Here is a 111,240-nt window from a genome sequence, read left to right on the forward strand (position 1 = left end):
AAATGACCCGCTTTGCAGTGAACCAGGGTGCCAACCCGATGACGTTCCTGGGGTTGGCCGGCGTTGGCGACTTGATTGTTACCTGTTCATCGCCCAAAAGCCGAAATTACCAGGTGGGTTTTGCCCTTGGCCAGGGCTTGAGCCTGGAAGACGCGGTGACGCGCCTGGGCGAGGTCGCCGAAGGCGTTAACACGCTCAAGGTGCTCAAGGTCAAGTCTCAGGAAGTGGGCGTATATATGCCGCTGGTCGCCGGACTGCACGCGATATTGTTTGAAGGGCGCACGCTTGAGCAGGTGATCGGGCTGTTGATGCGCGGCGAACCGAAAACCGACGTCGACTTCATTTCTACCAGTGGTTTCAACTGAATTTATCTGCGCACGTCCAATCTATTGAATCAGGGAGCGAGAAATGAACGAACCAAAAGAAGAAGCCAAGTACGAGTCCATTCTGCTACGCGTGCTGTGGATGATCGTTTACGTGCTGGTCTGGCAAGTCGCGCAATTCATCCTTGGCGCAGTGGTGCTGGTTCAGTTGATCTATCGTTTGATCTACGGTGCCCCGAGCGCCAGCCTGATGAACTTCGGCGATAGCCTGAGCCAGTTCCTGGCGCAGATCGGTCGTTTCGGCAGCTTCCACAGTGACCAGAAGCCCTGGCCTTTCGCCGACTGGCCGACGCCGCGCGCACCTGAGGGTGAAGCGCCGCACGCAGTGCCGCCAGCACCGCATCCGGCCCGAGATGAGGAACCGAAACTATGAAACTGTGGGTATTGCGCCATGGCGAGGCTGAGCCGCACGGCACACGTCCTGATTCCGAGCGGGAATTGACGGCGAGTGGCCGCGCCGAAGTGTTGCGCAGCGCTGCTTTGTTAATCAGCGAGCCGTTGACGGCGATCTACGCCAGTCCTTTCAAGCGTGCGCAGCAGACGGCAGAACTGGTGCGTGAAGCCCTGGGTTTCAAGCCGGATATTCGCACGGTCGATTGGCTCACTCCCGATTCCCGCCCACAAGCCGTGGCGGAGCAGCTGGTATCTGTCGATTATGCGCTGCTGGTGAGTCATAACCCGCTGGTGGGCAATCTGCTCGGGTATCTGCAGCATGGTCATGTGCAGGATCCGGAGCGAGTGTCTACGGCCGGACTGGCTGAGCTGGAGGGCGATTTACCGCTCGCGGGGGCGATGAAGCTCAACAGTATCAAGCATCCTTGATTCTGTAGCGATCGCCGTGGGAGCAAGGCTTGCCCGCGATGAATGCACTGACGCACAACTGGCCACCGAGGCGACCCCATCGCGGGCAAGCCTCGTTCATAAAGCAATAAAATAACCAACCAAGCAATCGCTTGGTTGACTACGCTTGCTCCAGACCAATAAAAGGAGCGAGTCGCATGTCTGGCGCTTTTCGATTGCCTCTGGATGTCTTCTACGAGCGTGAAGCCCGCCATCCCCGCCAGCGCTATCTGGTGCAACCCACGGGCGGCGGACGGGTTGAAACGCTGACCTGGGCCGACGTCGGCCATCAGGCACGCTGCGCTGCCCACTGGCTGCGAGCTCGGGAATTGCCCCAAGGCAGCCACATCGCCCTGATCTCGAAAAACTGTGCGCACTGGATCATTGCCGACCTGGCGATCTGGATGGCCGGCCATGTGTCTGTTCCGCTCTACCCCAATCTGACTGCCGAATCGGTGAGCCAGGTGCTCGAGCATTCCGAAGCGGCGCTGGCGTTCATTGGCAAGCTCGACGACTGGCCAGGCATGTCCCGGGGCGTTGCCGCCCATCTGCCGACCATCAGCCTGCCACTGCACCCTGCGGGTACTTTCAATTTCAGCTGGGCCGACCTGCAGGCCAGTTCTCCCATACAGGACGATCCCAAACCTGCCGCAGACGAACTGGCGACCATCATCTACACCTCCGGCACCACCGGCATGCCCAAAGGCGTGATGCACAGCTTCGCCAATCTGGGTTTCGCCACGAGCCGGGGCACGCAGTTGTTCGGCCTCAACGAGTCTGACCGCTTGCTGTCCTACCTGCCGCTGTGTCACGTGGCCGAGCGGATGTTCGTCGAACTGGCGTCGATCTACACCGGGCAAACGGTGTTCTTTGCCGAGAGCCTGGACACCTTCCTGACCGACCTGCAACGCGCCCGGCCCACGGCCTTGTTTGGGGTGCCCAGGATCTGGACCAAATTCCAGATGGGCGTCTACAGCAAGATCCCGGCAAAGCGCCTGGATTTCCTGCTTGGTTTGCCAATCATTGGCAAACGCGTGGGGCACAGAGTGCTCGCCGGGCTTGGCCTGGATGCGTTGCGTGTCGCGTTATCCGGCGCAGCTCCGGTGCCGCAGACGTTGCTGCTGTGGTACCGCAAGCTTGGGCTGGATGTGCTGGAGGTCTACGGCATGACCGAAAGCTGTGGTTACTCGCATATCTGCCTGCCCGGCCAGCAGAAACCCGGCTGGATCGGCAAACCCTGCCCCGATGTCGAGGTACGTATCGAACCCTCCGGAGAAGTACTGGTACGCAGCGGCGCGACCATGCTCGGTTACTTCAAGGAACCGGAGAAAACCGCCGACACCCTCACCGCCGACGGCTTTCTGCGTACCGGGGACAAAGGTGAGGAAGACGCCGAGGGCAACCTGCGCCTGACCGGACGCCTGAAGGAAATCTTCAAGACCAGCAAAGGCAAATACGTGGCCCCGGCGCCCATCGAAAATCGCCTGGCGGTGCACTCGCGCATCGAGCAGGTGTGCGTGGTGGGCGATGGCTTGAGCGCGCCGCTGGGCTTGTGCGTGCTGTCCGCCGTCGGCCAGCAGGACGCTGGGGGCACTGGTCGCGCGGGCCTGCATGCGAGCCTGGAAAAACTCCTGGAGGAGGTCAATGGCGCCCTGGATAAACATGAACGCTTGCGCCGCCTGGTGGTGGTCAGGGACAGCTGGGCGGTGGAGAACGGGTTCCTCACGCCGACCCTGAAGATCAAGCGCAATGTGATCGAAGCGGCTTACGGTGGCCGGTTCGAGGAATGGAGCGAGCGCAACGATACCGTGCTGTGGCAGGATTGATTGACGAACAAAACCAACAAAGGATGTCAGCGATGAGCCTGTGGCGCACCACCCCGAACATTGAGCAGTTGAACGCTATCCAGAAAAACACCATTGGCGAGGTGCTGGATATTCGCTTCGAAGCGTTCGACGACGAGTCCCTGACCGCGAGCATGGTCATCGACCATCGCACTCACCAGCCCTATGGCCTGCTGCATGGCGGCGCCTCGGTGGTGCTGGCCGAGTCCGTGGGGTCGATGGCCAGTTACCTGTGCATCGACGCCAGCAAGTTCTACTGCGTTGGCCTGGAGATCAATGCCAACCACCTGCGTGGCCTGCGCAGTGGCCGGGTGACGGCAGTGGCCAGGGCGATTCACATCGGCCGTACCACCCACGTCTGGGATATCCGCCTGACCAGTGACGAGGGCAAGGCCAGTTGCGTGTCGCGCCTGACCATGGCTGTGGTGCCGCTGGGCGAGAATCCTCCGGCGCGCTAAGGTTTTAAAGTCAAAAGATCGTCCGAACGCGGCCCGAGCCTTCGGACGATCTTTTGATCTCTGCGATATCTCCTACCACCATTCCTGACCGTTATGGTCATTGCCGTAACCCACCGTCTTACGGACAATCACCCCATGTTCTCGCTCATGGATTTGCCGGTATGCCGCAACAGATATTCTTCGCACACGCCAACGGTTTCCCCTCCGGAACCTATGGCAAATTGTTTGCGGCGCTGGCACCTGAGTTTCAGGTCACGCATCTGGAACAGCACGCCCACGATCCGCGCTTTCCGGCGGACGACAATTGGTACAACCTCGTGGATGAGCTGATCCATCACCTGCAACAGCAACCGGAGCCGGTGTGGGGCGTCGGCCATTCCTTCGGCGGCGTGCTGCACCTGCATGCCGCGTTGCGCTGCCCGGAGCTCTACCGCGGGGTGGTGATGCTCGATTCGCCGGTATTGACTCGTGCCGATCAATGGGTGATTCGCGCCGCCAAGCGCTTTGGCTTCATCGATCGCCTGACGCCGGCCGGCCGCACCCTGGGCCGGCGCGAAGAATTCCGCGACATGGACAGCGCCCGCCGCTATTTTGCTGGCAAAAGCCTGTTTCGCAGCTTTGATCCGGAGTGCCTGGATGCCTACCTGCTTCACGGATTGCATCAGGTTGGCGACACCTTGCGATTGCGCTTCGATCCTGCCACGGAAATCAGTATCTATCGGGGCGTGCCCCATACCAGTCCTGGCCGGGCGCGGCAGTTGAAAGTGCCGCTGGCGGTGGTTCGCGGGCACAAGAGCCGGGTGGTCATGCGCCATCACGCCAGCGCCGTGGGACGCATGCCGCTGGGTGAGTCCCTGACCATGCCCGGCGGCCACATGTTTCCACTCGAGCGCCCCCAGGATACCGCCACGCTGCTGAAGAACCTGTTCAGCCGCTGGCAAGCTCGTCCCAAGCAGGATTGCGCATGAGCCATGCCGTTGAAGAAATTCGCCTGAACCTGCCGCACATCGAATTGGCGGCACACTTGTTCGGGCCTGAGGACGGGCTGCCCGTGATCGCCTTGCACGGCTGGCTGGACAACGCCAACAGCTTTGCCCGGCTGGCGCCCAGGCTCCATGGCCTGCGTATCATTGCCCTGGACATGGCCGGGCACGGTCATTCCGGACACCGGCCTGCCGGTGCCGGCTACGCGATGTGGGACTATGCCCACGATGTACTGCAAGTGGCCGAGCAACTGGGTTTGCAACGCTTTGCGCTGCTGGGCCATTCGATGGGGGCGATTGCTTCATTGATCATCGCCGGTTCACTGCCGGAGCGCGTCACGCACCTGGCGCTGATCGACGGCATCATTCCTCCTACGGACGATGCGGAAAATGCCGCGCAGCGGATGGGCATGGCCTTGCAGGCGCAACTGGACCTGCGGGAGAAGCGCAAGCCGGTGTATGCCACGCTCGACCGGGCCATCGAAGCGCGGATGAAAGGCCTGGTAGCGGTAAGTCGCGAAGCCGCCGAGTTGCTGGCTCAGCGCGGGCTGATGCCGGTGCCGGGCGGTTATACCTGGCGCACCGACAACCGCCTGACGCTGCCTTCGCCCCTGCGCCTGACCACGGAACAGGCGATGACCTTTGTGCAGCGGGTCAGTTGCCGAGCCAAACTGGTGGTCGCCGCCGATGGCATGCTCGCCAGACACGAGGCGTTGCTGGAGCGTCTACCCTTCAGCCGGGAACAACTGCCAGGTGGCCATCATTTGCACCTGAATGATGAGGCTGGCGCGGATCTTGTCGCAGACTGTTTCAATCGGTTCTTCACCGTTCCTTGACTTGCGCCTGGCAACTGTCGAGGCTGGGCGGCTTGAAATGGGAGACAACCATGAAAGATCTCTACACCGCAGCGACCCCGAATGACCAACAGGTCGTCCCGCGTTCCCAGGGCATGCCGATCCGATGAGTCTTTCCATGCGCTCACTCAGTTTTTTCGCGCTGTGCTGTTTCAGTGCCCAGTCGTTTGCTGCCGACTTGCCCGGTAGCCAGGACCTGCCGATGCTGCCGCGGATGGCCGATGCGCAGATCGTCGACTATCGCCCCGCTGTGGAAATGGAACGGATCTATCCGCTGGGGTCGATCCGCAAGATCAGCGGGCAGTTGCGCTTTGACGGACAGGTCACGGCGCGTGGGCAGACCACTTCCGTCACCTACGAACTGCCCCCGGAACACTCTTCCACTGACGCTTTTACCGCGGCCCGTGAGGCCTTGCAGAAGCAGGGCGCCGAGTTGTTGTTCTGGTGCCAGGCGCGTGACTGCGGGGAGAGCAGCCTGTGGGCCAATGAGGTGTTTGGCAACGCAAAACTGTACGGGGCCGATGATCAACAGGCCTATCTGCTGTTGCGTCTGGCGGCGCCCCAGGACAATACCCTGGTAGCGCTCTACAGCATCACCAGGGGCAATCGTAAAGCGTATCTGCATGCCGAGCAGTTTGACGCCGCCGCGCCACTGGGCGAATTGCTGCCGACCTCCGCCACTTTGCTGCGACAGCTTAAAAGTACGGGCGAACTCGACTTTGCGAAGTTGTCCGGCGCGCCCGACGAGACCTGGTTGCGCTTGCTGTCGCGTGGCTTGAACCTGGATACCGGCCTGCGCGTGAGTGTCTCCGGGCCGAACGCCGAAGCCTGGCGTCAGGCGCTGGTAAAGCAGGGCGTGCGCGCGGCAAGGATGGAAACCGGCAGCAACGAAGGCTCTGGCCTGCACATCGAACTATTGCGATAAGCTTCATCAGGCGAGCGCCGGATGCGCGCTCGCCGACTCTTTCCTGACTGACGAGACCTACATGATCAACAATGATCGGCTGTTGGTGCAGATCCTGCTCCTGGTGCTGTTTGGCGCGAGCTTATGGGTGATGGCGCCGTTCTGGTCGGCGTTGTTCTGGGGGGCGGTGCTGGCATTTGCCAGTTGGCCATTGATGCGACTGCTGACTCGCTGGCTCAACGGTCGCGAATCCCTGGCCGCCGCCGTGCTGACCCTGGGCTGGATGTTGCTGGTGGCTGTACCCCTGGTATGGCTGGGTTTCAACCTGGCCGATCACGTGCGCGATGCCACCGCTTTCATCAAGGACGTGCAGGTCGACGGCCTGCCCGAGGCCCCGACCTGGCTCGGTTCGATTCCGCTGATTGGCGAGCGGCTGGTGGGGATCTGGGACAGCATCGACCAGCAGGGCGCAGCGATGATGCTGGCGGTCAAGCCGTACCTGGGGCAGGTCGGCAACTGGCTGCTGGCCCGCAGTGCGCAGATCGGCGGCGGTATCCTGGAACTGACCTTGAGCATCGTCTTCGTGTTCTTTTTCTATCGCGACGGACCGCGCCTGGCGGCCTTCGTCCATGGCTTGCTCGAACGATTGATCGGCGATCGCGCCGGCTATTACATCGAGCTGGTGGCCGGTACGGTACAGCGGGTGGTCAACGGAGTGATCGGCACGGCAGCGGCGCAGGCGTTGCTGGCGTTGGTCGGGTTCCTGATTGCCGGCGTTCCCGGGGCCCTGGTGCTCGGTATCGTGACCTTCCTGCTCAGCCTGATTCCCATGGGCCCGCCACTGGTGTGGATTCCGGCGACGGCGTGGCTGGCGTGGAAAGGTGACTACGGGATGGCGGTGTTCCTGGGGATCTGGGGCACATTCATCATCAGCGGCGTCGACAACGTGCTCAAACCCTACCTGATCAGCCGCGGCGGCAACCTGCCGCTGGTGATTGTGTTGCTGGGGGTATTTGGCGGCCTGATCGCATTCGGCTTCATTGGCTTGTTCATCGGCCCCACGTTGCTGGCCGTGGCCTATAGCTTGTTGACTGACTGGAGCAAGAGTCACGCCCGCATAGAAGAGCGGCGCTGAGGGAAAAAACTGGTATTGCCTGAGCTGTCGGGACGATTTACCGATCATCGGGTCCCGCAGCGCCCCTGGTTCCGCTACAATGCGCGCCGATTTCGTCCTGCCTGAGAGCCCGCCCATGTCCGTCTGCCAGACTCCTATCATCGTCGCCCTGGATTTCCCCACCCGTGACGCCGCACTGAAGCTGGCCGATCAACTGGACCCGACTCTCTGCCGGGTCAAAGTGGGCAAGGAGCTGTTCACCAGCTGTGCGTCGGAAATTGTCGGCACCCTGCGCGACAAGGGTTTCGAAGTATTCCTCGACCTCAAGTTCCATGACATCCCCAACACCACCGCGATGGCGGTGAAAGCCGCTGCGGAAATGGGCGTGTGGATGGTCAACGTGCACTGCTCCGGTGGCCTGCGCATGATGGCTGCGTGTCGCGAAGTGCTCGACCAGCGCACGGGGCCAAAGCCGCTGTTGATCGGCGTGACCGTGCTGACCAGCATGGAGCGCGAGGATTTGGCAGGTATCGGCCTGGACATCGAACCGCAGGAACAGGTACTGCGCCTGGCTGCATTGGCGCAAAAAGCCGGAATGGATGGCCTGGTGTGCTCGGCGCTGGAAGCCCAGGCCCTGAAATCGGCTCACCCGTCGTTGCAACTGGTGACGCCAGGTATTCGTCCGGCCGGCAGCGCCCAGGATGATCAACGCCGCATCCTGACCCCTCGGCAGGCGCTGGATGCCGGTTCGGATTACCTGGTGATCGGCCGTCCGATCAGCCAGGCGGCTGATCCAGCCAAGGCGTTGGCCGCCGTAGTCGCCGAACTCGCCTAACCGGCTCTAAACCTGTGGGAGCGGGCTTGCCCGCGATAGCGGTGTGCCAGTCAAATTTGATGTCGACGGGCACGCCCTCATCGCGGGCAAGCCCGCTCCCACAGGGTTTTGATTCAGTCAGTGACGGCGTTACACCTTCAGCACCAACTTGCCAAAGTTCTCCCCGCTGAACAACTTCATCAGCGTCTCCGGGAACGTCTCCAGCCCTTCGACGATATCTTCCTTGCTCTTGAGTTGTCCCTTGGCCATCCAGCCCGCCATTTCCTGCCCGGCGGCGGCGAACTGCGCCGCGTGGTCCATCACCACAAAGCCTTCCATGCGAGCGCGGTTGACCAATAGCGACAGGTAATTGGCGGGTCCCTTGACTGCCTCCTTGTTGTTGTACTGGCTAATGGCGCCGCAGATAACCACTCGCGCTTTCATCGCCAAGCGGCTCAGCACTGCATCGAGAATATCGCCGCCGACATTATCGAAATAGACGTCGACCCCTTTGGGGCATTCACGCTTCAGGCCGGCGTGCACATCTTCGTTCTTGTAGTCGATAGCGCCGTCGAAACCCAGTTCCTCGATCAGGAACTTGCACTTGTCCGCGCCACCTGCGATGCCGATCACACGACACCCCTTGAGCTTGGCGATCTGCCCGGCAATGCTGCCCACAGCGCCAGCGGCGCCCGACAGCACCACGGTGTCGCCTTCTTTTGGCGCGCCGACGTCGAGCAAGGCGAAGTAAGCGGTCATGCCCGTCATGCCCAGCGCTGACAAGTAGCGTGGCAGCGGGGCCAGTTTCGGATCGACCTTATAAAAACCCCTTGGCTCGCCGAGGAAATAATCCTGCACGCCGAGGGCACCGTTGACGTAGTCGCCGACGGCAAAACCGGGATTGTTCGACGCAACGACTTTGCCCACGCCCAATGCACGCATGACTTCGCCGATACCGACTGGAGGAATGTAGGACTTGCCCTCGTTCATCCAGCCACGCATGGCAGGGTCCAGGGACAGGTATTCGGTTTTGACCAGGATCTGTCCTGCGCCCGGTTCACCAACCGGTACTTCCTGATAGGTGAAGGTTTCGCGGGTCGCCGGGCCCACCGGACGTTTGGCGAGCAGGAACTGGCGATTGGTCTGGGTAGTCATGACAGGCGCTCAAGAGGGATGAAGCCTTGTTGATAGCCCTTCATGACCCAGGCCGCAAGTCTCGCTGATACGGCGAATGCAGTTCGATCCAGAGCAGTGATAGTCCCCCAGGCAGTTTCATCACTGCTACTCATGAGCAGCCAACCGGCCTCTTGATAGTGCTGACGTGCTGCAGGCACCTGTGTCTAGACTGGGTGCACGCACTTTCCCGGCTTTCTTCGAGGACATGACAATGAGCATGACGTTTTCTGGTCAGGTAGCAGTAGTGACGGGCGCCGGTAATGGTATCGGCCGCGCGACTGCCCAGGCATTCGCCGCTGAAGGCTTGAAAGTGGTGGTCGCCGACCTGGACACGGCAAGCGGCGAAGGTACCGTGGCGCTGATTCGTACACTGGGCGGCGAAGCGACCTTCGTGCGCTGCGACGTCACTCAGGAAAGCGAAGTGAAACACCTGATGGACGAGGTGGTGAATGCCTACGGGCGCCTGGACTATGCCTTCAACAACGCCGGCATTGAAATCGAGAAGGGCAAGCTGGCGGACGGCACGCTTGACGAGTTCGACGCCATCATGGGGGTCAACGTCAAAGGCGTATGGCTGTGCATGAAGTATCAGCTGCCTCTGCTGCTGGCCCAGGGCGGTGGCGCCATCGTCAACACGGCTTCGGTGGCGGGCCTGGGCGCTGCGCCGAAGATGAGCATCTATGCGGCGTCCAAGCACGCAGTGATCGGCCTGACCAAGTCAGCTGCGATCGAGTATGCGAAAAAGAAAATCCGGGTCAATGCCGTGTGCCCTGCGGTGATCGACACCGACATGTTCCGCCGAGCTTATGAGGCGGATCCGAAGAAGGGCGAGTTCGCCAACGCGATGCACCCGGTCGGTCGCATCGGCAAAGTGGAGGAGATCGCCAGTGCGGTGTTGTACCTGTGCAGCGATGGCGCCGCTTTCACCACCGGGCACTCCTTGGCAGTGGACGGCGGCGTAACGGCCTTCTAAACCCGCCCGCTTTGCACAAGCCTGCGCAGACGCTGCTTAGGACGATGTGTAGGCGCTGTCGAGTGCAACGAGGCTGCGATCTTTTACTGTGTCACCCAAGTAAGATCCAGCCACTTTCTATGCGTGTGATCCGCAGGCTCGCCGCTTCTTCATGGCGACTTCGCCGGATCGACCTCCAGCGTTCTGAAAACGACGGGTGCGTAGCTTTTTGCCATTATTCCGACGTCAGAGTCTTGTGTTGCCTGGGGCCCGTTGCGAATCTGCTTGAATAGACTCGATCAAGGGACCCAGTGCAATGAAATCGGCCGTGCAAGGACGTTTTGCCAACCTCGGTATGGCAAAAAAAATGGGTGTGGGGTTTGCCTTGGTACTGTTATTGACGGCGCTTATCGCGGCAATCGGCGTATGGTCGTTGCAGGCCATCAGCCAGCGCTTCAATGATCTCAAACAGATGTCCTCGCTTAATAGCGGCCTGCTCAAGGTGCGCTTGCTCGAGCAGGAGTACGCCTTGCGGGGCGACGCTAAAACCGTCGAGGCCTTGCACGCCGGGGTCGACGAGCTGATTGCCCTGGCGACCGGGCTCAAGCAGGCCTCTGCAGCGAATGTGCCGGTCATGAATGACGTGGAGCAATCGCTGGCGGCTTATAGAAAAGCCTTCGACGAGTTCGTCTCGCTCAGCCAGACCAAGGACCTGGCCTTGGAAATGGCCAATTGGTCAGTCTCAAGCGTTGCCAACAACCTCGATGTTTTGCAGGCCGGGCTCGCCGATGATGGGGCTTACACCCTGAAAGAGTCCCAGGGCAAGGATGGCGCGCAATTCATCGAACAGGCCGGTCAGGTCAGTCAGGTCTCGCGGTTGATGCTGCAGGCGATGAACGAGGCACGTGTACGCCTGGACTTGAGTCGCAAGGGTGATGACGGCGCCGGCCAGGGCAAGATCGAGCAGGCTGACCAGGCGCTGGCTCAGGCTGAGCAGCTCAAGTCCACGGTCTTGGATGACGGCTACAAGACGGTGCTCAACGAAGTGACTGGCCACATTGCCGGTTTCAGCGAAAAACTCGCGGAGTACACCGGGCTGCTGGCTCAGGAAAAAACCGTCTATGCGCAGTTGCACCAGCGTGCCGCCCAAGTGGTGGATCGAGTGGACCAGGCCTATGTCGCCGAAGATCAGTCCATGCAGGCAGAGTTGAAGAAGAACGCATTGCTTATCATCGGTTCCTCTGTGCTGGCACTCCTGGCCGGCCTGATTGCCGCGTGGGTGATCACCCGCCTGATCGTGGCGCCTCTGCGCAGTGTGATCCAGGTCGCCCAGCGAATTGCATCGGGGGATCTGAGTGCGACGGTGGAGGTGACCCGGCGCGACGAAATCGGTCAACTGATGCACGCCATGCAGCAGATGGGGACCGGGCTAAGCACCATCGTCAGTGGCTTGCAGGCCGGCATCGAACAGTTGGCCAGTTCGGCGCAGTCGTTATCGGCAGGCACCGAGCAGACCAATCTTGAGGTCAGTAGCCAGAAGGAGGAAACCGAGCAGGTAGCCACCGCGATGAACCAGATGACCGCCACCGTGCATGACGTCGCGCGTAATGCAGAGGAGGCCGCTCAAGCGGCGCAGACGGCGGACAGCAAGGTCGAAAGCGGACAGCAAGTGGTGCGCCAGAGCATGGCCCGGATCGAGCTGCTGGCGGATTCAGCGACCTCGGCCAGTTCAAGCATTGAAAGCCTGAGCGCCGAGATCCAGAACATCGGCACGGTGCTCGGCGTCATCAAGAGCGTGGCCGAGCAGACCAACCTGCTGGCGCTGAACGCGGCGATTGAAGCCGCGCGCGCCGGAGAGCAGGGCAGGGGCTTCGCAGTGGTTGCAGATGAAGTTCGAGCCCTGGCCAAGCGCACCCAGCAATCGACCGAGGAAATAGAACGCCTGGTGAGCGCCTTGCGTTCTGCGGCGCACTCATCGGTGCAACAGATCCAGAACAGCGGGGAGCTGGTCAAGCTGGCGGTGAGCGATGCACTGCAGACCGAAAGTGCCTTGGGCAGCATCGCGGCTGCCGTGTCATTGATTCAGCAGATGAATCAGCAAATTGCTGCAGCCGCCGAGGAACAGAGCTCGGTGGCCGAGGAGATCAATAGAAGCGTAACGAGCATCCGTGCCAGCGCCGACCAGTCTTCGCTGGCGATGCAGGGCAATGCCGCTTCCAGTATCGAGCTGGCGCAGTTGGGGATAGAGCTGAAGGGGATGGTGGGGCATTTCAGGCTCTGACTCTGCAGGCGCGAGCTCGCGATGGTCGTCAACGATGACTCGGGGATTCAGACACCCCGCAGCGCTCAGACGTTTTTCGCGAGCAAGCTCGCTCCTGCACAGGTCGATCAGTCGTAGATGACTTTTTTCTTCCAGTCCGCATCGGCTTCGACGTCCTTGAGGCCTTCGGTCAACTGGTTCACTTCGTCTTCGGCAGGCGCAGTCTTGTCCATCACCTGGGCGTTGGCACGAGCCAGGAGTTTCTCCAGATACTGCAGCTGTTCGGCGTAAACCTGCGGTTCCTGCTGTTTGCGCAGGTATTGAACGCCGCGCTCGAAAGCCAGTCGCGCCTGGCCAGGTTGATTTTGCTGCAGCGAGTGCTGGCCCAGATTGTTGAAAAACTCGATGTGCAGCAGCACCAGGATATGGCGAACCTCACGGATCCAGCGCTTGGCTTCGTTGGTGGGCAGGAAACCGTCCTGGGCTGCGCGGGTAATTTGACCGTGCAGGGCCTCAAGCAGGAAACGTACGTCCTTGGCTTTGGCCTCAGTCTGGATCGGCGCCGGCGGGTTATTGACCGGAATCGATTCCCCTTGCGCGACCAGCGCCGTCAGCTCGGCAATCCGGGCCTTGAGCCCGGCATTGGATTTTTCCAGGTTGAGCAGGCGCTGGCAGACATTCAGCTCCAGGCGCGTCAACAGCAGCTTGAGCGCCGGTGTCATCAACTGCCCAGGGAACGTCTCGGTGATCTCACCGCAACGACGCAGGCGGTCGTTGAGCTCAACCTTGGTGCGGGCTTTCTCCAGCTTGTTGTTTTCCACCACATTGTTCATGTAGCCAATGACGATCAATAGCGCGATCCCGGCTACGACGAGCAGGGTGATCATGAGTGGAGTCACCGGTAAGACCTCTTTATGGGATTCGCGAGCGAGTGTAGTGGCTTGGCATTGGAGCGCATAGCGCCGCACGGCGGGTTGAATCGGACAGTGTCCAGCCTGTATCGGCCGTCATGCGCCTTATATAAGTAATCTCTGTATTGGGTGCATATGGCCATCATCTGTGGCGCAGATCGACTATAACGTCTTGGCAGGCGTCAGAATATAGGCGTCAGACACCGGGCGGCGGAAAAGCCCGAAACGCGCCTGAATCCAGGTCGAAGTCATTGATTTAAATAAATTTATATCTGGGGGTTGACGACCTCTCAATCCATCCATAGAATGCGCGCCACTTACAGCGTAAAGCACACAGCGAAACGCGGTAGGCAGTGAATGTTGTACGTGTGTCCCCTTCGTCTAGTGGCCTAGGACACCGCCCTTTCACGGCGGTAACAGGGGTTCGAGTCCCCTAGGGGACGCCAATGCGGGAATAGCTCAGTTGGTAGAGCACGACCTTGCCAAGGTCGGGGTCGCGAGTTCGAGTCTCGTTTCCCGCTCCATTTTTAAACAGTGTTGCTTTCGGGCAGCACTGAGTGAAACCAGAACCAAGTCTTCGGATGCGGCTCTGGGCACCGAAACACACACCATGTGTTCCGGGCAGCGTGTCCCCTTCGTCTAGTGGCCTAGGACACCGCCCTTTCACGGCGGTAACAGGGGTTCGAGTCCCCTAGGGGACGCCATTTGCGGGAATAGCTCAGTTGGTAGAGCACGACCTTGCCAAGGTCGGGGTCGCGAGTTCGAGTCTCGTTTCCCGCTCCATATTTAACGAAAACGCCGCTCATTGAGCGGCGTTTTTGTTTGTGCAGAATTTGTTCCCGAGAAGTGAAGAGGCCCGCCAGTCAGACTGCGCGGGCCTTTTGCGTGTGTGGCTTTTTAGATCGAAAAGATCGGGTGTCCGGCAATACCGCCCGAAGTGAATGGCTGCCCCAGCCTCAGTCCACGCTGTAGTGAACCGATAGCACGCCTTTCTTCGATGAGACGGAGGCGATGGCGACCGTGCCCAACTCCCTCAGGCTGCGTACATGAGTGCCGCCGCAGCCATAGGCAGGGAGTTCGCCAAAGCTGATTTCCCTCGCGCCTTCGCGTAGCGACGACAGGCGTGGCAGGTCGTCGGCTATCCACTGATCGAGGCCGATCTGGACAGTCTTTACGTCGACCTCTTGTGCGGACTCGGCAGGTTTGAATTGCACCCGGCCTTCACCTGGCCAGTGATGCGCCTTGACTGGCATCCAGCCCATGGCCTGGACGAGGTGGCCGATCAAATGACCGGCAGAATGCATGCGGGTATTGAACTGGCGACGTTGCTCGTCGATCCGAATCCGGGTCATGCCCGGGGTTATCGGGCGGTCGACAAAATGGATGATGCGGTCGGGACCCTGGACCACACGAAGCACTTGGCTCTCGCCTATCGAGCCGGTATCAAAAGGCTGCCCACCGCCCTGGGGGTGAAAGAGTGTGGCCCGCAGCACGACGGCGAACTCGTTCTCGTGCGGCATGCAGTCCAGTACTTCCACGTTGGCATTGAGGTCATCACTGTGGAAAAAGAGGCGAAGCGTCATGTGCCGAATCCGGATAAATACTGTTTTTTATTATAGGTAGCGGGGAAAAGCGTGATAATCCGGTCAAACATCAAAGGACTGTTGCGCTGTGAGCATAAATCTTCCGTTGCCGCTGCTGGGTGAAATGGCGATTTTCGTCAAGGTTGTCGAGACTGGCAGCTTCTCTGAAGCGGCTCGTCAACTCGGCTCCTCGCCTTCGGCGGTCAGTCGTAGCATTTCGCGCCTGGAAAAAGCGTTGGCCACTCGCTTGCTGCAACGCACCACGCGCAAGTTGCGGCTCAGTGATGGTGGCGAGGAGGTGTTCAAGCGTTGCCAGGAAATGGTCAGCGCCGCCAAGTCGGTCATGGAGATCAGTGGCCAGTTCACGGATGAGGCAGAAGGGCTGATACGGGTGAGCGTGCCCAAGGCGGTTGGGCGGTTTGTGATTCACCCGCACATGCCGGAATTCTTGCGGCGTTTTCCCAAGGTGGACGTTGAGTTGCTGCTGGAGGATCGGCAGGTGGATCTGATCGATGACCATGTCGACCTGGCCATTCGAATCACTGATCGGCCACCTGCCGGGCTGGTGGGGCGCCAGCTGCTGACGATCGATCATATGCTGTGCGCCACTCCACAGTACCTGGCCGAACACGGCATACCGACGCACCCCCATGATTTGCTCAACCACAGTTGCATCTACCTGGGAGAAACTCCAAGCGATGCGCGCTGGAAATTCAAAAAGGGCACCAAGGCGATCACGGTCGGTGTGCGCGGGCGTTATGCCGCCAATCACACCGGCGTTCGCCTGGGGGCGGTGTTGCAGCATATCGGAATTGGCAGCCTGCCTTATTTCACGGCACGTCACGCGTTGGAGCAGGGGGTAATCGTGCAGGTGTTGCCGGACTGGACCTTTCTGGCGTCTTACCATGGTGGTGCCTGGCTGCTGCATTCACCAACCCGGTACATGCCGCCGAAGTTGCGCGTGTTTATCGATTATCTGGTGGAGTGCCTGGAGAAAGAGCCGACCTTGGGCAAGCCTGGTCGGGGGGCAGAGATGGCGGCCTATGAGACACCTGAAAGTGAAGGTTTGCCCTGAGAGGCCCCATCGCGGGCAAGCCTTGCTCCCACGAGCTTAAGGTCAGCTCACAATGGTCCGGTTTTACCTGTGGGAGCAACGCTTGCCCGCGATGGGGTCATCGGCTGCCACGAAAAAGGCCCGCATGTTCACCATGCGGGCCTCTGGTAGTGCTGATCGTGGATCAGTGCTTGCTGTCGTCGATGGACATCGACAGCAGTTGCTTCTCCTGATTCCAGTCGAACGGCTCATCGTTCTGTTCGGCTTCGAAGCGACGTTCTTCCAGCGCCTGGTACAAATCGATTTCGTCGTCAGGCATGTAGTGCAGGCAATCACCGGCGAAATACCACAGCAGGTCGCGCGGGACCAGGTGGGCGATTTGCGGGTAGCGGGCGATCACCTGGCAGAGGATGTCCTGGCCCAGGTATTGGCTTTCGATCGGGTCGACTGGCAACAATGCCCGCAGTTCGTCGAAACGCTCCAGGAACAAGGCATGGCTTTCTTCGGGAACCTGCTCGGCCTCGCCCACGGCGACCAGGATGCTGCGCAAGTGGTCCAGCAGGACGAGATGATCGGCAACGATGTTGGACACGAGATAAGTCCTCAAGAGCAAAACGGGCGCGGGAGTATAAAGCTCCTGCGCCCGTTTTTACAGGTAGAACGGAATCAGCGGACCTTTCCGTCGGCCAGTGCCAGCTCTTCCTTGTCGAAGTCGTCGACATCGATCACCTTGCGTCGTGCCGCCTCGGCATCACGCAAAGTCAGCGCTTCCACTGGCTGCAATACGCCCGCTTCCAGTGCCGCATCAATCGCGTGTTCCCCGGCAGCCGGCTTGACCTGGCCACTCTTGAGCGCCACATGCAGCTTCTTCTGCAAAGGCTGCGCGGCGTTCAACAGGTTGCACGCATGCTGCAACGCGCCGACGGCGTCATCTGCCGCCTGCGGGCGGTAGCAACCACCGAGCAACTCTTCCAGGGTCGGATCACCTTTGGCGCGACCGATGACAGCAGCGACCTCGGCACCGAGCTTGTCCGACGGACCTTTGTGACGGCGACCGAATGGAAACACGATCACCCGCAGCAGGCAGCCCAGTACTTTGTTCGGGAAGTTGGTCAGCAGTTCGTCGAGGGCCTTTTCCGACTGACCGAGGCTTTCTTCCATCGCCCAGTTAAACAGCGGCGCCATATGTTCAGGCGAATCGAGATCGTGGTAACGCTTGAGTGCCGCAGAGGCCAGGTACATGTTGCTGAGTACATCACCCAGACGTGCCGACAGGCGTTCGCGACGTTTAAGTTCGCCACCCAGCAGCATCATGCTGAGGTCGGCGAGCATGGCGAACGCGGCGGCCTGGCGGTTGAGCGCGCGGAAGTACCCTTGACTCAGGGCATTGCCTGGCGCCCGTTCAAAGTGACCAAAGCCGAGGTTCAGCACCAGGGTGCTGGCGGCGTTGCCAACGGCAAATCCGATGTGCTTGAGCAGCAACGCATCGAACTCGACCAGGGCCTGATCCTTGTCCTCGCGCCCCGCCAGGGCCATTTCCTTGAGTACGAACGGATGGCAGCGAATCGCGCCTTGGCCGAAGATCATCAGGTTGCGCGAAAGGATGTTGGCGCCTTCCACGGTGATGAAGATCGGCGCGCCGTTCCAGCTGCGTCCCAGGTAATTGTTCGGGCCCATGATGATGGCCTTGCCGCCGTGTACATCCATGGCGTGGCTGATGCATTCGCGTCCACGTTCGGTCAGGTGGTACTTGAGGATCGCCGACAGCACCGAAGGCTTCTCGCCCAGGTCTACGGCGTTGGCGGTAAGCATCCGCGCTGCATCCATCATCCATGCATTGCCGCCAATACGCGCCATGGCCTCCTGGATACCCTCGAACGCCGAAAGTGGCACGTTGAACTGCTCGCGGACCTGGGCGTACTGGCCGGTCACCAGGCTGGTGAACTTGGCGGCGCCGGTGCCAACTGCCGGCAGGGAAATCGAACGGCCGACGGACAGGCAGTTCATCAACATCATCCAGCCCTTGCCGAGCATCTCCTGGCCGCCTATCAGGTAGTCCAGGGGGATGAACACGTCCTTGCCGGAATTGGGGCCGTTCATGAACGCCGCGCCCAGTGGCAGGTGGCGACGTCCGATCTCGACGCCAGGGGTGTCAGTTGGAATCAGCGCCAGGCTGATGCCCAGGTCTTCCTTGTCACCCAGCAGATGGTCCGGGTCATAGGCCTTGAACGCCAGGCCGAGGAGGGTCGCGACGGGGCCCAGGGTGATGTAGCGTTTTTCCCAGTTCAGGCGCAGGCCAAGGGTTTCCTGCCCTTCCCATTCACCCTTGCAGATGATCCCGGTGTCGGGCATCGCGCCGGCATCGGAGCCGGCAAGCGGGCCGGTCAGGGCGAAGCACGGAATATCGTCACCGCGCGCCAGTCGTGGCAAGTAGTGGTTGCGTTGTTCGTCGGTGCCGTAGTGCAGCAGCAGCTCGGCAGGGCCTAGGGAATTGGGGACCATCACGGTGGAGGCGAGGTCGCCGCTGCGAGTCGCCAGTTTCATCGCCACCTGGGAGTGGGCATAGGCGGAAAAGCCCTTGCCGCCGAATTCCTTGGGGATGATCAGGGCGAAGAAGCCGTTGTCCTTGATGTGGGTCCAGGCTTGCGGTGGCAGGTCCATGTCCTGGCCGATCTGCCAGTCACTGACCATGGCGCAGAGCTCTTCGGTCGGGCCATCGATAAAAGCCTGTTCCTCTTCGCTCAACTGCACTTTCGGGTAGGCCAGCAATTTATCCCAGTCCGGACGGCCACTGAACAATTCACCGTCCCACCACACCGTGCCTGCGTCGATCGCATCGCGCTCGGTCTGCGACATCGGCGGCAGGGTTTTCTGGAACCAGCTGAACAGTGGCGCGCTGAAAAATTTGCGGCGCAGGTCCGGCAGCAACAAGGGCGCCGCCACGGCGGCGATCAACACCCATAGCAGCAACAACAACCAGCCTGGCGCGTGACTGAAGGCGCCCATTGCCACCACATAAACGGCAACGATGCACAAGGCGGGTAGTGGGGCGGTGCGGCGATGCGCCAGATAGGCAATGCCGACGATCAGAACCAGTATCCACAACAACAGCATATTTAATCCTCCGTGAACCAGGGCAAAACCAACCCTCAGAGCTTAGACGGCATCCGTAGCAGGGTGATCAGGGCAAGGTGTTGAATTGTGAGAAACCTTGTAAAAGTTTTGCAGGCACGGTTGGCAACAGCCTGCGCAAATCGTTCGCTGCTCGCGCGACAATGCGCCCATGTTTGGCCGAAATGCCGTTATCTCTGTGCTTATCCTGTCGCTAGACTCGGGTCTTCCCCAGGAGATTGATCTCATGCACGAGTATTTGAGCCCCGGCCGCTTCATCGATAGTGACCACCCGTCAGTAGTGGAGTTCGCTGAAAAACACCGTGGCGCCAGTCGCGATCCGCTCGAGCAGGCGATCAATCTCTATTACGCCGTGCGCGAAGCTGTGCGCTACAACCCCTATACCTTCAGCCGCGACCCGCAGACCCTGTGCGGCAGTTACGCCCTGGCGGCAGGGGAAAGCTATTGCGTGCCCAAGGCCACATTGCTGGCTGGCGCAGCGCGGCATTGCGCAATCCCGGCACGTATCGGTCTGGCTGATGTGCGCAATCACCTGTCGACCCCGCGGCTGCTCGAACTGCTCAGGAGCGACGTGTTCGCCATGCACGGTTATACCGAACTGTTCCTGAACGGACGCTGGGTCAAGGCCACGCCGGCATTCAATCAAGGCTTGTGTGAATTGTTCAACGTCGCGCCATTGGAGTTCGACGGGATCAACGACAGCGTGTTCCACCCTTTAAACCGCGATGGCGAGCCGTTGATGGAGTACCTGGTCGACCATGGCCAGTTCACTGATGTGCCTGAAGCGTTCTTTTTCGAGCACCTGGAAAAATGTTACCCGCACCTGTTTGCCGGGCAGTTGCCGGCGCTGCTGGGGGACATGCAGAGCGATTTGAGTCGCGCCTGATCCGGCGTATGCTGCCTGCGCATTCATCCATAAAGAGGCGCTCATGCTGAAGATCTGGGGTCGCAAGAACTCGTCGAATGTCAGGAAACCGTTGTGGGCCGCCGAGGAGCTGGGCCTGGTTTACGAGGCAATAGATGCCGGCGGTGCCTTTGGCGTCGTGGACACCGCGCATTACCGGGCGATGAACCCCAATGGTCGTGTGCCGGTGATCGAAGACGACGGCTTCGTACTGTGGGAATCCAATGCCATCGTGCGTTATCTCCTGGCCCGCCACGCCAGCAACAGCGCCTGGTACCCGGCGGATCCGCAAGCCCGCGCCAGCGCCGACAAGTGGATGGACTGGACCACTTCGAGCTTTGCCGGCCCGTTCCGCACCGTGTTCTGGGGTGTGCTGCGCACCTCGGCCGATCAACAGGACTGGCCGGCCATCCACGCTGCGATCAAGGAGTGCGACGCGCTGCTGGCGGTGGTCGATCAGGCGTTGACGGCCCAACCCTACCTGTCGGGTGAAGAGATCGGCATGGGTGACATCCCCCTGGGCAGTTTTATTTATGCCTGGTTTGAAATGCCCATCGAGCGCGCACCCCAGCCCCATCTTGAGGCCTGGTACGCGCGGCTCAAGCAGCGTCCGGCGTATCAGAAAGCCGTCATGACCGCGTTGACTTAATACTCACTATCGACACGCTTGACTGTACTTGTGTGGCGGGGACAAGCACCATTGCGCTCATGCGCTGCGGTTGTGTTCGTCACCGCCCGCCCTTATCTATTCCTTCCTTTCCCTTCTTGGTGCGTAATCCGATATGAGTTCCGCTCTGTCCATCCGGCAGCTAACCAAAACCTACGGCAACGGTTTCCAGGCCCTGAGTGGTATCGATCTGGATGTCGCCGAAGGTGATTTTTTCGCCTTGCTCGGCCCTAACGGTGCGGGCAAGTCCACGACCATCGGCATTCTCTCGACCCTGGTGAACAAGACCAGCGGCACGGTGAACATCTTCGGCCACGATTTGGACAAGAACCCGGCGGCGCTCAAGCGCTCCATCGGCGTCGTGCCCCAGGAATTCAACTTCAACCAGTTCGAAAAGACTTTCGACATTGTCGTGACCCAGGCCGGTTACTACGGCATCCCGCCGAAAATCGCCAAGGAGCGCGCCGAGCAGTACCTGACCCAGCTGGGGTTGTGGGACAAGCGCGATACGCCATCGCGGTCCCTGTCTGGCGGGATGAAGCGCCGGTTGATGATTGCCCGCGCGCTGGTTCACGAACCGCGCTTGCTGATCCTCGACGAGCCGACGGCGGGGGTGGACATCGAGTTGCGGCGCTCGATGTGGACCTTCCTCACCGAGCTGAACCAGAAAGGCATCACCATCATCCTCACCACCCATTATCTGGAAGAGGCTGAACAGCTGTGCCGCAACATCGGCATCATTGACCACGGCACCATCGTCGAGAACACCAGCATGAAGCAATTGCTGGGGCAGTTGCATGTGGAGACCTTCCTGCTCGATCTCAAGAACACCTTGAGCGTTGCGCCGCAGTTGCTTGGTTACCCGGCCAGGCTGGTCGACGGTCATACCCTTGAGGTCCAGGTCGACAAGGCCATGGGCATCACCGCGCTGTTCACCCAGCTTGCGCAGCAGAACATCGAAGTGTTGAGCCTGCGCAACAAAACCAATCGCCTTGAGGAGTTGTTCGTGTCCCTGGTGGAGAAAAATCTGTCGAAGGTGGCGGTATGAGTTCCGAGCTGCAACCCAACCTCGTTGCCCTGAACACCATCGTCTACCGCGAGGTCAGGCGCTTCACCCGAATCTGGCCGCAGACCTTGCTGCCGCCAGCGATCACCATGGTGCTGTACTTCGTGATCTTCGGGAACCTGATCGGTCGGCAGATTGGCGACATGGGTGGCTTCACCTATATGGAGTACATCGTGCCGGGCCTGATCATGATGTCGGTGATCACCAACTCCTACGGCAACGTGGTGTCGAGTTTCTTTGGCAGCAAGTTCCAGCGCTCCATCGAGGAATTGATGGTGTCGCCGGTGTCGCCGCACACGATTCTGATCGGCTACACCCTCGGGGGCGTGCTGCGTGGGTTGATGGTGGGGGTGATCGTGACCCTGTTGTCGCTGTTCTTTACCCATTTGCAGGTGCACCACCTGGGCGTGACCATCCTGGTGGTGGTGCTGACGGCAACGATCTTCTCGTTGCTGGGCTTTATCAACGCCGTGTTTGCGCGCAACTTTGATGACATTTCGATCATCCCGACCTTTGTGCTGACGCCATTGACGTACCTGGGCGGGGTGTTCTACTCGATTTCCCTGCTGCCGCCGTTCTGGCAGACCGTGTCCCTGGCGAACCCGGTGCTGCACATGGTCAATGCGTTTCGTTACGGCATCCTCGGAGTCTCGGACATCCGCATCAGCGTAGCGATCACCTTCATGCTGGTGGCGACCGTGGTGTTGTATATCGGTTGCGCGCGGTTGCTGGTAAGTGGCCGCGGGATGCGTACTTAAAGTAATCCTGGATAGACAAACGGCCTCCCATGCGGAGGCCGTTTTGCATCACGACATCCGGTTTTTCTTGCGCCGCCGCCACTGCCGCGCAACCCACCAGCGCCAGTACATCATCGTCAGGCAATAAGCCAAGGCTCCCAGCACCAGTCCCGTGACCACCGAACCCAGCAGGAATGGCTGCCACATCGTGGACAGCTCGCCGCTGATCCATTCCCAGGTCAGTTCGTCCGGCAAGTGCCGGGCAGGAATGTCCATCAACCAGGCGCCCGTCTGGTAGGTACAAAAGAACACGACCGGCATGGTGATTGGATTGGTCAGCCAGACCAGGCTGACGGCGATGGGGATATTGCCGCGCACCATGATGGCCAACGCCGCGGCCACCAGCATCTGCAAGGGAATGGGCAGGAAGGCGGCAAACAACCCCACGGCCATCGCCCGGGCAACGGAGTGGCGGTTGAGGTGCCACAGGTTCGGGTCATGCAGCAGGGTGCCAAGGAAGCGTAAGGACTTATGTTCCCTGATGCTCGTCGGATCTGGCATGTAGCGTTTGAATAAGCGCCGGGGCATAAGGCTTCTCGGTCGGTTAAGGCGGCAAGTATGTCTCGATTCTGTGAACCGCCCATTCAGACTTTGTGACAATTAATAACGACGGCCGTGCGATCCCCCGACTATGCCTAGTGGGTGGACTCCAAGGACGGGCGTATGCGCACAGGGATGATAGCGCTGGCGCTGGGTTTGCTGACCCTGCGTTTCTTACCGGCATTACCGCCGGTCTGGTTGTTGATACTGATGCCGATAGTGGGCCTGATGGTGCTGCCTTTTCGCGCCTATCCGCTGGCGTTTTTCCTGTTTGGCTTCACTTGGGCCTGTACCCAGGCGCAATGGGCGCTAAGCGATCGCTTGCCGATTCAGCTCGAGGGTGAAACCCGTTGGGTGGAGGGGACGGTCACGGGACTGCCGCAGAACGGCGAAGGTGTCGTGCGCTTTGAGCTGTCGGACAGCCATTCCCGGCGTACAAAGCTCCCGCAGCGGATGCGCCTGGCCTGGTACGACGGCCCTGCGGTGAATAGCGGGGAACGCTGGCGCCTGGCGGTCAAGCTGAAACGACCCATCGGGCTGCTCAATCCCCATGCTTTCGACTATGACGCCTGGCTGCTGGCGCAACGCATCGGCGCGACCGGCACGGTGAAGGCTGGCGAAAAACTCGCAGATGCCCGGGGAGCCTGGCGCGATAGCCTGCGCCAGCGCTTGCTGAGTGTAGATGCGCAGGGCCGCAGCGGCGCGCTGGCGGCCTTGGTGCTGGGTGACGGCAGCGGCCTGAGTCGCGAGGACTGGCAGGTGCTGCAAGACACCGGCACCGTGCATTTACTGGTGATTTCCGGGCAGCACATCGGTTTGCTGGCAGGCGTGATGTACTTGCTGATCGCGGGGCTTGCCCGTTATGGCATATGGCCGCGCCGTTTGTCCTGGCTGCCTTGGGCGTGCGGATTGGCATTTTCGGCGGCTCTTGGTTATGGCTTGCTTGCCGGCTTCGACGTACCGGTGCGCCGGGCCTGCGTGATGATCGGCCTGGTGCTGCTGTGGCGCCTGCGTTTGCGCCATCTCGGCGCCTGGTGGCCGCTGCTGCTGGCGCTGAACGGGGTCCTGTTGATGGACCCGCTGACGAGCCTGCAACCCGGTTTCTGGCTGTCCTTTGCGGCGGTGGCAGTGTTGATCTTCACCTTCGGCGGTCGGCTCGGCTCATTGCCCTGGTGGCAAACCTGGACTCGCGCCCAGTGGATGATCGCCATTGGTTTGAGTCCGCTTTTACTCATCCTCGGCCTGCCGATCAGCGTCAGTGGGCCGCTGGTCAATTTACTCGCGGTGCCCTGGATCAGTCTGTTGGTCCTGCCGCCTGCATTGCTTGGTACCTTGCTGCTGCCAATGCCTTATGTGGGCGAGGGGTTGCTGTGGCTCGCCGGGGGGCTGCTCGACTGGCTGTTCAAGGGCCTGGCGCAAGCGGCGGGGCAGGTGCCCGCCTGGGACCCTATGGCGATTGCGTTTTGGACCTGGGCGTTGGCCGCCGCCGGCGCCTTGCTGCTGCTGATGCCGGCGGGCGTGCCGCTGCGATGGCTGGGCTGGCCGATGCTGCTGTTACTGGTCTTGCCACCGCGTCCCACAATCGCCGAAGGCATTGCCGAGGTCTGGCTTCTGGACGTCGGCCAGGGCCTGGCGATCCTGGTGCGCACTCGTCATCACAACCTGTTGTATGACGCCGGGCCGCGTTCCGCGGGCATGGACATGGGCGCGCGAGTGGTGCTGCCGACGTTGCGCAAGCTGGGCTTGGAACAGCTTGACCTGATGCTGATCAGCCATGCTCACGCCGATCATGCCGGAGGCGCCAAGGCAGTGGTCGACGGAGTACCGGTCCGCAGGATAATGGGCGGCGAGCCCTTTCCCCCGGCAGATGGCCTGCTCGCAGATGCCTGCGAGAGCGGCGGGCACTGGAATTGGGACGGGGTGGGCTTCCGGCTCTGGCAGTGGGCGTCGGCGCAGGACAGCAACTCCCGATCCTGCGTGTTGCAAATCGAGGCCTCCGGCGAGCGGTTGCTGCTGACCGGTGATATCGAACGGGCCGCCGAGCAGGCATTGCTCGGCAGCCCGCTGGCCGTCGCCACTGACTGGTTGCAGGCTCCGCACCATGGCAGTCGCACTTCATCCTCGATGCCCCTGCTCAGCGTGCTCCAGCCCAAGGCGGTGCTGATCTCCCGCGGCAACGGCAATTCGTTCGGCCATCCGCACCCAACGGTGATAGCACGCTATCGAAAATTGGCAATGGGGATCTACGACAGTGCCCAGCAGGGCGCCGTTCATCTGCAACTGGGGACCTTCTCGGCACCGGCGACGATGCGTCAACACCGGCGCTTCTGGCGTGATCCGGCACCGCTGGCAGAATGACTGGCGGGCAGCGGGCCCCGACCGGTTGCGCCATCGTGGTCTTCGGTGCGAGAAGCCCCTATGGTAGAGTGGCGCACTTTTTCGAGGGGACTGTCACTGTGTGGGAATTGGTCAAATCCGGCGGCTGGATGATGCTGCCGATCATTCTGAGTTCCATCGTGGCCATGGCGATCGTTGTCGAGCGCCTGTGGACCCTGCGTGCCAGTCGTGTGACTCCGGAGCATTTGCTCGGCCAGGTCTGGGTCTGGATCAAGGACAAACAGCTCAATAAGGAAAAGCTCAAGGAATTGCGCGCCAATTCCCCTCTGGGCGAAATCCTCGCGGCTGGCCTGGCCAACTCCCGGCATGGTCGCGAAATCATGAAAGAGTGCATCGAGGAAGCTGCGGCGCGAGTCATTCACGAACTCGAACGCTACATCAACGCCCTGGGCACGATTGCCGCCATGGCGCCGTTGCTGGGCTTGCTCGGCACCGTGCTGGGCATGATCGATATCTTCAGTGCGTTCATGGGCACCGGCATGGGCACCAACGCGGCGGTACTCGCCGGTGGTATTTCCAAAGCCCTGATCACAACGGCCGCAGGCCTGATGGTCGGTATCCCGGCGGTGTTCTTCCACCGTTTCCTGCAACGCCGGATCGACGAACTGGTGGTGGGCATGGAACAGGAAGCGATCAAGCTGGTTGAGGTCGTACAGGGCGACCGTGATGTTGACCTGGCCGAGGGTAGAGCGTGAAATTCCGCCGCAAGCCTCGGGAAACGGTCGATATAAACCTCGCTTCGCTGATCGACGTGGTGTTTATCCTGCTGCTGTTTTTTGTCGTGACCACCACCTTCACCCGTGAAACCCAGCTGCGCGTCGACCTGCCGGAAGCCGTCAGCGGAACGCCTGCCGAAGATCAGCAGGTCAAGCACCTGGACGTGGCGATCAATGCTGAAGGCGCGTTTTCGGTGAATAACCAGGTCTTGCCCAAGAACGACCTGGCGACCCTGATGGACGCCCTGCAGAAAGAATCCAACGGCGACACCAGCCTGCCGCTGTCCATCAGCGCCGACGGCAAGACCCAGCATCAGTCGGTCATCATCGCCATGGATGCTGCCGGCAAGCTCGGTTTCAGCCACCTGCGCATGACCACTGTCGAGGCGGCGCCGCCCGCGCCCTGATGGCCATGTCCGATCGCTTGCTCGCCGCGTGGTACCAGGGACATCCGGCCCTGAAGCTGTTGCAGCCGCTGGAGTGGCTCTATCGCCGCGTGGTCACGAACAAGCGCAAGCGTTTCCTGGCGGGCGAGGGCGAGATCTATCAGCCGCCAGTGCCGTTGATCGTCGTCGGTAATATCACCGTCGGCGGCACGGGCAAGACTCCGCTGATTCTCTGGATGATCGAGCACTGCCAGCGTAGCGGGCTGCGCGTCGGGGTGGTCAGTCGGGGGTACGGCGCCAAACCACCGCAACTGCCATGGCGAGTCGCGGCGGATCAGGGCGCCGATACTGCGGGCGACGAGCCTCTGTTGATCGTCCAGCGCACCGGCGTACCCTTGATGATCGACCCGGACCGCAGTCAGGCGGTCAAGGCCTTGCTCGAGAGTGAACCGCTGGACCTGATCCTGTCGGACGACGGCATGCAGCATTATCGCCTGGCCCGTGACCTTGAGCTGGTGCTGATCGACGCTGCCCGTGGCCTGGGTAACCAGCGCTGCCTGCCCGCCGGGCCCCTGCGTGAGCCGGTCGAGCGCCTTGAGAGCGTCGATGCGGTGCTCTACAACGGCGCCGCTGACGATCGCCATGACGGGTTTGCGTTCCAGCTGCAACCTACCGCGCTGGTCAATCTGCGTAGCGGTGAACGGCGGCCGCTCGATCATTTTCCTGCGGGTCAGGCACTGCATGCCGTGGCCGGCATCGGTAATCCACAGCGTTTCTTCACGACCCTCGAAACGCTACACTGGAAGCCTGTACCGCACGCGTTCGCTGACCACGCCGAGTACAGCGTGCAGGCACTGAATTTCGCTCCGTCATTGCCTTTGGTAATGACTGAAAAGGACGCGGTGAAGTGCCGTGCCTTCGCCGCCGCCGATTGGTGGTACCTGACGGTCGATGCTGCGCCATCCCCGGCCTTTGTCGCCTGGTTCGATACGCAGCTGATGCGCCTGGTGCCGGACCGTCTTTTGCCTTAACTCCGTTTTATCCAGGGAATGCTCATGGACACCAAATTGCTCGATATCCTCGCTTGCCCCGTCTGCAAAGGCCCGCTCAAGCTCAGCGCTGACAAGACCGAGCTGATCAGCAAGGGCGCCGGCCTCGCTTATCCGATTCGCGACGGCATCCCGGTCATGCTCGAAACCGAAGCGCGCACCCTGACCACCGACGAGCGCCTGGATAAATGACCGCAGCCTTTACTGTCGTCATCCCATCGCGTTACGCCTCCACCCGTTTGCCTGGCAAGCCGCTGTTGCTGATCGCCGGCAAACCGATGATCCAGCACGTCTGGGAACAGGCGAGCAAAAGCAGCGCAGAGCGCGTGGTGGTGGCCACCGACGACCTGCGCATCGTCGAAGCCTGCAAAGGCTTTGGCGCTGAAGTGGTGCTGACGCGTGAAGATCACAACTCCGGTACCGATCGCCTGGCCGAAGTGGCGACGAAGCTGGGCCTGGCGCCCGACGCCATCGTGGTCAACGTGCAAGGTGACGAACCGCTGATTCCACCTGATGTGATCGATCAGGTCGCGGCCAACCTGGCAGCCCACACCGAAGCGCGCATGGCCACTCTGGCTGAGCCGATCGAAGATGTGGAAACCCTGTTCAACACTAATGTGGTCAAGGTGGTCAGTGACCTCAACGGTCTGGCGCTGACCTTCAGCCGAGCGACCTTGCCGTGGGCCCGCGATGACTTTGCCAGGAGTCGCGAGCAATTGCCGGAAGGCGTGCCGTACCGTCGCCACATCGGCATTTATGCTTACCGCGCCGGGTTCCTGCATGACTTCGTCAGCTGGGGCCCTTGCTGGCTGGAAAACACTGAATCCCTGGAACAACTAAGGGCCTTGTGGCACGGCGTGCGTATCCACGTGGCTGACGCTTTGATCGCGCCACCGACCGGCGTCGATACCGCTGAAGACCTGGAGCGGGTTCGTCGCCTGCTGGAGGCCTGATGCGGGTTCTGTTCGTCTGCCTGGGCAACATCTGCCGCTCGCCGACCGCCGAAGGCGTGCTGCGCCATAAACTGCGCGAGGCCGGGCTGGCGGGGCAAGTCGAGGTCGCCTCCGCCGGTACGGGCGACTGGCACGTCGGCAAGGCCCCGGATAAACGCAGCCAGGCCGCCGCCCGGCTACGCGGTTACGATTTGTCTGCCCTGCGCGCGCAGCAAGTCAGTCGTGCCGATTTCTCCATGTATGACCTAATCCTGGCGATGGATAACAGCAACCTGCGCAATCTCAAGGCATTGCAGCCTGCGAAGGGCAAGGCGGAGCTTGACCTGTTCCTGCGCCGCTATCAGTCGGAACTCGATGAAGTTCCAGACCCGTACTACGACGGCGACCAGGGCTTCGAGCAGGTATTGGACCTGATCGAGCGCGCCAGTGACCTGCTGGTGATCGAATTGAAGGGGCGGTTATGAGTCTGCAGGTGCAAGCCCGGGTATCGCTCAAACCGTACAACAGCTTTGGCGTGGATGTGCAGGCCCGCCTTTTTGCCCAGGCCCATAGTGACGACGACGTGCGCGACGCCCTGGTGTATGCCACGCAGCACGAGGTGCCATTGCTGGTAATCGGTGGGGGCAGCAACTTGCTGCTCACCGCCGATATCCAGGCGCTGGTGCTGCGCATGGCCACCCGCGGGATTCGCCTGCTCAGCGATAACGGCCAGCAGGTGGTGATCGAAGCCGAAGCCGGCGAGCCTTGGCATCCGTTTGTGCAACACACCCTGGCCCAGGGTTTGTCTGGCCTGGAAAACCTCAGCCTGATCCCCGGTACGGTCGGCGCGGCACCGATGCAGAACATCGGCGCTTATGGCGTGGAGATCAAGGACGTGTTTGCCGGCCTGACCGCGCTTGATCGCCGGACCGGCGAACTGCGCGACTTCAGCCTGGACGAGTGCAAGTTCGCCTACCGCGACAGCCTGTTCAAGCAGGAGCCGGGGCGCTGGTTGATCCTGCGGGTGCGCTTCAACCTGAACCGCGCTGAACACCTGCATTTGGAATACGGCCCGGTGCGTCAGCGCCTGACAGAGCAGGGCATTGACCGTCCGACTGCCGGCGACGTCAGCCAGGCGATCTGCAGCATTCGCAGCGAAAAACTGCCGGACCCTGCAGTACTGGGCAATGCTGGCAGTTTCTTCAAGAACCCTCTGGTACCGGCGGCGGTGGTCACCCGGCTCAAGGCTGAATTCCCGGACCTGGTGGCCTACGCGCAACCCGACGGGCAGATGAAGCTGGCGGCTGGATGGCTGATCGAGCGCGCAGGCTGGAAGGGCTTTCGCGAAGCCGACGCCGGTGTGCACAAGTTGCAGGCGCTGGTGCTGGTCAACTATGGCGCGGCCACTGGCCTGCAGTTGCTGGACCTGGCGCAACGGATCCAGAAAGACATTTGGCAACGATTCCAGGTCGAGCTGGAAATGGAGCCCAACAGATATTGAGGCTACGCTTTCAGCACTGCCCTGGAGGCCCTGCACATTTGTCGATGTGCAGGGCTTTTTTGTTAATCCTGGGTTAACTTAGCCGCCTAACGATACAAGCCATTTTGCTGCACCAAAGGCCCGATGCAGACGTCGCCGTCGGCATGAGAGAGCCTCCTTAGCCTGAGTCGATCTGCGTGATGCCAACCGCCAGCCTCTGGCGGCAGATTGCTCGACCCCATAACCGTCTTTAGATATGCGGGCGTGCCCATGATTACCCTGAAACTCAACGGTCAAGACCATCAACTCGATGTCACCGAGGACATGCCCCTGCTCTGGGCAATTCGCGACGTGGCCGGTTACAACGGCACCAAGTTTGGCTGCGGCATGGGCCTGTGTGGTGCCTGCACCATTCACATCGACGGCTCCCCGGCACGCAGTTGCATCACGCCGATCGGCTCGGTGATCGGCCAGGACGTTAGCACCATCGACAATTTGCACAGCGACCCCGTTGGGCAAGTCGTCCAGCAAGCCTGGCTCGACACAGCAGTGGCCCAGTGCGGGTTCTGCCAGGGCGGGCAGATCATGTCGGCGACAGCATTGCTCAAGGTCAACCCCAACCCCAGCGACGAGCAAATCGAAGAAGCGATGGTGGGCAACATTTGCCGTTGCGGCACCTACAACCGTATCAAGACCGCCATACGCCAAGCCTCCACCCACCTGAAGGAGGCCAAGGCATGAGCGGGCTACCGAATGATTTTGCGCTGAGCAATCTCAGCCGCCGTGGTTTCCTCAAGGGCGTAGGCGCTACCAGCGCGCTGGTGCTGGCCGCCAGTTGGGGTTGGCAGGACGCACTCGCCGCCGATAAAGAGCAGAAATTCGGCGCAGACGGTATGCCCAATGGCTGGATCGACGATCCAAAAGTATATGTCAGCATTGCCGCCGATGGCACCGTAACCGTGGTGTGCAACCGCTCGGAAATGGGCCAGGGCGTGCGCACCAGCCTGAGCATGGTGGTGGCGGACGAGCTGGATGCCGACTGGGCGATGGTCAAGGTGCAGCAGGCGCCCGGTGATGAAGTTCGCTATGGCAACCAGGACACCGACGGCTCGCGCAGCATGCGCCATTGGTACGAGCCGATGCGTCGTTGTGGCGCCGCTGCGCGCACGATGCTTGAGCAAGCCGCTGCCGAGCAGTGGAAAGTACCGGTAGGCGAGTGTCAGGCACAGTTGCACAAAGTCATTCACCAGCCCACCAAGCGTGAACTGGGTTACGGCGCCCTGGCGGCTGCCGCTGCTGCACTGGCAGTGCCGGCTCGCGACAGCCTGCGGCTTAAGCAGCCTGCGCAGTTTCGATACATCGGCAAGGAAGGCATCAAGGCGATCGATGGTGCCGACATCGTCAATGGTCGTGCAGTCTACGGCGCCGATGTGCACATCGAGGGCATGCTCTACGCGACCATTGCGCGCCCGGCGGTATATGGCGGCAAGGTCAAATCCGTTGACTCGAGTGCGGCGCTGAAAGTGCCTGGCGTGCTCAAGGTCATCAACATCGAAGGGCGGCCAATGCCGTCGGAGTTCCAGCCCCTGGGTGGCGTGGCCGTGATCGCCAGCAATACCTGGGCAGCGATCAAAGGGCGCGAAGCGCTGAAGATCGAGTGGGACGATGGCCCGAATGCCAGCTATGACTCGATCGCCTACCGCAAGGAGCTGGAAGCTGCATCGCTCAAGCCCGGCAAGGTCGTGCGCAACACCGGCAACATCGACGAGGCCATGGGCAACGCCGACACCACGCTGGAAGCGTCTTACTATCTGCCGCACCTGGCACAGTCCCCGATGGAGCCGATGGTAGCCATTGCGCGCTTCAAGGACGGCGTCTGCGAGGCCTGGGCGCCGAGCCAGGCACCCCAGGTGACGCGAGAGCGAATTGCCGAACGCCTCGGCGTCCCGTTCGATAACGTCACGGTCAACGTGACCCTGCTCGGCGGCGGCTTCGGACGCAAGTCCAAGCCGGATTTTGTCATCGAAGCGGCGATCCTCGCCAAGGAATTTCCCGGCAAGGCAGTGCGGGTGCAATGGACGCGTGAAGACGATATCCATTGTTCGTACTTTCATACCGTGTCGGCCGAGTACCTCAAAGCCAGCCTGAACAAGGACGGCCTGCCGTCCGGCTGGCTGCACCGCACCGTCGCGCCCAGTATCACGGCGCTGTTTGCACCGGGCATGAACCATGAAGCAGCGTTCGAGCTGGGCATGGGCTTCACCAACATGGCCTATGCGATCCCCAACGTGCGCCTGGAAAACCCCGAGGCCAAGGTGCATACCCGGGTGGGTTGGTACCGTTCGGTGTCGAACATTCCCCACGGCTTTGCGATCCAGAGTTTCGTCGATGAGTTGGCCCACAAGGCCGGCCGCGATCCGCTGGAGTACCAGATTAAACTGCTCGGCCCGGACCGCCAGATCGATCCGCGCACCTTGAGCGAAGAGTGGAACTACGGCGAGTCGCCGGAACGCTATCCGATTGATACCGGCCGTATGCGCAAGGTCCTGGAAACTGCGGCGAAGGCGGCGGGGTGGGGTCGTGACTTGCCCAAGGGCCGTGGCCTGGGCCTGGCGGTGCACTACAGTTTTGTCACCTATGTCGCGGCGGTGATCGAGGTTGAGGTCAAGGATGACGGCACGTTGATCGTGCATAAGGCGGATATCGCAGTGGACTGCGGCCCGCAGATCAACCCGGAGCGCATCCGCTCGCAATTCGAAGGTGCCTGTGTGATGGGCCTGGGTAATGCGGTGCTCGGCGAAATCAGCTTCAAGGACGGCAAGGTCCAACAGGATAACTTCCACATGTACGAAGTAGCACGCATGTCCCTGGCGCCGAAGGAGGTGGCGGTGCACATGGTCACTCCGCCGGGAGACGTGCCGCTTGGGGGCGTCGGCGAACCTGGCGTTCCACCGATTGCGCCGGCGCTGTGTAATGCGATTTTTGCTGCCACGGGCCAGCGTATTCGCAACTTGCCGGTGCGCTTCCAGTTACAGGGTTGGCAGAAGGCGCAAGCCTGATGGACAGCGTCGATCTGAATGTCCTGCGCAGCGTGCTGGAGTGGCGCAATGCGGGCCAGCGGGTGGTGCTGTACAGCGTGGTCCAGACGTGGGGCACTGCGCCCCGGGCACCTGGCGCCATGCTGGCGTTGCGTGAAGATGGCGTGGTGATCGGGTCTGTGTCCGGCGGCTGCGTCGAGGATGATCTGATTGCCCGCCTGCACGATGGGCGCATCCCGGCTGACGGACCGCCCGTGCAGTTGATCACCTACGGCGTGACTCGCGAGGAGGCTGCGCGCTTTGGCTTGCCTTGTGGCGGTACCTTGCGCCTGACTGAGGAGCGCGTAGGCGATCCGGCCTGGGTGGCACAGTTGCTGGCACGTTGCGAGGCGCACGAGATTGTGGCGCGCTCGCTGTCGATTGAAACCGGTGAGGTGTTGCTGGAGCCCGCAGACAAGTTGCAAACGCTGACCTTTGACGGCAAGACGCTGCGGGCCATTTATGGTCCGCGCTGGCGCCTGCTGCTGATCGGCGCAGGTCAACTGTCGCGATATGTCGCCGAGATGGCGCGGCTGCTGGATTTCGAGGTGCTGATCTGCGATCCGCGCAGCGAATTCGTCTATGGCTGGGAAGAGCAGCATGGACGCTTCGTCCCGGGCATGCCCGACGAAGCGGTACTGACTATCCAGACCGACGAGCGCACGGCCATTGTTGCGCTCACCCATGACCCGCGCCTGGATGACATGGCGCTGCTGACGGCGCTGGACTCCGATGCATTCTACGTGGGTGCGCTGGGGTCTCGGGTCAACAGCCTGAAGCGCCGGGATAATTTGGCTCAGCTAGGCTTGTCGGCAGCGGCCATTGAACGGCTGCACGGCCCGATCGGCTTGCACATTGGTAGCCATTCGCCAGCGGAAATCGCTTTGTCGCTGATGGCTGAAATTGTCGCAATCAAGAACGGCGTCGAACTCAAACAGAAGAAGCCCTTGCAGGAGGCGCCATGAGCGAACCCATCGCCGTCATCGTGCTGGCAGCGGGGCAGGGCGAGCGCTTTCGCCAGGTAGCGGGCGCCGACAAGGACAAGTTGCTGGCGGACTGTACCGGGCGCGACGGTGCTGTGCGGTCGGTCATCGAGCATGTCCTCGTGAACCTGCCGGCTAAGGCGGGCAAACAGGTTGTGGTTACCACTGCAGATCGTCCCCAGGTGATTCGCATGGCCCAGGCCTATGGGTTCGAGGTGGTCCTGATCGAGTCCACGGGCATGGGGGACAGCATTGCTGCCGGGGTGGCGGCGTGTCCGCAGCCCGGTGGTTGGTTGATTGTGCTGGGGGATATGCCCTTCATCCTGCCGTTGAGCATTGAGCGGGTGATAGCAGGGATGGCGGCTGACACTATCAGTGTGCCAGTGCATGACGGCGAGTATGGGCACCCGGTGGCGTTCGCGGATTCTTTCGGACCGGCGTTGATCGCGCTCTCGGGGGACGGCGGGGCCAGGCCGCTGTTCGCTACGGCCAGGGTGGTTGAAGTGGAGGTGGATGATCCTGGGGTGTTGTGGGATGTGGATGTGCCCGGGGCCCTGGTGTTTGTGTAAAACATCAAAAGATCGTCCGAACGCGGCCCGAGCCTTCGGACGATCTTTTGATCTTCAAGGTATAAAAAAGCCCCGCTCTGGATCACCAGGCGGGGCTTTTTGTCAGCCGTCGGAATCAGACGAGGGGTTTAGGCTCGTGCTCTTTTTCCTGGGCTTTTTCGTGTTGCTCTACCGCGTCCTGTACGGAACGTGGTGCTTCATCGATCACTGACGCTACAGGCTCGGCGACAACTTCAGCAGGGGCTTCAGCGACCACCGGTGCAGGCTCAACCACGGCTGGAGCAGCAGCGGCAGCCAATTCAGCTTCCTTCTGCAGACGCTCGGCTTCACGCTTGCGACGACGCACTTCACGCGGGTCGTTTGGCGCGCGACCATTTTCAGTCAGGGCGCTTGCCGGCGCGGCTTCGACCACAGGTGCAGCCACTTCGGCTACAACCGGGGCTTCAACCGGCACTTCGACCACTGGAGCAGGCTCTGCAGCCGCAACCACTGGCTCTGGCTCGTAAGCCGGAGTTTCAGCTACCGGGGCTGGTGTTTCTGCAACAGCTGGCTCGGCAACCCAGTTGAAAGCGGTTTGCTCTTCGCGAACTTCACGAATCGATTCGGTCACGGTTTCGCTGACCGTCTCGGCAGCAGGCTCTGCAATCACTGCTGGAGCTTCGACGACTGCCGCAGGTTGCGGTGCCGCTTCTACTTCAGGCTGCGCTTCACGAGCCGGCGCCACTTCGATTTCCGGCGAAGCGGTGGCTTCGACAGGCGAGGTCGCTTCAACCACTGGCGCTTCGACTGGAGCAGTGTCCAGGGTGGCAGCAGTAGCGCGTTCGGCTTGCTCGTTGGCCTGTGCTTCAGCTGGAGCACTGATCACCGAGCTGGCAACGGCTGCGGTAACAGCCAGGCCAGCGGCCAGGTCGTTAGCGCTTGGTGCGTCGGCAGTGGCTGCCACTTCGCCTTCAGCGGAGTCAGACTCTTCCGAACCTTCGATCACATTGCCGTTGGCATCACGCTGACGCTCGCGACGGTTGCTGCGACGACGCTGGCCGCGGGAGCGACGGCGTGGACGATCGCCTTCGGCGCCTTCCTGTCCGTCTTCCTGCAGTTGCTCTTCGTTGGACAGCAGTTCTTCTTCGGCTACTGGAGCTGCTGCTTGCTCGGCACGTGGCTGACGTTCTTCACGCGGTGGGCGTGGAGCACGTTCTTCGCGTGGCTGGCGAGCCGGACGCTCTTCGGTGGTAGCGACAGCGACAGCGGCTGGAGCAACAGCGTCCAGGGGTTCGCGTAATTCGCGTACACGTTCTTCACGCTCGCCACGTGGCTTGCGGTCTTCACGTGGAGCGCGCGGTGCACGTTCCTCACGCGGTGCGCGTGGTGCACGCTCTTCACGTGGCGCGCGTTCTTCGCGGACTACTGCCGGCGTTTCTTCACGAGCTTCGCGTGGTTCACGAGCTTCCCGTGGAGCGCGTTCTTCACGCGGTGCACGTTCTTCGCGAGGCTTGCGCTCTTCGTCGCGGCGACCGTTACGGTTGCGGCTCTGCTGACGACCGTTGCGACGCTCTTCGTTACGAGCCGGACGCTCGGTGGTCGCAGGCTTTTCAACCACAACCGGTGCGGCGGGCTCTTCCTTGGTTGCAAACAGGCTGACCAGCGACTTCACCAGGCCCTTGAACAGGCTTGGCTCTGGCACGGCGGCCGGTGCAGCCACAGGCGCGGCAGCAACAACTTCGGCAGGAACCGGCGCATTGGCGCGGGCAGGGGCCGTCTTGACTGCAGCTTCCTGGCGAACCAGGGTGCGGGTCGCAGCGGCTGGCTGGACTTCTTCCACTTCGGCAGCGGCAGCAGCGATTTCGTAGCTGGACTGGTTGATGTGGGCTTCCGGGCTGTCATCGCGCAGACGCTGAACTTCGAAGTGCGGCGTTTCGAGATGATCGTTCGGTAGAATGACGATGCGGGCACGGGTGCGCAGTTCGATCTTGGTGATCGAGTTGCGTTTTTCGTTGAGCAGGAACGCGGCGACCGGGATCGGCACTTGTGCACGAACTTCGGCGGTGCGGTCTTTCAGGGCTTCTTCTTCGATCAGGCGCAGGATCGCCAGCGACAGCGATTCAACGTCACGGATGATGCCGGTGCCGTTGCAACGCGGGCAAACGATGCCGCTGCTTTCGCCCAACGATGGACGCAGGCGCTGACGGGACATTTCCAACAGGCCGAAGCGCGAGATGCGACCGACTTGCACGCGAGCGCGGTCGGCTTCCAGGCATTCGCGGACTTTCTCTTCCACGGCGCGCTGGTTCTTGGCAGGGGTCATGTCGATGAAGTCGATGACGATCAGGCCGCCGATGTCGCGCAAGCGCAACTGACGGGCGATTTCTTCAGCAGCTTCAAGGTTGGTCTGCAGCGCGGTTTCTTCGATGTCGCTGCCTTTGGTGGCGCGCGCCGAGTTGATGTCGATGGACACCAGGGCTTCGGTCGGATCGATGACGATGGAACCGCCGGAAGGCAGTTCGACGACACGCTGGAAAGCGGTCTCGATCTGGCTTTCGATCTGGAAACGGTTGAACAGCGGAACGCTGTCTTCGTACAGCTTGATCTTGCTGGCGTACTGCGGCATCACCTGGCGGATGAAGGTCAGGGCTTCGTCCTGGGCTTCGACGCTGTCGATCAGCACTTCGCCGATGTCCTGGCGCAGGTAATCGCGGATGGCGCGGATGATCACGTTGCTTTCCTGGTAGATCAGGAACGGCGCGGAGCGATCGAGCGAGGCTTCTTTGATGGCGGTCCAGAGTTGCAGCAGGTAATCGAGGTCCCACTGCATTTCTTCACTGCTGCGACCAAGGCCGGCAGTGCGCACGATCAGACCCATGTCAGCCGGGGCAACCAGGCCGTTCAGGGCTTCACGCAGTTCGTTGCGCTCTTCGCCTTCGATGCGACGGGAGATGCCGCCAGCACGCGGGTTGTTCGGCATCAGCACCAGGTAACGACCGGCCAGGCTGATGAAGGTGGTCAGGGCGGCGCCCTTGTTGCCACGTTCTTCTTTTTCGACCTGGACAATGACTTCCTGGCCTTCGCTCAGGACGTCCTTGATGTTGACGCGGCCTTCCGGGGCTTTCTTGAAGTATTCGCGGGAGATTTCTTTGAGGGGCAGGAAGCCGTGGCGCTCAGAGCCGAAATCGACAAAGGCAGCCTCAAGGCTTGGTTCGATGCGAGTAATCCGGCCTTTATAGATGTTGGCCTTCTTCTGCTCGCGTGCACCGGATTCGATGTCCAGGTCGTAGAGGCGCTGGCCATCTACCAGTGCAACACGCAACTCTTCGGGTTGAGTTGCGTTAATCAGCATTCTTTTCATGTAGTACCGTCGGTTTCCGGGCTGCCGGAAACGGCGTTCGGCACACACGACTTCTCATGGTCGGTGTCAGGTGCGTCGGGAGTGGTTGGCCATTCCCGTGTCCAGCGATGTCCGGCCAATGTGGGCCTTCGTCGCGACGTACGCGTCCTGCTTGCTGTGGCTACTTAAGCACTCAGTCAGGAGGAGGAATCAACCATTGGCTGTGGACGAGATGAAGCGTCTTGAAAAAGCCTATTGCTACACAGTCCAGCGGTTGTGCATCTCCACCCTACACGTATCCCTGAAAATTCGGGTGCTGCCGCGCGCAGAATCCGCAGCGGGTTGGCATTTACCGTGAGCTCCAAAAGGGGAGGTCACGCATCATGGCTAATTTAGGCGTTGTTTCCGAAACCTTCGCTCGGGGTCATTCGCAACTGACTGCACTTTGTGAACTGGCCATGAATATTGGCTCGCAAGGCGAGTGAAAACTCTGCCCTGCGGCTTGATTCAGGCCTCATGTCACCTGCGCTCGTTACAGCTGCAAACTCCACCGTTAAGTAGCGAAAGCCCCGTAGGACGGCCTCGCGTCCTGGTGAATTGCATTGGTCAGGGCCGGTTTTAGACCGTTGGTCCGCTGTCCAGGCCGCTTTTGGCGGCGTTCGCGACTATAGCAGTAATGATTAAGTGCTTCAATTCCATAAAAAATTGATATCATCTGCGCCATGACGACTACTGCCCCCTCGACCCCAAGCGTACAACTGCTTGAGGTCTCGCCGGAATATGCCGGCCAACGTATTGATAACTTCCTTCTCGCTCGGCTCAAAGGCGTGCCCAAGACCTTGATCTATCGCATTTTGCGTAAAGGCGAAGTGCGAGTGAACAAAGGTCGGATCAAGCCCGAATACAAGCTGCAGGCGGGCGATATCGTGCGCGTGCCGCCTGTGCGCGTGCCCGAGCGCGACGAGCCGGTGCCGCTGGCACAAGGCCTGCTGCAGCGCCTCGAAGCCTCGATTATCTTCGAGGACAAGGCCCTGATCGTGATCAACAAGCCTTGTGGTATTGCGGTTCACGGCGGTAGCGGTCTGACCTACGGCGTGATCGAAGCCTTCCGTCAGTTGCGCCCCGATTGCAAGGAGCTCGAGCTCGTTCACCGACTTGACCGAGACACCTCTGGCCTGCTGATGATTGCCAAGAAACGCAGCATGCTGCGTCACTTGCACACGGCCTTGCGCGGTGATGGCGTGGACAAGCGCTACATGGCGCTGGTTCGTGGCAACTGGGCCGCCTCGATCAAGCAAGTCCGTGCCTCGCTGGGCAAGAGCAACCTGCGTTCCGGCGAGCGCATGGTCGAGGTCGACGAGGAGGAGGGCAAGGAGTCCGTGACCGTGTTCAAGGTGCTAAGGCGCTTCGGCGACTTTGCGACCATGGTCGAAGCCAGGCCAATCACCGGCCGCACCCACCAGATCCGCGTGCACACCCTGCATGCCGGGCACTGCATCGCTGGCGACCCGAAATACGGGGATGAGGGTTTCAGCAAGGAAATCCGCGACCTGGGTGGCAAGCGACTGTTCCTCCACGCTTATCTGCTGACCGTGCCGCTGCCTGATGGTGGCGAGCTGAAGTTGCAGGCGCCGGTGGATGAAATGTGGGCCAAGACTGTGGAGCGCCTGAGTGCACCCCTCTGATTGCAAACTGCTGATATTTGACTGGGACGGGACGCTCGCGGACTCCATCGGGCGGATTGTCGAGGCCATGCATGTGGCCTCAGAGCGCTCAGGATTTGAGCTGCGCGATGATTTTGCCGTCAAGGGCATCATCGGTCTCGGTTTGCCGGAAGCGATTCGCACCCTGTACCCGCACATCAGCGAGGGTGAGCTGATCGCCTTTCGGGGGTATTACGCCGATCACTACATCGCCGCCGAAGCCGTGCCTTCGCCCTTGTTCGAGGGTGTGCTCGAGTCGATGGAGGCCTTTCGCGCCGAGGGTTATCATCTGGCTGTTGCAACCGGCAAGGCCCGTCGCGGGCTCGACCGGGTATTGAAGGCACACGGCTGGGAAAAATATTTCGACATCACTCGTGCGGCGGATGAAACTGCCAGCAAGCCCCATCCTCTGATGCTGGAGCAGATCCTCGCGCACTGCGACGTTCGCCCGGAGCAGGCAATGATGGTTGGCGATTCCTCTTTCGACCTGCAGATGGCCCGCAATGCCGGTATGGCGTCGGTAGCGGTCAGTTACGGCGCTCAATCGATCGAGGCGCTGAAGCTGTTCGAGCCGCGACTGGCGATTGATCGTTTTTCAGAATTGCATGCCTGGCTGAATCAACAGGCTTAACAGGTTTTTTGGGGTAGATGGCATGACCGACGAATGGAAGGCGCCCGCCAAGGCGGATGCGCAGAGCGGTGACGAGAAAAGCTGGAGGTTGCTGGAAAAGACCTTGTTGGCCAGCGTGCAGGAACAGCGCCGGTCCCGTCGCTGGGGGATTTTCTTCAAGCTGCTGACCTTTGTGTACCTGTTTGGCGCTTTGATGCTGTTCACGCCGCTGATGGACATGGAAAAAGCCGCCACTCGCAGTGCCAACTACACCGCGCTGATCGAGGTCACTGGTGTGATCGCCGACAAGGAGCAGGCCAGCGCCGATAACATCGTTGGCAGCCTGCGAGCGGCCTTCGAGGATGACAAGGTCAAGGGCGTGGTCCTGCGGATCAACAGCCCGGGCGGCAGCCCGGTGCAATCAGGCTATGTGTACGACGAGATTGTTCGCCTGCGTGCGCTGCATCCTGATACCAAGGTGTATGCGGTTATCTCCGACCTGGGGGCGTCCGGCGCTTACTACATTGCCAGTGCGGCCGATCAGATCTACGCGGACAAGGCCAGCCTGGTGGGGTCCATCGGGGTGACTGCGGCCGGTTATGGTTTCGTCGGCACCATGGAGAAGCTGGGCGTGGAGCGCCGGACCTATACGTCTGGCGAGCACAAGTCCTTCCTCGATCCGTTCCAGCCGCAGAAGCCTGATGAGACTCGGTTCTGGCAGGGCGTGCTCGATACCACCCATCAGCAATTCATCAATAGTGTGAAGAAGGGTCGTGGCGATCGCCTGAAAGACAAGGAGCACCCGGAGCTGTTCTCTGGCTTGGTCTGGTCGGGTGAGCAGGCGCTACCGCTGGGGTTGATCGATGGCCTGGGCAGTGCCAGTTCGGTGGCTCGCGATGTCATTGGCGAGAAAGAACTGGTGGATTTTACCGTTCAGGAGTCGACGTTCGACCGCTTCTCGAAGAAGCTCGGCGCCAGCGTGGCTGAACAATTGGCGATGTGGATGGGTTTCAACGGCCCGTCGTTGCGTTAAGCCGTTTAAAAGATCTTTTGCTTTCAAGGGACTTGTAAGCCCTCGACCAGCAGCATATCGATCAGCCGAATCAGCGGCAGGCCGATCAGGCTGGTGGCGTCAGGGCCTTCGGTGCGCTGAAACAGGCTCACCCCCAATCCTTCGGCCTTGAAGCTGCCTGCGCAGTCGTAGGGCTGCTCTGCATGCAGGTAACGCTCGATGCTTGCCTGGTCGAGGGTGCGCATGTGCACCGTGAACGGTACGCAATCCACCTGGCAATGCCCGGTCTGGCTGTTGAGCAGGGCCAGGCCCGTGAGAAAGGTCACGCTGGCGCCGCTGGCGGCGATTAACTGATCCCGCGCGTTCTCGAACGTGTGCGGTTTGCCGACGATGCGCTCGCCGAGCACCGCGACCTGGTCGGAACCAATGATCAGGTGGTCGGGAAAAGTGCCAGCCAGCGCCTGGGCTTTTTCCCTGGCCAGGCGCTTGACCAGTTCAATGGCCGGCTCTTGCGGGCGATGACTTTCATCGATATCTGGCGAGCTGCAGACGAACGGCAACCGCAGGCGGGCCAGCAATTCCCGGCGGTAAACCGAGCTTGAAGCGAGTAATAAGGGCAGCATGCGCAACTCCAGAAGTCAGTTGCGAATTCTAGCGAGGCTTCCAAGTGACGCACAGGGCTGAATTTCCTTTGACATGGCTGGGTGCATCCCTATAATGCTGCGCCTATGTTGAATGACCCGATTCCACCTCACGTTGACCCGCGCAAATTGGCTGACCGTGGCACCACCCTTCAAGGTGAACTGCTGCTGGCCGATTTGGAGAGACTCTGCGACCCGCTTTCCGACACTGTCGGTACGGTGCAGGCGAAATTCGTTTTTGAACGAGATGAACGTAAGTCTGTGGTAATCCACAGTTTTATCGACACCGAAGTCAAAATGGTTTGCCAGCGTTGTCTTGAGCTGGTCACCCTGCCGATCCATAGCGAATGCAGTTATGCTGTGGTAAAGGAGGGTGCGAATACCCAGTCGTTGCCGAAAGGTTATGACGTGCTGGAACTGGGCGAAGATCCATTGGATCTGCAGTCACTGATCGAGGAGGAGCTTCTGCTCGCCTTGCCCATTGTGCCTGCTCATCATCCGGAAGAATGCCAGCAGCCGGCGGGTCTCGATGAGCCCGAACCGAGCGAGGACGAGGTAACGCGGTCCAACCCGTTCAGTGTATTGGCGCAGTTAAAGCGTGACCCAAACGTTTAGGAGTTAATCAATTATGGCTGTTCAGCAGAACAAAAAATCCCGCTCTGCCCGTGACATGCGTCGTTCGCACGACGCCCTGACGGCAAGCACTCTGTCTGTAGAAAAAACCACCGGTGAAATTCACCTGCGTCACCACGTATCGCCAGAAGGCGTATACCGTGGCCGTAAAGTGATCGACAAGGGCGCTGACGAGTAATCACTTGTCTGCTCAAGTCATCGCGATTGACGCAATGGGCGGGGACTTCGGTCCCCGCAGCATTGTTCAGGCCAGCCTCGCTTGTCTGAATGCTACGCCCTCGCTGCACCTGACCCTCGTCGGTCAACCCTCTCTCCTTGAAGAATTGCTCGCTGGCCAATCGGCTGCGGATCGCGTGCGCCTGTCTATCGTGCCCGCCAGCGAAGTCATTACCATGGACGAGAAACCGGCCCAGGCATTGCGTGGCAAGCCGGATTCGTCGATGCGCGTCGCGCTGGAGCTGTTGCGCGATGGCAAGGTCCAGGCCTGTGTCAGTGCCGGTAATACCGGGGCGTTGATGGCGTTGTCACGATTCGTGCTCAAGACCTTGCCGGGCATTGATCGGCCGGCGATGGTGGCGGCGATTCCGACGCAGACGGGCTATTGCCAGCTGCTCGACCTCGGGGCCAACGTCGATTGCAGCGCCGCACACCTGCTGCAGTTTGCGGTGATGGGCTCGGTGGCGGCCGAGACGCTGGGTATCGTCCGCCCGCGAGTCGCTTTGCTGAACATCGGCACCGAGCACATCAAGGGTAATCAGCAGGTCAAGCTGGCCGCCGCTTTGTTGCAGGAGGCGCGGGGCATCAACTACATCGGTTTTGTCGAGGGCGACGGCCTGTATCGCGGTGAAGCGGATGTGGTGGTCTGTGACGGCTTCGTCGGCAATATCCTGCTCAAATCCAGCGAAGGCCTGGCCACCATGATTGCCGGGCGTATTGAAGCGTTGTTCAAGAAGAATCTCGCTTCGCGCATGGTCGGTGCCTTGGCGTTGCCGTTGATGAGGCGCCTGCAGGCCGATCTGGCCCCTGCGCGACACAATGGCGCGAGCTTTCTCGGCCTGCAGGGCATTGTGGTGAAAAGTCACGGCTCGGCCGGGGTTCAAGGATTTCAGAGTGCTATATCCCGTGCGTTGATCGAGATCCAGGAAAACCTGCCGGAACGCATCCACGGTCGTCTGGAGGATTTGTTGCTTTAGGCGTTTTCGTCGGACAATGCTTAAATGTGACCGCTCAGTTCAATTGGCCATCCAACTGTCAGTTTCTTGCGTCCCCCAGTCGGGACGTCAATTCTCCGACGACAAGATCATTAGGGGCTTGTTACATGTCTGCTTCCCTCGCATTCGTCTTTCCAGGACAGGGTTCGCAGTCCCTCGGCATGCTGGCCGAGTTGGGCGCGCAACATCCGGTTGTCCTTGAAACGTTCAAAGAAGCTTCCGATGCCCTCGGTTACGACCTGTGGGCGCTGACCCAGCAAGGGCCGGAAGAGCAACTCAATCAAACCGACAAGACCCAGCCGGCCATCCTGACCGCCTCGATCGCCCTGTGGCGTCTGTGGCTGGCAGAAGGTGGCGCGCGTCCGGCCTACGTGGCCGGTCACAGCCTGGGTGAGTACAGCGCTCTGGTTGCTGCCGGCAGTCTGAGCCTGGCTGACGCGGTCAAGCTCGTCGAGCGCCGTGGCCAGTTGATGCAGGAAGCGGTTCCGGCCGGGCAGGGCGGCATGGCCGCCATCCTCGGTCTCGACGATGCTGACGTGCTGGCAGCCTGCGCTGAAGCAGCGCAAGGTGAAGTGGTCAGTGCCGTCAACTTCAATTCCCCGGGCCAGGTCGTCATCGCCGGTGCCAAGGCGGCGGTTGAGCGCGCCATTGAAGGCTGCAAGGCTCGTGGTGCCAAGCGCGCCATGCCGTTGCCGGTCAGCGTGCCGTCCCATTGCGAGTTGATGCGTCCGGCTGCCGAGCGTTTCGCTGAATCGATCGCCGCGATCGACTGGCAGGCCCCGCAGATTCCAGTGCTGCAGAACGTCAGCGCAGCAGTGCCGGCTGATCTGGAAACCCTCAAGCGCGATTTGCTCGAGCAGCTCTACAAGCCTGTGCGCTGGGTCGAGTCTGTGCAGGCGCTGGCGGCCAAGGGTGCGACCCAACTGGTCGAATGCGGTCCTGGCAAAGTACTGGCCGGTTTGAACAAGCGTTGCGCCGAAGGCGTGGCAACCTCCAACCTCAATACCCCAGACGCTTTCGCTGCCGCCCGTGCAGCGTTGGCCTGAATCAGGAGAAACTTGCATGAGTCTGCAAGGTAAAGTTGCACTGGTCACCGGTGCAAGCCGCGGTATCGGCCAGGCCATCGCCCTGGAACTGGGTCGTCAGGGTGCCATCGTCGTGGGTACTGCGACTTCCGCATCCGGCGCCGAGCGCATTGCTGCGACCCTGAAGGAAAACGGTATCCAGGGCACTGGCCTGGAACTCAATGTGACCAGTGACGAGTCCGTCGCCGCCGTGTTGGCGAGCATCGCCGAGCAGTTCGGTGCACCGGCGATCCTGGTCAACAATGCCGGTATCACCCGCGATAACCTGATGATGCGGATGAAAGATGACGAATGGCATGACGTCGTCGATACCAACCTGAACAGTCTGTTCCGCCTGTCCAAGGGCGTTTTGCGTGGCATGACCAAGGCGCGTTGGGGACGAATTATCAGTATTGGTTCGGTTGTGGGTGCCATGGGCAACGCAGGCCAAGTAAACTACGCTGCGGCCAAGGCCGGTCTGGAAGGTTTCAGCCGTGCGCTGGCGCGTGAAGTCGGATCGCGTTCGATTACGGTAAACTCGGTGGCCCCAGGGTTCATCGACACCGATATGACTCGCGAACTGCCCGAAGCGCAGCGTCAAAACCTGGTTACACAGATTCCGCTGGGTCGTCTGGGGCAAGCGCAAGAGATCGCGTCTGTGGTCGCTTTTCTTGCATCCGACGGTGCGGCTTACGTTACTGGGGCTACAATCCCGGTGAACGGCGGGATGTACATGAGTTAAATGTGACGGACTGCTTCAAAAAAATGTCATACGAGCTGTCTAAAATCCGTTATAAAGCTGCAATCTATTTATAGGCATCGGGCTGCAGGGTTAGAGGAGTGAAGCTTTCAGTTGAAAAACTGAAAAGTCTTTCTATACACTTACCCACTGGCCAGCTGCCTGAATTTGTCCATTAGGAGTGAAAACAAGGTATGAGCACCATCGAAGAGCGCGTCAAGAAAATCGTTGCCGAGCAACTGGGCGTTAAGGAAGAAGAAGTGACTAACAGCGCTTCCTTCGTTGAAGACCTGGGTGCTGACTCCCTTGACACCGTTGAGCTGGTGATGGCTCTGGAAGAGGAATTCGAGACCGAAATCCCTGACGAAGAAGCTGAGAAGATCACTACTGTACAAGCTGCAATCGACTACGTTACCAGCCACCAGGCGTAATAGTTTGTAGTCGTTGTTTGCTGTCATGGAAAAACCGCACTGCCTCCTGGCGTGCGGTTTTTTCTTTAGGCCTGATGCAAAGTCGTCATTTGAAAAAGGAGAGTGCTGTGTCGCGTAGACGCGTCGTAGTCACCGGTATGGGTATGTTGTCGCCACTGGGCACGGATGTGCCAAGCAGCTGGCAGGGCATTCTGGCTGGCCGCAGTGGCATTGGTCTGATCGAACACACCGACCTTTCTGCCTATTCCACCCGTTTTGGCGGCTCGGTAAAGGGCTTCAATGTCGAGGAATACCTGTCGGTCAAGGAAGCGCGCAAGCTCGACCTGTTCATTCAATACGGTCTGGCCGCAGGGTTTCAGGCAGTAAAAAATGCAGGCCTGGAAGTAACCGATGCCAACCGCGAACGCATCGGGGTCGCCATGGGCTCGGGCATTGGCGGCCTGACCAACATCGAAGAAACCAGCCGTACCCTGCATGAATCCGGCCCACGACGGATTTCGCCGTTTTTCGTGCCCGGCTCGATCATCAATATGATTTCCGGATTCCTGTCCATCCACCTGGGAGCACAGGGTCCCAACTACGCCATCGCCACGGCCTGTACCACGGGTACGCACTGTATTGGCATGGCGGCACGCAACATCATGTATGACGAAGCCGACGTGATGATCGCCGGTGGCGCCGAGATGGCCGCTTGTGGCCTGGGCATGGGCGGCTTCGGTGCCTCCCGGGCGCTGTCGACCCGCAACGACGAGCCTGCCCGTGCCAGTCGTCCATGGGACAAGGGGCGTGACGGCTTTGTGCTGTCCGACGGTGCTGGCGCGCTTGTACTTGAAGAACTGGAGCACGCCAAGGCTCGCGGTGCGACCATTTACGCCGAGTTGATCGGTTTTGGCACCAGTGGCGATGCGTTCCACATGACTTCGCCACCTGCCGATGGTGCGGGTGCTGCACGCTGCATCACCAATGCCTTGCGCGATGCGAAGATCAACAGTGACCAGGTCCAGTACATCAACGCCCACGGCACTTCGACTTCGGCCGGTGATCTTGCCGAAGCCTGTGCGATCAGGTCGGTGTTTGGTGATCACGCCTACAAGCTGGCCGTCAGTTCGACCAAGTCCATGACCGGTCACCTCCTGGGTGCCGCGGGTGCGGTTGAAGCGATCTTCAGTGTGCTGGCAATCAACAGCCAGGTGGCGCCACCGACCATCAACCTGGACGAGCCGGACGAAGGCTGTGACCTCGACTTCGTGCCGCACACTGCGCGCAACATGGATATCGACGTGGTGCTGTCCAACTCCTTCGGGTTTGGCGGTACCAACGGCTCCCTGGTGTTCCGCCGGTTCGCTGGCTGATGGACTGCTGGGTCGACGGTCAGCCGGCGCACGCTGTGTCGCTGAAGGATCGCGGCCTGGCCTACGGCGATGGTCTGTTCGAGACCATCGCCGTGCGCAATGGCACACCGGTATTGCTGGATCGTCATCTGGTGCGGTTGCTTGAGGGTTGCCAGCGCCTGGCAATCAACCTTGATGGCGCGGTGGTGCGCACCGAGCTGCTGGCCTATGCCCTCGCGCTCGGTGAAGGCGTACTCAAGCTGATCGTCACCCGGGGCGACAGTGCTCGCGGCTATGCCCCGGACCCTGTCGTTGTGGCGCGCCGCATCATGCTGGGCAATCCTCCTGCGATTTATCCGCCAGCCCATGCGGAGCAGGGCGTGCGCCTGTTCCCTTGTGTCACCCGGCTGTCCCTGCAACCCTTGTTGGCTGGTCTCAAGCACCTCAATCGCCTGGAGCAGGTCATCGCCCGTTCCGAGTGGCAAGACGCTGAGCATGCCGAAGGCGTGATGCTGGACCAGGCCGGTCGTGTGGTTGAGGGCGTGTTCAGTAATCTGTTCCTGGTGCGTGATGGTGTGTTGATCACCGCCGATCTCGGTCGCTGCGGCGTCGCCGGGGTAATGCGCGCTGAATTATTGTTTCAAGCTGAGTCTTCAGCGATCCCTGTACAAATCATCGATATCACCCTGGAACAGCTGCAATGGGCCGATGAAGTCTTTGTCTGTAATAGTGTTTATGGCATTTGGCCGGTGCGTGCTTATGCTGCACTGAGCTGGCCGGTTGGGCCACTCACCCGTAAACTCCAAACCATTGCCCGTGCGCTATTGGATGCTTGATTCGTGAGACGTAAATTCTTGCTGCTGCTTGAAACCGGATTGGTTCTGGCAGGGCTGTTATTCGGCTTTTCCGCCTGGAAAATTCATTCGGCGCTGGATCAGTCGCTGAACATCACCCAGGAAGAAATGCTCGAAGTACCCAAGGGTACGACACCCACCCGTACTTTCTACCGACTCGAAGCCGATGGCGTCATCAAGGACGCGTTCTGGCTTCGCGTGTACTGGCGCTTCAACCTCGCCGGACAACCCTTGCACAGCGGCGAATACCGCATGCAGCCCGGCATGACCGTTGAAGGCCTGATCGATTCGTGGAAACGCGGGGACGTGGTGCAGTACAGCGTGACGCTGGTCGAAGGCTGGAATTTCCATCAGGTCCGCGCGGCCCTCGCCAGGGACGAAAAACTCCAGCAGACCCTCGCAGGTTTGAGCGACTCCCAGGTGATGGAAAAGCTCGGCCACCCTGGGATTTTTCCGGAGGGACGTTTTTTCCCCGATACCTATAGTTTCGTTCGCGGCATGAGCGACATCGAATTGCTCAAGACTGCTTACGAGCGCCTCGACGAAGTACTGGCCAGGGAGTGGAACCAGCGAGCGGCTGATCTGCCCTACGCCGATCCGTACCAGGCGCTGATCATGGCCTCCCTGGTGGAGAAGGAAACCGGTGTGCCCCAGGAGCGCGGGCAGATTGCCGGCGTGTTCGTGCGACGCATGGCGTTGGGCATGCTCCTGCAGACTGATCCAACCGTGATCTACGGCCTGGGCGATCGCTACAGCGGCAAATTGACTCGTGCCCACCTCAAGGAAGCGACGCCGTATAACACCTACATGATTTCCGGCCTGCCACCGACTCCCATCGCCATGGTCGGGCGCGAAGCGATTCACGCGGCATTAAATCCGGTGGCCGGCAGCAGTCTGTATTTCGTTGCCCGTGGCGACGGCAGTCATGTTTTTTCCGATGACCTGGATGCGCACAACAACGCAGTGCGCGAGTACCAGCTCAAGCGTCGCGCCGATTACCGTTCCAGCCCGGCACCGGCCACTGCACCTGAGGCACCAGCGCCGCAAACACCTGACACCAACAGCGCGGCCGACGAAGCACCGATTCCTGCCGCGGCGCCCAACCCCGATCCCGAGGCTTTGCCCCAGGTCGCACCGCAGGAGCCGCCAGCGGCGCCTGCAGCCGAACCGGACGCCACCACGCCGCAAAGCCCGCAATGACCCTGACTAAGGATTGCCTGTGACTGGCTTGTTTATTACCCTGGAAGGCCCCGAGGGCGCCGGCAAGAGCACCAATCGCGAATACCTCGCCGAGCGCCTGCGCGCCGCCGGTATCGAGGTGGTGTTGACCCGCGAGCCGGGCGGCACCGCGCTGGCCGAGCGAATTCGTGAGGTGCTGCTGGCGCCGGTCGAAGAAGCCATGAACCCGGACACCGAGCTGCTGCTGGTATTCGCCGCTCGCGCCCAGCACCTGGCCGAAGTCATCCGCCCGGCATTGGCCCGGGGGGCTGTGGTGCTGTGCGACCGGTTCACCGATTCCACCTATGCCTACCAAGGTGGCGGCCGTGGCCTGTCGCTGGAACGTATTGCCACCCTGGAAACCTTCGTCCAGGGAGACCTGCGCCCGCACCTGACGCTGATTTTCGACCTGCCGGTGGAAGTCGGTCTGGCGCGTGCCAGTGCCCGTGGTCGCCTCGACCGCTTCGAACTGGAAGGCAGGGCCTTCTTCGACGCGGTGCGCAGCGCCTTCCTCAAGCGCGCTGAAGCCGATCCTGCGCGTTACGTGCTGGTCGATGCCGCACAACCGCTGGTGCAGGTCCAGCAGTCCCTGGACGCCTTGCTCCCGCGTCTGCTGGAGCTGGCCCGTGGCTGAAGCCTATCCCTGGCAGGACTCGCTGTGGCAGCAACTGGCCGGTCGCAAGCAGCATGCCCACGCCTACCTGTTGCACGGCCCGGCCGGAATTGGCAAGCGTGCATTGGCCGAGCGCTTGATGGCCAGCCTGTTGTGCCAGCGCCCGACTGCCCAGGATGCCTGCGGCGAGTGTAAATCCTGCCTGTTACTCAAGGCCGGCAGCCACCCGGACAACTACGTCCTCGAACCGGAAGAGGCGGACAAGGCGATCAAGGTCGATCAGGTTCGCGAACTGGTGAGTTTCGTGGTGCAGACCGCGCAGATGGGCGGGCGCAAAGTCGTGCTGATCGAGCCTGTCGAAGCCATGAACATCAACGCCGCCAACGCTTTGCTCAAAAGCCTTGAAGAACCTTCCGGCGATACCGTATTGCTGCTGGTCAGCCACCAGACCAGCCGTCTGTTGCCGACCATCAAGAGCCGTTGCGTGCAGCAGGCCTGCCCATTGCCTGGCGAGGCCATGAGCCTGGCCTGGCTGGCGCAGACCTTGCCCGATTGCTCCGAAGAGGAGCGCGTGGAACTGTTGACCCTGGCCGCCGGCTCGCCGCTGGCGGCGGTCAAGCTGCAGGCCCAGGGCGTGCGTGAGCAAAGGGCGCTGGTGGTCGAAGGGGTCAAGAAGCTGCTCAAGCAGCAGCAGTCGCCGACACAACTGGCAGAAGGCTGGAACGCGATTCCGCTGTTGCTGCTGTTTGACTGGTTCTGCGACTGGTCGAGCCTTATCCTGCGTTATCAGTTGACCCAGGATGAAGAAGGGCTGGGGCTGGCGGACATGCGCAAAGTGATTCAATACCTGGCGCAGAAGTCGGCTCAGGACAAGGTCCTCGATATCCAGGACTGGATTCTCGCCCAGCGCCAGAAAGTCATGAGCAAAGCCAACCTCAATCGGGTATTACTGCTCGAGGCCTTGTTGGTGCAGTGGGCGTCTCTGCCCGGCCAGAAGTGACTAGACTCTGAACATCGGCCGAGGAGGTCAGCATGAATGAACCCGTCAACTCCGGGCCGCGCAACGGCATCCTGTCCCTGACCATCAAGGACAAGTCGGTGCTTTACGCGGCGTACATGCCCTTCATCAAGAATGGTGGCCTGTTTATTCCGACCAACAAGAGTTACCGGTTGGGGGATGAAGTCTTCATGCTGCTCAACCTGATGGATGAAGCCGAAAAGATTCCGGTCGCCGGCAAGGTCACCTGGATCACGCCCAAAGGCGCCCAGGGCAACCGCGCCGCCGGGGTCGGCGTGCAGTTCAATGACGGCGACAACACCGCCCGCAGTCGAATCGAAACCCATTTGGCCGGAGCCCTGAAGTCCGACCGTCCCACTCATACGATGTAAGTTGCAGCCCTCTTTATGCTCGTAGATTCCCATTGTCACCTTGATCGACTCGACCTCGCCGCGCACAACGGCTCACTGGATGCCGCGCTGGACGCGGCCCGCCAACGGGGCGTCGGTCACTTCCTGTGCATTGGCGTCAGCGTCGACAATGCCGCCGACGTCAAGGCCCTGGCCGAGCGTTACGACGACGTTGACTGCTCGGTGGGCGTGCATCCCCTGGACGTACAGCCCGGTGCGGCGCCAGCACTGGACTGGCTGCTGCAGGAGCTCAACCATCCGCGCGTGGTAGCCATTGGTGAGACGGGCCTGGACTATCACTACGAGCCGGAAGCGGCCGAGTTGCAGCAGGCGTCCTTTCGTCTGCATCTGCAGGCGGCGCAGCAGACCGGCAAACCGGTGATTATTCACACCCGCGGAGCCCGCGCCGATACGCTGGACCTGCTGCGCGAAGCCGCGCTGCCTCAGGCTGGGGTGCTGCATTGCTTCACCGAAGACTGGGACATGGCGAAAGCGGCGCTGGACATGGGTTATTACATTTCATTGTCCGGGATTGTCACTTTCCGCAATGCCGACGCCCTGCGCGACGTTGCCAGCAAGGTCCCGGCCGATCGATTGCTGGTGGAAACCGACTCGCCGTACCTGGCCCCCATTCCTCATCGCGGCAAGCCAAACCTGCCGCAGTACGTGCGCGAGGTAGCGGAATTTCTGGCAATTTTGCGCGGGGAGTCTTACGAGCACTTTGCCGCGCAGACCACTGAGAACTTCAAACGGCTGTTTCCATTGGCCCACGTCAGGGCGTCGGCGTAACGCAGGTACGCAAGATAGCAGCCCTCGGCAGCTCCTACGGGGCTTTGGCCCCTGAATCGCAGGCAAAAAAAACCCGGGTTCTGGGGGGTGAATCCGGGTTAAGACCATTAGGAGTAAAACAAAGATACGCGGTCCGTTGGTACCTTTATCGTCGAGACACTTGGGGGAGATGTCTCGTCGACAGTTGAAGTATTGATCAGTATTGCGCCGAGTCCAGTTTAGCCGGTCAGGTTTTTAAACAATTTTGGAATACGCGCGCTTCGGAAGAGTTCTCATCAACCGGCCAGCGTGCATGAAAACCTCATGAAACACAGATATGGTCGGATGATCCGTGCATTTTGGCGCAAGTTAGGCATAATACGCGGCTTCGAATTTTGACCCCTACAGACCTTTTCTTATGCATAAAGAACCTCGTAAGGTCCGTGAGTTTCGTCGCCGCGAGCAGGAAATTCTCGATACCGCGCTAAAGCTGTTCCTCGACCAAGGTGAAGACAGTGTCACCGTCGAGATGATTGCTGATGCCGTCGGTATCGGCAAAGGCACGATCTACAAGCACTTCAAGTCCAAGGCCGAGATCTACTTGCGCCTGATGCTCGACTACGAGCGTGACCTGAACGAGCTGTTGCATTCCGCCGACGTCGACAAGGACAAGGAAGCGCTGTCGCGCGCCTACTTCGAATTCCGCATGCGCGATCCGCAACGCTACCGGTTGTTCGACCGCCTGGAAGAGAAAGTGGTCAAGGGCAACCAGGTGCCGGAGATGGTCGAGGAACTGCACAAGATCCGCGCCTCGAACTTCGAGCGGTTGACCCTGCTGATTAAGGGTCGTATCAGCGAAGGCAAGCTCGAAGATGTCCCGCCTTACTTCCACTACTGCGCATCCTGGGCGTTGGTGCACGGTGCCGTGGCGCTGTATCACTCGCCGTTCTGGAGCAATGTGCTGGAAGACCAGGAAGGCTTCTTCCAGTTCCTGATGGACATCGGCGTGCGCATGGGCAACAAGCGCAAGCGCGACACCGACACCCCAAGCAGCTGAGCCATTCAGCTGCCTTATTGCGCCATGATATTCACACCATGGCGCATGCCGCAGGAATATACTCAGGCATGGGACTTGCTAAAACTTGATTTGTGAGTCAAGTTTTAGCAGTTCCATTTCCTTTCGCCGGAGTGCTCCATGATCGTTGACCGTCAAGGCAGGCGTTTTCGCAATTTGCGGATCAGCCTGACTTCAGCCTGCAATTACGCCTGTACCTACTGCGTGCCTGATGGCAAGCGGCTGGTGGCTGCGCAGGATGAACTGTCGGCCGATGCCATGGCCCGGGGCGTGGCCTATCTCATCGAAGCGGCGGGCATCGAGCGTTTGCGCATCACCGGTGGCGAGCCGCTGGTCAGCCCGAAACTCGAAGCCTTCATGACCGCCGTCGGCAAGATGGGGCTCGAAGATATCAGCCTGACCACCAACGGCCAGTTGCTGGCGAAGAAGCTGCCACTGCTGGTCGATGCTGGCATCCGGCGCATCAACGTGTCCCTCGATACCCTGGATGCCGGCGCTTTCCGTAGTATCGCGCGTGGCGGCGACCTGGCGACCGTGCTCAATGGCATGGACCAGGCCAGCGCGGCAGGCATGAAGATCAAGGTGAACATGGTGCCGTTGCGCGGGCAGAACCTCGATCAGGTGATGCCGCTGCTCGATTATTGCCTGGAGCGCGGCTATGAGCTGCGCTTCATCGAATTGATGCGCATGGGGCATCTGGCCAGTGACTCCAATGCCTTCCTGCAGCAATTCGTCAGCCTCCAGCAATTGCTCGACCTGATCGGCGAGCGCTACGAGTACCTGCAGGCCGATGCGCCCGTCGATGCCACGGCGGTGCGTTACGAAATTCCGGGAATGGGCCACTTCGGGGTAATTGCCAACGAAAGCGTGCCGTTCTGCCGCACCTGCTCGCGGCTGCGGCTGTCGTCCACCGGCTGGCTGCATGGCTGCCTGTCGTCGAGCAACCGCCACTATGTCGGCGATCTGCTGGATAAACCGCGCCACCAGGCGTTGCCAGCCTTGCAACGGCTTCTGGTCAAAGCGCTGGGAGACAAGCAGGAAGTGGCGTTCTCCGGCGGCGCGACCATCATGAAGATCATCGGCGGCTGAAAATCTGCCTTCGCGAGCACGCCCGCTCCCACAGTCGACCTGCATTCACAGGTGCAATGCATTTCCCTGTGGCAGGAGCTTGAGCTTGAGCTGGCGCGGAAGCTGCATCCAATGCCCATTCGCCGGTTTTCCGTCACCGGCCTCTGGAGGACAGGATGCGTAACCCGGTTTTGCTGCTGGCCATTTTGGCGCTTGGTGGCTGCATGAACGTCAGTGACATGGCCGAAGGCACCCGTTATCACATGAGCGATGCCGGCCTGCTCGACCACAGCGACAGTCGTCGGGTCAGTAACCTGCGAATCCAGCCGGACTCCTTCATCTACATCGCCCAAGGCGCATTCGCGCCTCGTGGCGGCACTGCCCACCCGCGTCCCAACGTCATCGCCGAAGTGGCCTTCGATGGATTCATCGATTATTTCCCCATGGTGCGCCGCGCTCGCGCGCCTGAGGGGCTCGACGAGGCTATGGGTGAAGCCCGCGCCGTGGGCGCTCATTACCTGCTGTACACGCGCTTTGCCAAGGCGGACGACCGTATCGGCAACTCCGATGAGTGGCTGGACCAGGAAGCCGTGGACCGGCTGGGTGTCGATACCGGTGTGATTCAGATCATGTTGATCGAGACCAGCACCCAGTATTTGATCGATACTGCACGCATCAAGAGTCGCGGCGGTTTGCTGACGTTCCACGACTCTCGGCCCGAAGACCTGATGGGCCCGCCGCTTGAGCAATACGCGCGCAGCCTGCTGGGCATCAGTGATCAATAATTTTCCAGGAGAACACCATGAGCGGACCGCAAAAAGCCAACGACCTGCTGGGGCAAATCCCCAAGACCAAAGGCCTGCCGCCGGTCCACCTGTGGAATCCCGAGTTCTGTGGCGACATTGATATGCGTATTGCGCGGGACGGCACCTGGTATTACCTGGGCACGCCGATCGGACGCAAGCCGATGGTCAAGCTGTTCTCCACCATCATCCGCCGCGACGGGGATGATTACTTCCTGATCACCCCGGTCGAGAAGGTCGGCATCAAGGTCGATGACGCCCCGTTCGTGGCCATTGCCGTGGAAGTGGAAGGCGAGGGTGAGGCCCAGTTGCTGCGGTTTACCACCAACGTTGAGGAGACTGCCGAGGCGGGGGGAGAGCACCCCATCCGCGTGGTGATCGACCCGGTCACCCAGGAGCCGGCGCCTTACGTGCACGTGCGGACCAACCTTGAGGCGCTGATCCATCGCAATGTGTTCTACCAGTTGGTGGAACTGGCCGTCACCCGGGAGATCGACGGGCAGCGCTGGCTTGGCCTGTGGAGTGGTGGTGAGTTCTTTCCCATCGGTCTTGAGCCTTGAGTGGTTATTTCTGACGCCATCGCGGGCAAGCCTTGCTCCCACAGGGTTTGCAGGTAACTTGCTGAACTCCCTTCCCTCATGGGGGGCGCATACCACCTGTGGGAGCAGGGCGCTGTGAGTGCAAAGCACTGTGGGAGCAAGGCTTGCCCGCGATTGACCGCGAAGCGGTCACCTTCCATTTGTCACTTCACTGAAATATTCCTTGCCCGCTCCAGCCCGTTTCGGGTATCAATTTGTACATGATTAGACAGGTACGATTTGACAAGAAAAAACGGGTGGTCGACGAGCTTATCCGGCGCATCGAAAGCGGCCTCATGGAGGACGGTTTCCTGTTGCCCGGCGAGCATCAGTTGGCTCAGGAATTCAAAGTCAGCCGAGGCACGTTGCGTGAAGCCCTGGCCGAGTTGAAACGGCGCCATTACATCGCCACGCAAACGGGGGTCGGTTCCATCGTCACCTTTGACGGGGTAGTGCTCGACCAGCGCAGCGGTTGGGCCCAGGCCCTGGCCGACAGCGGGGCGCTGGTCAATACCGAAGTGCTGCGCCTGGAGGCAGTGGATCGACCCGATTTGCTGTCGCGCTTTGGCACTGAAAAATTCATCACACTGGACCGCCGCCGGCGCTCCAACGATGGCACCCTGGTGTCTCTTGAACGCTCTCTGATGCCCGCCAACAGCGGCCTGGAAAGCCTGCCCCGGGTCGGCTTGATCGACGATTCCCTGACCATCACCCTGGCGGCCTATGGTTTTATCGGCGAGCGCGGCGATCAATGGATCGGCGCCGAGCCGCTGAATGCCGAGGACGCACAACTGCTCGGACGACCGGTGGGCACGGTCTTTCTCAAGGCTTTGCGCACCACCTACGACCGGCAAAACCGCTTCATGGAACAGGTCGAAAGCCTGCTTGATCCCGTGCACTTTCGCCTGCACCTGCAATTTGGAACCCCGCAATGACCCCGCTCAATCGTGCCCTCGGCGCGTTCTACGGACTGGCCCTGGGCGATGCGTTGGGCATGCCGACGCAGTCGCTCAGCCGCGCTGATATCAAGGCGCGTTTCGGTCAGATCAACGACCTGCAAGACGCCGGCCCCGATCAGCCGATCGCGGCCAATATGCCCGCCGGTTCGATCACCGATGACACCGAACAGGCGATTCTGGTCGGGCAGTTACTGATCGAGGGCCAGGGTCGGATCGAGCCTTCGGAGCTCGCCCAGCGCCTGATCGAATGGGAAGCCGAGATGCGGGCCAAAGGCTCGCAGGATCTGCTGGGGCCCTCGACCAAACGGGCGATCGAAATGATCCTTGCCGGGCATTCGCCGGCAGAGGCCGGGCGCTACGGCACCACCAACGGTGCGGCCATGCGCATTACGCCGGTGGGCATCGCGGCGGACATCGCTGACCCCGAACGTTTCATTCAGTCCGTCGTGCAGGCCTGCCAGGTCACCCACAACACCACCTTGGGCATTTCCAGCGCGGCAGCGGTGGCGGCGGTGGTCTCCGCCGGCGTCAACGGCATGGACCTGGGCGCTGCACTCAACCTGGGTCAACACCTCGCCCAGCAAGCCGAGAGCCATGGACATTGGGTCGCCGGTGGCCGCATCGCTTCGCGCATCAGCTGGGCCCGGACCATCAGTGTCGACAGTGACAAAGCGTTGCTCGCCGACCTGCTATACGACGTGATCGGCACCTCGGTGGCTTCCCAGGAATCGGTAGTGGTGTCCTTTGCCCTGGCGCAACAGGTGGCCATTGGCGAAATGAACGCGTTCGAGGCGCTGTGCATGGCCGCGAGCCTGGGTGGCGACACCGACACCATCGCGGCGATCCTGGGTGCCATGCTCGGTGCCTGCCTTGGACTGGAGAGCTGGCCTGTGGCGATGATCGACAGGGTCAAGATGGTTAACGGTCTGGCGCTGGAACCGTTGGTGCGGGGCCTTATGGCTTTGCGCTGAAGGCGAGAACACCACACCACTGTAGGAGGCGCGTCATACATTCGTTTTGCCGACAACCACAAAAATGGCAACAGGAGCATTTCATGCGTTCTTCAAATAGCGGGCAGACCGCCGGGCAACTGGAGACCCGTGGCATCGAACCGGTGCCGGAAGCGGAGTGCAACGGTCATCCGCTGCAACTGTTCTGGGTCTGGTTCGCCGCCAACATTTCCATCCTTGGCCTGCCGCTGGGGGCCACGCTCGTGGCGTTTCGCGGGCTCGCGATCTGGCAGGCTATCATCGTGGCGGTCCTCGGGGCTGCCGGCTCCTTCGCGGTGGTGGGCATCATCTCGATCGCCGGACGGCGGGGGCGGGCGCCGAGCCTGACCTTGTCCCGGGCCATCTTCGGTGTGCGCGGCAACATTGGGCCGACGCTGGTTTCGCTGATGTCGCGCCTGGGTTGGGAGACGGTCAACACCACCACCGCCGCGTTCGTGTTGCTGTCGCTGTGCTCGATCCTGTTCGGTTCGCCGGTGGAAGCCAAGAGCGCGCCGGTGCTGACGCTGATCTTCATCGCGATTTTTGTGCTGCTGACGTTGTCGGTCTCCGGCCTCGGCCACGCTACGTTGTTGGTCATCCAAAAATGGGCGACTTACGTATTTGGCGCGCTGAACATTCTGGTAGGCGGTTTTCTCTGCGCCACCATCGACTGGAGCGCCGTGTTTAATGCGCCACCGGCGCCGCTGAGCGCAATGATCATCGGGGTCGGCACCATGGCGGCGGGGACCGGAATCGGCTGGGCGAATGCTGGCGCCGACATGTCGCGCTACCAGCATCGCAGCGTCAAGGCCGTGCGCCTGGTTGCCTCGGCGGCCTTTGGCGCGGGTATTCCGCTGGTGTTGCTGATTACCCTGGGCGGCCTGCTGTCGGTGGGCAACGATGACCTGGCCTCGGCCACCGACCCGATCGTCGCGATTCGCGACATGCTGCCCACGTGGATGGCGGTGCCCTATCTGATCACGGCATTCGGTGGTCTGCTGCTGTCGAACAACCTGTCGGTGTACTCCGCAGGCCTCACCACATTGACCCTCGGCCTCAAGGTCAAGCGGGTGTATGCCGTGGTGGTCGACATCGTCGCGATCTTCGCCGGGTCGATCTACTTCATGTTGATTGCCGACAGCTTCTACGGTCCCTTTATTACCTTTATTTCGCTGCTGGCAGTGCCAATCACGGCCTGGGTGGGGATTTTTGTGGTGGACCTGATTCACCGTCACTACTACAGCCCCCAGGACCTGCTGGACGTCAGCCCGAGCAGTGCTTACTGGTATCGCGGCGGCATTGAGTGGCGCGCATTCGGCGCCTGGGCGCTGGCGATCGTCCTGGGTTACAGCTTCACCACCATTGGTACCACCGAGCAGACGCTGTGGTTCCGCGGGTTCCTGTCCGATTCCTGGTTGGGGCATAACGGCCTCGGCTGGATCGTTACCTTCCTGGTGGCGGGCGGGGTTTACGGGCTGCTGGGCGGCGCCAGGGATCGTCGCCCGGGACTGATCGAGAATGCTCATGCCTAGATTGCTGCACACCGGCCAGGTCATCATCGATCTGGTCATGGCCGTGGCCAAACTGCCTCAATCGGGTGGCGACGTATTAGCGCAGTCGGCCAGTTTCGAGGCTGGAGGTGGCTTCAATGTCATGGCCGCCGCCCAGCGCAATGGTTTACCCGTGGTCTACCTGGGGCGGCACGGCACGGGTCGCTTCGGTGACCTGGCCCGGGAGGCCATGGCGGCCGAGGGCATTCACATCGGCATCGCCCACAGCGCCGGGCAAGATACCGGTTTGTGCGTAGCCGTGACCGAGGCATCGGCCGAGCGGACGTTCATTTCCTATATTGGTGCCGAAGGCGAACTGACTGCCCAGGACCTCGCCGGCGTGAAAGTCGAGGCGGGGGACTATGTCTACGTCAGTGGCTATAGCCTGCTGCATGCCGGCAAGGCCCAGGCACTGGTGGATTGGGTGCTGGCGCTAGCCGGTGAGATCAAGGTGGTGTTCGATCCGGGCCCGCTGGTGGACTCGCCGGATGCGCCACTGATGCAGGCGCTGTTGCCGCGCATAGACCTGTGGACCAGCAATGGCGTCGAGGCGCTTGGCTTTACCGGTGCGACGGATATTGACCAGGCACTGATTATGCTGGCCGATCACCTGCCGAAAAAAGCACTGCTGGTAGTTCGCGATGGGCCGCAAGGTTGCTGGGTCAGCCAGGGTAGTGAGCCTCAGCACGTGCCGGGTTTCAAGGTAGAAGCAGTGGACAGCAATGGCGCCGGTGATGCGCATGCCGGAGTATTCATCGCCGGTTTGGCTCAAGGTTTACCGATGCTCGAGGCAGCGCGGCGAGCGAATGCAGCGGCGGCTTTGGCGGTGAATCGCTGGGGGCCGGCGACTTCGCCTGGCTCCAGTGAGGTCGATGCTTTGATCAGCAGGACTGCGGGTGCCTGAGTGGGCGTCATCGCGAGCAGGCTCGCTCCTACAGGGGGCATGGTGGGTGGCGGGACCGATGTGAGCCTGCCCGCGATGGCGGTATTGGCAACAACGCGAGGCCAGCAACACCAGCCTCGCGCTAAACGGCTTACACTTCCAGCTTGCGCGCCGCTTCGACCCCGGCTGCACTGAGCTTGATCGGCAAATTCAGCGAATGTTCGCCGGCCTCGTTACAGGTCACATGCCCATGCTGGATCAGGCCGCGATCCTGCAACGTGGCGAGGGTGCTGGCCACGACTTTTTCCCCACGATAATTATCCAGGACCTCCTTGCCCAAACCACTTGGGTGGGCGTGCAACAGGCGGGTCAGGACTTCTTTCTCAAGGTTGTCATCGACGTTCATGCTTACCTCTTCATGGCGGTAGAAAGGACGCTCGCGTGGGCGAACTATTTGCTGGCACCACCTTCGGAACCCGAACCACCCGTGGTGGTTTTCGAGCCGGTGCCGGTTTCTGCGTTATCGGGAGTCTGGGTGTCCGGCGCGTTCATCCCACCCTGACGGCCCATATCGCTGCCTTGGGTCCGTGGGTCGGTACCGGTGGACGGCGGTAAACTGCTGTCGACACCCGTACCATTGGTGTTAATGCCTGGGGCGCTCTGGATGGCGGGGGCTTTGGGCGCTTCGACAGGATTGGTCGGACCGGTGCCGGTGGCGACGGTCGCCGCGAAAGCGCTAGCAGACAGCAAGGTGGCGAGGGACAGGGCAGTTAATCTGGACAGGATCATTTTGTCGTCTCCATTTATTTAAAGTCCTTACCGAATATTGGTCCGCCCCTGATTTGAATTGGTGCCTGAAGGTCGACGAACGGTTCAGGCGCTTTGCGTCGCCCTGGTGGCAAAGATTCGCCGCCAGAGCAGTCGGCCTGCGGTGATCAGCCAGTTCAGCAGACTGATCAGCAGAACTGTGTGCAAAAGTGTCGTCATTCCATATTCGACGATGATCTTGCCGGCCACGAACGGAAAGCCAAACACGCCGATGAAGTACGCCAGGCTGAATAACAGCAGCGCCTGCGAGAGAGTGCCAGCGGGTGCTTCGTTGGCCGCTAGGCCATTGATCACCGAATATGTCAGGCCGTAGCCGATGCCCAGCATCACTGCAGCCATCAGGTAACTGACGCTGTCGTTCACCCCGTAGCCGAACATCAGGATCGAGCCCAGGGTCAGCCCGGACAGCAGGCAGGACGCGCGAAGCGGGTCGCGCTTGACCACCCACCCGGCAATCACCATTCGCCCGGCGATCGCAGCACCCATGAAACCCAGGAAAAACAGCGAATAGTCGACTGAGCGAGCGGCAGCGTAGCTGGTTTGAAAGCTCGACAAACCGCCAAATATGCTGCCGCCAAGGCCGACCATGGTGATCGGGAACACCGCTTTGGATGACAGCACCCGAGCCGTCGCCCGCCAGGATATGCGCGCGCCTGCAATTGACGCAGAAGGCACTTGCCGCAGGTGCACATCGAGCCGCCAGAACAACAGCACGCCGATCAGGCTGGCCAGTGCGGCCAGGTAAAACGCCGCCGTCACGGGATACCCCAGCGCACTGGCCAGCCGCCCCAGCAGGGGACCGCTGCCAATCCCTGTGAGCATGCTGCCCGACAGCAAGGCGAAATAGCGGGCTCGTTGCGCGGGCGTCACCAGACTTGCCACAATGATCGGCCCCAAGGTGTAGAAAACGCCCCAGCCCAAGCCCAGCAGCAAACCGAACAACAGCAGCACGTCGCCAAACCCTGGTGCCATGGCAAATCCCAGACTCGCAGCAGCCAGCAAAATTCCGAACAGGGCGATCGAGCGGGCGGCACCGAGCGCATCCGACAAGTGCCCGGACACGATCACTGCCGCAAAGGTGCTGAGCATCGCTGCGGAGATCACGCTGCCGGCATCGTGCTCATTGCCCCCTCGCGAACTGATCAACAGCGACAGCAGGAAGGTCGAACCGTAGGACAACGACAGCAGGTAGCTGGCGAAGCAGAACAAACCGAACAGGCGGTTCGAAACGGCGGGTATTGCGGTGGGCATGAGGCGGGTCCTTGTCCTGATAAAAAATGCACAGCCTGTCTATCTAACACGGGGGACGCCGGCGTTAGGTGCGAGGTTCGCGATTTCAGGGTTAGTGCTGGCCGGAGTGATTGCGCAACGGCAGCGATGCGGAAAAACCGATTTCCCATGTGACGAGCGTCGCGTGGCGTCTTAGTATGTTTTTTTCAATTTTGACGAAGGCCCGTCCATGACGATCGACATCCGCCCGGCGACCCCCAGCGATGCGCCGCAAATCCTCGCGTTCATCACTGAGCTGGCCGACTACGAACGGGCCCGGCACGAAGTCATCGCCAGCGTTGCCGACATCGAGCGCAGCCTGTTCAGCGAAGGCGCCACCGCCCACGGCCTGATCTGCCTGCGCGATGGCCTGCCGATCGGCTTCGCGGTGTTCTTCTTCAGTTACTCCACCTGGCTGGGCAGCAATTGCCTGTACCTCGAAGACCTGTACATCACCCCCGAACAGCGCGGCGGCGGGGCGGGCAAGACCCTGCTGCGGCACCTGGCGAAGATTGCCTGCGCCAATGATTGCGGGCGCTTCGAGTGGAGCGTGCTGGACTGGAACAAGCCGGCGATCGAGTTCTATCAATCCCTGGGTGCGCAGCCGCAGGAAGAGTGGGTGCGCTATCGGATGGATGGGGCGGTGTTGCGGGATTTCGCCGCAGGAAATTGATGACCCCTTGAAAGATCGCAGCCTTCGGCAGCTCCTACAGTTTCGCAATCCCTGTAAGAGCTGCCGAAGGCTGCGATCTTTTTTTACTTTGTTTCAATATATGGGATTGATATTTATATATTGAGATTTGTCCCCTCCCAGGTTTATAGTCCGGCTCACTCACTGCCCAACAAACAGAACAGGTGAAGCGATGCTGGCGCAATTGATCGCGCTCGATTGGGGGACAACCTCATTACGTGCTTACAAACTCGCCGAAGGCGGCCAGGTGCTGGAACAGCGGTCGCTGTCTACAGGCATCATGCAGCTGCCCCGCACACCCCGGGTGATCGCCGGCCAGCCGTGCGCTGACGGCTTTGAACTGGCCTTCGATGAAGCCTGCGGCGACTGGCTCGATGCACAGACAGGCTTGCCGGTCATTGCCTGTGGCATGGTCGGCAGCGCCCAGGGCTGGTGCGAAGCGGCCTACCGGGAGACCCCGGCCAACGTCGCCGATCTCGGGAACTCCCTGCAGGCTGTGCGCAGCATTCGCGGAGTCGACGTGCACATCGTGCCCGGTGTCATCCAGCGCTCGCGCCTGCCCAATGTGATGCGCGGCGAAGAAACCCAAGTGCTCGGCGTTCTGCACCATCTTGCAGGCAACAGTGGCGGTGATCTGCTGATCGGCTTGCCCGGCAGTCATTCGAAATGGGTGGAAGTGGCCGAAGGCTGCATCGTGCATTTCGATACCTTCATGACCGGTGAAATTTTCGCGGTGCTCAGCGAGCACAGTATTCTCGGCCGTACCCAGCAACGCGGCGGATCCTTTGACGGCGATGCGTTCGACCGTGGTGTACAAGTGGCGCTGTCGTCCGATGGCGAGATCGGCCCGCTGTCCACGCTGTTCAGTGCCCGCAGCCTCGGCCTGACCGGCGAACTGAGTGCCAGCGCCCAGCCGGACTACCTGTCCGGGCTGTTGATCGGCCACGAAGTTTGCGCGTTGGCACATGCCCAGCGTCATCGACGCAACAGCGTGCATCTGCCCTCAATCATCCTCATTGGCAATTCCCAACTCTGCAGTCGCTACTGCAGGGCCCTGGACGCCTGTGGATTTGCCCGGGTGTCCCTGGGCGAGCAGGCCACCGAGCGCGGGTTGTGGCAACTGGCGCTTGCCGCCGGCCTCATCCCGCCAACCCTTTCCCGTTAACCCCCCACTGGAGGTCTGACATGCTCAAGCAAGCCCTGGCGCAAAACGGTCTGATCGCGATCCTGCGTGGACTGCGTCCGCAAGAAGCGGCCGCCATTGGCGAAGTCCTGTATGCCGCCGGATTTCGCGTCATCGAAGTGCCGCTCAATTCCCCCGAGCCGTACGACAGCATTCGCATCCTGCGCAGCATCTTGCCGGCCGATTGCCTGATCGGCGCAGGCACAGTACTCACGCCGGAGCAGGTCGAGCAGGTGAAAGCCGCGGGCGGCCAGGTGATTGTCATGCCCCACAGCGATCCCAAGGTGCTGCGTGCGGCCAAAGCGGCCGGCCTGTTCCTGTCGCCCGGTGTTGCCACTCCCACCGAAGCATTCGCCGCGCTGGCCGAAGGCGCAGACGTACTCAAGATGTTCCCCGCCGAGCAAATGGGCCCCGCCGTGGTGAAAGCCTGGCTCGCGGTGCTGCCGCCAGGGACTGTTCTGGCCCCGGTTGGCGGGATCACGCCCGACAACATGCAGGTGTTTATCGACGCCGGCGTCAAAGGTTTCGGCCTGGGTTCCGGGCTGTTCAAGCCGGGCATGACGCCAGAGCAGGTGGCGAACAACGCCAAGGCCTACGTGGCTGCCTGGAAAGCCCTTCGCTAAGACTTCTTGGCGCTGCTAGCGCTGCATCCAATAAGAGAGAGATACAGATGAAAATCACCAAACTCACCACCTTCATCGTGCCGCCGCGCTGGTGCTTCCTCAAGGTCGAAACCGACGAGGGCGTGACCGGTTGGGGCGAACCCGTGGTCGAAGGCCGCGCCCACACCGTCGCCGCAGCCGTCGAAGAATTGTCCGACTACCTGATCGGCAAAGACCCACGCAACATCGAGGACATCTGGACTGTGCTCTATCGCGGCGGCTTCTACCGTGGCGGTGCCATCCACATGAGCGCACTGGCGGGTATCGACCAGGCGCTGTGGGACATCAAGGGCAAGGCGTTGGGCGTGTCTGTCAGCGATCTGCTGGGTGGTCAGGTTCGCGACAAGATTCGAGTGTATTCCTGGATCGGTGGTGACCGCCCGGCGGACACAGCCCGTGCGGCAAAAGAAGCGGTGGGACGTGGTTTCACTGCGGTGAAAATGAACGGCACCGAAGAATTGCAGTTCCTCGACTCCTTTGAGAAAGTCGACCTGGCATTGGCCAACGTTGCTGCCGTGCGTGACGCGGTGGGGCCTAACGTCGGCATCGGCGTGGACTTCCATGGCCGGGTGCACAAGCCCATGGCCAAGGTGTTGATGAAGGAGCTGGATCCGTACAAGTTGATGTTCATCGAAGAACCGGTGCTCAGCGAAAACTACGAAGCGCTCAAAGAGCTGGCGCCGCTGACCAGCACCCCGATCGCCCTAGGCGAGCGGCTGTTCTCGCGCTGGGATTTCAAACGCGTGCTCAGCGAAGGTTATGTCGACATCATCCAGCCGGATGCGTCCCATGCCGGCGGTATCACCGAGACCCGCAAGATCGCCAACATGGCTGAAGCCTACGATGTCGCCCTGGCGCTGCATTGCCCGCTGGGCCCGATCGCACTGGCCGCCTGCCTGCAGCTGGATGCGGTTTGCTACAACGCGTTCATCCAGGAGCAGAGCCTGGGCATCCACTACAACGAGAGCAACGACCTGCTGGATTACGTCAAGGATCCGCGGGTGTTCGACTATGACAAAGGCTTCGTGAAAATCCCCAACGGCCCGGGCCTGGGGATCGAGATCAACGAGGAGTACGTGATCGAGCGCGCAGCCGTCGGCCATCGCTGGCGCAACCCGATCTGGCGCCACGCCGATGGCAGTTTTGCCGAGTGGTGAGTGCTCTCTGATCCACCGCAAATTCCTGTGGGAGCCGGCCTGCTGGCGATTTGGTCGGCACCCCGGGTATTTTTGGTGACTGACTCACCGCTATCGCCAGCAGGCTGGCTCTCACAGTTTGATCTCCATGGACAGGGAGATTTGCGGCAAACCCCGATTTCACATCGACCTCAATAAACATAAAAAGAGGCATCCCCCATGCAACCGCAAACCCTCACCGGGCAGGCGTCGTTGGTGGCACCCAGCCGTAAGCGTTTTTTCATCATGGTGCTGCTGTTCATTACCGTGGTCATCAACTACCTGGACCGCAGCAACCTGTCGATCGCCGCCCCGGCGCTGACCAGCGAGCTGGGCATCGATCCCATTCACGTGGGACTGATTTTCTCCGCCTTCGGCTGGACCTACGCTGCCATGCAGATCCCCGGCGGCTGGCTGGTGGATCGCGTGCCGCCGCGCATTCTCTACAGCGTTGCCCTGTTGTTGTGGTCGATTGCCACTGTAATGCTCGGCTTCGCCGCCAGCTTCATCGCGCTGTTCGTTCTGCGCATGGCCGTTGGTGCGCTTGAGGCGCCGGCCTATCCGATTAACAGCCGCGTGGTCACCACCTGGTTTCCTGAGCGCGAGCGTGCCACGGCCATCGGCTTCTACACCTCCGGACAGTTCGTTGGCCTGGCCTTCCTGACACCAGTACTGGCGTGGTTGCAACACCAGTATGGCTGGCACATGGTGTTCGTCAGCACGGGTGCAGTCGGCATTCTGTGGGCGGTGATCTGGTACGCGGTGTATCGCGAACCACGGGACTTCAAGGGTGCCAACGCCGCCGAGATCGAGTTGATCCGCGAAGGTGGCGGGCTGGTGGATATCCAGGCCGAGCAGGCCAAGGTCAAGGCGAAATTCAGCTGGACTGACCTGGGCATCGTTCTGACCAAACGCAAATTGTGGGGCATCTACCTCGGTCAGTTCTGCCTCAACTCTACCCTGTGGTTTTTCCTGACGTGGTTCCCGACCTACCTGGTGAAATATCGCGGCATGGACTTCATCAAGTCCGGCCTGCTGGCGTCGCTGCCGTTTCTTGCCGCGTTCGTCGGCGTGTTGTGTTCGGGGTTCTTCTCGGACTTGCTGATCCGGCGCGGCTACACCGTCGGGTTTGCGCGCAAGTTGCCGATCATTGGCGGCCTGCTGATTTCCACCTCGATCATTGGCGCCAACTTCGTCGAGTCTATGCCGCTGGTCATCGCCTTTCTCGCGCTGGCATTTTTCGGAAACGGGCTGGCGTCGATCACCTGGTCCCTGGTCTCGACCCTGGCCCCGGCGCGGTTGCTCGGCTTGACCGGTGGCGTGTTCAATTTCATCGGCAACCTGTCGGCGATTACCACGCCAATCGTCATCGGTTTCCTGGCTACCGGAGATTCCTTCGCTCCAGCGATCACCTATATCTCGGTCCTGGCGCTGATCGGCGCACTTTCCTACGTGCTGCTGGTAGGCAAGGTCGAGCGTATCAAGTTGTAGTGACCACCATCGGGCGACCATAATGCCGCCCGTCACTCGCTCAACGGTAAAGGCTGGATATGCAGGAAGACTCCGCAAAAATCGCCAAGGACGCCGCACCGACCGGCACCCAGACGTTGCTTCGGGGCCTGGGTGTGGTCCAGGCCGTGGCCAGTGGCGCCCGCGATCTCAAGGAAATTGCCCGGCTGATCGGGACTACGCGTAGCACCACTCATCGCCTGGCCAGCTGCCTGGTGGACGAGCGTTATCTGCGCGTGGTGCCGCAAGTCGGCTATCTGTTGGGGCCCAAGCTGATCGAGCTGGGTTTCCAGGCGCGCGAAGAGCTGCCGTTGGTGACCCTGGCCGGGCCTTATCTGGACGAATTGTCGGCATTGACTGGCGACACCATTCACCTGGCGATTCGCGAAGGCGACGAGGTGCTTTACCTGCACAAGAATCCGGGGCGCAATGGTCCGGAAATGCGTTCGCGGGTGGGCCATCGCATGCCGTTGGCGCGCACCGGCATCGGCAAGGCGCTGATGCTCGATGACAGCCAGGAAGAATGGCAACGGCTGTACGAAGTCAGCTTGCCGGTGGGTGGGAAAAATCTGTTCTGGCCGCAGCACCCGGAGCAATCCTGGGAGCAGTTTCAGCAGCGCATGATGGAATACGTGGCTGGCGGTTATGCCTTCGATCTGGAGGACAACGAGCCATCGATCCGCTGTGTCGCGGCGCCGATTCGTGATGCCAGCAAGCGTATCGTTGCCGGCATCAGCATCGCCAGCACCGTGCCGTACATGCCGCTGGAAAAAATGGCCGAGCTGATTCCCCTGATCAAAGGGGTCACAGCCCGGCTGTCGGCCGAGCTGGGTGCCAAGGTCTGATTACACCTTCAGGGTGGCCATGTCGATCACGAAGCGGTACTTCACGTCACCGGCAATCATGCGGGTGTAAGCCTCATTGATCTGGCGGATGTCGAGCATTTCGATGTCGCAAGTGATGTCATGTTCGGCGCAGAAATCCAGCACTTCCTGGGTTTCGGCGATGCCACCTATCAGCGAGCCGGCCAGCACCCGACGATTCATCACCAGCTTGCCGGCGTGGACCGGCGGTTCCACCGGTTCGATCAGGCCCACCAGGATGTGCACGCCGTCGAATCTCAGGGTGTCGAGGTAGGGATTGAGGTCGTGCTGCACCGGAATGGTGTCCAGCAGGAAGTCGAAATGCCCTGCGGCCGCCTTCATCTGTTCGGCATCTGTGGACACGATCACGTGGTCGGCACCCTGGCGACGACCTTCTTCGGCCTTGCTCGCCGAGCGGGTGAACAGCGTGACTTCGGCGCCCATGGCCTTGGCGAACCTGATGCCCATATGGCCCAGGCCGCCCATGCCCAGAATCCCGACTTTGTCGCCGGCCTTCACCCCGTAGTGTTTGAGCGGTGAATACGTGGTGATGCCGGCGCAGAGGATCGGCGCAGCGCTGGCAAGGTCGAGTTTTTGCGGTATGCGCACTACAAAGTGCTCGCTGACCACGATACTGTCGGAATAGCCGCCCATGGTGTTACTGCCATCGACCCGGTCGGGGGTGGCGTAGGTCATGGTCGGACCTTCCAGGCAATACTGCTCCAGATTCGCCTGGCAGGCTTCGCAGCTACGGCAGGAATCGACCATGCAGCCAACGCCAACCAGATCGCCTACTTTATGCCGGGTGACGTTCGCACCGATGGCGGTAACCTTGCCGACAATCTCGTGGCCGGGCATCAACGGGTAAACGGCGATGCCCCATTCGTTGCGGGCCTGATGAATGTCGGAGTGGCAGACGCCACAGTAGAGAATGTCGATGGCCACGTCGTCGGGGCGCGGGCTGCGACGTTCGAATTTCATCGGGGCGAGGGGCGTGGAGGCCGACTGGGCGGCATATCCGATAGCGGTGTACATGAGGAACCTCGCAAAAGCAGTGACAAGTGAGGCGAGACATTTTGGCCGCCCAACCTGTCACCGGCCATGGCGATTCCTCCGTGTGTCATGCCTATTCCTCCGATATCAATGGTCGTGTGATCAATTGGCCAACCAGACCTGCGATGATGGTTTCATACCTTTTTTCGCGACTTTTTTGGTGAAGAATCCCCATGTTGTTAACCCGTCATCTCGATGCCAATGCCACGCTGGTTTCGCTGATTGAGCCCCTGACCACTCGCGATGGTTTCGCCCCTACGCCGTTGCCGGGCGTCCAGGTTCTAAGGGCCAGTTGTGATGTCGCGCGCGGTCCGCAGATCTACGAGCCCAGCCTGGTGATCATCGCCCAAGGCAGCAAACTGGCGTACCTGGGGCCGCGTACGCTGGAATACGGAGCCGGGCATTATCTGATCCAGGCATTGCCGGTGCCGTTTGAGTGCGAAACATTTTCGGCGCCGAATGGGCCTATGCTGGGGGTTTCCATCGCCATTGATCGGGTGCTGCTCGGTGAGCTGGTTCTGGCCATGGGGTTGGCGCCGGGGCGGCATATTCCGGCACAGACACCGGAGTCCATGACCTCGGCGGTGCTCGACGATGGCATGCGCGGTTGCGTGGAGCGGCTGTTGCGCTGCCTGCACGATCCGCTGGAATGCCGGATCATGGGCCAGGCGCGGTTGCGTGAGTTGTTGTACGTGGCATTGCGCGGGCCTCAGGCCGATGTGCTGCGGGCGCTGGTTGAACAACAGGGGCAATTCGCACGAATTGCCGCCTCGCTCAGTCATCTGCATGCGCACTACACCGAACCGCTGAACGTCGAGACCCTGGCCAGTTGCGCGAACATGAGTGCGTCGACCTTCCACGAGCATTTCAAGCGCAGCACGCTGTTGTCCCCGGTGCAGTATCTCAAGCGCTTGCGCTTGCTGAAGGCCCAGGCCTTGCTGATGGCCGAAGGGTTGGGCGTGGCGCAAGTGGCGCATCGGGTGGGTTACCAGAGCACTTCGCAGTTCAGCCGCGAGTACAAGCGCTACTTCGAGCGCAACCCCGGCGAAGAACGCGCCGCCTGACCCCCCATAGATCCCCTGGAGCTGCCGCAGGCAACAAAAAGGCCCCCATTCCGGGAGCCTTGATGTTCAGGCGCTGGACTTACATGTTCGGGTAAGTCGGGCCACCGGCACCTTCCGGCGCCACCCAGGTGATGTTCTGCGCAGGGTCCTTGATGTCGCAGGTCTTGCAGTGCACACAGTTCTGGGCGTTGATCTGGAAGCGCTTCTCGCCGTCTTCCTTGGTCACCACTTCATACACGCCGGCCGGGCAGTAGCGCTGGGCTGGTTCGTCGTACAGTGGCAGGTTCTTGCCAATCGGGATGCTCGGGTCGGTCAGCTTCAGGTGGCAAGGCTGCTCTTCTTCGTGGTTGGTGCCGGAGATGAACACCGAACTGAGCTTGTCGAAGCTGATCTTGCCGTCTGGCTTGGGATAATCGATCTTCTTGCAGTCAGCCGCGAGCTTGAGGCACGCATAGTCCGGCTTGGTGTCGTGCAAGGTGAACGGCAGTTTGCCGCCGAAGATGTTCTGGTCCAGCCAGTTGAAACCACCACCCACGATGGCGCCGAACTTGTGAATCGCCGGACCGAAGTTGCGGCTGGCGAACAGTTCTTCGTGCAGCCAGCTCTGCTTGAAGGCATCGACGTAGCTGGTCAGCTCCTCAGTGCCGTCTTTTTCGGCAAACAGCGCTTCAGCCACGGATTCAGCGGCGAGCATGCCGGACTTCATCGCGGTGTGGCTGCCCTTGATCTTGGCGAAGTTCAGGGTGCCGAGGTCACAGCCGATCAGCGCGCCGCCCTTGAAGACCATCTTCGGCAGCGAATTCAGGCCGCCTTTGCAAATGGCGCGAGCGCCGTAGCTGATGCGCTTGCCGCCTTCCAGGTACTGCTTCAGTACAGGGTGATGCTTGAGGCGCTGGAACTCGTCGAACGGCGAGAGATAGGTGTTGCTGTAGGAGAGATCGACGATCAGGCCGACAACCACCTGGTTGTTTTCCAGGTGATACAGGAACGAGCCACCGGTGTTTTCAGTGCCCATGATGTCCAGCGGCCATCCGGCAGTATGGACCACCAGGCCTGGTTGATGCTTGGCCGGGTCGATTTCCCAGATTTCTTTCAAGCCGATGCCGTAGTGCTGGGCGTCTGCCTCGCTGTCGAGGTTGAAGCGCTTGATCAGTTGCTTGCCGATGTGGCCACGGCAACCTTCGGCGAACAGCGTGTATTTGCCACGCAACTCCATGCCCGGGGTGTACAGGCCTTCTTTCGGATGACCTTCGCGGTCAACGCCCAGGTCACCCGTGATGATCCCGCGCACCACGCCGTTTTCGTCGAACAGCGCTTCCTGTGCGGCGAAGCCCGGGTAGATCTCCACGCCCAGGTTCTCGGCCTGCTGGGCCAGCCAGCGGCACAGATTACCCAGGGAGATGATGTAGTTGCCTTCGTTGTGCATGGTCTTGGGCACAAAGAAGTCAGGAATTTTCTGCGCGTTGTCGGCGTTCTTCAGGACAAAAATGTCGTCGCGCGTGACAGGCGTGTTAAGCGGCGCACCCAGTTCTTTCCAGTCCGGGAACAATTCGTTCAGGGCGCGGGGTTCGAAAATCGCGCCAGAGAGAATGTGAGCACCGACCTCGGAGCCTTTTTCGACCACGCAGACGCTGATTTCCTTACCGGCTTCAGCGGCTTTCTGCTTCAACCGGCAGGCGGCGGAAAGACCAGCGGGGCCGGCACCGACGATGACGACGTCGAATTCCATGTATTCGCGTTCCACAGGTTATCTCCTACTCAAGGCTCAACAGTTTTTTTTCTAATTGGAGGTTTGGTATCGCATCCATGAATTTCTGCGCAATGCGCCGAACAGGACAATCGATTGACCACCTTTCTCTCTGGGTGGCGCATTATATCTACACCACTCTCAGCGTCCAATACAAACGTTTGTTTGAATTGGCTCAAGCCCAGAGAAATCAAAGTCACGCGGCTTATGAACGGCCATTTTGCCGTATTGACCGGAATAGGTGTTCCGGTCAAGATACGGTCGGTTTTGCGCTCGCCGTAGGCTGGCTGTTGGTTTCAAGAGCACCTCTAAAGACAGGGCGATGGCAGTAGAAGGTGATGCGCAGCGCGGGTTTGGCGCGCAGTTTACACGCCGCGATAATGAATGACTCGTTAGTCACCCCTGACCAACGGTCATCAACATTATGAGCGATGGTCACTTGACACTTATGCCGGCGTTTTTAGAGGTGCCCTTGCGCCCGATGAGTATCAACCGCCAGGTTCGCCTAGGCGGCTTTCTTTTCACCGGAGAGTAACGAGGAATCCATGAAGGTTCTTGTAGCTGTCAAACGCGTTGTTGATTACAACGTCAAGGTTCGCGTCAAGGCGGACAATTCCGGCGTTGACCTCGCCAACGTCAAGATGTCGATGAACCCATTCTGCGAAATCGCAGTGGAAGAAGCCGTACGCCTGAAAGAAAAGGGTGTTGCGACTGAAATCGTCGTCGTCTCCGTCGGCCCGTCCACCGCTCAGGAGCAACTGCGCACTGCGCTGGCCCTGGGTGCCGACCGCGCCATCCTCGTCGAATCCGCTGAAGATCTGACTTCCCTGGCCGTTGCCAAACTGCTCAAGGCTGTTGTCGACAAGGAACAGCCACAGCTGGTGATCCTTGGCAAACAAGCGATCGACAGCGACAACAACCAGACTGGCCAGATGCTCGCGGCATTGAGCGGTTATGGCCAGGGCACGTTCGCGTCGAAAGTGGAAATCAGCGGCGACAGCGTTGCCGTGACCCGCGAAATCGACGGCGGCGCGCAGACGGTTTCCCTGAAACTGCCGGCCATCGTCACCACCGACCTGCGTTTGAACGAGCCGCGTTATGCGTCCCTGCCAAACATCATGAAAGCCAAGAAGAAGCCTCTTGAAGTGCTGACTCCGGATGCTTTGGGCGTTTCCACCGCCTCCACCAACAAGACCGTGAAAGTCGAAGCGCCTGCTGCACGCAGCGCGGGTATCAAGGTCAAGTCGGTGGCTGAACTGGTCGAGAAACTGAAAAACGAAGCGAAGGTAATCTGATTATGACTATCTTGGTAATCGCTGAACACGACAACAAGGTAGTGGCCCCGGCCACCCTGAATACCGTAGCTGCCGCTGCCAAAATCGGTGGCGACATCCACGTTCTGGTTGCCGGCCTTGGCGCTGGCGCCGTGGCTGAAGCCGCTGCGAAAATCGCTGGCGTGGCTAAAGTGCTGGTGGCCGACAACGCCGCCTATGCGCATCAGTTGCCGGAAAACGTTGCGCCTCTGATTGCAGAGCTTGGCAAGGGCTACAGCCACATCCTGGCTGCCGCCACTTCCAACGGCAAAAACATCCTGCCACGTGTTGCTGCTGCGCTGGACGTTGACCAGATCTCCGAGATCATCTCGGTAGAAAGCGCTGACACTTTCAAGCGCCCGATCTACGCCGGTAACGCCATTGCCACCGTTCAGTCGAACGCGTCGGTAAAAGTGATCACCGTGCGTGCTACCGGTTTTGACCCGGTGGCGGCTGAAGGCGGTTCGGCATCGGTTGAAACCGTTGCTGCTGCTGCTCACGACGCTGGCACTTCCAGCTTCGTTGGCGAAGAGCTTGCCAAATCGGATCGTCCGGAACTGACTGCTGCCAAGATCGTCGTTTCCGGCGGCCGAGGCATGCAGAACGGCGACAACTTCAAACACCTGTACGCCCTGGCTGACAAGCTGGGCGCTGCCGTGGGCGCGTCCCGCGCTGCGGTCGACGCAGGTTTTGTCCCTAACGACATGCAGGTCGGTCAGACCGGCAAGATCGTTGCGCCACAGCTGTACATCGCCGTCGGTATCTCCGGCGCGATCCAGCACCTGGCCGGCATGAAAGACTCCAAGGTGATCGTCGCGATCAACAAGGACGAAGAAGCGCCGATCTTCCAGGTGGCCGATTACGGCCTGGTGGCGGACTTGTTCGAAGCCATCCCTGAGCTGGAGAAGCTGGTCTAATCCAGCGGCTTCACTTATAAAGAGCCCGGCCTTATGGCCGGGTTTTTTTTTGCGCCCCCTTTAGGAGCGAGCTTGCTCGCGATGGAATTCAACGATGACGCCGGGAGCCTGTCACCCTGCGGTATCCTCGGTTTTTTCGCGAGCAAGCTCGCTCCTACAGGTGGTATTGGTTTGACTGGGAGGGTGTCGTGCATCGAGTTTTCGGTTGTGTATTGCTGGGTTTGACGGTGCTGCCTGGACTGGCCAATGCCGCAGGCAAGTGCGAGCGCCTGGTGGTCACCGGCAGCCCGGATGCACCCCCTTATCTGTGGCAAGACCCGCAGGATCCCAAGCACCTGATCGGCGCCAGTGCCGATCTGTTGCAGCAGGTGGCGGGGCAGTTGGGCATCAAGGTCGAACTGCTCTATGCCGGCAAACGGTCCCAGGCGCTGGACGAAGTGCGCAGCGGGCGCATGGATCTGCTCGCCGATGCGCCGCTGACGTTTGGCGAGCTCGACTCCCTGGATTACATTCATCCGCCCTTACTGGAGAACGACTACCTCGTCTGGACTCGCAAGGATTCACCGCTGGTCTACAACCAGGCACAAGACCTTCATGGGCATGCCGGTGCGATCTCGGAAAAGGCACGGTTGACGCCGCAGTTCGGTACGTACGCCGAGCAGCAATTGGCCCTGATCCGCACGCCCAACCTGACGCAGGCATTGCAGAAACTGCTGTTGGGTGAAGTGGAGTTTGTGCTGGCGGGCCGATATTCGGGCATCGCCGCCGCGCAGTCGCTGAGCATGGCCAATGACCTTGTCGCCCGTGCTGAACCGGTCGACAAACCCGGGCTGTATCTGGCGGTTTCCCACAACTCGGCGTGCAACGATCCGTGGTTGCGCGGACAGCTGGCGAAAAAGATGACAGAATTGCCCGCGTCCGGTCTGGCGGAAGCCGCGTTGCAGCGCAATATCGAGCGCTGGAAATTGCAGCAGCAACAACCCGTCAGTACCCCAAAACAGTAGGGATTTTTAGTGAGTATTCGACCTCTTTTCGCTGCCCTGGCCGTTCTGGCTCTGGCGGGTTGTGCAGCCGATCCGGCGCCGAATGAACAAATGCGCCTGACCGAGCAGGCGCTCGAACAGGCCAAGGCCGTGGGGGCTACCGCCGCCGACGTACCGGAAATGAAACTGGCCGAAGACAAGTTCAACCGCGCCCAAGGCAGCATGAACGACCAGTCCTTCAAGAATGCACGCATGCGCGCCGAACAGGCCGAACTGGATGCGCGCCTGGCCGAAGCCCGGGTGCTGACCCTCAAGAGCGAAGAGCAGTTGAACGTACTGAATACCCGCATCACCCGCTTGCGCAAGCAATTGGGAGATGCCCAATGAATAATGCGTCCAGAGCCTTTGGCGGCTTGATCCTGGTGGGTTGTGCAAGCCTTTATGGCTGTGCCGGCCAGCACAGTGAAACCGCGTTGCAGGAAGCCGGTATTGACTTCCAGAAGGTCAAGGAAGACTCCAACGTGCTGCGTATTGCGCCCAAGGACGTGATCCGGGCCGGTGAATCCCTGGCTCGCGCCGACCGTCTGTCCAGCTACTGGGGCAGTGGCTCGGACGTGCTGCATTACGCCTACCTGAGCCAGCGCTACAGTGAAATCGCCCGGGAGCACACCAACCAGGTGCTTAACGAAGAGCGCGCGGCCAAGCTCGAACTGGAACGCCAGCGCCTGCAACTGGCCCTGCGCGAATCCAAGTTGCTCAGCGTGCAACAGCAGGGCAAGTGGCTGGAAGAGCAGATTGTTGCACTCGCCACCACCCAGACCGATCGCGGGTTGGTCATGACCCTGGGTGACGTGTTGTTCGACACCGGCGAAGCAGAGTTGAAAAGCTCCGCTAACCGCGTGGTGCTGAAGATCGTGCAATTCCTGCAGCTCAATCCCAAACGCGTGGTCCGTATCGAGGGTTACACCGACAGTACCGGTGGCAAGCAGGAAAACCTCAAATTGTCCCGTGACCGCGCGCAATCCGTGGCCAATGTACTGATGGACCTTGGCATTGATGACAAGCGCATCAAGGTCGAAGGTTACGGCGATGAGTATCCGGTCGACGTGAACGCCTCGGAACGGGGGCGGGCACAGAACCGTCGGGTGGAAATTGTGTTCTCCGATGAAAAGGGCCAGCTCGGCGCCGCCCGTTAACGGCGGCTGAACTGCATACAACCCGGCAATCCATATTGCTACATGGTAGGAACGAGCTTGCTCGCGAAAAACTCATCGACACTGCGTTTATCCAGACTTCACGCGTTATCGTTGCCGTTTATCGCGAGCAAGCTCGCTCCTGCAGTGGTAAGCCAGTACAGTTTTTGCTGACACTGCACTGTACGGTCAACTATTCTGGCAACTGTCCCCGTACACTTCTAAACTGTTCCGGTACTGTGTCACATAAGAATAAAATGCCCGTGAAATCGAGTGCTGCGTCATGACCAATCTCTTGCTGTACCAACGTATTGCTCAACAACTGGCAGAAGACATCCGCCGCGGTGTCTATCAACCGGGGGAGCGCGTGCCTTCGGTGCGCAAGATGAGTTCGCAGCTCAACGTCAGCCATGCCACCGTGTTGCAGGCTTACGCCAATCTCGAGGATCAGGGGTTGATTCGTGCCCGGCCTCAGTCGGGCTATTACGTGCACCAAACCCCGGCCCTGACCGCGCCGACCCCGGACATCGCCAGGGTCGAACGCCCCAGCCTGGTCACGCGCAGCAGCATCATTCAACAGGTGTTGGTCGAGTCCCGCCGCGAAGGGGTGTTTCCTCTTGGCGCTGCAGTACCGAGCGTCGATTACCTGCCGGTGCGGGCCCTGCATCAGCAGTTGGCCAAGGTCACGCGGTTTCATAGCCCGCGGGCCTTCAGCTACATGTTCAGCCCAGGCTTTGAACCGCTGCGGCGCCAGGTGGCGATTCGAATGCGTGATGCCGGAGTGGTGGTCGATCCCTCGGAAGTGGTGATCACCCACGGTTGCGTCGACGCCCTGCAGATGTCCTTGCGCGTGCTGACCCGGCCGGGTGACCTCATAGCCGCCGAGTCGCCGACTTACTATGGGTTGTTGCAACTGGCTGACCTGCTGGGCCTCAAGGTCATCGAGATTCCCAGCGACCCCGCCACCGGCATGAGCCTGGAAGCCCTGCAACTGGCCGCCAACCAATGGTCGATCAAGGCGCTGGTTCTGACCACGCGCCTCAGTAATCCCCTGGGCGGCACCATGCCCGAGGAACGCCAGAAGCAACTGCTGCGCCTGGCGTCGGACTTCGATATCCAGATCGTTGAAGACGATATCTATGGCGAACTGATGTTCGAGCAGGGCCGTACCAAGGCGCTCAAGGCCTATGACCGGCTGGATCGGGTGATCTATTGCTCAAGCTTTTCCAAGACCCTGTCCCCCGGGGTGCGCATTGGCTGGATGATTGCCGGAAAGTACCAGCAGGAAATCCAGCGCCTGCAGACCTTCAGCACCCATTCGGCCTGCAGTGTCACCCAGATGGGCATTGCTGCTTATCTGGAAAATGGCGGCTACGATCGGCATTTGCGCTACATCCGCCAGGAATACCGCAAGAACCTCAGCGCCTTTCAACTGGCCGTCCAGCAGTACTTTCCCGAAGGCACGCAAATGACCCGGCCCACCGGCGGTTTCATTCTTTGGGTAAGCCTGCCGGGGCGAGTGAACACCCAGGAACTGCATGTGCGGGCGTTGCAACAGGGGATCAGCATCGCCCCTGGGCTCATATTCAGTAACACCGAGCAATTCAACCACTGTATCCGTCTCAATTGTGGCATCCCGTGGAACCGTGAAGCAGAGCGTGCCTTGATGACTTTGGGCATGCTCGCCACCCAGCTTTGCCAGGAAACGGCGGCCGGTTTTTGACGGGATGGGCAGGTTATTGCTGTGCATACTTGTCTTGTGCCGGCTAACAGGCGAGCATATGGCCCTCTGCCGTTAGTGTTGCCGGGTCCATGAAATCGATTTTACCCGCCGTGTGGTTGTCGTTCTGCCTGCTGATGTCTTTTCAGGCACAAGGCCTCATGGCGGCTCCTGCCCAGCAAACTCCTTCGGCAAGCACGCCTGCAAGTCAGTCTACCCCGGCAAAAAAGACCGGCACTGTCAAAAAGGCGTCCCCCGCTAAACAGAACAGCAAGCCGGTGAAAAAACGCGCACCTATTACTTCCAAGTCCAAATCCGCCAGTGAAATAGCGAAAACCCCGCTACCTTCGGCCAAACTCGACCTGAGCCTGCCCAAGGAAATGGTTGAAGAGCTGGACCCGGTTGGCACGGTGCCGTTGCCCAAACACGATGCGATATTGCCGCAAATGTTTGGCGACAAGACGGGCAGCAGTCCTTTTCAGCTCAACGGGCGCCTGCTCAGCAACGAAATGCAGCTGCAGTTGCGCAATGAAGAGCGGCGCGACGTAGAAGGTGCCGCGCTGGAATTCGAATTCAAGCAATGATTGGCTCCCTCTTGTGACCCCAAGCCAGGACGCTTTGTCGGAGACTGATCGGTCACGCCCATTTGATCGAAAAACCTCGGCCGGTTTAATTTAAAACAACTGTTTTAGCGGTTACTCTGTGCACCGTCTTTACACATCGCCCGTCGCGAGGAGCTTGTCGTCATGAAATGCCGTGAGGGTTGTGGCGCCTGTTGCATTGCCCCTTCCATCAGTTCACCGATCCCCGGAATGCCCCACGGCAAACCTGCGGGAGAACGTTGCGTGCAACTGTCTGTCGAAAACCTGTGCAACATTTTCGGTAAACCGGAGCGCCCGGCTGTTTGTTCGTCATTCGCGGCCGACCCCGATGTTTGCGGCAACAGCAGCGAAGAAGCGATCAAACTGATTGGCTGGTGGGAGCAAATGACGGCGGCGTGATGTGTTCAACGGTCTGAACTTCAACAATAAGGAATAACACTATGGGTTCGCTGCATCGTTTGGCTGTGCTGTGTGGTTTGAGCGTTTTGCTGGCGACTTCGGTCCAGGCCGAAGAGTGGAAAGTTGCCAAGAACGAGGACGGTATCAAGGTCTCCTTGAGTGAAGTGGCCGGTTCTGATTACAAGGCTTACCAGGGCATCACCCTGATGAAAACCTCCATGGCCAAACTGCGCGCCTTGCAGGAGGATGTGCCGGGTGCCTGTGCCTGGATTCACGAATGCAAGCTGCAGAAACTGCTCAAGCATGAAGGCGACCAGAGCTGGACCTACTCTCAATTCAATACCCCATGGCCGGTGACTCCACGGGATTCGGTGCTGCACATCACCACCGTCGAAGGCGCCGATGGCAGCCTGACCCGCAAGCTCGAAGGCGTGCCCAAGTACATGCCCGAGGAAAAGGGTTTTGTGCGGGTGGTCAAGGTCGAGGGTTTCTGGAAGTTCGTGCCCAAGGGTGACCAGGTCGAAGTCACCTACCAGGTGCACACCGAACCGGGCGGCAGCGTGCCTTCGATGGTGGCCAACAAGTTTGTGGTGGATGCGCCGTTCAATACGTTGAAGGCGTTGAAGGAGCGGGCGGAGAAGTAATTTCGCTTTTTTGACCGATCCGTCCGGGAGCTGTGCAGGCGCTGCTTCGTTTCACTCGACAGCCCCTGCACCTGGCCCACCGAGGCCAACAGATCGAGCAACCCAAGCCTATATTTTGTATCCGAATATTCACTGCACGAAATTTTCACAACCCGTCCAAGACAATCTCGCCCGCGCCAACCCAAACAGTAATCAATGGCAATGCTGCGGGTGATCGTGCAACATTTGCGCACCGCGCAAGCCCCGGGGTCAGGTATCGACCAACAGAGGGCTAAGCGCCGCTGTATTTATGCAACTTCAACTTCCAATGGGTCCTAAAACGACATGGCAAACCCGGACGCCCTGAAACAGCAGCGAGCTTCAAGTCGCCTGCTGCAACCAACCGTCAAATCGCACCTGGCCTACACCTTGTTGTGCGCCCTGGTCATGATGGTCATGTTCAGCCTGCTGCGCGTTGCGCTGCTGGCCTACAACAGCGAGATGATCCTTGATACACCGGCCTCGACCTTCGCCGAAGCGTTCGTCAACGGTCTGCGATTCGACCTGCGCCTGGTGGTCTACCTCAGCATCCCGCTGGTACTGGCACTGTTCAGCGTCCGCGCAATGGCGGCCCGTGGTTTCTTCCGCCTGTGGCTGACCGTGGCTTCGAGCATCGCGCTGTTCCTCGGCCTGATGGAAATGGACTTCTACCGCGAATTCCACCAACGTCTCAACGGCCTGGTCTTCCAGTATGTGAAGGAAGACCCGAAAACCGTCATGAGCATGCTCTGGTACGGTTTTCCCGTGGTTCGTTACCTGCTGGCATGGGTCGGCGGCACTGTCATCCTCGCGCTGGCGTTCAAGGGTGCAGACCGCGCCACCCGACCACGCGGCCCGTTCAGCGGCGGTACCATCAGTACTCGCCAGGTGGCTCCATGGTATGCGCGCACTGCCGTGTTCGTGGTTTGCCTGCTGATCTGCGTCGTCGCGGCTCGCGGCACCTTGCGTCAAGGTCCGCCGTTGCGCTGGGGGGACGTCTACACCACCGATTCCAATTTCGCCAATCAGTTGGGCCTCAATGGCACGCTGTCGCTGATCGCTGCTGCCAAGAGCCGCATGTCTGAAGATCGCGATAATATCTGGAAGGCTACCTTGCCGCAGCCTGAAGCCCAGCAAATCGTGCGCGACATGCTGGTCATGCCTGACGACAAGCTGGTCGATCCGGACACGGCAGCCGTGCGCCGTGACTACACGCCACCGGCCGACAAGACCCTGCCGATCAAGAACGTCGTCGTGATCCTGATGGAAAGCATGGCCGGTCACTCGGTAGGCGCGTTGGGTGCCTCGGGTAACATCACGCCGTACCTCGACAAACTGTCGAAAGAGGGCCTGCTGTTCGATCGCTTCTTCTCCAACGGCACACACACCCACCAGGGCATGTTCGCCACCATGGCCTGCTTCCCGAACCTGCCGGGCTTCGAATACCTGATGCAGACCCCGGAAGGCAGCCACAAGCTGTCCGGTTTACCGCAACTGCTCAGTGTCCGTGATTACAACGATGTATACGTCTACAACGGCGACTTCGCCTGGGATAACCAGTCGGGCTTCTTCAGCAGCCAGGGCATGACCAACTTCATTGGTCGCAATGATTACGTGAACCCGGTGTTCTCCGATCCGACCTGGGGCGTGTCCGACCAGGATATGTTTGATCGCGGCCTGGTCGAGCTCAAGGCGCGGGAAAACGGCAAGCCGTTTTATGCGCTGCTGCAAACCTTGTCGAATCACACCCCATACGCCTTGCCGTCGCCATTGCCGGTCGAGCGCGTGACGGATCGCGGCAGCCTCAACGAACATTTGACGGCCATGCGCTACGCCGATTGGGCCTTGGGCCAGTTCTTCGAGAAGGCCCGCAAGGAGCCTTACTTCAAGGAGACCCTGTTCGTCATCGTGGGTGACCACGGTTTCGGCAACGAGCGCCAGATCACCGAAATGGACCTGGGTCGCTTCAACGTGCCGATGCTGCTGATCGCACCGGGCATCCAGGAGAAATTCGGCGAGCGTGACCACACCGTTGGCACCCAGATCGATATCGTGCCGACCATCATGGGCCGCATCGGTGGCGAAGTGCGCCATCAATGCTGGGGTCGTGACCTGCTGAACCTGCCGGAAGGCGACACCGGTTTTGGCGTGATCAAGCCTTCGGGCAGCGAACAGACCACCGCGATCATCACCGCGGATCAGATCCTGGTACTGCCCAAGGAAAAAGAAATGGCGCCGAAGGTATACCAGTATCAGTTGGGCGCTACACCCAAGGCCGAGGTCATCCCTGATGCACCGCGTACCGCCGAGCTCAAGCAGAAACTTGAAGCTTTCCTGCAAACGGCGACCAAGAGTCTGATCGATAACACTGCCGGTGTGGTTGACGGCAAGCCGGACTGAATGTCCAGGCAATAAAAAAGAGGCCCTTTTCAGGGCCTCTTTTTTTTCCTGTTAACGCTTTATATCTTGCCAAGCAAGAGCAGGATCAACAGCACCACCAGGACTACACCGATGATACCCGACGGGCCATAACCCCAACTTCTGGAGTGGGGGAAGACCGGCAAACCGCCTACCAGAAGAAGGATCAGAATAACGATTAGAATTGTGCCCATGTCTGTTTCCTTGTTGAAAGTGTTCCGGAATGACCTAGCTATAACTGTCAGCAGGAATGAATTAAATCCTGGCTGCTTAAATGATCCGACTGCGCTGATCGCGAGAAAATTCCAAGTTTTTTTAATGTTTTTCGAAGAAAGCCTTATTTCCTTTTTATTGGCTTAGTTCATCCGTCCGCGCCCGGGGTTTGAGCAGCCTATTCAGCAATCTGATGCAGCGTGGCTCCCGCTATCTCCTTCGCTACACTCGGCACATCTTCCCCGGAACAACAAGGCTGTCTGCTATGCAAAATCGCATGATGATCACTGGCGCAGGCTCGGGCCTGGGTCGCGAAATCGCGCTCCGCTGGGCGCGCGAGGGCTGGCAACTGGCCTTGTCCGATGTCAGCGATCCCGGCCTGCAGGATACCCTCAAGCTGGTGCGCGAGGCGGGTGGCGACGGGTTTATCCAGCGCTGTGACGTGCGCGACTACAGTCAACTGACGGCGTTTGCCCAGGCCTGCGAGGAGAAGCTGGGCGGCATCGACATCATCGTCAACAACGCCGGAGTGGCCTCCGGCGGGTTCTTCAGCGAGCTGTCCCTGGAAGACTGGGATTGGCAGATTGCGATCAACCTGATGGGCGTGGTCAAGGGCTGCAAGGCGTTCCTGCCGCTGCTGGAAAAGAGCAAGGGCAAGATCATCAACATCGCGTCCATGGCCGCGCTGATGCAAGGCCCTGCCATGAGCAACTACAACGTGGCCAAGGCCGGCGTGGTCGCATTGTCTGAAAGCCTGCTGATCGAACTGGCGCAGCAGGAAGTCGGGGTGCATGTGGTATGCCCATCGTTCTTCCAGACCAACCTGCTGGACTCTTTCCGAGGCCCGACGCCTGCGATGAAAGCGCAGGTCGGCAAATTGCTTGAAAGTTCGCCGATCACCGCTGCCGACATTGCCGACTACATCTATCAGCAGATCGGTGCCGGTGAATTCATGATCTTGCCGCACGAGCAGGGCCGTATGGCCTGGGCGATCAAGCAGAAGAACCCGCAACTGCTGTACAACGAAATGACGGTCATGGCCGATAAAATGCGCGCAAAGGCCAAACAGACCGCAGGCTGAGCTTGCCCGATGGTCCCGCCGTCGCTAGGGTGGCCGCCATCGGCCATTTTAGCGAGACCCTTGCATGCTCAATTACCTGTGGTTCTTTCTTGCCGCCTTGTTTGAAATCGCCGGGTGTTTTGCATTCTGGATGTGGTTGCGCCAGGGCAAGAGCGCCCTGTGGATTGTGCCGGCACTGTTCAGCCTGACGCTGTTCGCACTCCTGCTGACGCGCGTGGAAGCGACCTATGCAGGTCGCGCCTATGCCGCCTATGGAGGCATCTACATCGTGGCGTCAATTGGCTGGTTGGCGGTGGTGGAGCGGATTCGTCCCTTGAGCTCGGACTGGATCGGTGTGGCCCTGTGCGTGATTGGCGCGACGGTGATTCTCTTCGGCCCACGACTGTCGGCTTCCTGAAGGAAAGATCCGATATTCTGCGGTTTTGTCGGATAAATCCTACGGGGTGCTTCCCTCAGGTTTGTAGGGAAAAACTGATTTGCCTACAACATATTGAATGAGCGTTTTCTGCCGGGCATCTTCAAGGTCCTGTCACCCAGTAGGACCTATCCCATGCTAGTTCTCAGCCGTGTAGCCCAAGAGTTGATCTCCATTGGCGACACCATTTCCGTGCGAATCCTGGCCGTCAGTGGCGACAGTGTGCGCATCGGAGTTGAAGCGCCGCGCAGTTTTACCGTCCATCGCAGCGAGATCTACGAGCGCATCCAGGACGAAAAAAAGACCGGGAAACACAAGTAACAGACGTTTCAGTCTAACAGATGCTTGGGCACATCGTGCTTGAGCATCAGTTGACATTGCTCGCTCTCCGGATCGAAAACGATCAGTGCCTGTCCCTTGCTCAGGGCCTGGCGAACCCGCAAGACCCGGGTTTCCAGCGGGGTGTCGTCGCCGTTGTCCGTGCCGTCGCGGGTCACGAAATCTTCGATCAAGCGGGTCAAGGTATCGACTTCAAGTTGGTCGTGGGGAATCAGCATAGCCACCTCGGTTGAACAATCGCGCGATGCTACGGCGATTGGCAGATGGCGGCTACCCTCGGTTTAGCGCAGGTTGCTCCATCGTCATCGCGAGCAGGCTTGCCCTCACACCAAAACCGTTTCCCGCACGGGGAAAATTCTGTGGGAGCGAGCCTGCTCTCGATCGGTCGTGCCGGCGCCGCAGATATCGGCTTAGCTATCGTTGCGCTGTCCCACCAGGCTATCCACCGATGGCACCCGGGTATCACTTTCCATCTGCGTGTCATGCTCGATCTGGTGACTGAACCGGTCCAGCGAACCCTTCGCTGGCTGTGCATCGCTGGCAAATACCGGCGGGCTGAGGATGTAGGCGCCGAGCAGGCGACTCAACGCGGCCAGGCTGTCTATGTGGGTACGCTCGTAGCCGTGAGTTGCATCGCAGCCGAAAGCGAGCAGGGCGGTGCGGATGTCATGCCCGGCGGTAACCGCCGAATGCGCATCGCTGAAGTAATAACGGAACAGATCGCGACGCACCGGTAATTCATTATCGCTGGCCAGGCGCAGCAAGTGCCGGGACAGGTGATAGTCATACGGCCCACCGGAATCCTGCATTGCCACACTCACGGCATGTTCGCTGGAATGCTGGCCCGGAGCTACGGGGGCTATATCAATGCCGACGAACTCACTGACGTCCCACGGCAACGCCGCTGCCGCGCCACTGCCGGTTTCCTCGGTGATGGTGAACAGGGGATGACAATCGATCATCAGCTCTTCGCCACTGTCGATAATCGCCTTCATGGCCGCCAGCAGCGCAGCCACGCCGGCCTTGTCATCCAGGTGACGGGCACTGATATGGCCGCTTTCGGTGAATTCGGGCAATGGATCGAAGGCCACGAAATCACCGACGCTGATCCCTAGCGAGTCACAGTCTGCACGAGTGGCGCAGTAGGCATCCAGACGCAACTCCACGTGATCCCAGCTGATCGGCATCTCGTCCACGGCCGTGTTGAAGGCGTGCCCGGAAGCCATCAGGGGCAATACACTGCCGCGAATCACGCCATTATCGGTGAACAGGCTGACCCGACTGCCCTCGGCAAAACGACTGGACCAGCAGCCAACTGGTGCCAGGGTCAGTCGACCGTTGTCCTTGACCGCGCGAACTGCCGCGCCAATGGTGTCCAGATGCGCCGAGACGGCGCGATCCGGGCTGTTTTTCTTGCCCTTGAGGGTCGCACGGATGGTCCCGCGCCGGGTCATTTCGAAGGGAATGCCCAGCTCTTCAAGACGCTCGGCGACGTAGCGCACGATGGTGTCGGTGAATCCTGTGGGGCTTGGAATGGCCAGCATCTCCAACAGGACTTTTTGCAGGTAGTTGAGATCCGGTTCCGGGATTCTACTGGTCATGGAAACTCCTGATGAGTTGAGTGCATCGATGGTTTCGATGAGGTTAAGAGTGGGAGGTGGTCAGGCCGTCATCGCGGGCAGGCTTTGCTCTCACAGCAGCCCGGCTCCCAGAGCCGGGCCTCACACACTCCCTGTGGGAACAGGCTGCCCGCGATGGCGTCAGTCCAGGCAGCATCTATCTATTGGGCAGCCGGCTGACTATGGGGAAACAGCAGATCCACAAAGCGTTCTGCCGTCGGTTGCGGTTCATGGTTGGCCAGCCCGGCGCGTTCATTGGCCTCGATAAATACGTATTCCGGCTGATCCGCCGCCGGCACCAGCAGGTCGAGCCCGACCATGGGAATGTCCAGCGCCCGGGCCGCCCGCACCGCAGCGTCGACCAGGGTCGGATGCAAGATGGGCGTGACATCCTCAAGGATGCCGCCGGTATGCAGATTCGCCGTGCGCCGCACGAACAGGTGCTCGCCGGCCGGTAAAACACTGCTGTAATCGTAACCGGCAGCCGCCAGGGTACGCTCGGTTTCGTGGTCGAGGGGGATCTTGCTCTCGCCGCCGGTGGCAGCCTGGCGCCGACGACTTTGAGCCTCGATCAGCGCGCCGACACTGTGCTGGCCATCACCGATCACTTCGGCCGGTCGGCGGATGGCCGCAGCCACCACTTCAAAACCGATTACCAGAATCCGCAGGTCCAAACCTTCGTGAAAACTCTCCAGAAGCACCCGGGTGTCAAACTGGCGAGCTGACTCAATGGCTTGCTGGACCTCTTCGATCGTCTGCAGGTCCACCGCTACCCCTCGGCCCTGTTCGCCGTCCAGCGGCTTGACCACTACGCGCTCATGCTCGTCGAGGAATGCCAGGTTGTCATCGGCATTGCCGGCAAGTTGCTGGGACGGCAATTTCAGCCCCGCCGCCTTGAGTACCTTGTGCGTCAGGCTTTTGTCCTGGCACAGACTCATGCTGATGGCGCTGGTCAGGTCGCTCAGGGACTCGCGGCAACGTACCCGCCGCCCGCCATGGCTGAGGGTGAACATCCCGGCTTCGGCGTCATCGACCAGTACATCAATACCCCGACGATGGGCCTCCTCGACAATGATCCGTGCGTAAGGGTTGAAGTTCGCCTCCGGCCCAGGCCCCAGGAACAGCGGCTGATTGATGCCATTCTTGCGTTTGATGGCAAAGGTCGAAAGGTTGCGAAAACCCAGCTTGGCGTAGAGGTTTTTGGCCTGGCGATTATCATGCAATACCGACAGGTCGAGGTAACTCAGCCCGCGACTCATGAAGTGTTCGATCAGGTGCCGGACCAGCACTTCTCCCACCCCCGGTCGGGAACAAAGGGGGTCGACGGCCAGGCACCACAGGCTGCTGCCGTTCTCTGGATCGTTGTAGGCCTTGTGATGGTTGAGCCCCATCACACTGCCGATGACCGCACCGCTGTCTTCATCCTCGGCCAGCCAGTACACCGGACCGCCGAGGTGACGCGGGGTCAGCAAACTGGCATCGATGGGCAGCATGTTGCGGGCCTGGTACAGCGTGTTGATCGCCTTCCAGTCCGCCTCACTTTGCGCCCGACGAATCCGGAAGCCGCGAAACACCCGCGTGGAGGGGCGATAGTCAGTGAACCACAGGCGCAAGGTGTCCGAAGGGTCGAGGAACAGTTGCGCCGGCTCAAGCCCCAACACCTGCTGGGGCGCGGCCACATACAGCGCGATATCCCGCTCGCCGGGTTTTTCGTTGAGCAGTTCCTGGGCAAGACTGGCAGGGTCAGCGAAGGTGTGGCCGATCAGCAATCGACCCCAACCGCAATGCAGCGCAATCGGGGCCGCGCTCGGTTCACTGCCATCCTCAGCCAAGCGTGCCTGCAAGCGCTCGTAGGTAGGCGCCTGACCGCGCAACAAGCGTTGGCTGTAAGCCGTGGCGTGGGGTTTCATCGATCAGATTCCTTGTTCGCTGAGCCACAGGTTCAAGGCCGCCAGTTGCCACAGCTTGGAGCCACGCAAGGGCGTCAGTTGACCTTGTGGATCAGTCAGCAGGCGGTCAAGCATGGCCGGGTTGAACAAGCCACGATCCTGGCTCGGATCCAGCAGCAGTTCGCGCACCCAATTGAGCGTATCGCCCTGTAGATGCTTGAGGCCGGGGACCGGAAAGTAACCTTTCTTGCGGTCGATCACTTCACTTGGAATGACCAGTCGCGCGGCTTCCTTGAGCACCTGCTTGCCGCCATCGGGCAGCTTGAATTTGCCCGGTACCCGTGCCGACAATTCCACCAGGCGGTAGTCCAGGAACGGCGTGCGGGCTTCCAGGCCCCAGGCCATGGTCATGTTGTCGACGCGCTTGACCGGGTCGTCCACCAGCATCACCGTGCTGTCCAGGCGCAAGGCTTTGTCCACAGCGGCATCGGCGCCAGGCTGGGCAAAATGTTCTTTCACGAAATCGCCAGCCGCGTCATTCGCCGTCAACCATTTGGGCTGCACGGTGGCGGCGTAATCTTCATAGCTGCGGTCGAAAAACGCTTCGCGGTAGGCAGCGTAAGGGTCGGCGGCGCCATCGACTTGCGGATACCAGTGGTAACCGGCGAACAGTTCGTCTGCACCCTGGCCGCTCTGTACCACCTTGCAGTGCTTGGCCACTTCACGGGACAGCAGGTAGAACGCAATGCAGTCATGGCTGACCATCGGCTCGCTCATGGCGCGGAACGCCGCCGGCAATTGCTCAATGATCTCTTTTTCGTCGATGCGTAACTGATGGTGCTGGGTGCCGTAGTGCCTGGCGATCAGGTCCGAGTATTGGAACTCGTCGCCGCGTTCGCCGCCGGCATCCTGGAAGCCGATGGAAAAGGTCGACAGGTTCTCCACCCCGACTTCGCGCAACAGTCCCACGAGCATGCTCGAATCCACTCCGCCGGAGAGCAAGACTCCGACGTCGACAGCAGCTCGTTGACGAATAGCCACCGCTTCACGGGTGCTGTCCAGCACGCGGTCGCGCCAGTCTTCCAGTGTCAGGTTCATTTCATCGGCACGGGGACCGTAGGGCAGGGTCCACCAGGTTTTCTGCTCGGTGCTGCCATCAGCTTCGACGCGCATCCAGGTCGCCGGCGGCAATTTCTCGATGCCTGCCAGCAAGGTGCGCGGAGCGGGAACCACGGCATGAAAATTCAGATAGTGATTGAGAGCCACCGGATCAAGGATCGGGTTGATGTCGCCGCCCTTGAGCAGTGCTGGCAAAGCCGAGGCAAAGCGCAGGCGCTGGCCGGTACGCGACAGGTAGAGCGGCTTCACGCCCAGACGGTCACGGGCAATGAAAAGGCGCTTGGTGTCGCGTTCCCAAATGGCAAACGCAAACATGCCGTTGAGCTTGGGTAGCAGTGCTTCGCCCCAGGCGTGATAGCCCTTGAGCAGCACTTCGGTGTCACCGCCGGAGTAGAACGCATAACCAAGGCTTTCAAGCTCGGTGCGCAACTCTGGAAAGTTGTAGATCGCGCCATTGAACGCCAGGGACAGGCCCAACTGATTGTCGACCATCGGCTGCGCCGAGCCGTCCGACAGGTCCATGATTTTCAGGCGGCGATGGCCCAGGGCAATCGGCCCTTGGCTGTGGAAGCCCCACGCGTCAGGTCCGCGGGGTGCCAGGTGATGGGTGATTCGTTCAACGGCTGCAAGGTCCGCAGGTTGATTGTCAAAGCGTAACTCGCCAGCTAATCCGCACATAAAGTCCTTACCGGTTTTTCCGTTGGGGAGGTTCAATCGATACCCGGCTAAAACAGCGGGCACTCAGAAACTGACCCGCTGCGATCCTGGGAGTTTTAGATCGATAAGGAATAAGGCGCTCGATGCCTGTGCGGTTGTGCCCCTGACCTCCGACCAGCGCCTGAAGGCGCTGGTGGAACACACCGCCGGCCTGGACAAGGCCCGAGTACTACAGCGGCCATGCCGCATTGGCTGGCGGCTGCGGGTCGGGATGGGGTGCAAACACTGGAAGAAGCGTTGCGGTAGTCTTTAGTCTTTCACGCCTTTGCGCGGATCAAGCGCCGCAAGACGAATCGATTGGGATGGCACGCCTCGGCGACGGCCCGGGGCAACGGCAGCGGTTCGTTGTCGAGCCAGGCCGCCAGCAGCTCGGCTGACAATGGGGCGGTGATCAAGCCCCGGGAACCGTGACCGCTGTTGACGTACACACCGTCCAGCCATGGGCAAGGGATGTCCGGCGTTTGCCGGGCATCTTTGCTCAGGACGCCATAGGCGTCGGTAAAGGCCTGGGTAGCGGCCAGCGGACCGACGATCGGCAGGTAATCCGGACTGGTACAGCGAAACGCGGCGCGACCTTCCAGGGCCTCTGGTTGCAAGGTGCCGGCACCCAGGCGGGCGACCAGATCGGCGGATATATCCTCGAGCATCTGCAAGTTGCCGGCATGCTCGGCTGCCGTGGGTGTCAGGTCGTCGTTGTTGAAATCGAAACTGGCGCCCAGGGTGTGTTCGCCCAGCCGCGCCGGTGCAACGTAGCCTTCGGCGCACACCACGGTGCTCAGGCTTTGGCTGTCAGCAGTTTGAGGCAGGCGGGTAATCTGGCCCCGAATACGCTTGAGCGGCAGGTCGCTGCTGAAGTCAAAACGCCTGACGTCGGCAGCGCCCGCCAGCACCACCACTGTCGCTTGGGCCAGCAATCTTTCCCCAGCCCACGCCTGCCATTGCCCTTTGTCACGGCGCAGTTGCACCACCTCGTGATGAGTCAGGACGTTGATATTGGGATGAGCCGCTTGCCAGGCGCACAGGGCTGGCGGATGCACCCAGCCGCCCTCTGGATAAAACAGGCCGCCGGATGGCAGCGCGATACCCGCGCGCCCCTCGGCGTGTTCGCGATCGAGCTCATGCAGCAGATCGTCGGGAAACGCTGCGGCCAAATGTGCCTGCCGGTCGGCTTCCTTGGCATTGAACGCCAGTTGCAGAACACCGCAATCGTCCCAGTCGACTCCCCGTTGCAGATGTTCGAGCAACCGCCGGGTGTGGCCAAATCCACTGACAATCAACTGTGACAACGCCGTGCCATGGGCCGAAAGCTTGAGGTACAACACGCCCTGGGGATTGCCCGACGCTTCCTGCGCCAGAGCCGTGTGACGCTCCAGCAGGCTCACGCGCCAACCCCTTGCCGCAAGGCTCGCAGCCGTGGCGCAACCGGCCAGACCGGCGCCAATCACCATGGCATGCCGCTCGCCAGTCAGTGGCAGCGGACGCGCGAACCACGGTTTGGTTACCGCCGGCGGCGCTGCCTCTTGCGGCCATCCGAGAAATACGCCCCGCAGGATTTCCCATTTGTGCCCGATGCCGGGCGTACGCTTCATCTTGAAGCCCGCCGCATTCAGCAGTCGGCGCACCCAACCGGTGCTGGTAAACGTACTGATGGTCGAGCCGGGCGCTGCCAGGCGGGCCAGTTCGGCGAACAGCTCGGCGGTCCACATGTCGGGATTTTTTGCCGGGGCGAAGCCGTCGAGAAACCAGGCGTCAACTTGGGCGTCCAGTTGCGGCAACTGTTCCAGGGCGTCGCCAATCAGCAACGTCAGGGTGACGCGGCCGTTGTCCAGCACCAGTCGCTGGAAGCCTTGATGGATGGCCACGTATTGCGCCAGCAGTTGATCGGCGAACGGCTTGAGCTCGGGCCACAATGCCAGTGCTCGCTGCAGGTCCGGCAGGGTCAGCGGGTATTTTTCGACGCTGACGAAATGCAACCGCACGCCAGGCACCGCCTGTGCCTCGAACAACTGCCAGGCACAGAGGAAGTTCAGGCCGGTGCCGAATCCGGTCTCCCCAATCACCAGGCGCTCACCGGCCTGCAGCGTGGCAAAGCGCTCACTCAAGGCATTTTGCTGGAGGAACACGTAACGGGTCTCATCCAGGCCCGACAGATCGGAAAAGTACACGTCGTCGAACACCCGCGAACGCGGAAGTCCCTGGTCGTCCCAGTCGAGCTGGGCGTGGGGTAATACGGGTTTCATGGCAGGCTCGGCATCGGCAAGGTGGCCATTCTAGCTGATCGTCGTGGCAATGCCTGATCCATGGCATCGGCAGCGGCCGATCAAACGATGAAAATGGATTTCTACTACGTGGGGGAGGTCAATCCGCTAGTCTTGCTCAATACGGGAAGGGAGCCATCCATGTTCGAATCTGCTGAAATCGGTCATTTCATCGATAAAGAAACCTACGACGCCGAAGTGCCGGCGCTGCGCGAAGCGTTGCTTGAAGCGCAATTTGAACTCCAGCAGCAGCAACGTTTTCCGGTCATCGTGCTGATCAACGGCATCGAAGGGGCCGGCAAGGGTGAGACGGTCAAGCTGCTCAACGAGTGGATGGACCCTCGACTGATCGAAGTGCGCACTTTTGATCAGCAAACCGACGAGGAGCTGGCCCGTCCGCCGGCCTGGCGCTACTGGCGAATGCTGCCAGCCAAGGGCCGCATGGGTATTTTCTTTGGCAACTGGTACAGCCAGATGCTTCAAGGGCGAGTCCATGGCGAGTTCAAGAATCCGCGGCTCGACCAGGGCATCAATGCCGCCGAGCGTCTGGAAAAGATGCTGTGCGACGAAGGCGCGCTGATCTTCAAGTTCTGGTTCCACCTGTCCAAGAAACAGATGAAGGCCCGCCTCAAGGCGCTGGCGGACGACCCCTTGCACAGCTGGCGCATCAGCCCGCTGGACTGGCAGCAATCGCAGACCTACGACAAGTTCGTCAAATACGGCGAGCGCGTCATGCGCCGCACCAGCCGTGACTATGCGCCCTGGCATGTGATCGAAGGCGTCGACCCGAACTATCGCAGCCTGGCGGTCGGGCGGATTCTGCTCGCCGGCCTGCAAGGTGCTCTCCAACGAGCATCCCTGCACCCGGAAAAAGTCAACGCCGCCCCACTGCCCATTAGCGTCGATCAGTTGAACCTGCTCGACAGCCTGGACTTGACCCTGCGCCTGGACAAGGACGATTACGAAGAACAGCTGATCACCGAACAGGCACGCTTCTCTGGCCTGATGCGGGATAAACGCATGCGCCGCCACGCGTTGATCGCCGTCTTCGAAGGCAATGATGCGGCGGGCAAGGGCGGGGCGATTCGCCGGGTGGCGGCGGCCCTGGATCCGCGTCAGTACAGCATCGTGCCGATTGCCGCGCCGACCGAAGAAGAGCGTGCGCAGCCGTACTTGTGGCGGTTTTGGCGGCACATCCCGGCCAAGGGCAAGTTCACCGTGTTTGATCGTTCGTGGTACGGGCGTGTGCTGGTGGAGCGCATCGAAGGCTTCTGCCCGCCGTCGGACTGGTTGCGCGCTTACAGCGAGATCAATGATTTCGAAGAGCAGATCGTCGATTCCGGCGTGATCGTGGTCAAGTTCTGGCTGGCCATCGACAAGCAGACTCAGCTGGAGCGTTTCCAGGCCCGTGAGGAGATACCCTTCAAGCGTTTCAAGATCACCGAAGACGACTGGCGCAACCGCGACAAGTGGGACGCCTATCGTGCTGCGGTAGGCGATATGGTGGATCGCACCAGCACCGATATCTCGCAATGGACGCTGGTGGAAGCCAATGACAAGCGCTGGGCGCGGGTCAAAGTGCTGCGCACTATTAACAGTGCTCTGGAAGCGGCGTTCGAAAAGTCCGACCGCAAGGACAAGAAACACAAGAAGTGAACCGATGGTTGCGCATACGCGAGGTGAATGATTGTCGCAGCCGGTTATGTGGTGGACTTATGCTCGGTCTACTCTCAACCGATAACAACAATGAGGTATGCCATGCGTGAAGTGGTGATCGTCGACAGCGTGCGGACCGGCCTGGCCAAATCCTTTCGCGGTAAGTTCAACCAGACTCGTCCTGACGACATGGCGGCGCATTGTGTCGACGCCTTGTTGGCGCGCTCGGGCATCGACCCGGCGAGCGTCGAGGACTGCATCGTCGGAGCTGGTTCCAACGAAGGCGCCCAAGGCTACAACATCGGCCGTAATGTGGCGGTGTTGTCGCGCCTGGGTACTGGCACTGCCGGCATGACCCTCAACCGCTTCTGCTCGTCGGGTTTGCAGGCGATCGCCATTGCTGCCAACCAGATCGCTTCGGGCTGCAGTGAGATCATTGTGGCTGGCGGCGTCGAGTCGATCAGCCTGACGATGAAGAGCGTCAATACCGACAACCTGATCAACCCGCTGCTCAAGGAGCAGGTCCCGGGCATCTACTTCCCCATGGGCCAGACTGCCGAGATCGTGGCGCGTCGCTATAACGTCAGCCGCGCAGAACAGGACCTGTATGCGCTGCAGAGCCAGCAGCGTACGGCGCAGGCCCAGGCCACCGGCTTGTTCGATGACGAAATCGTGCCGATGGCGGTGAAATACCGGGTCGAGGACAAGAACAGCGGCGAGGTGCAGATCCTCGACGGCATTGTCGATCGCGACGATTGCAACCGCCCGGACACCACGCTGGAAAGCCTGGCGGGCTTGAAACCGGTATTTGCCGAAGACGGCTCGGTGACTGCCGGCAACTCTTCGCAGTTGTCCGACGGTGCGTCGATGACGCTGGTGATGAGCCTGGAAAAAGCCCTGGAGCTGGGATTGAAGCCCAAGGCGTTCTTCCGCGGATTTACCGTGGCAGGTTGCGAACCGGATGAGATGGGGATCGGCCCGGTGTTTTCGGTGCCCAAACTGCTCAAGGCCAAAGGGTTGCAGGTGGCCGACATTGACCTGTGGGAACTCAACGAGGCGTTCGCTTCGCAATGCCTTTACAGCCGTAACCGCCTGCAAATCGATAACGAAAAATACAACGTCAACGGCGGCTCGATTTCCATTGGCCACCCGTTCGGCATGACCGGTTCGCGGCAAGTGGGGCATCTGGTGCGCGAGTTGCAGCGGCGTAATCTGCGCTATGGCGTGGTGACCATGTGCGTGGGCGGGGGCATGGGGGCTACCGGGCTGTTTGAAGCGGTGCGGTAATGACCTGTATTGGTGTGGAAACTGTGAAGTAGCCTCCGCGAGCAAGTCGAATAACCGCGCCGCCGCTCACACAGGTCTTGCGGCGGTGCGACGATTCGACTTGCTGGCGAATACCCGCGCCTGGGTCTAGCGTCGGTTACTCATCTTTTGCATCCGCTCGATATATTCCCGAATCCCACGCTCCGCCACCTGCGGATTTTCAAACGGCCCCTCCAGCGTGTTTTCCCGGGTACTGAAATACAACTCCCCGTTCACCCTGCATAGCCGGTCACTGCGAAAGTGCGTAGCGGGGGCGTTGTCCTGGGCGCGCATGCCGTACATGAAGGTTCTCCTGAAGGTGCTGTCCTATGGGTGGATCGAATCAGCTTATGTCTGAACCATTTGCCGTGCCCAACCAACCAACCGATCGACGGCATGCGACCTGCACAGTTGCATGCGCGGCACGTGGGCAACTGTGCCTGTGTACCATCAGTGCATGGGCCTAGAATGACCAACTCTTGCCGTCTGGCCTTGTTGAGGTACGCATGCACATTTCATCCGGTCGCTGGGCCTACGGCCTGTTCCTGGCCTTGCTGACCGCGCTGTTGTGGGGAATCCTGCCGATCAAGCTCAAGCAGGTGCTGCAGGTGATGGACCCGGTCACGGTGACCTGGTTTCGCCTGATGGTGTCCGGCAGCTGCCTGTTCATCTACCTGGCGGCCACCAGGCGCCTGCCCAGTCGCAAGGTCCTCGGCCCGCGCGGTGGCTGGCTGGTGGTGATGGCGGTGCTGGGGCTGGTCGGCAACTACGTGTTGTACCTGATGGGCCTGAACCTGCTGAGCCCCGGTACGGCACAACTGGTGGTACAGATGGGTCCGATCATGTTGCTGATCGCCAGTCTGTTTGTGTTCAAGGAGCGTTTCAGCGTCGGGCAGGGGATTGGGCTGCTGGTGCTGCTGATCGGCTTCGTGCTGTTCTTCAACCAGCGCCTGAGTGAGTTGCTGACTTCCCTGAGCGACTACACCGCCGGCGTGTTGCTGGTCCTGCTGGCTTCCACGGTCTGGACCTTCTATGCCTTGGGGCAGAAGCAACTGCTGACGGTATGGAATTCGCTGCAAGTGATGATGGTGATCTACCTGTTCTGCGGGTTGCTGCTGACCCCCTGGGTGCATCCGCTGGAAGTGCTGCAACTGAGCCCGCTGCAGGGCTGGCTGCTGCTGGCGTGCTGCATGAACACTTTGATTGCCTACGGTGCATTCGCCGAGGCGCTGGCCCACTGGGAGGCTTCCCGGGTGAGTGCGACGCTGGCGATCACGCCGCTGGTGACTTTCGCTGCGGTGGCTGTGGCCGCATGGCTCTGGCCGGCGTACGTGCATGCCGAGACAATCAATGGCCTGGGCTATGGCGGGGCCGTGCTGGTGGTGTTGGGCTCGGCGCTGGTAGCGCTGGGGCCTTCATTGATTGCCGGACTGAGGGCGCGGCGGGCGCGGTTGGCGGCCAGTTAGACCGCGTCATCGTTCATCGCGGGCAAGCCGCGCTCCCACAGGTTTTTTGCTAGCACACAGGTTCTGTGCTTAAACACAGACCTGTGGGATCGCGGCTCGCCCGCGATGAAGGACTACCGGCCACGGCGTTACTTAACCTTTGGCCCCAGCCTCCAGCATATTCTCCGGCCGTACCCAGGCATCGAACTCTTCACTGGTCAGGTATCCCAGCTGTAACGCCGCCTCACGCAATGTCAGCCCTTCGCCATACGCTTTCTTGGCTATCTCCGCGGACTTGTCATAACCGATATGCGGATTCAACGCCGTCACCAGCATCAACCCACGCTCCAGATGTTCAGCCATTTTCTGAGCATCCGGTTCCAGGCCGGCAATGCAATGCTGCTGGAAGTTGCTGCAGCCATCGCCCAGCAGACGGATCGATTGCAGCAGGTTGTGAATGATCACCGGCTTGAAGACGTTCAACTGCAGGTGTCCCTGGCTTGCCGCAAAACCGATAGCCACGTCGTTGCCCATGACCTGGCAGGCCAGCATCGACAAGGCTTCGCACTGAGTTGGATTAACCTTGCCTGGCATGATCGAACTGCCCGGCTCGTTGGCGGGCAGTTTCACTTCGGCTAAACCGGCACGCGGCCCGGAGCCCAGCAGGCGCAGGTCGTTGGCGATTTTCATCAGGGTGACGGCAAGGGTCTTCAACGCACCCGACAAGGTGGTCAAAGGTTCATGCCCTGCCAGCGCGGCAAATTTGTTCGGTGCCGTAACAAACGGCAGGCCGGAAAGGGCTGCCAGTTCGGCGGCAATCGCTTCGCCAAAACCGTGGGGCGAATTTAACCCAGTGCCGACTGCGGTGCCGCCCTGGGCCAGTTCACAGACGGCGGGCAACGCGCTGCGGATCGCTCTTTCGGCGTAATCGAGCTGTGCGATGAATGCCGACAGTTCCTGGCCGAAGGTGATCGGCGTGGCGTCCATCATGTGGGTGCGCCCGGTCTTGACCAGCTTCATGTGCCGGGCGGAGAGCTCCGCCAACCCGCCGGACAGTTCGCTGATCGCCGGCAGCAGTTGCTGTTGCACCGCCTGGGCCGTTGCGATGTGCATGGCGGTAGGGAAGCAGTCGTTGGAACTCTGGGAGCGGTTGACATGATCGTTGGGATGAACCGGCGATTTGCCGCCCCGCGGGTTACCGGCCAGTTCGTTGGCGCGACCGGCGATCACCTCATTGACGTTCATATTGCTCTGGGTACCGCTGCCGGTCTGCCAGACCACCAGCGGGAATTGATCGTCGTGGCTGCCATCGAGCACTTCGTCGGCCGCCTGTTCGATCAGGCGGGCAACGTCGGCCGGCACGTCACCGTTGCGGTCATTGACCCGTGCGGCGGCTTTCTTGATCAAGGCCAGCGCATGCAGCACCGCCAGTGGCATGCGTTCGTTGCCAATCGCGAAGTTGACCAGCGAGCGTTGCGTCTGAGCGCCCCAGTACGCCTCATCCGGGACTTCCACCTCGCCAAGGCTGTCGGTTTCGATACGGCTCATCGTGCACACTCCTGTAGGTCAGTTAGCGCAGTTTAGGCCGTGATCGTCCATGGTGGTTCCATCGGTGTCGAAATTGCCTGCTGGACCCCTCTAAATTAGGCCCCACAAGGCTTGGGGTTGAGTGACACACTTTTTTAGGCGCAGAATGGACGCCCTTGGGGTTTTACCTCGCCTGCTAGAAAAGGAAACTCGATGACTCGTCTTCGTGCCATCTGTACCGCGGTTGCACTGGTTTGCGCCAGCGGCCCTGTTTTTGCCGATACCGCCAGCCACAACGCCAGTGCCGAGGCTTTCCTGACCCTGGCGCACGCTGACAAACTGGGCACTCCGGTGTACATGCAAGTGCAGCAAATGTTCGCTCAGCGCTTTGAACAGACCAAAGCTCCCGAGTCGAAAAAAGCCCTGCTGGAAACCTACCAGGCCAAGGCCAACGCAGCGCTGGACCAGGCCATTGGCTGGAACAAGCTGAAGCCGGACATGGTCAAGCTCTACACCACCAACTTCAGTGAATCGGAGCTCAAGGACCTGGTCGCTTTCTACCGGTCGCCACTGGGCAAGAAAGTCCTGGAAAAAATGCCGCAACTGACCCAGCAATCGGCGCAGATGACTCAGGCCAAGCTGGAAAGCGCGGTCCCTGTGGTCAACAAACTGTTGGCTGACATGACCGCGGAGCTCGAGCCTAAGGGCGCAGCTCCTGCCAAGAAAAAGCCTTAAGCGGAGTCGGGCATGACCATGCAACAACGCATTGAGTCGACGCTGGGCCTGTTACAGCCCGAGCACCTGCAAGTGCTGGATGAGAGCCACATGCACAGTCGTGGGTTGCAGACTCACTTCAAGGCAGTGATCGTCAGCCAGCAGTTTGCAGGGCTCAACCGCGTCAAGCGTCACCAGAAAGTCTACGGCACGCTTGGCGAGATGATGGGCGAGTTTCATGCGTTGGCGCTGCATACCTATACACCTGAGGAATGGGCACAGATGGACGCGGCCCCGGCCTCGCCGACCTGTGCTGGCGGCAGCAAGCACTGAGATCACCGGCTGCAGGTGCACGGCTTGTGTGGGAGCAAGGCTTGCCGCGATAGCGTCCTCGAGATTGCCATCGCGGGCGAGCCTTGCTCCTACAGAAACCACATTTTTTTTGCTAGAATCCGCAACGCGCCGCTAACCCGGCGCGTTTTTTTTGAATCCGGTTCACCCCTTACGAGGGTAGCCACCTGGAGAAACACCCGATGACACAACAGATTGTTGTGGCGGCACTGTACAAGTTCGTCACCCTGGAAGATTACGTCACCCTGCGCGAGCCCTTGCTGCAGGCGATGGTCGACAACGGCATCAAAGGCACGCTGCTGATCGCCGAAGAAGGCATCAATGGCACCGTATCCGGCAGCCGTGAAGGCATCGACGGGCTCATGGCCTGGCTCAAGAACGACCCGCGCATGGACGATATCGATCACAAGGAATCGTACTGCGACGAGCAGCCGTTCTACCGCACCAAGGTCAAGCTCAAGAAAGAAATCGTCACCCTGGGCGTCGAAGGCGTGGATCCGAACAAAAAAGTCGGTACCTACGTTGATCCAGAGAACTGGAACGCGCTGATCAGCGACCCTGAAGTGCTGTTGATTGATACCCGCAACGACTACGAAGTGGCCATCGGCACCTTCGAGGGCGCCATCGATCCGAAGACCACCAGCTTTCGCGAATTTCCTGACTACATCAAGGAACACTTCGACCCGGCCGTGCACAAGAAGGTCGCGATGTTCTGCACCGGCGGCATTCGTTGCGAAAAGGCTTCGAGCTACATGCTCAGCCAGGGCTTCGATGAGGTCTATCACCTCAAGGGTGGCATTCTGAAGTACCTTGAAGAGGTGCCGCAGCAAGAAACCAAATGGCAGGGCGACTGTTTCGTCTTCGATAACCGGGTCACGGTGCGCCACGACCTCAGCGAAGGCGACTACGATCAATGTCATGCCTGCCGCACCCCGGTGAGCGTGCAAGACCGTGCATCCGAGCACTACGTGCCGGGCATCAGTTGCCCGCATTGCTGGGATAAGCTGAGCGAGAAGACTCGCCGTAGCGCCATCGACCGGCAGAAGCAGATCGAACTGGCGAAAGCGCGCAACATGCCGCATCCGATTGGCTACAACTACAAGCAAACTCCTTCCGAGGCTTGATCCCATGTCTGCGCGCCGCCTGCTCTATGTGATGGACCCGATGTGCTCCTGGTGCTGGGGTTTTGCTCCGGTGGCCCAAGCCCTGGTCGAGCAGGCGCGCGCGGCCGGGGTTGAGGTACATCTGGTAGTGGGCGGCTTGCGCACCGGCAGTGGTTCGGCGCTGGAACCGACCACCCGGCGTTATATTCTCGAACACTGGCAGGCGGTGACTGATGCCACCGGCCAGCCGTTCAAGCTTGAGGGTGCATTGCCCGACGGCTTTGTCTACGACACCGAACCCGCGTGCCGGGCGCTCGTGACCGCGCGTGGCCTGGCAGCCGATTGTGCGTGGACATTGCTCGGTTTGATTCAACATGCGTTCTACGCCGAGGGTCGCGACGTCACCCAGGCCAGTGTCCTGGTCGAGTTGGCGGAGCAGGCGGGGGTCCCGCGCATCGAGTTCGCCGCGGCATTTGACCGTGCCGAGCAGCACGCCGCGACCGACGCCGATTTCACCTGGGTCCAGGATCTTGGCATTGCCGGCTTCCCCACATTGCTGGCCGAGCGGGACGGGCAATTGGCGCTGCTGACCAATGGTTATCAACCGCTCAGCGAGCTGTCGCCATTGCTTGGCCGCTGGCTGGAGCGCGCCGCCTGTGCATGACCTGCCCGACGATGAACCCTCTCCCAAGCGTATGGATCGACTGAGCTGGGCCGAAATACGTCGCCTGGCCCTGCAGCATAAAAAAGCCTTGTGGATCGCCAACGGCGTAGCGGTCCTGGCCACTTTGTGCAGCGTGCCGATTCCCTTGCTGCTGCCACTGCTGGTGGATGAGGTGCTGCTGGGGCATGGCGATTCAGCGCTGAAGATCATGAACCACGCACTGCCGGAGCACTGGCAGAAAGCAGCGGGCTACATAGGCCTGATGCTGCTGGTTACCCTGAGCCTGCGTTGCGCCGCCCTGTTGTTCAACGTGGTGCAGGCGCGCCTGTTTGCAGCGCTGGCCAAGGACATCGTCTACCGCATTCGCTTGCGCCTGATCGAGCGGCTCAAGCGAATTTCCCTGGGGGAGTACGAAAGCCTTGGCAGCGGTACGGTCACCACGCATCTGGTGACCGATCTCGACACTCTCGACAAATTCGTTGGCGAAACGCTCAGCCGTTTCCTGGTGGCCATGCTGACCCTGGTCGGCACGGCGAGCATCCTGGTGTGGATGCACTGGAAGCTGGCGCTGCTGATCATGCTGTTCAACCCGCTGGTGATCTACGCCACGGTGTTGCTCGGCAAACGGGTCAAGCACCTGAAGAAACTGGAGAACGACAGCACCTCGCGCTTCACCCAGGCACTCACCGAAACCCTCGACTCCATTCAGGAAGTCCGTGCCGGCAACCGCCAGGGCTTTTTCCTCGGTCGACTCGGGCAGCGCGCCCGGGAAGTGCGGGATTACGCAGTCACCTCGCAGTGGAAAACCGATGCTTCGAACCGCGCCAGCGGCCTGCTGTTCCAGTTCGGTATCGACATCTTTCGCGCCGCAGCGATGCTCACCGTGCTGTTTTCCGACCTGTCCATCGGCCAGATGCTCGCGGTCTTCAGCTACCTGTGGTTCATGATCGGCCCGGTGGAGCAACTGTTGAACCTGCAATACGCCTTTTATGCAGCCGGCGGCGCCCTGTCGCGGATCAACGAACTACTCGCCCGAGCCGACGAACCGCAGTACGAGGGGGGCGTCGATCCGTTCCAGGGTCGCGAAACCGTGGGCATCGAAGTCCAGGGCCTGAGCTTCAGTTATGGCGATGAGCTGGTGCTGAACAAGATGAACCTGTCGATCGCGCCGGGGGAAAAGGTCGCGATCGTTGGTGCCAGTGGCGGTGGCAAGAGCACACTGGTGCAACTGCTGCTCGGTCTGTACACACCCCTGGCCGGTACCATTCGTTTCGGCGGTTCGACCCAGGAAGAAATCGGCCTGGAGACCGTGCGCGAGAATGTTGCCGTGGTCCTGCAGCATCCCGCGCTATTCAACGACACCGTGCGTGCCAACCTGACCATGGGCCGCGAACGCAGCGACGAAGCCTGCTGGCAGGCCCTGGAAATTGCCCAACTGGATAACACAGTACGGGAATTACCCAATGGCCTGGACAGCATCGTCGGCCGATCCGGCGTGCGTTTGTCCGGCGGCCAACGCCAGCGCCTGGCGATTGCCCGCATGGTGCTGGCGGAGCCCAAGGTAGTGATCCTCGACGAGGCTACGTCGGCGCTGGACGCCGCCACCGAATACAACCTGCACCAGGCGTTGACGCGCTTCCTCAGTCATCGCACCACCCTGATCATCGCCCACCGGCTGTCCGCCGTGAAACAGGCTGACCGGGTGCTGGTGTTCGACGGGGGGCAGATCGCCGAGGACGGCGATCACCAGCAGCTGATTGCAGACGGTGGTCTGTACGCCAAGCTTTACGGGCATTTGCAGCAGCACTAGCCTCGTCAGCAGGGCTCTGACTTGCCGGGAGCGAGAACGCCCCCTAGTCTGGGGGTAGCGATCACGTCGGGATGATGATCTGGCAGTGCTAATGCAAGGGACCTCATGAATCAAACGCGGACTCTCGGAACTCCACGGTTGCTGGGCATCGTATGGCCTTTCATCGCCGTCGTGTTATTTCAGGCGCTGCTGGGCGGCTTCAGTCTTTATGTTTTGTCGGCGGTTCGCGGCTACGTGGCCGGTGAAAGCCTGTGGTCCAAAGGCCAGAAAGACGCCATCTATTACCTGAACCTCTACGCGGAAAATCGCGACGAGGCGATTTTCCTCAAGTATCAGAACGCCATCGCCGTGCCCCATGGCGGCCATGAGCTGCGCCTGGCCCTCGATCACCAGCCGCCCAACCTCGAGGCCGCCCGGCTGGCGATTCTCAAAGGGGGCAATCACCCCGACGATGTGTCCAGCCTGATCTGGCTCTACCTTAATTTTCGCCATTTCAGCTATCTGGAAAAAGCCATCGACCTGTGGACAGTCGGTGACGCCTATCTGGTGCAGCTCGATGAAGTCGCCAGCGAAATGCACCAGCGCATGAGCGACGGCCAGGCGTCGGATGCCGACGTCACTCGCTGGAAAGACCGGATTTTTGCGATCAATGACGGTGTCACGCCTGCGGCCAAGGCCTTTAGTGATGCGTTGGGCGAGGGCTCGCGAATGATCCTTCGCCTGCTGCTGGTGATCAACCTTGCCACCGCGTTGGGCCTGATTGCGCTGGCGTTGATGCGCACCCACAAACTGCTCAAGCAGCGCCACGCCTTTGCCGACGCCTTGCAGCTGGAAAAGGATCGGGCGCAGATCACCCTGCAATCGATCGGCGATGCCGTCATCACGACCGACGTCGACGGCGCAATTGCCTACATGAACCCGGCGGCCGAGGCGCTGACCCACTGGAAAGCCGAACAGGCCGCAGGTTTGCCGTTGGCGGCGCTGTTCAACTTGCTGGATGAAAATGCCCAGGCGGAAGGTTTCACCCTGATCGAACATATCCTCAGTGGTCAGCTCAGGGGCGGCAGCGAGCACTCCAAGCTGATCCAGCGCCTGGATGGCAGCACTGTTTCGGTGACATTGGTGGGCGCGCCGATCCGTAACGCCGGCAAGGTCAGTGGCACCGTATTGGTACTGCACGACATGACCCAGGAGCGCCAGTACATTGCCAATCTTTCGTGGCAGGCCACGCACGACGCCCTGACCGGGCTCGCCAACCGCCGCGAGTTCGAGTTCCGCCTGGAGCAGGCCCTGCACAATCTGACGCGTCAGGCAGGGCGTCACTCGCTGATGTTTCTCGACCTGGACCAGTTCAAGCTGGTCAACGATACCTGCGGCCACGCGGCCGGTGATGAGTTGCTGCGGCACATTTGTGCCCTGTTGCAGTCAGGTTTGCGTGAGGGAGACACCCTGGCCAGGCTGGGGGGCGACGAATTCGGCATTCTGCTGGAAAACTGCGCGCCAGAAGCTGCCGAGAAGATCGCCGACAGCCTGCGTCAGACGGTTCAGAATCTGCACTTCGTATGGAAAGGCCGCCCATTCGTGACCACTGTCAGCATCGGCCTGGTACATGTCACTCAGCATCCAACGACCCTGGAAGCCTCTTTGCGTGCCGCCGACATGGCTTGCTACATGGCCAAGGAGAAGGGTCGCAACCGCATTCAGGTCTACCACGCCGATGATTCGGAGCTGTCCCTGCGCTTTGGCGAGATGGCTTGGGTACAACGCCTGCATATGGCCCTGGAAGACAACCGGTTCTGCCTCTATGCCCAACAGATCGCGCCGCTCGGGCATGTAGAGGAGGGCGGTGGACATATTGAAATCCTGTTGCGTCTACATGATGAAGCCGGGCGAATGATACTACCCGACAGTTTCATACCGGCGGCGGAGCGTTATGGGCTAATGACTTCCCTTGATCGCTGGGTAGTGGAGAACGTATTCAAGATCATTGCGCAATGCATACAGGAAAATCACAAAGGCCCTTTGGCCATGTGTGCGATTAATCTGTCAGGCACTACTATAGGAGATGACGCATTTCTGAACTTCCTGCGTAAACAGTTTGTTGTTTACTCAATCCCTCCTGAAATGATTTGTTTTGAAATTACTGAAACCAGTGCGATATCAAATTTGGGGAGTGCGATTAGATTTATCAATGAACTCAAAGGTTTAGGTTGCCATTTTTCACTTGATGATTTTTGTGCCGGAATGTCTTCATTCGCCTACTTGAAACATTTACCTGTAGACTTCCTGAAGATCGACGGGAGTTTCGTAAAGGATATGCTGGACGACCCGATTAACCTCGCCATGGTCGAAGTGATTAATCACATCGGTCATGTAATGGGTAAACGCACGATTGCCGAGTTTGTCGAAACACCACAGATCGAGCAGGCACTGCTTGAGATTGGGGTCGATTATGCTCAAGGGTATGTGATTGAACGCCCGCACCTGTTTACCTGTGAAAGTTTGCAGAGTCGTCCGGCGAGGCCTCAGCCTTTGTTATTCAAGGCGCCGGGCACCTTTCGCTGAAACATCTTGCCGATCCTTCAAATCACAATCAAAAGGAGCTCGACAGTGATCGACACATTCATCAGAACCGGACCTCTCATGGAAGCTGCAAGTTATCCGAACTGGGCACAACGCCTGATTCAGGACTGCAGCGAGAACAAACGCCGGGTGGTTGAACATGAACTCTATCAACGGCTGCGTGACAACAAACTCAGTGCGAAGACCATGCGCCACTACCTCATTGGTGGCTGGCCAGTCGTCGAACAGTTTGCCTTGTATATGGCGCAGAACCTGACGAAGACCCGCTTTGCCCGACACCCTGGCGAAGACATGGTGCGGCGCTGGTTGATGCGCAATATTCGAGTGGAGCTTAATCATGCCGACTACTGGGTGCACTGGAGCCGGGCGCATGGCGTAACTCTGGAAGAGTTGCAGGCACAAACTGTCGCCCCTGAACTTCATGCATTGAGTCACTGGTGCTGGCACACCAGTTCGTCCGATTCGCTGATCGTGGCCATCGCCGCGACCAACTACGCCATTGAAGGGGCGACGGGGGAGTGGTCAGCGGTGGTCTGTTCCAATGGCGTGTATGCCGCCTCCTTCCCCGAAGAGGAGCGCAAGCGCGCCATGAAGTGGCTGAAGATGCACGCCCAGTACGACGACGCCCACCCGTGGGAGGCGCTGGAAATCATCTGCACCCTGGCGGGCCTGAATCCGAGCGAGGCATTGCAGGCTGAGTTACGCCAGGCGATTCGCAAGAGTTATGACTACATGTACTTGTTCCTGGAACGGTGCATGCAGCTTGAGCACGCGGAACGGGCGCCGGTTACCCGTGAGCGCATGGCGCTGGCGGAAAGTTGATCGACTGATATCTGCTGCAAAAAAATAGCCCGCCCCTGCTGTCTGAGTCGACAGTGGGGGCGGGCTTTTTTATAGCCGCCACCTGGCTCAGGCGCTGATCTTGAGTCCGACCAGCCCGGCGATGATCAGGGCGACACTGGCCAGCCTGAACAGCGCCATGGACTCGCCAAAAAGGATGATCCCGGCGATCACGGTGCCGACAGCGCCGACGCCCGTCCAGATGGCATAAGCGGTGCCCAGCGGCAGCTCCTTCATGGCAAGGCCCAGCAAGCCAAGGCTGATGGCCATGGCTGCAATGGTCAGGGCCGTGGGAAGCGGACGACTGAAGCCGTCGGTGTACTTCAGGCCCACCGCCCAGCCTACTTCGAACAGGCCGGCGAAAAACAGAATGATCCAGGACATGTAAGACCTCCATCGATTGACGGGGTCGTCCCCAGGTAAATGACTCGATCGAGCCGCAAGGTCGTCCTCGCGATGAGCAGTATGGTGCCCATTATTAACCTGGGGATCAAGTTTCCGGCTCAGTCAGTGACTTGCCGCATGGCGGTCTCACGGTCCTGCTTTTCACTCATCCGCCGGAACCAGGTCGAGAGCAGCGCCCCCGAAATGTTGTGCCAAACACTGAACAAGGCACTGGGCACCGCTGCCAGTGGCGAGAAGTGCGCGCTGGCCAGCGCGGCACCCAGGCCAGAGTTCTGCATGCCCACCTCCAGCGCGAGGGATTTACGCTGGGCCAGTGGCAGCTTGAACAGACGGCCGGTGAAATAGCCCAGCAGATAACCGAAGCTGTTGTGCAGCATCACTACGGCCATGATCAACAGACCCGATTCGGCAATCTTCGCCTGGCTGGCAGCCACCACGGCGGCGACGATGATCACGATGCTGACCACCGAAATCAGCGGCAGTACTTCCACTGCGTGACGAACCCGCTCGCCGAGCACGCGCTGAGCCAGTACGCCGAGCACGATCGGCAGCAGCACTACTTGCAGGATCGACCAGAACAGCTCCATGAAAGACACCGGCAGCCAGGCCGAAGCCAGCAACCAGATTAAAGCCGGGGTCAGCAGCGGGGCGAGAAGGGTGGTCACTGCCGCGATAGCCACCGACAGCGCCAGGTCACCGCGGGCCAGCCAGGTCATGACATTGGAGGACGTGCCACTCGGGCAGCAGCCGACCAGAATGACGCCTACGGCGATTTCCGCCGGCAACTGGAACACCTGGCACAGTAACCACGCCATGCCGGGCATGATCACGAAATGCGCGACTACGCCGAGCGCCACTCGCCACGGGTGGCGGGCCACTTCAGCGAAGTCTTCGAGCTTGAGGGTCAGGCCCATGCCGAACATCACCAGCCCCAGCAGCGGCACAATGGCCACCTTGAGACCGACGAACCAAGCGGGCTGGAGGAACGCTAACACGGCGAAAATCAGTACCGAGTAGGCGAAGGTGTTGCCGACAAAGCGACTCAATGCAGCCAGTGCGCGCATGGCCTGATCCTTATTGTATGAAAGCGTTAGGGAGCTAAGCATACGCTGCTTGCAAAAAAGATCGCAGCCTGCGGCAGCTCCTGTACGGGAAACGCATTCCAATGCAGGAGCTGCCGAAGGCTGCGATCTTTACAGGCGCTGCCGATCTACATGATCAGATTCCCTGAGGCGTCTCTTCTCCGCCCAATGCTTCCACCAATGCTGGCAGGAAGTCGCCGAAGGTCAGCATCATCAGGGTGAAACTGGCGTCCAGCTGGCCGAGGGCTTCTTCGCCTCCGTCCTGTTCCGCCTGATCCTGCAGCAGGTCTTCGAACTTCAGGCGCTTGACCACCATCTTGTCGTCGAGGACGAAAGACAGCTTGTCCTGCCAGGCCAGCGACAGCTGGGTAACCACCTTGCCGGTGCTCAGGTGCAGCTGGATTTCTTCGCTGGTCAGGTCCTGGCGCTTGCAGCGCACGATGCCGCCATCTTCATGGGTGTCACGCAGCTCGCACTCGTCCAGCACAAAGAAGTCGTCCGCCGCTTTCTGGGTGGTGACCCATTCGGTCATCGTGGCGGTCGGCGACATCTTCACGGTCAGCGGGCGCACTGGCAGTGTGCCGATGACTTCGCGCAAGGTGGAGAGCAGGTCTTCGGCGCGTTTCGGGCTGGCGGAGTTGACCAGGATCAGCCCCTGTTTTGGCGCGATGGCAGCAAAGGTGGACGAACGACGGATAAATGCGCGCGGCAGGAAGGCCTGGATGATTTCATCCTTGATCTGGTCGCGTTCCTTTTTATAGACCTTGCGCATTTGTTCGGCCTCGATCTCTTCGACCTTTTCCTTGACCGCGTCACGTACGACGCTGCCTGGCAGAATGCGCTCTTCCTTGCGGGCCGAGATCAGCAGGAAATCGCCGCTGACATGGACCAGGGGCGCATCTTCGCCCTTGCCGAACGGCGCAACGAAGCCGTAGGTGGTCAACTCCTGGCTTGCACATGGACGCGCCTGTTTGGTGGCCAGTGCAGTTTCCAACGCCTCGGCATCAAAAGGCAGATCTTGGGTCAGGCGATAGATAAGCAGGTTTTTGAACCACATGGGGTGAGTCTCTCCTTATATGCAAAGGGGGGCATTATTCTCTTCGCGGTGCCATAGGCCAACCCTTCTCTAAGCCTTTGGAAGGGCTCGGAAAATTATTTTAAAAAGTGCTTGCCAGAGAGGGGGGTGCTCCGTAGAATGCGCGCCACACCGAACGTGAAGGGTGATTAGCTCAGCTGGGAGAGCGTCTGCCTTACAAGCAGAATGTCGGCGGTTCGATCCCGTCATCACCCACCATTCGCATTCAGTGTTACGCGCAGCGGTAGTTCAGTCGGTTAGAATACCGGCCTGTCACGCCGGGGGTCGCGGGTTCGAGTCCCGTCCGCTGCGCCATATTCGGTAATCTGGAACGCTGAACGCCAGGTCACCACGGAAAAGCCCGCTTAGGCGGGTTTTTTTCTGCCTCAAGTTTGTACGTTGTTCCTGCAGGGTGTGTCGTTTCACCGGTTTTCTGATTTATTTGAAAAATTATTCAATTAAATCAACACATTAAGAAAACTTGTGGCATAATGCGTCCCGTAACGAAGCGAAGGGTGATTAGCTCAGCTGGGAGAGCGTCTGCCTTACAAGCAGAATGTCGGCGGTTCGATCCCGTCATCACCCACCATTCGTTTCAAGCGTTTTGCGCAGCGGTAGTTCAGTCGGTTAGAATACCGGCCTGTCACGCCGGGGGTCGCGGGTTCGAGTCCCGTCCGCTGCGCCATATTCGGTAATCTGGAACGCTGAACGCCAGGTCACCACGGAAAAGCCCGCCTAGTGCGGGCTTTTTTTCGTCTGCGATTTGGCTTTTGCCGTGTCAGCGTCATTGCACCACCGCAAGACATTAGCCGCCGTGGGGAGTAGATGACAGAAGCTTCACCCGCCGAATGCCGAAATGCGTTACAACACCTGAACTTATCAGACGTTTCCTGCTCTCATGCCGGTAGCCATTGGTCGTGGCCGCCTGATAAGCTCGCGGCTTTATTCGATTGCCCTTTAGGCGCATGAACAAGGAAATAGCATGAAACAGCATCGGTTGGCGGCGGCGGTGGCCCTGGTTAGCCTGGTACTTGCGGGTTGTGATTCGCAGACCAGCGTAGAGCTGAAAACCCCGGCGCAAAAAGCTTCCTACGGGATTGGCCTGAACATGGGCAAAAGCCTGGCTCAGGAAGGCATGGATGATCTGGACTCCAAAGCCGTTGCCCAGGGCATCGAAGATGCCGTTGGCAAGAAAGAACAGAAACTGAAGGATGAAGAGCTGGTCGAAGCCTTCGCCGCGCTGCAGAAGCGTGCTGAAGAGCGCATGGCTAAAATGAGCGAAGAGTCGGCATCCGCTGGCAAGAAATTCCTCGAAGACAATGCCAAGAAAGCGGGTGTTACCACCACTGCTTCGGGCCTGCAGTACGAAGTCGTCAAAAAGGCCGACGGCGCCCAGCCCAAGCCGAGCGACGTAGTGACTGTGCACTACACCGGTACCCTGACCAACGGCACCGTGTTCGACAGCTCCGTTGAACGTGGCAGCCCGATTGACCTGCCGGTCAGCGGTGTGATCCCGGGTTGGGTCGAAGGCCTGCAACTGATGCACGTAGGCGAGAAGTACAAGCTCTACATTCCTAGCGAACTGGCTTACGGCGCGCAAAGCCCAAGCCCGGCAATCCCGGCCAACTCGGTGCTGGTATTCGACCTGGAACTGCTGGCGATCAAGGATCCGGCAAAACAGGAAGACGCAGCCAAGTAATTTGCGTCTGTTTTGAACCAACGCCTCGCTCATGCGGGGCGTTGTTGCATTCGGGATTTGACGAACGCAAACAAAACGAACGGACGTGGCAGGATGCAGTCATAGCGATTGAAGACGCCTGCGCTAGCCGCGCTGGGGCGCCAAGTCAATGAAATGTTGGGTTTTTTTATGTGAGTAAAAAACGCCCGATCTGAGCTCAGCCCTTATGAAACGGGGGCTTCAGCGACAAAATGCAGCTCTGTTCACAAGGTTATCCACAATTTGTGTGGATAACATTTCAGCGGGAGGAAATATGAAAGCACCCTGGAACTTTGCCCGTTTCCTGCCACTGGCCGGCCGGCTGCTTGCTCGGGGCCGTCTGCCGACTTTGCTGTTCGCTGTCGCCAGCAAAGGTGCCAGTCAAGGCAACCGCCTGGGCAAGCTCAAGGAAGACCTGCGCCTGCTGCAGGCCTTGTGCCTGGCCTATTGGCGAGGAGAGTACCGCGCGATCAGCCCCAAGGCGCTGATTTCGGTAGTGGCCGGCTTGATGTATTTCCTCAGTCCCGTAGACGCGATCCCCGACTTCATTCCCATGTTCGGGATGCTGGATGATATCGCCGTGCTGGCCTGGCTCATGAAAGTACTGGATGACGAGTTGTCTGCCTTTCGTGCCTGGCGCAAGCGCCAACTGCCGGAGAAGCTGGCAGTGGTGGAACGGCTGCCTGACACACCGGAGCAACTTCAGCTGCAAAATCCGAAAAAACCATGATCTGACAGAAAATCGTCCCTGTATTCATGCACCTCGTGACCGTGGTCC

Annotated in this window: 109 protein-coding genes, 8 tRNA genes and 2 pseudogenes (1 of these 119 only partly in view); 95 read left to right on the forward strand and 24 right to left on the reverse strand. The window is 60.3% G+C overall.

Features of this window, described 5'->3' with window-relative positions; all coding sequences use genetic code 11:
* From AAEZ05_RS06930 to pyrF, 10 genes are all read left to right on the forward strand, one after another.
* A protein-coding gene (locus tag AAEZ05_RS06930; RefSeq protein ID WP_045061763.1) for an NAD(P)H-dependent glycerol-3-phosphate dehydrogenase crosses the window boundary here: on the forward strand, positions 1–365 show its end. Its footprint begins 661 nt before the window's first position; only the last 365 of its 1,026 coding nucleotides appear in the window; the start codon falls outside the window, past its left edge; its stop codon occupies positions 363–365.
* A gap of 43 nt (positions 366–408) precedes the next feature.
* A complete protein-coding gene (locus tag AAEZ05_RS06935) occupies positions 409–756 on the forward strand; it encodes a DUF4389 domain-containing protein (RefSeq protein WP_045061762.1) in 348 nt (115 codons plus the stop codon).
* Complete coding sequence (gene sixA / locus AAEZ05_RS06940; RefSeq protein ID WP_045061761.1) at positions 753–1,205, forward strand: phosphohistidine phosphatase SixA; 453 nt, start codon at positions 753–755, stop codon at positions 1,203–1,205. Before AAEZ05_RS06935 ends, sixA begins: the two co-directional genes overlap by 4 nt.
* Before the next feature lie 176 nt (positions 1,206–1,381).
* On the forward strand, positions 1,382–3,049 hold the full coding sequence (locus AAEZ05_RS06945) for an AMP-binding protein (RefSeq protein ID WP_205893468.1): 1,668 nt from the start codon (positions 1,382–1,384) through the stop codon (positions 3,047–3,049).
* A gap of 32 nt (positions 3,050–3,081) precedes the next feature.
* Positions 3,082–3,525, forward strand: coding sequence for a hotdog fold thioesterase (locus tag AAEZ05_RS06950; protein WP_045061759.1), 444 nt, complete (start codon positions 3,082–3,084; stop codon positions 3,523–3,525).
* Between the two features lie 161 nt (positions 3,526–3,686).
* The gene (locus AAEZ05_RS06955; protein WP_122839107.1) at positions 3,687–4,493 is read left to right on the forward strand and encodes an alpha/beta fold hydrolase; all 807 of its coding nucleotides are present in this window, start codon (positions 3,687–3,689) and stop codon (positions 4,491–4,493) included.
* Positions 4,490–5,344: an alpha/beta hydrolase gene (locus AAEZ05_RS06960; RefSeq protein WP_045061757.1), complete on the forward strand. Its 855-nt coding sequence runs from the start codon at positions 4,490–4,492 to the stop codon at positions 5,342–5,344. The genes AAEZ05_RS06955 and AAEZ05_RS06960 overlap by 4 nt, the downstream gene beginning before the upstream one ends.
* A 136-nt stretch (positions 5,345–5,480) precedes the next feature.
* Positions 5,481–6,287: a DUF4892 domain-containing protein gene (locus AAEZ05_RS06965; RefSeq protein ID WP_205893470.1), complete on the forward strand. Its 807-nt coding sequence runs from the start codon at positions 5,481–5,483 to the stop codon at positions 6,285–6,287.
* A gap of 61 nt (positions 6,288–6,348) precedes the next feature.
* On the forward strand, positions 6,349–7,401 hold the full coding sequence (locus AAEZ05_RS06970; RefSeq protein WP_045061755.1) for an AI-2E family transporter: 1,053 nt from the start codon (positions 6,349–6,351) through the stop codon (positions 7,399–7,401).
* A 115-nt stretch (positions 7,402–7,516) separates the two neighbouring features.
* Positions 7,517–8,215, forward strand: a complete 699-nt coding sequence (pyrF, locus tag AAEZ05_RS06975) for an orotidine-5'-phosphate decarboxylase (protein WP_045061815.1) — start codon at positions 7,517–7,519, stop codon at positions 8,213–8,215.
* Positions 8,216–8,344: 129 nt separating this feature from the next.
* Here pyrF and AAEZ05_RS06980 read toward each other — a convergent pair whose 3' ends face one another.
* On the reverse strand, positions 8,345–9,349 hold the full coding sequence (locus tag AAEZ05_RS06980) for an NADP-dependent oxidoreductase (RefSeq protein ID WP_045061754.1): 1,005 nt from the start codon (positions 9,347–9,349) through the stop codon (positions 8,345–8,347).
* A gap of 232 nt (positions 9,350–9,581) precedes the next feature.
* On the opposite strand from AAEZ05_RS06980, the gene AAEZ05_RS06985 reads away from it, so the two are divergent.
* The 3 genes and pseudogenes from AAEZ05_RS06985 to AAEZ05_RS30670 all read left to right on the forward strand — a co-directional run.
* A complete protein-coding gene (locus AAEZ05_RS06985) occupies positions 9,582–10,343 on the forward strand; it encodes an SDR family oxidoreductase (RefSeq protein ID WP_045061753.1) in 762 nt (253 codons plus the stop codon).
* 346 nt (positions 10,344–10,689) lie between these two features.
* Positions 10,690–11,904, forward strand: a pseudogene (locus AAEZ05_RS30665) (HAMP domain-containing protein); the annotation flags it as partial.
* Between the two features lie 102 nt (positions 11,905–12,006).
* Positions 12,007–12,603 (forward strand): annotated as a pseudogene (locus AAEZ05_RS30670) (methyl-accepting chemotaxis protein); the annotation flags it as partial.
* A 107-nt stretch (positions 12,604–12,710) separates the two neighbouring features.
* Here the strand turns inward: AAEZ05_RS30670 and AAEZ05_RS06995 are convergent.
* Positions 12,711–13,469: a hypothetical protein gene (locus tag AAEZ05_RS06995; protein ID WP_045061751.1), complete on the reverse strand. Its 759-nt coding sequence runs from the start codon at positions 13,467–13,469 to the stop codon at positions 12,711–12,713.
* A 394-nt stretch (positions 13,470–13,863) separates the two neighbouring features.
* On the opposite strand from AAEZ05_RS06995, the gene AAEZ05_RS07000 reads away from it, so the two are divergent.
* The 4 genes from AAEZ05_RS07000 (at position 13,864) to AAEZ05_RS07015 (ending at position 14,276) form a co-directional block, all read left to right on the forward strand.
* Positions 13,864–13,939 (forward strand) — tRNA-Glu (locus AAEZ05_RS07000).
* Between the two features lie 2 nt (positions 13,940–13,941).
* Positions 13,942–14,017, forward strand: a tRNA-Gly gene (locus AAEZ05_RS07005).
* A gap of 104 nt (positions 14,018–14,121) precedes the next feature.
* A tRNA-Glu gene (locus AAEZ05_RS07010) sits at positions 14,122–14,197 on the forward strand.
* A 3-nt stretch (positions 14,198–14,200) separates the two neighbouring features.
* Positions 14,201–14,276, forward strand: a tRNA-Gly gene (locus AAEZ05_RS07015).
* A 173-nt stretch (positions 14,277–14,449) separates the two neighbouring features.
* Here the strand turns inward: AAEZ05_RS07015 and AAEZ05_RS07020 are convergent.
* Positions 14,450–15,076 (reverse strand): alanyl-tRNA editing protein, encoded by a 627-nt coding sequence (locus AAEZ05_RS07020; protein ID WP_205893471.1) that lies wholly within the window; start codon positions 15,074–15,076, stop codon positions 14,450–14,452.
* 88 nt (positions 15,077–15,164) lie between these two features.
* On the opposite strand from AAEZ05_RS07020, the gene AAEZ05_RS07025 reads away from it, so the two are divergent.
* Positions 15,165–16,151, forward strand: coding sequence for a LysR substrate-binding domain-containing protein (locus AAEZ05_RS07025; RefSeq protein WP_205893472.1), 987 nt, complete (start codon positions 15,165–15,167; stop codon positions 16,149–16,151).
* 163 nt (positions 16,152–16,314) lie between these two features.
* Here the strand turns inward: AAEZ05_RS07025 and AAEZ05_RS07030 are convergent, their stop codons facing one another.
* Together AAEZ05_RS07030 and AAEZ05_RS07035 are read right to left on the reverse strand one after the other, a co-directional pair.
* Positions 16,315–16,722, reverse strand: a complete 408-nt coding sequence (locus AAEZ05_RS07030) for a PA2817 family protein (RefSeq protein WP_045061748.1) — start codon at positions 16,720–16,722, stop codon at positions 16,315–16,317.
* 74 nt (positions 16,723–16,796) lie between these two features.
* The gene (locus AAEZ05_RS07035) at positions 16,797–19,244 is read right to left on the reverse strand and encodes an acyl-CoA dehydrogenase (RefSeq protein WP_045061747.1); all 2,448 of its coding nucleotides are present in this window, start codon (positions 19,242–19,244) and stop codon (positions 16,797–16,799) included.
* 244 nt (positions 19,245–19,488) lie between these two features.
* Here AAEZ05_RS07035 and AAEZ05_RS07040 point away from each other — a divergent pair, with 244 nt between their 5' ends.
* The 4 genes from AAEZ05_RS07040 (at position 19,489) to AAEZ05_RS07055 (ending at position 22,657) form a co-directional block, all read left to right on the forward strand.
* The gene (locus tag AAEZ05_RS07040) at positions 19,489–20,148 is read left to right on the forward strand and encodes a transglutaminase-like domain-containing protein (RefSeq protein ID WP_350646851.1); all 660 of its coding nucleotides are present in this window, start codon (positions 19,489–19,491) and stop codon (positions 20,146–20,148) included.
* Positions 20,149–20,191: 43 nt separating this feature from the next.
* Positions 20,192–20,815, forward strand: coding sequence for a glutathione S-transferase family protein (locus AAEZ05_RS07045; protein WP_350646852.1), 624 nt, complete (start codon positions 20,192–20,194; stop codon positions 20,813–20,815).
* 133 nt (positions 20,816–20,948) lie between these two features.
* Positions 20,949–21,881, forward strand: a complete 933-nt coding sequence (locus AAEZ05_RS07050) for an ABC transporter ATP-binding protein (RefSeq protein ID WP_045061744.1) — start codon at positions 20,949–20,951, stop codon at positions 21,879–21,881.
* Positions 21,878–22,657 carry an ABC transporter permease gene (locus tag AAEZ05_RS07055; protein ID WP_122839120.1) on the forward strand — a complete coding sequence of 260 codons (780 nt, stop codon included), beginning with the start codon at positions 21,878–21,880 and terminating at the stop codon, positions 22,655–22,657. Before AAEZ05_RS07050 ends, AAEZ05_RS07055 begins: the two co-directional genes overlap by 4 nt.
* A gap of 48 nt (positions 22,658–22,705) precedes the next feature.
* On the opposite strand, the gene AAEZ05_RS07060 is transcribed toward AAEZ05_RS07055, so the two are convergent.
* A complete protein-coding gene (locus AAEZ05_RS07060; protein ID WP_045061742.1) occupies positions 22,706–23,224 on the reverse strand; it encodes a DUF2062 domain-containing protein in 519 nt (172 codons plus the stop codon).
* Positions 23,225–23,359: 135 nt separating this feature from the next.
* Between AAEZ05_RS07060 and AAEZ05_RS07065 the strand changes: the two genes are divergently transcribed.
* The 12 genes from AAEZ05_RS07065 (at position 23,360) to AAEZ05_RS07120 (ending at position 34,825) form a co-directional block, all read left to right on the forward strand.
* Complete coding sequence (locus AAEZ05_RS07065) at positions 23,360–25,594, forward strand: DNA internalization-related competence protein ComEC/Rec2 (RefSeq protein WP_350646853.1); 2,235 nt, start codon at positions 23,360–23,362, stop codon at positions 25,592–25,594.
* 98 nt (positions 25,595–25,692) lie between these two features.
* A complete protein-coding gene (pocA, locus tag AAEZ05_RS07070) occupies positions 25,693–26,328 on the forward strand; it encodes a flagellar polar localization protein PocA (RefSeq protein ID WP_163019410.1) in 636 nt (211 codons plus the stop codon).
* Positions 26,325–26,756, forward strand: a complete 432-nt coding sequence (gene pocB / locus AAEZ05_RS07075; protein WP_045061739.1) for a flagellar polar localization protein PocB — start codon at positions 26,325–26,327, stop codon at positions 26,754–26,756. Before pocA ends, pocB begins: the two co-directional genes overlap by 4 nt.
* Positions 26,756–27,766, forward strand: a complete 1,011-nt coding sequence (gene lpxK / locus AAEZ05_RS07080) for a tetraacyldisaccharide 4'-kinase (protein ID WP_350600218.1) — start codon at positions 26,756–26,758, stop codon at positions 27,764–27,766. The genes pocB and lpxK overlap by 1 nt, the downstream gene beginning before the upstream one ends.
* A gap of 24 nt (positions 27,767–27,790) precedes the next feature.
* Positions 27,791–27,976: a Trm112 family protein gene (locus AAEZ05_RS07085; RefSeq protein ID WP_007945752.1), complete on the forward strand. Its 186-nt coding sequence runs from the start codon at positions 27,791–27,793 to the stop codon at positions 27,974–27,976.
* Complete coding sequence (kdsB, locus tag AAEZ05_RS07090) at positions 27,973–28,737, forward strand: 3-deoxy-manno-octulosonate cytidylyltransferase (RefSeq protein WP_045061737.1); 765 nt, start codon at positions 27,973–27,975, stop codon at positions 28,735–28,737. The genes AAEZ05_RS07085 and kdsB overlap by 4 nt, the downstream gene beginning before the upstream one ends.
* Complete coding sequence (locus tag AAEZ05_RS07095; protein WP_350646854.1) at positions 28,737–29,201, forward strand: low molecular weight protein-tyrosine-phosphatase; 465 nt, start codon at positions 28,737–28,739, stop codon at positions 29,199–29,201. The genes kdsB and AAEZ05_RS07095 overlap by 1 nt, the downstream gene beginning before the upstream one ends.
* Complete coding sequence (gene murB, locus AAEZ05_RS07100; protein WP_350646855.1) at positions 29,198–30,217, forward strand: UDP-N-acetylmuramate dehydrogenase; 1,020 nt, start codon at positions 29,198–29,200, stop codon at positions 30,215–30,217. Before AAEZ05_RS07095 ends, murB begins: the two co-directional genes overlap by 4 nt.
* 249 nt (positions 30,218–30,466) lie before the next feature.
* Positions 30,467–30,937: a (2Fe-2S)-binding protein gene (locus AAEZ05_RS07105; RefSeq protein ID WP_045061734.1), complete on the forward strand. Its 471-nt coding sequence runs from the start codon at positions 30,467–30,469 to the stop codon at positions 30,935–30,937.
* Positions 30,934–33,255 (forward strand): xanthine dehydrogenase family protein molybdopterin-binding subunit, encoded by a 2,322-nt coding sequence (locus tag AAEZ05_RS07110; protein ID WP_350600215.1) that lies wholly within the window; start codon positions 30,934–30,936, stop codon positions 33,253–33,255. The genes AAEZ05_RS07105 and AAEZ05_RS07110 overlap by 4 nt, the downstream gene beginning before the upstream one ends.
* Entirely contained in the window at positions 33,255–34,238 is a 984-nt protein-coding gene (locus tag AAEZ05_RS07115) for an XdhC family protein (RefSeq protein WP_205892107.1), read from the forward strand. The genes AAEZ05_RS07110 and AAEZ05_RS07115 overlap by 1 nt, the downstream gene beginning before the upstream one ends.
* On the forward strand, positions 34,235–34,825 hold the full coding sequence (locus AAEZ05_RS07120; RefSeq protein ID WP_350646856.1) for a nucleotidyltransferase family protein: 591 nt from the start codon (positions 34,235–34,237) through the stop codon (positions 34,823–34,825). The genes AAEZ05_RS07115 and AAEZ05_RS07120 overlap by 4 nt, the downstream gene beginning before the upstream one ends.
* Before the next feature lie 115 nt (positions 34,826–34,940).
* On the opposite strand, the gene rne is transcribed toward AAEZ05_RS07120, so the two are convergent.
* A complete protein-coding gene (gene rne, locus AAEZ05_RS07125; RefSeq protein ID WP_350646857.1) occupies positions 34,941–38,165 on the reverse strand; it encodes a ribonuclease E in 3,225 nt (1,074 codons plus the stop codon).
* 701 nt (positions 38,166–38,866) lie between these two features.
* Between rne and rluC the strand changes: the two genes are divergently transcribed.
* The 3 genes from rluC to sppA are packed head-to-tail and all read left to right on the forward strand — an operon-like array spanning position 38,867 to position 41,490.
* The gene (gene rluC, locus AAEZ05_RS07130) at positions 38,867–39,829 is read left to right on the forward strand and encodes a 23S rRNA pseudouridine(955/2504/2580) synthase RluC (RefSeq protein WP_045061729.1); all 963 of its coding nucleotides are present in this window, start codon (positions 38,867–38,869) and stop codon (positions 39,827–39,829) included.
* Complete coding sequence (locus AAEZ05_RS07135) at positions 39,816–40,478, forward strand: HAD-IA family hydrolase (RefSeq protein ID WP_045061728.1); 663 nt, start codon at positions 39,816–39,818, stop codon at positions 40,476–40,478. The genes rluC and AAEZ05_RS07135 overlap by 14 nt, the downstream gene beginning before the upstream one ends.
* Before the next feature lie 22 nt (positions 40,479–40,500).
* Positions 40,501–41,490 (forward strand): signal peptide peptidase SppA, encoded by a 990-nt coding sequence (sppA, locus tag AAEZ05_RS07140; protein WP_350646858.1) that lies wholly within the window; start codon positions 40,501–40,503, stop codon positions 41,488–41,490.
* Positions 41,491–41,513: 23 nt separating this feature from the next.
* On the opposite strand, the gene AAEZ05_RS07145 is transcribed toward sppA, so the two are convergent.
* A complete protein-coding gene (locus AAEZ05_RS07145; RefSeq protein WP_350646859.1) occupies positions 41,514–42,092 on the reverse strand; it encodes a Maf family protein in 579 nt (192 codons plus the stop codon).
* A gap of 105 nt (positions 42,093–42,197) precedes the next feature.
* On the opposite strand from AAEZ05_RS07145, the gene AAEZ05_RS07150 reads away from it, so the two are divergent.
* From AAEZ05_RS07150 to AAEZ05_RS07250, 21 genes are all read left to right on the forward strand, one after another.
* Positions 42,198–42,725: a YceD family protein gene (locus AAEZ05_RS07150; RefSeq protein WP_004371317.1), complete on the forward strand. Its 528-nt coding sequence runs from the start codon at positions 42,198–42,200 to the stop codon at positions 42,723–42,725.
* A gap of 13 nt (positions 42,726–42,738) precedes the next feature.
* Positions 42,739–42,921, forward strand: coding sequence for a 50S ribosomal protein L32 (rpmF, locus tag AAEZ05_RS07155; protein WP_008152339.1), 183 nt, complete (start codon positions 42,739–42,741; stop codon positions 42,919–42,921).
* Between the two features lie 4 nt (positions 42,922–42,925).
* Positions 42,926–43,936, forward strand: coding sequence for a phosphate acyltransferase PlsX (gene plsX / locus AAEZ05_RS07160; protein ID WP_082069239.1), 1,011 nt, complete (start codon positions 42,926–42,928; stop codon positions 43,934–43,936).
* Positions 43,937–44,061: 125 nt separating this feature from the next.
* The gene (gene fabD / locus AAEZ05_RS07165; RefSeq protein WP_205892114.1) at positions 44,062–45,000 is read left to right on the forward strand and encodes an ACP S-malonyltransferase; all 939 of its coding nucleotides are present in this window, start codon (positions 44,062–44,064) and stop codon (positions 44,998–45,000) included.
* Between the two features lie 16 nt (positions 45,001–45,016).
* Positions 45,017–45,760 carry a 3-oxoacyl-ACP reductase FabG gene (gene fabG, locus AAEZ05_RS07170; RefSeq protein WP_045061723.1) on the forward strand — a complete coding sequence of 248 codons (744 nt, stop codon included), beginning with the start codon at positions 45,017–45,019 and terminating at the stop codon, positions 45,758–45,760.
* Positions 45,761–45,951: 191 nt separating this feature from the next.
* Positions 45,952–46,188 (forward strand): acyl carrier protein, encoded by a 237-nt coding sequence (acpP, locus tag AAEZ05_RS07175; protein WP_004371293.1) that lies wholly within the window; start codon positions 45,952–45,954, stop codon positions 46,186–46,188.
* Positions 46,189–46,295: 107 nt separating this feature from the next.
* Positions 46,296–47,540, forward strand: coding sequence for a beta-ketoacyl-ACP synthase II (gene fabF / locus AAEZ05_RS07180; protein ID WP_045061722.1), 1,245 nt, complete (start codon positions 46,296–46,298; stop codon positions 47,538–47,540).
* Positions 47,540–48,355, forward strand: a complete 816-nt coding sequence (gene pabC / locus AAEZ05_RS07185) for an aminodeoxychorismate lyase (RefSeq protein ID WP_350646860.1) — start codon at positions 47,540–47,542, stop codon at positions 48,353–48,355. The genes fabF and pabC overlap by 1 nt, the downstream gene beginning before the upstream one ends.
* Positions 48,356–48,358: 3 nt before the next feature.
* Positions 48,359–49,573: an endolytic transglycosylase MltG gene (mltG, locus tag AAEZ05_RS07190; protein WP_045061720.1), complete on the forward strand. Its 1,215-nt coding sequence runs from the start codon at positions 48,359–48,361 to the stop codon at positions 49,571–49,573.
* A gap of 19 nt (positions 49,574–49,592) precedes the next feature.
* Positions 49,593–50,225: a dTMP kinase gene (gene tmk, locus AAEZ05_RS07195; protein WP_045061719.1), complete on the forward strand. Its 633-nt coding sequence runs from the start codon at positions 49,593–49,595 to the stop codon at positions 50,223–50,225.
* Complete coding sequence (locus tag AAEZ05_RS07200) at positions 50,218–51,204, forward strand: DNA polymerase III subunit delta' (protein WP_045061718.1); 987 nt, start codon at positions 50,218–50,220, stop codon at positions 51,202–51,204. The genes tmk and AAEZ05_RS07200 overlap by 8 nt, the downstream gene beginning before the upstream one ends.
* A 32-nt stretch (positions 51,205–51,236) precedes the next feature.
* Positions 51,237–51,593 (forward strand): PilZ domain-containing protein, encoded by a 357-nt coding sequence (locus AAEZ05_RS07205; RefSeq protein WP_045061717.1) that lies wholly within the window; start codon positions 51,237–51,239, stop codon positions 51,591–51,593.
* 15 nt (positions 51,594–51,608) lie between these two features.
* Positions 51,609–52,400, forward strand: a complete 792-nt coding sequence (locus AAEZ05_RS07210) for a TatD family hydrolase (protein WP_045061716.1) — start codon at positions 51,609–51,611, stop codon at positions 52,398–52,400.
* Between the two features lie 397 nt (positions 52,401–52,797).
* Positions 52,798–53,436 carry a TetR/AcrR family transcriptional regulator gene (locus AAEZ05_RS07215; RefSeq protein WP_008152317.1) on the forward strand — a complete coding sequence of 213 codons (639 nt, stop codon included), beginning with the start codon at positions 52,798–52,800 and terminating at the stop codon, positions 53,434–53,436.
* 138 nt (positions 53,437–53,574) lie between these two features.
* A complete protein-coding gene (locus tag AAEZ05_RS07220; RefSeq protein WP_045061715.1) occupies positions 53,575–54,543 on the forward strand; it encodes a GTP 3',8-cyclase MoaA in 969 nt (322 codons plus the stop codon).
* 155 nt (positions 54,544–54,698) lie between these two features.
* Positions 54,699–55,307, forward strand: coding sequence for a DUF4823 domain-containing protein (locus AAEZ05_RS07225; protein ID WP_350646861.1), 609 nt, complete (start codon positions 54,699–54,701; stop codon positions 55,305–55,307).
* A 17-nt stretch (positions 55,308–55,324) separates the two neighbouring features.
* Positions 55,325–55,885, forward strand: a complete 561-nt coding sequence (locus AAEZ05_RS07230) for a DUF1285 domain-containing protein (RefSeq protein ID WP_350646862.1) — start codon at positions 55,325–55,327, stop codon at positions 55,883–55,885.
* Between the two features lie 239 nt (positions 55,886–56,124).
* Positions 56,125–56,838, forward strand: a complete 714-nt coding sequence (locus AAEZ05_RS07235) for a GntR family transcriptional regulator (protein ID WP_045061712.1) — start codon at positions 56,125–56,127, stop codon at positions 56,836–56,838.
* The gene (locus AAEZ05_RS07240; RefSeq protein ID WP_350646863.1) at positions 56,835–57,833 is read left to right on the forward strand and encodes an ADP-ribosylglycohydrolase family protein; all 999 of its coding nucleotides are present in this window, start codon (positions 56,835–56,837) and stop codon (positions 57,831–57,833) included. The genes AAEZ05_RS07235 and AAEZ05_RS07240 overlap by 4 nt, the downstream gene beginning before the upstream one ends.
* Before the next feature lie 83 nt (positions 57,834–57,916).
* Positions 57,917–59,383, forward strand: a complete 1,467-nt coding sequence (locus AAEZ05_RS07245; RefSeq protein WP_045061710.1) for a purine-cytosine permease family protein — start codon at positions 57,917–57,919, stop codon at positions 59,381–59,383.
* Positions 59,376–60,305: a PfkB family carbohydrate kinase gene (locus tag AAEZ05_RS07250; RefSeq protein ID WP_350646864.1), complete on the forward strand. Its 930-nt coding sequence runs from the start codon at positions 59,376–59,378 to the stop codon at positions 60,303–60,305. Before AAEZ05_RS07245 ends, AAEZ05_RS07250 begins: the two co-directional genes overlap by 8 nt.
* A 130-nt stretch (positions 60,306–60,435) precedes the next feature.
* On the opposite strand, the gene AAEZ05_RS07255 is transcribed toward AAEZ05_RS07250, so the two are convergent.
* From AAEZ05_RS07255 to AAEZ05_RS07265, 3 genes are all read right to left on the reverse strand, one after another.
* Positions 60,436–60,690: a hypothetical protein gene (locus AAEZ05_RS07255; RefSeq protein WP_045061708.1), complete on the reverse strand. Its 255-nt coding sequence runs from the start codon at positions 60,688–60,690 to the stop codon at positions 60,436–60,438.
* A 44-nt stretch (positions 60,691–60,734) separates the two neighbouring features.
* Entirely contained in the window at positions 60,735–61,073 is a 339-nt protein-coding gene (locus AAEZ05_RS07260) for a hypothetical protein (protein ID WP_122839150.1), read from the reverse strand.
* A gap of 84 nt (positions 61,074–61,157) precedes the next feature.
* The gene (locus AAEZ05_RS07265) at positions 61,158–62,363 is read right to left on the reverse strand and encodes an MFS transporter (RefSeq protein WP_350646865.1); all 1,206 of its coding nucleotides are present in this window, start codon (positions 62,361–62,363) and stop codon (positions 61,158–61,160) included.
* Between the two features lie 208 nt (positions 62,364–62,571).
* Here AAEZ05_RS07265 and AAEZ05_RS07270 point away from each other — a divergent pair, with 208 nt between their 5' ends.
* From AAEZ05_RS07270 to AAEZ05_RS07295, 6 genes are all read left to right on the forward strand, one after another.
* Complete coding sequence (locus tag AAEZ05_RS07270) at positions 62,572–63,054, forward strand: GNAT family N-acetyltransferase (RefSeq protein ID WP_045061705.1); 483 nt, start codon at positions 62,572–62,574, stop codon at positions 63,052–63,054.
* A gap of 190 nt (positions 63,055–63,244) precedes the next feature.
* Positions 63,245–64,237 (forward strand): 2-dehydro-3-deoxygalactonokinase, encoded by a 993-nt coding sequence (locus AAEZ05_RS07275; RefSeq protein ID WP_350646866.1) that lies wholly within the window; start codon positions 63,245–63,247, stop codon positions 64,235–64,237.
* A 20-nt stretch (positions 64,238–64,257) separates the two neighbouring features.
* Positions 64,258–64,878 (forward strand): 2-dehydro-3-deoxy-6-phosphogalactonate aldolase, encoded by a 621-nt coding sequence (locus AAEZ05_RS07280; protein WP_205892125.1) that lies wholly within the window; start codon positions 64,258–64,260, stop codon positions 64,876–64,878.
* Positions 64,879–64,925: 47 nt separating this feature from the next.
* A complete protein-coding gene (gene dgoD, locus AAEZ05_RS07285; protein ID WP_045061702.1) occupies positions 64,926–66,074 on the forward strand; it encodes a galactonate dehydratase in 1,149 nt (382 codons plus the stop codon).
* Positions 66,075–66,272: 198 nt separating this feature from the next.
* On the forward strand, positions 66,273–67,583 hold the full coding sequence (locus tag AAEZ05_RS07290; RefSeq protein WP_350646867.1) for an MFS transporter: 1,311 nt from the start codon (positions 66,273–66,275) through the stop codon (positions 67,581–67,583).
* Positions 67,584–67,642: 59 nt separating this feature from the next.
* Positions 67,643–68,446 carry an IclR family transcriptional regulator gene (locus tag AAEZ05_RS07295; protein ID WP_045061700.1) on the forward strand — a complete coding sequence of 268 codons (804 nt, stop codon included), beginning with the start codon at positions 67,643–67,645 and terminating at the stop codon, positions 68,444–68,446.
* On the opposite strand, the gene AAEZ05_RS07300 is transcribed toward AAEZ05_RS07295, so the two are convergent.
* Positions 68,447–69,499, reverse strand: a complete 1,053-nt coding sequence (locus AAEZ05_RS07300; protein ID WP_350646868.1) for an NAD(P)-dependent alcohol dehydrogenase — start codon at positions 69,497–69,499, stop codon at positions 68,447–68,449.
* A gap of 191 nt (positions 69,500–69,690) precedes the next feature.
* Here AAEZ05_RS07300 and AAEZ05_RS07305 point away from each other — a divergent pair, with 191 nt between their 5' ends.
* Positions 69,691–70,581 (forward strand): AraC family transcriptional regulator, encoded by an 891-nt coding sequence (locus tag AAEZ05_RS07305; RefSeq protein ID WP_350646869.1) that lies wholly within the window; start codon positions 69,691–69,693, stop codon positions 70,579–70,581.
* A gap of 79 nt (positions 70,582–70,660) precedes the next feature.
* On the opposite strand, the gene AAEZ05_RS07310 is transcribed toward AAEZ05_RS07305, so the two are convergent.
* Complete coding sequence (locus tag AAEZ05_RS07310; RefSeq protein WP_350646870.1) at positions 70,661–72,325, reverse strand: electron transfer flavoprotein-ubiquinone oxidoreductase; 1,665 nt, start codon at positions 72,323–72,325, stop codon at positions 70,661–70,663.
* 548 nt (positions 72,326–72,873) lie between these two features.
* Between AAEZ05_RS07310 and AAEZ05_RS07315 the strand changes: the two genes are divergently transcribed.
* From AAEZ05_RS07315 to AAEZ05_RS07360, 10 genes are all read left to right on the forward strand, one after another.
* Entirely contained in the window at positions 72,874–73,623 is a 750-nt protein-coding gene (locus tag AAEZ05_RS07315) for an electron transfer flavoprotein subunit beta/FixA family protein (RefSeq protein WP_007987229.1), read from the forward strand.
* Between the two features lie 2 nt (positions 73,624–73,625).
* A complete protein-coding gene (locus tag AAEZ05_RS07320) occupies positions 73,626–74,558 on the forward strand; it encodes an electron transfer flavoprotein subunit alpha/FixB family protein (RefSeq protein WP_350646871.1) in 933 nt (310 codons plus the stop codon).
* A 188-nt stretch (positions 74,559–74,746) separates the two neighbouring features.
* Entirely contained in the window at positions 74,747–75,562 is an 816-nt protein-coding gene (locus AAEZ05_RS07325; protein ID WP_045061694.1) for a substrate-binding periplasmic protein, read from the forward strand.
* 9 nt (positions 75,563–75,571) lie between these two features.
* Positions 75,572–75,928, forward strand: a complete 357-nt coding sequence (locus tag AAEZ05_RS07330; RefSeq protein WP_045061693.1) for a DUF4398 domain-containing protein — start codon at positions 75,572–75,574, stop codon at positions 75,926–75,928.
* Positions 75,925–76,737, forward strand: a complete 813-nt coding sequence (locus AAEZ05_RS07335) for an OmpA family protein (RefSeq protein ID WP_350646872.1) — start codon at positions 75,925–75,927, stop codon at positions 76,735–76,737. Before AAEZ05_RS07330 ends, AAEZ05_RS07335 begins: the two co-directional genes overlap by 4 nt.
* A 280-nt stretch (positions 76,738–77,017) precedes the next feature.
* Entirely contained in the window at positions 77,018–78,457 is a 1,440-nt protein-coding gene (locus tag AAEZ05_RS07340; RefSeq protein ID WP_045061691.1) for an aminotransferase-like domain-containing protein, read from the forward strand.
* A gap of 89 nt (positions 78,458–78,546) precedes the next feature.
* Entirely contained in the window at positions 78,547–79,038 is a 492-nt protein-coding gene (locus AAEZ05_RS07345) for a translation initiation factor 2 (RefSeq protein ID WP_205892130.1), read from the forward strand.
* A gap of 162 nt (positions 79,039–79,200) precedes the next feature.
* Complete coding sequence (locus AAEZ05_RS07350) at positions 79,201–79,455, forward strand: YkgJ family cysteine cluster protein (RefSeq protein WP_045061689.1); 255 nt, start codon at positions 79,201–79,203, stop codon at positions 79,453–79,455.
* A gap of 41 nt (positions 79,456–79,496) precedes the next feature.
* On the forward strand, positions 79,497–80,099 hold the full coding sequence (locus tag AAEZ05_RS07355; protein WP_350601353.1) for an START domain-containing protein: 603 nt from the start codon (positions 79,497–79,499) through the stop codon (positions 80,097–80,099).
* A gap of 324 nt (positions 80,100–80,423) precedes the next feature.
* Positions 80,424–82,517, forward strand: a complete 2,094-nt coding sequence (locus AAEZ05_RS07360) for an LTA synthase family protein (protein WP_045061687.1) — start codon at positions 80,424–80,426, stop codon at positions 82,515–82,517.
* 59 nt (positions 82,518–82,576) lie between these two features.
* Here the strand turns inward: AAEZ05_RS07360 and AAEZ05_RS07365 are convergent, their stop codons facing one another.
* Positions 82,577–82,729, reverse strand: a complete 153-nt coding sequence (locus AAEZ05_RS07365; RefSeq protein ID WP_010461760.1) for a DUF3309 family protein — start codon at positions 82,727–82,729, stop codon at positions 82,577–82,579.
* 284 nt (positions 82,730–83,013) lie between these two features.
* Between AAEZ05_RS07365 and AAEZ05_RS07370 the strand changes: the two genes are divergently transcribed.
* The 3 genes from AAEZ05_RS07370 (at position 83,014) to csrA (ending at position 84,565) form a co-directional block, all read left to right on the forward strand.
* Positions 83,014–83,829: an SDR family oxidoreductase gene (locus AAEZ05_RS07370; RefSeq protein ID WP_350646873.1), complete on the forward strand. Its 816-nt coding sequence runs from the start codon at positions 83,014–83,016 to the stop codon at positions 83,827–83,829.
* Positions 83,830–83,893: 64 nt separating this feature from the next.
* Entirely contained in the window at positions 83,894–84,226 is a 333-nt protein-coding gene (locus AAEZ05_RS07375) for a YnfA family protein (RefSeq protein ID WP_045061685.1), read from the forward strand.
* Between the two features lie 153 nt (positions 84,227–84,379).
* Positions 84,380–84,565 (forward strand): carbon storage regulator CsrA, encoded by a 186-nt coding sequence (gene csrA, locus AAEZ05_RS07380; protein WP_045061684.1) that lies wholly within the window; start codon positions 84,380–84,382, stop codon positions 84,563–84,565.
* Positions 84,566–84,573: 8 nt separating this feature from the next.
* Here csrA and AAEZ05_RS07385 read toward each other — a convergent pair whose 3' ends face one another.
* From AAEZ05_RS07385 to AAEZ05_RS07400, 4 genes are all read right to left on the reverse strand, one after another.
* Positions 84,574–84,801, reverse strand: a complete 228-nt coding sequence (locus AAEZ05_RS07385) for a YheU family protein (protein ID WP_350646874.1) — start codon at positions 84,799–84,801, stop codon at positions 84,574–84,576.
* 192 nt (positions 84,802–84,993) lie between these two features.
* Positions 84,994–86,184: an osmoprotectant NAGGN system M42 family peptidase gene (locus AAEZ05_RS07390; protein WP_045061683.1), complete on the reverse strand. Its 1,191-nt coding sequence runs from the start codon at positions 86,182–86,184 to the stop codon at positions 84,994–84,996.
* Between the two features lie 179 nt (positions 86,185–86,363).
* Positions 86,364–88,112: an N-acetylglutaminylglutamine synthetase gene (gene ngg / locus AAEZ05_RS07395; RefSeq protein WP_350646875.1), complete on the reverse strand. Its 1,749-nt coding sequence runs from the start codon at positions 88,110–88,112 to the stop codon at positions 86,364–86,366.
* 3 nt (positions 88,113–88,115) lie between these two features.
* Complete coding sequence (locus tag AAEZ05_RS07400) at positions 88,116–89,888, reverse strand: N-acetylglutaminylglutamine amidotransferase (RefSeq protein ID WP_045061681.1); 1,773 nt, start codon at positions 89,886–89,888, stop codon at positions 88,116–88,118.
* A gap of 136 nt (positions 89,889–90,024) precedes the next feature.
* Between AAEZ05_RS07400 and AAEZ05_RS07405 the strand changes: the two genes are divergently transcribed.
* Positions 90,025–90,180 (forward strand): hypothetical protein, encoded by a 156-nt coding sequence (locus tag AAEZ05_RS07405; protein ID WP_160298070.1) that lies wholly within the window; start codon positions 90,025–90,027, stop codon positions 90,178–90,180.
* A gap of 4 nt (positions 90,181–90,184) precedes the next feature.
* Here the strand turns inward: AAEZ05_RS07405 and mnmC are convergent, their stop codons facing one another.
* Positions 90,185–92,167 carry a bifunctional tRNA (5-methylaminomethyl-2-thiouridine)(34)-methyltransferase MnmC2/FAD-dependent 5-carboxymethylaminomethyl-2-thiouridine(34) oxidoreductase MnmC1 gene (mnmC, locus tag AAEZ05_RS07410; protein ID WP_045061680.1) on the reverse strand — a complete coding sequence of 661 codons (1,983 nt, stop codon included), beginning with the start codon at positions 92,165–92,167 and terminating at the stop codon, positions 90,185–90,187.
* Positions 92,168–92,326: 159 nt separating this feature from the next.
* Between mnmC and pap the strand changes: the two genes are divergently transcribed.
* Positions 92,327–93,841, forward strand: coding sequence for a polyphosphate:AMP phosphotransferase (pap, locus tag AAEZ05_RS07415; RefSeq protein ID WP_350646876.1), 1,515 nt, complete (start codon positions 92,327–92,329; stop codon positions 93,839–93,841).
* A 102-nt stretch (positions 93,842–93,943) separates the two neighbouring features.
* On the forward strand, positions 93,944–95,128 hold the full coding sequence (locus tag AAEZ05_RS07420; protein WP_350601344.1) for a thiolase family protein: 1,185 nt from the start codon (positions 93,944–93,946) through the stop codon (positions 95,126–95,128).
* Positions 95,129–95,254: 126 nt separating this feature from the next.
* Here the strand turns inward: AAEZ05_RS07420 and AAEZ05_RS07425 are convergent, their stop codons facing one another.
* Positions 95,255–95,449: a DUF6316 family protein gene (locus tag AAEZ05_RS07425; protein WP_045061677.1), complete on the reverse strand. Its 195-nt coding sequence runs from the start codon at positions 95,447–95,449 to the stop codon at positions 95,255–95,257.
* Between the two features lie 203 nt (positions 95,450–95,652).
* Between AAEZ05_RS07425 and AAEZ05_RS07430 the strand changes: the two genes are divergently transcribed.
* Complete coding sequence (locus tag AAEZ05_RS07430) at positions 95,653–96,612, forward strand: DMT family transporter (RefSeq protein ID WP_045061676.1); 960 nt, start codon at positions 95,653–95,655, stop codon at positions 96,610–96,612.
* A gap of 132 nt (positions 96,613–96,744) precedes the next feature.
* Here the strand turns inward: AAEZ05_RS07430 and AAEZ05_RS07435 are convergent, their stop codons facing one another.
* Positions 96,745–98,139: a class II fumarate hydratase gene (locus AAEZ05_RS07435; protein WP_350646877.1), complete on the reverse strand. Its 1,395-nt coding sequence runs from the start codon at positions 98,137–98,139 to the stop codon at positions 96,745–96,747.
* 192 nt (positions 98,140–98,331) lie between these two features.
* Between AAEZ05_RS07435 and AAEZ05_RS07440 the strand changes: the two genes are divergently transcribed.
* From AAEZ05_RS07440 to AAEZ05_RS07470, 7 genes are all read left to right on the forward strand, one after another.
* Positions 98,332–98,853, forward strand: coding sequence for a DUF2059 domain-containing protein (locus tag AAEZ05_RS07440; protein ID WP_045061674.1), 522 nt, complete (start codon positions 98,332–98,334; stop codon positions 98,851–98,853).
* Between the two features lie 12 nt (positions 98,854–98,865).
* On the forward strand, positions 98,866–99,165 hold the full coding sequence (locus AAEZ05_RS07445; RefSeq protein WP_045061673.1) for a BolA family protein: 300 nt from the start codon (positions 98,866–98,868) through the stop codon (positions 99,163–99,165).
* Positions 99,166–99,365: 200 nt separating this feature from the next.
* On the forward strand, positions 99,366–100,307 hold the full coding sequence (trhO, locus tag AAEZ05_RS07450; RefSeq protein WP_045061672.1) for an oxygen-dependent tRNA uridine(34) hydroxylase TrhO: 942 nt from the start codon (positions 99,366–99,368) through the stop codon (positions 100,305–100,307).
* Between the two features lie 40 nt (positions 100,308–100,347).
* Positions 100,348–100,950, forward strand: a complete 603-nt coding sequence (locus tag AAEZ05_RS07455) for a DsbA family protein (RefSeq protein ID WP_177328591.1) — start codon at positions 100,348–100,350, stop codon at positions 100,948–100,950.
* A 31-nt stretch (positions 100,951–100,981) separates the two neighbouring features.
* Positions 100,982–102,760 carry an ABC transporter ATP-binding protein gene (locus tag AAEZ05_RS07460; protein WP_177328590.1) on the forward strand — a complete coding sequence of 593 codons (1,779 nt, stop codon included), beginning with the start codon at positions 100,982–100,984 and terminating at the stop codon, positions 102,758–102,760.
* A gap of 105 nt (positions 102,761–102,865) precedes the next feature.
* Positions 102,866–105,325, forward strand: a complete 2,460-nt coding sequence (locus AAEZ05_RS07465; protein ID WP_045061669.1) for an EAL domain-containing protein — start codon at positions 102,866–102,868, stop codon at positions 105,323–105,325.
* Positions 105,326–105,403: 78 nt separating this feature from the next.
* The gene (locus tag AAEZ05_RS07470; RefSeq protein WP_502947759.1) at positions 105,404–106,165 is read left to right on the forward strand and encodes an iron-containing redox enzyme family protein; all 762 of its coding nucleotides are present in this window, start codon (positions 105,404–105,406) and stop codon (positions 106,163–106,165) included.
* 87 nt (positions 106,166–106,252) lie between these two features.
* Here AAEZ05_RS07470 and sugE read toward each other — a convergent pair whose 3' ends face one another.
* The 3 genes from sugE to rdgC form a co-directional block, all read right to left on the reverse strand.
* Positions 106,253–106,567, reverse strand: coding sequence for a quaternary ammonium compound efflux SMR transporter SugE (sugE, locus tag AAEZ05_RS07475; RefSeq protein ID WP_045061667.1), 315 nt, complete (start codon positions 106,565–106,567; stop codon positions 106,253–106,255).
* Positions 106,568–106,686: 119 nt separating this feature from the next.
* Complete coding sequence (locus AAEZ05_RS07480) at positions 106,687–107,652, reverse strand: bile acid:sodium symporter family protein (protein ID WP_350646879.1); 966 nt, start codon at positions 107,650–107,652, stop codon at positions 106,687–106,689.
* Positions 107,653–107,806: 154 nt separating this feature from the next.
* On the reverse strand, positions 107,807–108,727 hold the full coding sequence (gene rdgC, locus AAEZ05_RS07485) for a recombination-associated protein RdgC (protein ID WP_045061665.1): 921 nt from the start codon (positions 108,725–108,727) through the stop codon (positions 107,807–107,809).
* A 161-nt stretch (positions 108,728–108,888) separates the two neighbouring features.
* On the opposite strand from rdgC, the gene AAEZ05_RS07490 reads away from it, so the two are divergent.
* The 6 genes from AAEZ05_RS07490 to AAEZ05_RS07515 all read left to right on the forward strand — a co-directional run bounded on the left by AAEZ05_RS07490 (position 108,889) and on the right by AAEZ05_RS07515 (position 111,192).
* A tRNA-Val gene (locus tag AAEZ05_RS07490) sits at positions 108,889–108,964 on the forward strand.
* A gap of 19 nt (positions 108,965–108,983) precedes the next feature.
* Positions 108,984–109,060 (forward strand) — tRNA-Asp (locus AAEZ05_RS07495).
* A 198-nt stretch (positions 109,061–109,258) separates the two neighbouring features.
* Positions 109,259–109,334 (forward strand) — tRNA-Val (locus AAEZ05_RS07500).
* 19 nt (positions 109,335–109,353) lie between these two features.
* A tRNA-Asp gene (locus tag AAEZ05_RS07505) sits at positions 109,354–109,430 on the forward strand.
* A gap of 297 nt (positions 109,431–109,727) precedes the next feature.
* Positions 109,728–110,444, forward strand: a complete 717-nt coding sequence (gene bamJ, locus AAEZ05_RS07510; protein ID WP_350646880.1) for a BamJ family beta-barrel-assembly machinery protein — start codon at positions 109,728–109,730, stop codon at positions 110,442–110,444.
* Between the two features lie 292 nt (positions 110,445–110,736).
* Positions 110,737–111,192, forward strand: coding sequence for a YkvA family protein (locus tag AAEZ05_RS07515; protein WP_045058068.1), 456 nt, complete (start codon positions 110,737–110,739; stop codon positions 111,190–111,192).
* Positions 111,193–111,240: the final 48 nt, after the last annotated feature.

The sequence above is a fragment of the Pseudomonas sp. HY13-MNA-CIBAN-0226 genome (assembly GCF_040310305.1).
Taxonomy (GTDB): Bacteria; Pseudomonadota; Gammaproteobacteria; order Pseudomonadales; family Pseudomonadaceae; genus Aquipseudomonas; species Aquipseudomonas gregormendelii.

Excerpts from the sequence above, each read along its gene's own strand:
- AAEZ05_RS06935 (WP_045061762.1), top strand. The coding sequence starts at position 409 with ATGAACGAACCAAAAGAAGAAGCCAAGTACGAGTCCATTCTGCTACGC.
- sixA (WP_045061761.1), top strand. The coding sequence starts at position 753 with ATGAAACTGTGGGTATTGCGCCATGGCGAGGCTGAGCCGCACGGCACA.
- AAEZ05_RS06945 (WP_205893468.1), top strand. The coding sequence starts at position 1,382 with ATGTCTGGCGCTTTTCGATTGCCTCTGGATGTCTTCTACGAGCGTGAA.
- AAEZ05_RS06950 (WP_045061759.1), top strand. The coding sequence starts at position 3,082 with ATGAGCCTGTGGCGCACCACCCCGAACATTGAGCAGTTGAACGCTATC.
- AAEZ05_RS06955 (WP_122839107.1), top strand. The coding sequence starts at position 3,687 with ATGCCGCAACAGATATTCTTCGCACACGCCAACGGTTTCCCCTCCGGA.
- AAEZ05_RS06960 (WP_045061757.1), top strand. The coding sequence starts at position 4,490 with ATGAGCCATGCCGTTGAAGAAATTCGCCTGAACCTGCCGCACATCGAA.
- AAEZ05_RS06965 (WP_205893470.1), top strand. The coding sequence starts at position 5,481 with ATGCGCTCACTCAGTTTTTTCGCGCTGTGCTGTTTCAGTGCCCAGTCG.
- AAEZ05_RS06970 (WP_045061755.1), top strand. The coding sequence starts at position 6,349 with ATGATCAACAATGATCGGCTGTTGGTGCAGATCCTGCTCCTGGTGCTG.
- pyrF (WP_045061815.1), top strand. The coding sequence starts at position 7,517 with ATGTCCGTCTGCCAGACTCCTATCATCGTCGCCCTGGATTTCCCCACC.
- AAEZ05_RS06980 (WP_045061754.1), bottom strand. The coding sequence starts at position 9,349 with ATGACTACCCAGACCAATCGCCAGTTCCTGCTCGCCAAACGTCCGGTG.
- AAEZ05_RS06985 (WP_045061753.1), top strand. The coding sequence starts at position 9,582 with ATGAGCATGACGTTTTCTGGTCAGGTAGCAGTAGTGACGGGCGCCGGT.
- AAEZ05_RS06995 (WP_045061751.1), bottom strand. The coding sequence starts at position 13,469 with ATGATCACCCTGCTCGTCGTAGCCGGGATCGCGCTATTGATCGTCATT.
- AAEZ05_RS07020 (WP_205893471.1), bottom strand. The coding sequence starts at position 15,076 with ATGACGCTTCGCCTCTTTTTCCACAGTGATGACCTCAATGCCAACGTG.
- AAEZ05_RS07035 (WP_045061747.1), bottom strand. The coding sequence starts at position 19,244 with ATGCTGTTGTTGTGGATACTGGTTCTGATCGTCGGCATTGCCTATCTG.
- AAEZ05_RS07040 (WP_350646851.1), top strand. The coding sequence starts at position 19,489 with ATGCACGAGTATTTGAGCCCCGGCCGCTTCATCGATAGTGACCACCCG.
- AAEZ05_RS07045 (WP_350646852.1), top strand. The coding sequence starts at position 20,192 with ATGCTGAAGATCTGGGGTCGCAAGAACTCGTCGAATGTCAGGAAACCG.
- AAEZ05_RS07050 (WP_045061744.1), top strand. The coding sequence starts at position 20,949 with ATGAGTTCCGCTCTGTCCATCCGGCAGCTAACCAAAACCTACGGCAAC.
- AAEZ05_RS07055 (WP_122839120.1), top strand. The coding sequence starts at position 21,878 with ATGAGTTCCGAGCTGCAACCCAACCTCGTTGCCCTGAACACCATCGTC.
- AAEZ05_RS07060 (WP_045061742.1), bottom strand. The coding sequence starts at position 23,224 with ATGCCCCGGCGCTTATTCAAACGCTACATGCCAGATCCGACGAGCATC.
- AAEZ05_RS07065 (WP_350646853.1), top strand. The coding sequence starts at position 23,360 with ATGCGCACAGGGATGATAGCGCTGGCGCTGGGTTTGCTGACCCTGCGT.
- lpxK (WP_350600218.1), top strand. The coding sequence starts at position 26,756 with ATGGCCATGTCCGATCGCTTGCTCGCCGCGTGGTACCAGGGACATCCG.
- AAEZ05_RS07085 (WP_007945752.1), top strand. The coding sequence starts at position 27,791 with ATGGACACCAAATTGCTCGATATCCTCGCTTGCCCCGTCTGCAAAGGC.
- kdsB (WP_045061737.1), top strand. The coding sequence starts at position 27,973 with ATGACCGCAGCCTTTACTGTCGTCATCCCATCGCGTTACGCCTCCACC.
- AAEZ05_RS07095 (WP_350646854.1), top strand. The coding sequence starts at position 28,737 with ATGCGGGTTCTGTTCGTCTGCCTGGGCAACATCTGCCGCTCGCCGACC.
- murB (WP_350646855.1), top strand. The coding sequence starts at position 29,198 with ATGAGTCTGCAGGTGCAAGCCCGGGTATCGCTCAAACCGTACAACAGC.
- AAEZ05_RS07105 (WP_045061734.1), top strand. The coding sequence starts at position 30,467 with ATGATTACCCTGAAACTCAACGGTCAAGACCATCAACTCGATGTCACC.
- AAEZ05_RS07110 (WP_350600215.1), top strand. The coding sequence starts at position 30,934 with ATGAGCGGGCTACCGAATGATTTTGCGCTGAGCAATCTCAGCCGCCGT.
- AAEZ05_RS07115 (WP_205892107.1), top strand. The coding sequence starts at position 33,255 with ATGGACAGCGTCGATCTGAATGTCCTGCGCAGCGTGCTGGAGTGGCGC.
- AAEZ05_RS07120 (WP_350646856.1), top strand. The coding sequence starts at position 34,235 with ATGAGCGAACCCATCGCCGTCATCGTGCTGGCAGCGGGGCAGGGCGAG.
- rne (WP_350646857.1), bottom strand. The coding sequence starts at position 38,165 with ATGAAAAGAATGCTGATTAACGCAACTCAACCCGAAGAGTTGCGTGTT.
- rluC (WP_045061729.1), top strand. The coding sequence starts at position 38,867 with ATGACGACTACTGCCCCCTCGACCCCAAGCGTACAACTGCTTGAGGTC.
- sppA (WP_350646858.1), top strand. The coding sequence starts at position 40,501 with ATGACCGACGAATGGAAGGCGCCCGCCAAGGCGGATGCGCAGAGCGGT.
- AAEZ05_RS07145 (WP_350646859.1), bottom strand. The coding sequence starts at position 42,092 with ATGCTGCCCTTATTACTCGCTTCAAGCTCGGTTTACCGCCGGGAATTG.
- AAEZ05_RS07150 (WP_004371317.1), top strand. The coding sequence starts at position 42,198 with ATGTTGAATGACCCGATTCCACCTCACGTTGACCCGCGCAAATTGGCT.
- rpmF (WP_008152339.1), top strand. The coding sequence starts at position 42,739 with ATGGCTGTTCAGCAGAACAAAAAATCCCGCTCTGCCCGTGACATGCGT.
- fabD (WP_205892114.1), top strand. The coding sequence starts at position 44,062 with ATGTCTGCTTCCCTCGCATTCGTCTTTCCAGGACAGGGTTCGCAGTCC.
- fabG (WP_045061723.1), top strand. The coding sequence starts at position 45,017 with ATGAGTCTGCAAGGTAAAGTTGCACTGGTCACCGGTGCAAGCCGCGGT.
- acpP (WP_004371293.1), top strand. The coding sequence starts at position 45,952 with ATGAGCACCATCGAAGAGCGCGTCAAGAAAATCGTTGCCGAGCAACTG.
- pabC (WP_350646860.1), top strand. The coding sequence starts at position 47,540 with ATGGACTGCTGGGTCGACGGTCAGCCGGCGCACGCTGTGTCGCTGAAG.
- AAEZ05_RS07205 (WP_045061717.1), top strand. The coding sequence starts at position 51,237 with ATGAATGAACCCGTCAACTCCGGGCCGCGCAACGGCATCCTGTCCCTG.
- AAEZ05_RS07210 (WP_045061716.1), top strand. The coding sequence starts at position 51,609 with ATGCTCGTAGATTCCCATTGTCACCTTGATCGACTCGACCTCGCCGCG.
- AAEZ05_RS07215 (WP_008152317.1), top strand. The coding sequence starts at position 52,798 with ATGCATAAAGAACCTCGTAAGGTCCGTGAGTTTCGTCGCCGCGAGCAG.
- AAEZ05_RS07220 (WP_045061715.1), top strand. The coding sequence starts at position 53,575 with ATGATCGTTGACCGTCAAGGCAGGCGTTTTCGCAATTTGCGGATCAGC.
- AAEZ05_RS07225 (WP_350646861.1), top strand. The coding sequence starts at position 54,699 with ATGCGTAACCCGGTTTTGCTGCTGGCCATTTTGGCGCTTGGTGGCTGC.
- AAEZ05_RS07230 (WP_350646862.1), top strand. The coding sequence starts at position 55,325 with ATGAGCGGACCGCAAAAAGCCAACGACCTGCTGGGGCAAATCCCCAAG.
- AAEZ05_RS07235 (WP_045061712.1), top strand. The coding sequence starts at position 56,125 with ATGATTAGACAGGTACGATTTGACAAGAAAAAACGGGTGGTCGACGAG.
- AAEZ05_RS07240 (WP_350646863.1), top strand. The coding sequence starts at position 56,835 with ATGACCCCGCTCAATCGTGCCCTCGGCGCGTTCTACGGACTGGCCCTG.
- AAEZ05_RS07245 (WP_045061710.1), top strand. The coding sequence starts at position 57,917 with ATGCGTTCTTCAAATAGCGGGCAGACCGCCGGGCAACTGGAGACCCGT.
- AAEZ05_RS07250 (WP_350646864.1), top strand. The coding sequence starts at position 59,376 with ATGCCTAGATTGCTGCACACCGGCCAGGTCATCATCGATCTGGTCATG.
- AAEZ05_RS07255 (WP_045061708.1), bottom strand. The coding sequence starts at position 60,690 with ATGAACGTCGATGACAACCTTGAGAAAGAAGTCCTGACCCGCCTGTTG.
- AAEZ05_RS07260 (WP_122839150.1), bottom strand. The coding sequence starts at position 61,073 with ATGATCCTGTCCAGATTAACTGCCCTGTCCCTCGCCACCTTGCTGTCT.
- AAEZ05_RS07265 (WP_350646865.1), bottom strand. The coding sequence starts at position 62,363 with ATGCCCACCGCAATACCCGCCGTTTCGAACCGCCTGTTCGGTTTGTTC.
- AAEZ05_RS07270 (WP_045061705.1), top strand. The coding sequence starts at position 62,572 with ATGACGATCGACATCCGCCCGGCGACCCCCAGCGATGCGCCGCAAATC.
- AAEZ05_RS07275 (WP_350646866.1), top strand. The coding sequence starts at position 63,245 with ATGCTGGCGCAATTGATCGCGCTCGATTGGGGGACAACCTCATTACGT.
- AAEZ05_RS07280 (WP_205892125.1), top strand. The coding sequence starts at position 64,258 with ATGCTCAAGCAAGCCCTGGCGCAAAACGGTCTGATCGCGATCCTGCGT.
- dgoD (WP_045061702.1), top strand. The coding sequence starts at position 64,926 with ATGAAAATCACCAAACTCACCACCTTCATCGTGCCGCCGCGCTGGTGC.
- AAEZ05_RS07290 (WP_350646867.1), top strand. The coding sequence starts at position 66,273 with ATGCAACCGCAAACCCTCACCGGGCAGGCGTCGTTGGTGGCACCCAGC.
- AAEZ05_RS07295 (WP_045061700.1), top strand. The coding sequence starts at position 67,643 with ATGCAGGAAGACTCCGCAAAAATCGCCAAGGACGCCGCACCGACCGGC.
- AAEZ05_RS07300 (WP_350646868.1), bottom strand. The coding sequence starts at position 69,499 with ATGTACACCGCTATCGGATATGCCGCCCAGTCGGCCTCCACGCCCCTC.
- AAEZ05_RS07305 (WP_350646869.1), top strand. The coding sequence starts at position 69,691 with ATGTTGTTAACCCGTCATCTCGATGCCAATGCCACGCTGGTTTCGCTG.
- AAEZ05_RS07315 (WP_007987229.1), top strand. The coding sequence starts at position 72,874 with ATGAAGGTTCTTGTAGCTGTCAAACGCGTTGTTGATTACAACGTCAAG.
- AAEZ05_RS07320 (WP_350646871.1), top strand. The coding sequence starts at position 73,626 with ATGACTATCTTGGTAATCGCTGAACACGACAACAAGGTAGTGGCCCCG.
- AAEZ05_RS07335 (WP_350646872.1), top strand. The coding sequence starts at position 75,925 with ATGAATAATGCGTCCAGAGCCTTTGGCGGCTTGATCCTGGTGGGTTGT.
- AAEZ05_RS07340 (WP_045061691.1), top strand. The coding sequence starts at position 77,018 with ATGACCAATCTCTTGCTGTACCAACGTATTGCTCAACAACTGGCAGAA.
- AAEZ05_RS07345 (WP_205892130.1), top strand. The coding sequence starts at position 78,547 with ATGAAATCGATTTTACCCGCCGTGTGGTTGTCGTTCTGCCTGCTGATG.
- AAEZ05_RS07350 (WP_045061689.1), top strand. The coding sequence starts at position 79,201 with ATGAAATGCCGTGAGGGTTGTGGCGCCTGTTGCATTGCCCCTTCCATC.
- AAEZ05_RS07355 (WP_350601353.1), top strand. The coding sequence starts at position 79,497 with ATGGGTTCGCTGCATCGTTTGGCTGTGCTGTGTGGTTTGAGCGTTTTG.
- AAEZ05_RS07360 (WP_045061687.1), top strand. The coding sequence starts at position 80,424 with ATGGCAAACCCGGACGCCCTGAAACAGCAGCGAGCTTCAAGTCGCCTG.
- AAEZ05_RS07365 (WP_010461760.1), bottom strand. The coding sequence starts at position 82,729 with ATGGGCACAATTCTAATCGTTATTCTGATCCTTCTTCTGGTAGGCGGT.
- AAEZ05_RS07370 (WP_350646873.1), top strand. The coding sequence starts at position 83,014 with ATGCAAAATCGCATGATGATCACTGGCGCAGGCTCGGGCCTGGGTCGC.
- AAEZ05_RS07375 (WP_045061685.1), top strand. The coding sequence starts at position 83,894 with ATGCTCAATTACCTGTGGTTCTTTCTTGCCGCCTTGTTTGAAATCGCC.
- csrA (WP_045061684.1), top strand. The coding sequence starts at position 84,380 with ATGCTAGTTCTCAGCCGTGTAGCCCAAGAGTTGATCTCCATTGGCGAC.
- AAEZ05_RS07385 (WP_350646874.1), bottom strand. The coding sequence starts at position 84,801 with ATGCTGATTCCCCACGACCAACTTGAAGTCGATACCTTGACCCGCTTG.
- AAEZ05_RS07390 (WP_045061683.1), bottom strand. The coding sequence starts at position 86,184 with ATGACCAGTAGAATCCCGGAACCGGATCTCAACTACCTGCAAAAAGTC.
- ngg (WP_350646875.1), bottom strand. The coding sequence starts at position 88,112 with ATGAAACCCCACGCCACGGCTTACAGCCAACGCTTGTTGCGCGGTCAG.
- AAEZ05_RS07400 (WP_045061681.1), bottom strand. The coding sequence starts at position 89,888 with ATGTGCGGATTAGCTGGCGAGTTACGCTTTGACAATCAACCTGCGGAC.
- mnmC (WP_045061680.1), bottom strand. The coding sequence starts at position 92,167 with ATGAAACCCGTATTACCCCACGCCCAGCTCGACTGGGACGACCAGGGA.
- pap (WP_350646876.1), top strand. The coding sequence starts at position 92,327 with ATGTTCGAATCTGCTGAAATCGGTCATTTCATCGATAAAGAAACCTAC.
- AAEZ05_RS07420 (WP_350601344.1), top strand. The coding sequence starts at position 93,944 with ATGCGTGAAGTGGTGATCGTCGACAGCGTGCGGACCGGCCTGGCCAAA.
- AAEZ05_RS07425 (WP_045061677.1), bottom strand. The coding sequence starts at position 95,449 with ATGTACGGCATGCGCGCCCAGGACAACGCCCCCGCTACGCACTTTCGC.
- AAEZ05_RS07430 (WP_045061676.1), top strand. The coding sequence starts at position 95,653 with ATGCACATTTCATCCGGTCGCTGGGCCTACGGCCTGTTCCTGGCCTTG.
- AAEZ05_RS07435 (WP_350646877.1), bottom strand. The coding sequence starts at position 98,139 with ATGAGCCGTATCGAAACCGACAGCCTTGGCGAGGTGGAAGTCCCGGAT.
- AAEZ05_RS07440 (WP_045061674.1), top strand. The coding sequence starts at position 98,332 with ATGACTCGTCTTCGTGCCATCTGTACCGCGGTTGCACTGGTTTGCGCC.
- AAEZ05_RS07445 (WP_045061673.1), top strand. The coding sequence starts at position 98,866 with ATGACCATGCAACAACGCATTGAGTCGACGCTGGGCCTGTTACAGCCC.
- trhO (WP_045061672.1), top strand. The coding sequence starts at position 99,366 with ATGACACAACAGATTGTTGTGGCGGCACTGTACAAGTTCGTCACCCTG.
- AAEZ05_RS07455 (WP_177328591.1), top strand. The coding sequence starts at position 100,348 with ATGTGCTCCTGGTGCTGGGGTTTTGCTCCGGTGGCCCAAGCCCTGGTC.
- AAEZ05_RS07460 (WP_177328590.1), top strand. The coding sequence starts at position 100,982 with ATGGATCGACTGAGCTGGGCCGAAATACGTCGCCTGGCCCTGCAGCAT.
- AAEZ05_RS07465 (WP_045061669.1), top strand. The coding sequence starts at position 102,866 with ATGAATCAAACGCGGACTCTCGGAACTCCACGGTTGCTGGGCATCGTA.
- AAEZ05_RS07470 (WP_502947759.1), top strand. The coding sequence starts at position 105,404 with ATGGAAGCTGCAAGTTATCCGAACTGGGCACAACGCCTGATTCAGGAC.
- sugE (WP_045061667.1), bottom strand. The coding sequence starts at position 106,567 with ATGTCCTGGATCATTCTGTTTTTCGCCGGCCTGTTCGAAGTAGGCTGG.
- AAEZ05_RS07480 (WP_350646879.1), bottom strand. The coding sequence starts at position 107,652 with ATGCGCGCACTGGCTGCATTGAGTCGCTTTGTCGGCAACACCTTCGCC.
- rdgC (WP_045061665.1), bottom strand. The coding sequence starts at position 108,727 with ATGTGGTTCAAAAACCTGCTTATCTATCGCCTGACCCAAGATCTGCCT.
- bamJ (WP_350646880.1), top strand. The coding sequence starts at position 109,728 with ATGAAACAGCATCGGTTGGCGGCGGCGGTGGCCCTGGTTAGCCTGGTA.
- AAEZ05_RS07515 (WP_045058068.1), top strand. The coding sequence starts at position 110,737 with ATGAAAGCACCCTGGAACTTTGCCCGTTTCCTGCCACTGGCCGGCCGG.